We start from the raw sequence: 115,343 nt of genomic DNA, 5'->3' as shown, positions 1-115,343 counted from the left end.
GGCTTCAGCGCCAACAACACCCAGATCCAGGCCCAGCTCGACCCGTTCGGCCCTGAGACGGTGCTGACCTACGAACTCGGCGTCAAGAGCGACCCGATCCCCAATGTCCTGCGCCTGAACGGAGCGGCGTTTTACAACGACTTCCACAACCAGCAGGTCGTGGGCACGGTGCTGATCCCGAATTACGGACCGCTGAGCGAGATCACGAACGTCCCCAAATCCGAAAGCTGGGGTTTCGAAGGGACGATCGAACTACACCCGGTGCGCCATGTCTTCGTGACGCAGAATATCGGCTGGCAGCGTGGTAACTATCAGGATTTCCTGAACGTCAATCGTGCCGCCACCAACGCCGCCTACGCCAAGACGGGCGTCTGGCAGGCCGTGAACAGCAATTTCGCGGGTGTGGATAACGGCCAGCCCAAACTGACCCTCAACGGTCAGGCCGAATGGCGGCAGGCGCTGACGCCGGGGCTGGGCTTCGATATCGGGCCGGACTGGTCCTATCGCGGCAGTCAGGCCATCGCGGTCGGCGGTACGGGCTTCTATCGCCTGCCGCCCTATTTCCTGCTCGGCGCCCATGCGACCCTGCGTCCCTCTTCAGGGAAGTGGGAAGCCACGGTCTACGCGTCCAACCTGCTCAACCGCAGCTTCTTTGAAAGCGGCGGCATGGCGACGACAACCTATTTCTACATCCCCGGGCCGCCCCGTTTCATTGGCGGCCGCGTGTCGTACGGCTTCTGAGGCCTCTGTAAGCGCTCAGCCGGCAATCAGGCTGCGCGCCAGAAACCGGATACGGGCGGCGATGAGTTCATCCACGTCACCGGCGAAGCTGCCCGTATCGATCTGCGGGGTCAGATCATCACGCCACAGACGCATCGCATCAAAGAACATGGCCTGCTTCGTCGGCCAGCGCCGATAGACCGTCGCGGTCGAGACACCAGCAGCCTTGGCGACGCGGCTGATGGTGAGGCCCTGATAGCCCTCTTCCACGAGCACTCGTGCGATCGCCGCCAGGATATTGTCCTTGAGCCTCAGATTGACCGGCCGGCCCGGTGCCCGGGTAGCCGTCCGGTCCCGAGCGGGAACGTGGACGTTCTTTAGCGGTAAAGTATGCGGCACTATGGTCTGTGACATGGTCCTTCCCCTCTCTGGCCATTTCACCGGCTGGCATCACTTGGAATGAACGCAGCTAGTCAGATATGGACGCACCGTTACAAGACGCATTTACGTTTGTTTGGTAACAAAATATGTCCGTTTTCGGTCAGGGGATCACATGAGCCGTCTGAAGGGCGGCCCGTTTCGCCTGAACCGCGGCCGCATCCATCGGCGCAGCCCTGACGGAGGCCACATCCTGGGCGGATATCCCCGCAGGCGCCGCGCTGTTACCCAGAGTGCTGACATAGGCCAGAACGGCTGCGATATCCTCATCCGACAATGCGCGGAATGAGGGCATGAATCCCTTGTAGGACTGTCCGTCCACCGTGATCGGACCATGCAGCCCGTTCAGCAGCACCGCCGCCAGATACGCTTTCCCATCCGGATTGCCCGCAATCTGCCCGACTCGACCCGCAAGCGGAGGAAAAGTCCCCGGACGCCCGGCGCCCGCAGGTCCGTGACACATCGCGCATTTTCCCCGGTACAGCGCCACTCCATCCGCCGCGATAGCCTGGGACGCCATGAGCGGCATCAGGCCCAGAAGAGCCGCAAGCATGATCCTGAAGCGGGATTTCGTTGTCATGTCCGGGGCCCTTCCGCAATTTGCGTCGTTACATCAGTTCGGAAAACACTAGCTCCCAAACGACCCGAAAGCTACTGCACGCCGCCTTTCTCGAAAGCGCAAAGACGCCTATCCTGCGGACATCTTTCCTGCCGGGCAGCCGGCGCAGCCGGCAGAGGTTCCGCATGACCCAGAGCGAGACGCCCCCTTCTTCGGATTGCACCAGACGGCGGGATCTGCTGGCCACCGGGACCGTGGTGCTCGGCTGTGCGGGGGCCTGCGCTCTGGCCGTTCCCTTTGTCGAGAGCCTGAAAAATCCGGCGGCCACTTCCCTGTCCGACCGGCTGCTGGACGTCGATCTGTCGTCTCTCGCGCCCGGGCAGGACATAACCGTGCGCTGGCGGGACTGGCCTGTTTTCATCCAGCGCCGCACACCTCAGATGCTGGCTGCACTTCAGGCTCCGGACCACCTGGCCACCCTGCGCGACGCGGACTCGAAAATCCTCCAGCAGCCAAAGGACGCGACAAACTGGCACCGTTCGGTCCGCCCTGAGTATGGCGTGCTGATTGGGGTCTGCACCCATCTTGGCTGCGTGCCCTCTTTCGAAAAACCCGGCTCCACACCCGAAGCAAAGGGGGGATATTTCTGCCCCTGCCACGGATCACACTTCGACGCTGCAGGGCGTGTTGCCCGCCGCGCACCCGCGCCCTGCAATCTGCCGGTCCCGCCCGTGACATTCCTTTCCGACACGAAACTCCGCATCGGCCACAGCGCGGGTGATCCGGGCTTCAGCATGTCCGACATCCAGCAGATCTGAAGACCGGCCCGCATGACTTCGCCCCTGAAAACGCCCGACACAGATCCGCCCGGCTGGCTCGAACGCCGCTTGCCGGTCATGAGCCTGCTGCGCCGCCAGTACGTTGCCTTCCCGATGCCCCGCAACCTCAATGCGTTGTGGAGCTTCGGCGCGTTCCTGATCGTCACAATGGCCTTCATGATCGCCAGCGGCCTGTTCCTCGCGATCAACTACACGCCCGACATCACGCAGGCCTTTACCAGCGTTGAAGCCATCGACCGGCAGGTCCCCTCGGGCTGGTTCATTCGCAGCCTGCACATGGGTGGCGTGACGATGCTGTTCGCCTGCCTTTACATCCATATCGGACGCAGCCTGTGGTACGGCTCCTACAAGGCCCCGCGCGAACTGCTCTGGCTGACCGGGCTTGGCCTGATGCTGATGGTGATGGTCACGGCCTTTGCCGGTTACGTCCTGCCCTGGGGGCAGATGTCCTACTGGGGGGCCACGGTGATCCTGAACGCCGTCCATGCCATTCCCCTGATCGGGCAGCCGCTGTCCGAACTCCTGCTGGGCGGAGACACTTTGGGGAACGTGGCGCTGCATCGGCTTTTCGTGCTGCATTTCACGATGGCCTTTGCGATCCTCGGCGTCATCGCCCTGCATGTCGCGGCGCTGCATGTCGTGAAATCGAACAATCCTTCGGGCGTTGATCCCGTCAACCCGAGCCAGACCCTGCCGTTCCACCCCTATTACACCAGCCGCGACGGCTTCGCGCTCTGCCTGTTCCTGATGGTCTATGCCGGGCTGGTCTTTTTCCTCCCTGACCTGCTGACGCTGGCCGACAACTACATTCAGGCCAACCCGCTCGTCACACCGCGCGACATCCGGCCGGAATGGTATTTCGCCCCGTTCTACGCGATCCTCCGCGCAGTACCCTCACGCCTCGGCGGGCTTCTCCTCGCCTCGGGGAGCCTCGCCGTCCTGTTCGTGCTGCCCTGGCTGGACCGTTCCACCATCCGCCCCGCAACACGGCGACCGATGGTGCGCCTGTCCCTGCCCCTCGCTTTCGCAGCCTTCATTCTGCTCGGCATTGCCGGAATGCACGCACCCACCCCGGCATGGCTGCTCGCCAGCCGCGTGGCGATAGCCTGGTGGTTCATCCATTTCCTGCTCGTCATGCCGCTGGCCTCCGAACGGGAGATGTCGTCATGACGCGCTGGACCCGGAACCTCATACTCGCTGCCAGCCTGACAGCCCTGCCCGCCTGTGCGAGCACACCCGCCCAGCGCGGCCTGATGGTTTTCCAGCAGGTCTGCAGCGCCTGCCATGGCATGGAACACGTCACGTATGGCGACATGAGCCGCCTCGGACTCTCGCCGGTTCAAATCCGCAAATGGGCCGCCGACCGGCAGATGCCCAATGGCACGGACGATAATGGCGATCCGAAAACCCGCCCCGCCACAGCCACCGATCCCATCCTCTCGCCTTACCCCAACGAGGCCATGGGGCGCCTCGCCAATCACGGACTGCTCCCGCCCGATCTCTCCCGGCTGGCCCTGACGCTGCCCAGGGGCGCCGAAGAAATCCGGCAGATCCTGCTCTCTTATGCTCCTACACCTGCAGGCGTGACGCTCGACGAGGGCCGCTATTACAACACCGCCCTGAAATGGAAGCATATCGGCATGCCCCCGCCCCTTCAGGACGGCATGCTCACCTATCCCGACGGCACGCCTGCGACATCCGCGCAGATGGCCGGCGACGTCTCGGCCTTTCTCGACGGGGTTGCCCATCCCCATCAGGCCAAGCGCAGACGGATTGGCGTCTATGTCCTGGCCTATCTCGCCCTGATGGCGCTCCTGACCTTCCTGCTGCAACGCCGCATCTGGAAAGGGCGCCGCTGACCGAGCTGAACTACATCCGTTCAGCATGGTCCATGCGATGCGCGGCCCGATAGCTCAGCGGCATGACGGCCAGTCCCTGAACCGTCTCGATCACATCCAGCTCGGCATTGCCCAGAAGCCGGATCAGAGCCTCGCGCGGCGTATAAACTCCGGCGACGGCAATGCTGTTCCCGCCGCGCAGAAGCCCCTCATCCATCAGCACGGGGCATTTCGTCTTGCGGGACAGTTCTGCCACGGCCGCGGCAAAGGTCTTCGTTTCGATCTGAAGCATCGCCCGCTGAACCGGGCAGATGTCCCGCGTCCGCGTCACACTCGCTGCCGCAGCCGGACCGCTCAGTAACAGGACGCAGACCATCGCCCCCGCACCCAGCCCCCTGCGCAAAGAAGCAGCGACCACACGGAACATGATGTTTCTCTCTGGGTACGGACGGTCTGGCATGTCCGTGGCTCTCCGCTGGGCACGCCCGCCCTGGACCACAATACGGACAGGCATAGTCCCACAACACAACGCCGCAGCCTGCGGGAAAGCACATCCCTCCCGTTCTTTTGAACGCGGGGCTTCTGAAGGTTCGGGACGGAAATCCTAGAACGTTGGCGGCGTACAGGCGCTGATGATCTCGCAGCCTTCGGAGCTGAGACAGCGGAAACGATGCGGCTGACGGCTGTCGAAATGATAGGCATCGCCCGGGCCCAGGATCTCGCGCCTGTCTCCCACCGTGATTTCCACCTGGCCGTGCAGGACAAACCCGCCCTCTTCGCCTTCATGGGCATAGACCGTGGCCCCGGTATCCGCCCCGGACGCATAGGTCTCGCGCAGGATCTGAAGGCTCCGGCCAAACAGGGGGGCCCCGACCTGCCGGAAGGTCACGCCGCCCTGCTCGAACGTCATCAGTTCGTCCGCCCGGTAGAAGATCTTTTCACCGCCCTCGGGGGCAATGCTGAAAAACTCTCCGAGCGTCACGGGAATCCCGTCCAGAATACGCTTGAGCGTTCCGACGGAAGGATTCATGTCCCCTGATTCGATGAGGGAGATCGTGGAATTGGTCACACCAGTCCGCTTGGCCAATTCACGCTGGGACAGGTTCCGTGCCGTCCGCACAAATCGCAGGCGTGCTCCCAGATCCATCCCTTTGTATCCTCCCCGGCCTCTTGCGTGTCACCAGTATGTCATATCGAAACAGAAAGGAAACCTTGAAAATCAGAATACCGGGGGGTGGTACAATTTTTCTGCACCACTCAGGGGAGAAAGCGCCCCGCATCCGGGAACGTCTGGCCCAAAAGGCCGTTCTGGAGTAAATACGCAGTCGGAGCAACGTGTTCTGCAAGACCTGAGGAATGCGGAGACTTCCGAATATTCTGGTCACGGCTCCGAGAGTCTGCGCAGGGACATCAGGAACAGGGTGGATTACAGATGCTGTACGCTTCGACGGGATGTTTCACTCTCACGGTGATCATGGGCGTCTGGCTCGCCATTTTCGCGGCCCGGTACAAACGCCCCTTCAGCTTCCTCACGCCCGTGCATGTCGGCTCGGCCATTGTGGGCTCGGTCTTTCTGGTCATCGCCATCAGCAACGGCGACAGCCGGCTCATGCTGAACGTGGCGCTTGCCGTGGCCATCGCCGCCTTCGGTGTGCTGATGGCCTTCTTCCGCAGGCGCGGCGCCATGATCGCGCCGCTCTATATGTGTCACATCCTGCTGGCGGTGATGTTCTATTTTTCGATGGTCTGCTTCACCATCTTCCCGAATTTCGGCCTCGACTGATCGTTCTTACAGGGCCGAAAGGCTCTTCCAGATCATATAGGCCGCAACCGTGAAGATGACGCACGCAAAGAACGTCGTCAGCGCCGCACCGGAACCCGACAGACGCTTCGCCGCCCGGGTTCCGAAGAAACTGCCCACAATTCCCCCCGCCACGAACAGCGCACCCATCACCCAGTCCACATAGCCCGAAAGCATGTAACTCAACGCCGTACTGGCTCCCAGCGCGGCCACGGCTACAAGCGACGTTCCCACGGCATTGAGAATGGGCATCCGCGTGCAGGCAATGAGCGCGGGTACGATCAGAAACCCGCCACCGATCCCAAAAAACCCGGACAGCACACCCGTCCCGGCCCCGGCCATCATGACGCGCGGCATGTTCTGGCGATTGCACGCCGCCCCCGCCTCACCCTTGTTGCGTCGCCCCCGCAGCATGAGAACGCCCACCACGACCATCAGCAGCGCAAAGCAGAGCAGCAGCTTCTGCCCGTTCACCGCCTTGCCGAAGGCCGCCCCGATGAGCGCCCCCACGACACCGCAGGGCGCGAAAATGGCCGCGCATTTCCATTTGACCGTCCCGGCCCGGGCATGGCTTACCAGCCCGGTCAACGCGTTGACCGCCACGGCCATCGCACTCGTCCCGATCGCGACATGGGGGTTTTTCACCCCCACCACATAGACCATCAGGGGCACGGCAAGGATGGACCCCCCGCCCCCGATCAGCCCCAGCGTAAATCCGATCAGGACACCGCAGGCCAGTTCAAGCGCAATATGCACAACCGGTTCAGCCGCCCTTCTTCGCGTTCAGCGGCTTGGGCGCAACCATGAGTTCGCGCCCCTTGAGCATGCCGTCCCAGTACATCAGCGGCATGACATATTTCTTGAGCCACCAGGCCAGACGCGTCGGCTTCTGCCCGTTGAGCAGCCATTTCGGCAGCGTCGGCGCCAGCTTGCCGCCATAACGGAACTCGGCCAGCACGATCCGCCCGTTTTCCACCGTCAGCGGACAGGCGCCATAGCCCTCATATTCCGAAACCGGAGCCTGATGCTTCAGGAAGGCCAGCACATTGGTCGCCACCACAGGCGCCTGCACGCGAACCGCCGCAGCCGTCTTAGCTGAGGATGTGCCGATCACGTCACCAATGGCGAACACATCCGGGAAACGCACATGCTGCAACGTCGCCGGATTGACCTCAACGAACCCGTCCGAACCCGCCAGCGCACTCTCGCGGATCACCTGCGGCGCGCTCTGCGGCGGCACGACATGCAGCATGTCGAACTTGCGTTCGACGCGCTCCACACCTTCGCCGACCTTGCGCTCGAACACGGCGGTCCGGTTCGGACCATCCACTGCCACCAGCTTCGATCCGGTATGCAGCCCGACGTGATAGCACTTGATGTATTCCATCAGCGGCGGCACGAATTCCTTCACGCCAAACAGTCCCGGCGTGGCCGTGTCGAACTCGACCGAAATGCTATCCAGCACGCCACGGCGCTTCCAGGCATCACAGGACAGATACACGGCCTTCTGCGGTGCACCGGCACACTTAATCGGCATGGGCGGCTGCGTGAAGATCGCCGTCCCGCTCTTGAGCTGCTGCACCAGCTGCCAGGTATAGGGCGCCAGATCGAAGCGGTAGTTCGACGTCACACCGTTCTTGCCCAGCGTCTCCGCCAGACCCGGAATGGCATCCCAGTTCAGCGTAATCCCCGTCGCCACGATCAGTGCATCATAGGAAACGACAGACCCGTCCCCCAGAACAACCTCCCGCACATCGGGCCGGAACAACTTCGCCGCCTGACGTACCCAGACGACGTCTTTCGGCATGACATCCGCTTCCTTGCGGCGCGTCTGGGCCGCCTGAAAGACACCCCCGCCCACAAGCGTCCAGCCCGGCTGGTAGAAATGCTCGTTCGAGCGCTCGACCACACCGATCGACAGATGGCTGTTGCGCTTGAGCAGACTGCCCGCAACCGACAGGCCACCCGCGCCACCGCCAATAATCAGCACCTGAAAATGCGCCGCTCCCTTGCGTGGAGCCGCAGACGGTGCCGCAACACTCTCGATCCGGCCCCGCAGACCGCTGATATCCACCCCGGCCTTGGCCGCCGCCGCGAAAATCTCCGCAGCCGGACGCTTGCCCGCTTCCGCCAGAGCCCAGATCTGCGCCGCCCGTGTCCCGGAACGGCAATAGCCGACAACCGGGCCCGGAAGGGTGGCCAGAGCCGTCCGCGTCTGCGCCACCTGCGCCTCATCCGGCACTGTCCCGGCCTTCACGGGGATTGCCGCAAACGCCAGTCCAGCCTCTTTGGCTGCTTCTTCAATCACCGTCATTTCCGGCTGGTCCGGGGCTTCCCCGTCCGGACGGAAACACAGGATCGTGCGAAAACCCTCCGCCTTCAGATCCGCAATATCCTGCACGGCAATCTGGGGGGAAACGGCGTAGCTGTCGGTCAGATGACGGGTTGGCATGGGAATTCCAGAAACGGCTAAAATCTCGGGGAATAAGGTACAGGTGCGCCCAGGTCAGACGCGATTGACAGGGATCTTGATATAGCTCACACCATCAGCTTCGGGTTCGGGCAGGTGCCCCCCGCGCATATTGACCTGCACGGACGGCATCAGCAGACGCGGCATCGCCAGCGTGGCATCGCGCTCCGTCCGCATCTTCACGAATTCCCCTTCGCTCACCCCGTCATGAACATGGATGTTGTAATCCCGCTCATGCCCCACGGTCGTCAGCCAGGCATACTCATCCCGGCCCGGTGCCTTGTAATCGTGGCACAGGAACAGCCGCGTCTCGGCTGGAAGCGACAGCAGACGGCGGATGGAGCGGAAAAGCTGCCGCGGATCACCGCCCGGGAAATCCGCCCGAGCCGTGCCGAAATCCGGCATGAAGATCGTATCGCCCACGAACGCCGCATTGCCAATCACGAAGGCCATGTCGGCCGGCGTATGGCCCGGAACATGCAGCACCGTGACGGGGAGGTCTCCGATCCGGAACGTCTCGCCGTCGGTGAAGAGATGATCGAATTGCGATCCGTCCCGCGCAAACCGGGTGCCGGCATTGAAGATCTTGCCGAACACCGCCTGAACCCGCGTGATATCCGCGCCGATCCCGAGCTTCCCACCAATCTTTTCCTGCAGCCAGGGAGCGGCGGAGAGGTGATCGGCATGGGCATGCGTCTCAAGCTGCCAGTCGACGGTCAGACCTTCCCGCTCCACGTAATCGACAATCGCCTGCGCCGATCCATGGGACGTGCGACCGGCGGCCGCGTCATAATCGAGCACAGAGTCGATAACGGCTGCGCGCTTCGTGACGGGACAATGGACAACGTGGCTCGCGGTATTCGTGGCTTCGTCGAAAAACGTACAGACATCGGGAGCGGGCGCCGCGCCTTCCTCGGTTCGCCGGATCTGGCCTGTTGCGGCCTGGACTGCTGCATCATGCATGGCGTTCACCTTCTGGCTGTGGAATGCCTTTACGACACTTTCATTAACTGTTAAGTTAATATTGTAAGTGTTGCATGTCAAGCGCCCTGATGCTTTTGGAACCGGATCATGAACGTATCCACTCCCGCTGAATCCCCCCTTCCGTTTCTGCGCATTGGCGACCGGGCTCCGGATTTCAGCGCCCGGACCACGCATGGCGAATTCATCATGAGCGCCCTGCGCGGACACTGGGTCCTGCTTTTCGCCCATCCGGCCGACTTCACGCCCGTCTGCACCAGCGAGTTCATCGCCCTGGCCCGCAGCGCGGAAGAGTTCCAGAAGCGGGACTGCGTCCTGCTCGGCATCTCGGCGGACAGCCTCCCGGCCCATCTCGCCTGGGTCGAGGCCATCAACACGCAGTTCGGAATCCAGATCCCCTTTCCCATCATCGAGGACCCGTCCCTCGCCGTCGCCCGCGCCTATGGCATGCTCGACAGCGCGGCACAGGACAGCGCCACCGTGCGCTCGATTTTCGTGATCGACCCGTCGGGCACCATCCGCGCTATCCTGAACTATCCGGCCACGGTCGGGCGCTCCGTCCCCGAACTGCTGCGCCTGCTCTGCGCGCTTCAGGAAGTGGACCGCGCCGGCGCGCTCACGCCCGAAAGCTGGCAGCCGGGACAGCCCACCGTCGCACCCCCGCTCCAGACACAGGCCGCCGTGGAAAAGGCCGGTGCGAAATGGTTCTTCCAGCCCATGACGCGGGAGCGCTCATGACCGTCCTGCTCCCCCTTGAGAAAAGCCGCGAACTGGCGGAATGGCTGCGCATCCTCGCCCAGCCGCAGCGCCTCATGATCCTCTCAGCCCTGCTCGACAGCACCCATGCCGTCAGCGAGATCGAGACCATGACCGGCATTGGACAGCCCACGCTGAGCCAGCATCTGGGCGCCCTCAGACGTGCGGGACTGATCGAATCCCAGCGCGAATCCCGCGCCATCCATTACTGCTGGACCGACACGCCGGACGCCCGCCGAGCACGCGCCCTGCTGATGAGCCTGCAGCCCGGCGCACTCCCGCCAGAACTCCCTTCCCCCACACCTGAAACCACCCCCGGGCCAGCAGCCTCGGCGCGTTTTGCCCGTATTCTTCACCCCTGACAGTCCTTAATCAGGAATTGTCCGGTCCTTATTGAAGACAACAGGGGAAGTGTAGTTGCGATAAAGTTATTCGGGACTGAAACCGCAAAAGGCCCCATACGCTTACCTGTAGGTAAGGAGAAAGAATATGATCCGTTATTTCATCGCTCTGACCGGCCTGACGTTTGCACTGACGCAGGCCGCTGGCGCGGCTACCCGCGAAGAACAGAAGCAGGCCTGCCAGGGCGACGCCATCCGTCTGTGTACGCTGGCCATTCCCAACGAAGCCAAGATCACCGCCTGCATGAAAAAGAAGATCGACCAGCTTTCCCCGAAATGCCGTGCGATGTTCACCCCGGTGCCGCAGACCAAGAAGGCACCCGCGCCGAAGCCCAAACAGGGCTGACCTCCGGACTGACCGGCACGGACGGCTTGTGGAGAGACCCGAGGGAGACCGTGGGCAAAGGCGAATAGGAAATTCTCAATTTTCGTAAATCCTCCCGCGCCCGTGACTGGTTTCTGTCCGGCAGAATGGGTATGGTGTTTTCAGTGATTTTTCGAAGAGCACTGACACCATACTGCGAGCGTCAGGATCTGACATGACGGGTCTGGTGTCGTTACTGGACAGACCATACCCATGACCAGACAGCATGACCGCCGCAAAGTAACCCTCAAGGATGTGGCAGCGCAGGTCGGCGTCTCCCATACAACAGTCTCAAACGCCTATATCCGTCCAGGCCAGCTCTCGGCCGCTTTACGCGAGAGGATCCTCGCCGCCGCACAGGAGCTTGGTTACACCGGCCCCGATCCGGCCGCCAAGCAGCTTGCCACCGGTCGCGCCGGCGCGCTGGGCTTCCTCTTCAGCGAGGACCTGCCCTATGCCTTCACCGATCCCGCGATCCTCAGTGTCCTCAACGGCGTCGCCCGCTCCTGCGACGAGCTGGAAACCGACCTTGCGCTGATTTCCGCGGGCAGCAACCTGCGAAACCGCACGGCCCCCGTCTCGCTCGGCAACGCTGCCGTGGACGGTTACATCCTCTATTCCGTCGCCCCCGACAGCCGCTGCGTCATGATGGCCCAGCAGCGCAATGTCCCCCTCGTGGTGGTAGACCAGCCCCGTCTCAACGGCGTGCCCTATGTCGGGATCGACGATCGCGGCTCCGCCTACCGCGCAGCCAAGACCCTGCTCGATCTCGGACACCGGCATTTCGGCATCCTGTCACTCAAGACGGCCCATGACGGCTATTTCGGTCCGCTGACCGCCAAACGCCGCGCCAATATCGCCCACAGCACCATCGCCATGCGGCTTGAAGGCTATGTGCTCGCATTGCAGGAAGCCGGGATCGCGCCCGAAGACGTCCCGACCTGGGAAATCCCGATCAATTCCGAGGACATGGGCGCCCAGGGCGTGCGCCATCTCCTCAACCGCGCCCAGCGCCCAACCGCCATCCTCGCCATGAGCGACCGCGTAGCCATCGGCGCCATGCAGACCATCCGTGCGCTTGGCCTGAACATCCCACAGGATGTGTCGATCTTCGGCTTTGACGACATCCCCGCCGCAGAAGGCGCGGATCTGAGTACGATCCGCCAGCCGCATGAGCGCAAGGGCACGGAAGCCGTCCGTCTGCTGAGCGCCGCCACAGGCAGCAGCGAAAACGTCATCCTCGAAACCGAACTGGTCCTGCGCGGCAGCATCGGCCCTACCGCCTGAACTTCCCTTTCGGGAGACCTTCAGCCCCGAAGCGCCGTCGGCAGGTCCGCGAAAGCATCAATCCGCAGATCCGGCCTCAGTGCGGCGCATTGCTGCGACGAGCCATGACCGTAACTGGCCCAGCATGAGGCGATCCCGGCGTTACGGGCGAACTGGAGGTCGGCCACGGTATCGCCCACCATCAGGAAAGCCGAGCGGGGCAGATCGGGAAAAAGCGGAAGAACGCGCTCTTCCATCACGCGCGGATCGGGCTTGTGCGGAAAATTCGGCTCTGACGCCACAACACCGCTGAAAAATGGTTCCAGTCCAAACCGCGCCATGCTCGCATGAACCGTGGGCGCATGCTTGTTGCTGAGAATGGCAAGGGTTTTTCCCTGCTCCTTCAGGGCCGTGAGCGTCTCCACCACGCCGTCGAACAGGACCGTCTCTTCCTCGTCGGCCGCCGGATAGAACGCCCGGTAGTGCCGCACGAATGAGGCGGCATCGCGTTCGTCGCTTTTGGGTGCGATCGCCTGGAACAGGGTCTGGAGCGTCCCGCCCCGTGTCAGTTCCTGTTTGAGGACATCCGCGGAAGGCGCTGTCACACCCACCGCATCAAAGGCCTCTTTCAGGCTGTGCAGAATGGCTGGCTGCGTCTCCGCCAGAGTGCCGTCATAGTCGAGGAGAAGGATCGGAAAACGTGTCATATCCCCTTTTCCCCTGCCCGGCGCCGGAAATCCATCCCCCCGCACAACAACAGGCCGATGTCTTACTCCGCGCGCTCTGCCCCACCCGTCAGGAGCGCCCGGATTCCAGGAAGGATTGCAATCAGCAATCCCCCTGGCGGCTGCGGGCTGTGTGCGGATGCCAGCATGCTGGCCGAGTTTTCAAAGGCCGCCTGCTGTTCCTGAAGCAGCCGGTTCGCATCCATCCGCCAGGCTGAACCATCCCGTCCGTCCAGAACCCCGAGCCCCGCCCGCGACAGCAGAGCGACGGCATGCGACACCGGCACGACAGCCTCAAGCACCGGAACACCCTTCGCGCTTGTCACAAACGCCGCGTCATTGTCCGACCAGCGCTGCAGCATCTGCCGCAGCGGGGCGGCAAACGCGCGCTCGCCCCGGACGTACCGCGCGGCCATCGCATTGAACCGCAATGCTACGAACGCATCCGGGTCCGTCACCGCAACAGGCGCTGACAGCATCGCATCCCCGCTGGGCGCAGCAAGATGGTTGAGAGCGTAGTTGCGGACCGGGACCGTCACTTCGGTCAGGATCTTCAGCGGTTCCGAATGTCCCGGCGCCATGGCCTCACGCATGGCCTCCCGATGCTGCGTCGCCTGCAATCCGGTTGTCTCAAGCTCCGCCATCACAAGCGGCAGGCGCCGTTCCAGATCGGGAACGTCGCGTACATCCTGCGCGGACCAGAACCGCTCGGCCAGAGCCGCCATCCGGGGCCACAGCCGCCCATCCAGCATCGGCTCGGACACCATTTCCGCCCAGAGCGTGCCTTCCGCCCCCATGACCAGCGCCTTCTGCCCGTCATCCAGCGGCGGAGCATGCTCGTCCATCGCGAACGGCACCGAAAATTCAGGATGTTTGGGCGGATATTTTGCCAGCTGCTCCGCCGTGATCCCCTCGGCCTTTGTATCAAACGGATCGACCGCATAATGGGCGGCAGACGGCCGCAGCAGATCCAGATAATACCCCGCCGACACCACAACCGGATGCCCGGCCTGCGTCGCCGTTCCGGTCCATTTCGACGCCCGCCAGGGCTCGACGACGACATTCTTCGGGATTGGCGCCTCGCTGACCTCGTCCCAGCCCATCATGACATGACCCTGGGCGGAAATGATCTTCGCGACCTCTCCCGTAAAAGCCGCCTGAAGCGCAGCGGCCGTCTCGAAGCCATGCGCCTTCATATAGGCCGCAATGGCCGGATTCTTCGTCCACTGGGAGGAGACGACCTCATCGCCCCCGGTATGCACATACCGGTCCGGGAAAAGTCCGCCCATCTCCCCGTACAGCACGCGCACAAAACGCAATGTCTGCGGATTGGTCGGGTCCAGCGCGGCATTGTTGAGGTTCAGCCCCTTGGCGGTCACATCCGGCAGAGGCTGGGCCGCCAGCTCGGGATAGGCCTGAAGGATCGCCAGCGCATGACCGGGCACATCGATTTCCGGCACGACACGGATGCCCCGATCCGCCGCATAGGCCACGACCTCGCGGATCTGCGCCTGCGTGTAATACTGGCCGTGCGACGCCACAGTCTGAAGCTTTGGGAACATCCGGCTTTCAACCCGGAAGCCGGCTCCATCGCTCAGATGCCAGTGCAGGACGTTAAGCTTGACCAGCTCCATCGCATCGAGCTGCCGCTCGATGGTCTCGACCGTGTCGAAATGCCGCGACACATCCATCAGCAGACCGCGCCAGGCAAAGCGGGGCGCGTCTTCAACATGCACACGCTCGACCAGAGCCCCCTGCGGCGTCACCCGGACAAGCTGAAGCAGCGTCGCCAGACCGTGGATCACCCCTGCCGGCCCCTCCGCCTCCAGCCGCGCGCCAGTGGCGGACGTCGTGAGCGCATAACGCTCCTTTTCGTCCACACTCAGATAGGTCCGGTCCTGCCCGGCCGAGATATGCAGCACATAAGGCGCCCACCGGCCCGCAGGCCCGGCGATCGCGGTCAGACGTGTCGTAAACCGCGCCACCGCCCGCAACAGCAGAGGCGAGGGCCGCGTGTCCCACACAACCTGAATTCCGCCCCCGATCGACGCCACCCCATTGGAGACCGAAACGGTCTGCGGCACGGGCAGCAGGGTCTCTTCCGCCCGCGCAACACTCCCCAGCCCCCCGGCCAGCACGCTTCCCGCAAGAAGCAGCCACGCCGCACGGACAAACCTGCGGGGAGAACTCAGGCCGCGAGGCGGGGCGGTATGCGTCATACGGGGCTTTCCTTGGAAAATCGGAAGATCAGTGCGTATCGGTAGCGGGCGGCAGCGCATCGAGCATCCGCTGCGCGTCATCGGCCGAAAGCGCGATGCCATAGAAATCATGATAGAAAGACCGGATCGACCGGATCATCGCCGGGACATCCACCTGCCCGGTCTGGACGATCTGCCGGGCCCAGATCACCTGAAGCATCAGCTCCGGCCCATAGCGGTCCCAGGGGAAAAGACCCGTCGGATTGCGATAGACCCGCCCCGATTGCACGGCCTTGATCTTCGACCAGACGGGGTCCTTTTTCAGGGCTGCCGGATCACCCGCATTGGCAGCGACGATCAGAATATCCGGGTTCCAGGAGAGGACCTGCTCGATGGAAACAGGCTGCTTGTTGCCGTGGATCCCCTGCGCCGCATTCTGCCCGCCCGCACTGCGGATCCACTGGTCGATGATGCTGTCATCGCCATCCACCCGCAGTGGCTTGAGAGACTCCACATGCAGCACACGCGGCCCCTGCGGGTTGGTCGGGGCCTGCGAGACGACCTGAAGGAACACCGAACGGTAGGCCTGCGCCCGCTTGGCGGCCATCGGCGTCTGAAGCAGGGTCGCGGTCCCGTCCACGCAGTCGAGCATGGCATCGAACCGGTCGAACCCTTCGGGCGCCACATTCAGCCCCGCGCGTGTCAGGGCTTCGGCGGAATGGCCCGAGTTGGTGACGAACACCAGATCGGGATGCAGCGCCAGCAGTTCTTCCGCGTTCAGATTGCCCGGATCCAGCGTCTCCGCCTTTGCCAGTTCCGGCACCAGGCGGAACATCCAGGGCAGCATCGCCGGACGCGCCACGGTACCCACGATCCGGTCCTGCGCGCCCAGCATGATGAGCGTCGCATTATGCGCGTACCAGCCTTCAACGATCCGCTCGGGCGGGGCGGCATGCGCCACAGGCGCCGGCAGGGATATGGCCAGTGCCCCGCCCAGCAGGGCCGCCGGGAGTGTGAGGGCCGAAAACCGCTTCAAGAGTTGTGAGAGTGTCATTTCTCGTCCCTTCCATGATGGAAAAAGCGGTTTCCGGCATGGTCCGTCTGGGTCAGAGGCACACCGTAAAGCGCTGACATCCGTTGCGCCGTCACAACATCCTGTGGCGGCCCGTCCGCGTCAATCCGGCCGTGATCGAGGACCAGAACCCGGCTTGCGCGGACATACAGTTCTTCCGGCCGGTGCGAGGTGAGCATAACAAGCCGGCCTTCCCGCGCAAGATCCGCCAGCAGCGCCATCAGACGCAGCTGATACCCGTAATCCAGCCCGGTCATCGGCTCATCCAGCAGCAGGCCCTGCGCGTCCTGCGCAATGGCCCGCGCCAGCACGACCCGCTGACGCTCCCCGCCGGAAAGCTCCGTCACCGGACGATCCGCAAATCCCGACAGCCCCATCCGCTCCAGCGCGGCATCAACGGCCAGCCGGTCTTCCCAAGACAGCCGCCCCGTGAGCCCGGAATAAGGCACACGCCCCAGTTCCACCATCCGCCGCACCGTATAGGGAAAGGTCGCGACATGACTTTGCGGCACATAGGCCAGATGCCGCGCAATGGCGGAGGCCGACCACTCCCGCAGAGAGCGCCCTTCCAGAAAAACATCCCCGACCGAAGGCGTCAGAAACCCCATCAGCAGCCGCAGCAGCGTACTCTTGCCCGCCCCGTTCAGCCCCAGAAGCCCGACCAGCTCGCCCTTCTCCAGCGAGAGATCAATGCCCTCCAGCACGGGAACAGTCCCCCGCGGCTGACGAAATCCCAGGTTCCGGCACGACAGCAGCGTCATGCCACCCCACTCCGCAAACGCCGCAGCACCAGCACGAAGGCCAGCGCCCCGAAAAGCTGCGTGACGATCCCCAGCGGAACCTCTCCCGTCGTCAGACTGCGCGCGCAGGTATCGGCCAGCACCAGCCCGGCCGCCCCCAGAAGCGCCGTCACCGGCATCATGCTCCGATGTTCCGCCCCGGCCAGAAGCCGCGCGACATGCGGCACCAGCAGCCCGATCCAGCCAATGATCCCCGCCATCGAGATCGTCATGGCACAGGCCAGCGTTGCCAGAACGATCAGCGCCGGACGCATGACCCGCACCGACACGCCCAGACTGCGCGCCTCGTCGTCCCCGAGCGACAGCACGTCGAGCACAGGCGCGCACAGAACCAGCGCCACCGTCAGAACAATGAGCGGCCCCGACATCCAGGCCAGTTCCTGCCATCCGCTCGGTGCCAGACTGCCCAGAAGCCAGTTCACGATGGCCGGGAGCTGGTCCATTGGATCGGCAAGATATTTCACCAAAGACAGTAATGCCGTGAAAATCGCGTTCCCGATCAGGCCGCCCAGCAGCAGCGTCAGGATGCCCCCGCCCGGCAGCGTCCTGCTGATGAGGAGGCCGGTTCCGACCGCCAGCAGACCGCCGCCGAACGCGCCCATCTGCACCACGACCGCCGATCCGCCGCTGACGATACTCAGCGCCGCCCCAAACGCCGCCCCACTCAGAACCCCAAGCAGATCGGGCGAGACCAGCGGATTGCGGAACACCGCCTGATAGGTCGCGCCCCCGCAGGACAGCGCACTCCCGACCAGCAGCGCCGCCAGAATGCGCGGCAATCGCGCCTGCATGACGACAACCTGCGCCACGGGATCACTCGCGGAAGACAGATGCAGCAGAGACCCGAACACCCCCATCACGCGCAGTGGCGACAGCGGATACCGCCCCAGACAGAGCGCGCACACCACGCTCAGGATGACACAGGCCAAAGCGAGAGACCGGATCAGGGCAGGACGGGCGGAAATAACGCTTCCTCTCGGCAGAACGGCCAATCTGCCGCCGGGAAATCATAAGCCAAGCCTTCCCGCATCACCAGAACCCCACCGGGGGATAGACCAGGGCAGAAGTCAGGGGAGAAACCGGAGCCCGAACCGCCCTCGGAACGGCCTCTGGAAGTCCGTCAGAAGCATAGGAAGTTTTTGACACCCGGTGTCAAAATATTCATCGGGAGACATACTTGCCGCGAAAACAATGTAACAGATCCTCACGGCGATCCGTCAATATCCCTCCCCTATCCGCGCAGAGTCCACCTCATGGAATACTGCAATCAGGACCAAGAATATCCCGGATTAACGCTGAAACATCGCGAAATCTGTGTTATTTTCCTGACAAAGGCCGCATTTATTTCCCGAAACACCCGGTTTTGAGATAACGCAACCTTCCCTTTCACGGCTCCGTGCACTAGGTTGCACGGAACTGCCACCTTTTGTGGCAAATGATTTCAAACCTGCCGGGACAGTTTAAGCATGCTCAAACGGATAGCTGCCGCCGTCATTGGCCTTGGCGCAGTGGGAGGCATCGGCTTTCTTGCCTATGCTTGGTACCCCGCCATTGCCCCGATCCCGCGGCCAGCCGCATCGTCATTCTCCGCAGACGCCATCAGCCGTGGCGAAATCGTGGCGAATGGCGGCTACTGTGCGGAGTGTCATACCCGCGTGGATGGCAAACCCGGCCCCGAACTGGCCGGCGACTTCAAGATGGCCACACCCTTCGGTGACATCTTCTCGTCCAACATCACGCCTGATGAAGAATGGGGAATCGGCAACTGGTCGCTGGCCGCGTTCAAGCGCGCCATGAACAAGGGCATCGCCCGCGACGGCTCCCAGCTCTATCCGGCCTTCCCGTTCGACCATTTCACGAAGGTCAGCGATCAGGACGTCTCGGACCTGTACGCCTATCTGATGACGCGCCCTGCCGTGCATCTGAAGCCACGTGACAACACGGTCCCCTTCCCGATCAACATCCGTCTGATCGGACAGGGCTTCTGGAAACTGCTGTTCTTCACCCCGGGCCGCTACCAGAACGACCCGAAGCATGACGCACAGTGGAACCGCGGCGCCTATCTCGCCGAGGGCAACGAACACTGTGGCGCCTGCCATACGCCGCGTAACCTTCTCGGCGCCGAGAAGATGAGCAGCGTCTATGACGGTGCGGTCATCGACGGCTGGATCGCCCCGCCGCTGAACGACCACAACCCGACGCCCGTCGTCTGGACCGAAGACGAGCTGTTCCAGTATCTGCGCTTCGGCGTAGCCCCGCTGCACGGTTCCGCCGCAGGCCCGATGTCGCCTGTCCCGCACCGCTTCCTCTCCAAGATCCCCGAGGAAGACGTGCATGCGATCGCACATTATTATGCGGACGTGGACAAGGCCGCCCAGCGCAGTTCTGGCGATCAGGCCGCGATTACCCGCGCCATGCAGATGTCCGGCCGTGACCTGACGGGTCCGCAGCCGCTCGACGAAGACGCACGCCTGTATCAGGGAGCCTGTGGCGCCTGCCATTACAATTCCGGCCCGAACCCCGTTCTGGGACGCCCGGAACTGGCTCTGAACAACGCGCTGTGGCTGGATGAGCCGAACAACCTCTATCAGGTCATGCTGCACGGCATCACCGCGGAGGAAGGTCAGGACCACATCTCGATGCCGAGCTTCTATTCCGGCCTGTCCGATCATGACATGGCCCGCATCGCCGCGTATCTGCGTCGCACACGCACCACGCTGCCCCCCTGGACGGATCTGGAGAAGAAGGCCGCGAGCGCGCGCGCCACGCTCGAAGCTCCGCCCGTCAACGCTTCGCACTGATCCGGGCAGGACTGGGAAAACAGGACATGACCACGAAATTTGAACTCAACGGACAGCCCGTTACGGTCGACGCCCCGGCAGACACCCCCCTGCTGTGGGTCATCCGTGACGACCTGAACCTGACCGGCACCAAGTTCGGCTGCGGCATCGGCGAATGCGGTGCCTGCACCGTCCATGTGGGCGGCCGCGCCACGCGCTCCTGCATCACGCCGCTCTCCGCCGTCGAAGGCGCTTCGATCACCACGATCGAAGGCCTCGACCCGGCAGGAAACCACGTCGTGCAGGTCGCCTGGCGTGACCAGCAGGTGCCGCAGTGCGGCTACTGCCAGTCCGGCCAGATCATGCAGGCCGCAAGCCTCCTGAAGGACTATCCGAACCCGACGGACGACCAGATTGACGGCGTAATGGGCGGCAGCCTCTGCCGCTGCATGACCTATATCCGCATCCGCAAGGCCATCAAGGAAGCTGCCTCAAGGCAGCAGGAAGGCGCCAACAATGGCTAAAATCGAACAGATTGCGAAAAAGAGCGACGCCACGCGCCTCTCCCGCCGCAACTTCCTGATGACGGCGGCCGGCGCCGGGCTGATGTTCGGTTTCGCCCGCAAGGCCGGTGCTGCCACGACACTTCCGTCTGCCATGCCGCCGGAAGCCGCGTTCGAGCCCAATATCTGGTGCGCCATCGCTCCTGACGGGTCGATCAACGTCAACATCGTCCGCGCCGAAATGGGCCAGCATGTCGGCACCGCCCTCGCCCGCATCATCGCGGACGAAATGGACGCCGACTGGGACAAGATCAAGATCACGCAGGTCGACACCGCCCCGAAATGGGCCGGCAAGTACGTCACCGGCGGGTCCTGGTCCGTCTGGGACACCTGGGACACGTTCCGTCAGGCCGGTGCCGCCGCGCGTAGCGTGATGATCGAGGAAGGCGCGAAGCTCCTCGGTACCACGCCGGACCGCTGCACCGCGCATGAAAGCGTCGTCTCCGCTGGCAGCAAAAGCATTTCCTTCGGTGACATCGTCGCCCGCGCCAAGCCGACCCGGACCTTCACGCCGGAAGAGATGGCCAAACTGCCGCTCAAGCCGACGGGCAACCGCCGCCTCATCAGCAAGCAGGTCCCGGCCCTCGACATTCCGGACAAGACGACCGGCAAGGCCATCTACGGCATCGACGTCAAGCTCGACGGCATGGTCTATGGCCGCCCGAAAATGCCGCCGACCCGCTACGCCGCCAAGGTCATCTCCGTGGACGACAGTGCTGCGAAGAAGATCCCGGGCTATCTGCGCTATGTGGTTCTGGACGATCCCTCCGGCATCGTTCCGGGCTGGGTCGTGGCCCTCGCCAAGACCTATCCCGCTGCAATCCGCGCCGCCGACGCCCTGAAGGTTCAGTGGAATCCCGGCCCGACGATCAACGTCTCCGAAGCGGATATCATCGAGCACGGTCGCAAGCTGGCCGCCGACCCGAAGAACGGCACCCGCGTCTTCAATGACAAGGGCGTGGACGAAGCCCTGACCATCCATCCCGGTCAGGTCTTCGAGCGCAGCTATACCTGTGCCTCGGTCGCGCATTACCAGCTCGAGCCGGTGAACGCCGTAGCCCGCCACATTGACGGCATGTGGGAAATCCACACCGGCAACCAGTGGCAGTCCCTGATCCTGCCGCAGCTCGCCAAGTCGCTCCAGGTCCCTGAAGAGCAGGTCGTCATGCGCACCTACATGCTCGGCGGTGGCTTCGGACGTCGTCTGAACGGCGATTACTGCATCCCGGCGGCCCTTGCCTCCAAGGCCATTGGCGGCGCACCGGTCAAGCTGATCCTGACCCGCTCCGATGACATGGAGCTGGACTCCATCCGCTCGCCGTCCATCCAGACGATCAAGGTTGCACTCGACAACGACCGCAAGAAGATCGTGGGCATGGACTATGTCGCGGTTGCCGGCTGGCCGACGCAGGTCATGGCTCCGGCCTTCCTCGCCACCGGCGAAGACGGCAAGAAGTACGATCCGTTCGCCATCGCCGGCGCGGATCACTGGTACGAAACCGGCCCGACCCGCGTCCGCGCCATCAGCAACGATCTGGCCAACGCAACCTTCCGTCCCGGCTGGCTGCGCTCGGTCAGTGCCGGCTGGACGCCCTGGGCGCTGGAATGCTTCCTCGACGAACTGGCCCATTCCACCAAGCAGGACCCGCTGGCGTTCCGTCTGTCCATGTTCACGGCGCAGGGCCGTAACGCCGGTCAGGCTCCGAACTCCGTGGGTGGTGCCAAGCGTCAGGCCGCCGTGCTCCAGCGTCTGGCCGACAAGATCGGTTACGCCAACAAGCAGCTCCCGGCCGATACCGGTATCGGCATCGCCACCAGCTTCGGTCAGGAACGCGGCATGCCGACCTGGACGGCCGCTGCGGCGCAGATCCATGTCGACCGCAAGACGGGCGTCGTAACCTGCCAGAAGCTCTGGCTCGTCCTCGATGCCGGTACCATCGTCGATCCGGGTGGCGCACTCGCCCAGACCGAAGGTGCGGCACTGTGGGGCTTCAGCATGGCGCTGTTCGAGGGCACCGAGATCGTCAACGGCACGATCAAGGACCGCAACCTCAACACCTACACGCCGCTGCGCATCCCTGATGTACCGGACATCGACATTGAGTTCATCCAGAACACCGAAAAGCCCACTGGTCTTGGTGAGCCGGGTGTCACGGTCGTCGCTCCCGCCATCGGCAACGCGATCTTCAATGCCGTAGGTATCCGCCTGCGTCACATGCCGATGCGCCCGGCCGATGTGCGCCGCGAGCTGCAGCAGCATACGAGCTGATCCAGCCCGCACATCACGACAAAGGCCGCAGTCCCCCCGGACCTGCGGCCTTTTTCATACGTGGCGACAGGGCCACATCCCACAATCCGGACGGGATAGGTCTTGCCAAATACCCCAAAAGTCGTGAGAGACTGAGCCGTTCAGGAACCAGCAGGAGCCGGAACGACGATGCGCCGCCGGAAAAAGGACAAACTGTGAGCTGGTTTTACGAAGAACATGGCACCCGCAAGGGGCCGGTGTCCGCCGACGGGATGAAAGCCCTCGTCACGGAAGGGATCATCGGACATTCCACCCTGTGCTGGACCGAAAGCTTCGGCGGTGAATGGCATCCGGCTGGAAGCTGCGTGTTCTGGCCGCCCCAGCCCGAAGGCGTTCCCCCGGCTCTTCCCGCAAGCCTGATCTCCAACCGCTGGCTGTGGCTCAGCCTGATCGGCCCGTTCTTCGGCAGCATGGCGATCGGAATCCTGGAAGGATTCGGCCTCATTCCGGAGTTCGCGAGCAATATCGGCACCATGGTCGTCAGTGTCGGGATTTTCTACTGCGCGCTGATCATGGACCGCCGCAGCCTGCTGGCAGCGGGCTTCCGTCCTGGTACGATCCTGTGGATCCTCCTGCCCCCGCTCTATTTCTGGCGCCGCATCCAGATCGTGGGGCACGGCATGCTGCTCTTTTTCCTGTCGGTGCTGGTGTTCCTGTGCGAGTTCATCCCCGCGATCACCAATGGCTGGCACATCATGCCGGACGAAGGCCTCTCCAGCTACGTCTCCCGCCGCTACTACGAGCTGTAAGCCCTCAGCAGTACCGGCGGTAAAACGCTTCGACCCTGCTGGCCGCCGCCCCGATCCTGTAGCGCGACATGTCCCACTGGCGCGGCGCGGCACTTTCCAGACGCCGCAGCCCTTCCGTCAAAGCCTCCAGACTGTCCGGCGCCACCAGGCAGTCCGGCGCATCGGCCAGAATATCCTTCACGCCACCAGCCGCCGTAGCGCAGACCGGCAGGCCGGCTTCCATGGCCTCCAGCAGCACCAGCCCGAACGGCTCATGACGTGAGGGCACGATAAACGCATCGAACGCCGCCAGAAGATCGGGCATGTCCGTGCGATATCCGGTGAAGATGATGTCCGGCCGCCCCTGTGCCGCCTGTTGCAGCGCATCGCGCTCCGGCCCGTCGCCCATCATAACGAGACGGGTCCCGGGCTTCAGCTCCGCCTGCTTCCAGGCCTGGATCAGAAGCCCGAAATTCTTTTCCTCAACCATCCGTCCCGCAGCGCCTATCACGACGCCCCCGTCCGGAATCCTCCACTCCCGCCGCATCCGCTCCCGCAGAGCCGCGCGCGCTTCGCAGGTTGATGCTGGAGGAACCGTCCAGTTGGGGATCAGCGCGGAAGCGTCACGCTGTTTTTCCGGCAGGGCCTCCTGCTGCCAGGACGCGATGCAGACCAGCCCGTCATGCGCACCATAACTGCGGCCGCGATAGGAGGTGTGCAGCGTGGCCACCACCGGAACCGACCCCGCCAGCCCGGCCCGGCGCAGCCAGCTCACGCGGGCGGAGGCACGGCCAAGATGGGTATGGACGATATCATGACGGCCGCTGCGCAGTTCGGAGGCCAGTGCGGGAAGATAGCCCGCCCTCCCGGCCCGCACGACCTTCACTTCGGGACAGAGAAACCCGCTGATGTCCCCGCCCGTCAGCGGATCGACCGTATTGCGGTCCAGCAGGAGCGTAACGTCATGACTCTGTGCCTGAATGGCGGAGAGTTCCGCAAGATGACGCTCCGTCCCCGCGAATTCCCGGGTCGAGAGGCAGTGCAGAATTCTCAGTCGGGAAGTCACGCGCTTTTTCCTTGATGGGCGTGGGAGGAGCGTGGCGGGAAAACCGGGCGTCAGGAGTTGATCCGGCCCCCGGCTCTCCAGACACCCTCGATGATCGGGCCGCTGCGGGTGGACATGCGCTGATACGGCGGCCGCGGCTGGCACGCCACGAGATAGAGACCCACCGTGAACAGAAGCTGGGAAATCGTGGTCATCTGGGTCAGAAGCCAGATGAAGCCCGGCGCTCCCATGCCCCGGAACAGCTGGTAGACCAGAAACGCCAGAGACAGCAGGCGCATGGCCCGCAGCAGCGGTCGCAGCGGATTGAGCATCCCGGGACGAACGAGCGGCGCCGAACGTTTCATGCCGAGGAAGAACGCCAGACTGATGCACCAGATCAGCGCGCTGTCGATCATGTTGGCCAGGCTGGCCCCGAACAGCAGCATCGGCAGCACGAGGGAGAGCCCGTCCAGCATCAGCGCACCGAGCTGACAGCTCAGGCCAAGCTGCAGCGCCGTCAGGCGCCCGGGAAGGCGATCCGCCACAGGCTGGAACAGCCGGTCGAGCAGCCAGTCATCCACATGGGCAATGCGTTCAGGTAAAGTCATCACAGACACTTTATCCGGCCGGACGCCCCCCTGCATATAATTTTTTCTTCATCCGACGGTCAGATACAGCCCGGCCAACGCATGCTACACATGCTGGACAGGGACCGGCACAACCGGTTTACTCTTTTGTGAAGATACGTTTCTCCTCTGGAAAGTTCTGAACACATGTCCGCACTCTCCCGTCTGTCCCGCCTGTCACTGCTGGCAGCCACCATGCTGGCGCCTCCGGTCCTTGCGGGAGCCCAGGCCGCACCGGCCACGGCCCCCACGACGAACGCGGCAGCAACGAGTGCCGCCCCCGCGACGGTCACGCGGGCGACCCTCTCCAACGGCCTGCGGGTCATCGTGGTGCGCGATACCCTCGCCCCGGTGGTGCAGACGATGCTGAACTATGAGACGGGCTCGGTGAACGCACCGAAAGGCTTTCCGGGTACGGCCCACGCCCTTGAGCACATGATGTTCAACGGCTCACAGACCCTCTCGCGCGACCAGCTCTCCACCATCAGCGCGCAGCTCGGCAACAACGACAACGCCGACACCACATCCGACGTCACACAGTATTACTTCAAGGCCCCCACCAGCGACCTCGACGTCCTGCTGCGGATCGAGGCCGGACGTATGCGCGGCCTGAACATCACCGAAGCCGAATGGGCGCATGAGAAAGGCGCGATCGAGCAGGAAGTCTCACGCGACCTCTCCAGCCCGATCTATCGCTATCTCTCGCAGATCCGCGCCGCCCTCTATGCCGGCACGCCTTACGAGCAGGATGCCCTCGGCACCCGCCCGTCCTTCGATGCCACAACCGCGCCCCTGCTGAGGAAGTTCTATGATTCCTGGTACGCGCCCAACAACGCCGTGCTGGTCATCACCGGCGATGTGGACCCGCAGGACACGCTGAAGAAGGTTCAGGCCGCTTTCGGCAACATCCCCGCCTCCACGCTGCCCGAGCGCGGCACTGTTTCCCCCACCCCGGCCAAGGCGCAGAGCATCGCGCTCGACACAGATCTGCCGATCGGCCTCGTGACCATGGCATGGCGCATGCCCGGCCAGCGTGACCCCGACTACGCCGCAACCACCCTGCTCGCCGACGCCATCAGCAGCCAGCGCGCCGCCCTGTTCGACCTCGTCCCATCCGGCAAGGCGCTCGATACCGGCTTCATGTATGACCCCGAGGCGCAGGCCGGTCTGGGCGTCGTCTATGCCGGCTTCCCCAAGGGTGCCAACCCGGACGCCCTGCGGACCAGCGTCGCCACCATCATGGAGAATTTCCGCACCCACGGCATTCCGGCCGAGCTGATCGAAGCCGCCCGCCGCAAGGAAATCGCCTCGCTCGAGTTCAACGCCAACAGCATTTCCGGCCTTGCGGAAAGCTGGTCGCAGGCCGTCGCCATCCAGCACCTGAACGACCCGCAGGACATGCTCGCCGCCTTCCGCAACGTCACCAAGGATCAGGTTGACGCTCTGGCCAAGACGCTGCTCGACCCCGCCCATGCCATCACCGCGACCCTGACGCCGAGCCCCTCGGGCAAGCCGGTCGGCCAGAAAGGCTTTGGCGGCGCGGAATCCTTCAACACGCCGCCTTCCGGCAAGGTCGCCCTGCCCGACTGGGCACAGCAGGCCCTCGCCCGCCTGACCATCCCGGCCGCAGCCCCCTTACCCGCCGCCTATACGCTGTCGAATGGGCTGCATCTTCTCGTCCAGCCCGAACATGTCAGCCATACGATCGAACTGGTCGGCCGTATCCGCCAGAATGCAGACCTTGAACAGCCTGCCGGTCAGGAAGGCGTGGCAGAGATCACCGAGCAGATGTTCCTCTACGGCAGCAAGACGCATGACCGTCTGGCCCTCGCCCGCGCCCTCGACGACCTCTCGGCGGACGAAGACGCCGGACCATCCTTCTCGCTCAGCACCCTGACGCCGAACTTTGAGAAGGGCCTCGCCCTGCTGGCCGATCACGAGCTGAACCCGGCCTTTCCGGAAAAGGCATTCCGCGTCACCCAAATGCAGGCCGCACAGGCCCAAGCCGGCGAACTCCAGTCCCCGGGCTACCGCTTCGGCCGCGCCGCCCGCAAGGCTCTGGTCCCACCGCAGGATCCCACCCTGCGTGAAGCCACCCCTGCCACGATCGGCAAGCTGACCCTCGCCGACGTGCAGACCTATTACGCCCATGCCTACCGCCCGGACCTGACCACCATCGTCATCGTCGGCGACATCACCCCCGAGGCTGCGAAGGCAGATGTCGAAAAGGCTTTTGGCGCCTGGAAGGCCGTGGGACCGAAGCCCGTCGTCGATCTGCCCGACATCCCTCTGAGCCGCGCCTCGCAGGCCGTTGTCGCGGATCCGGGCCGCTCGCAGGATGAGGTCAAGCTCGTCGAAACCATCGGCATGAAGGTCACCGACCCCGACCGCCATGCTCTCGCCGTCGGCAACACGATCCTCGGAGATGGCTTCTCCTCACGCCTGATGCAGGACCTGCGCGTGAAGACGGGCTATGTCTATGGCGCCGGAAGCGGCTTCACCTATTCCCGCACCCGCAGCGGCTTCGGCATCACCTTCGGCGCCGATCCGGACAAGGTGGGCAAGGCCCGTGCCCTCGCCGTCAAGGATGTCGAGGACATGCGCAACACCCCCGTCTCGCAGGAGAGCCTCGATCTCGCCAAGGCGTCACTCCTGCGCAGCCAGCCCATGTCCCGCGCCAGCTTCAGCGCCTTGGCCGGAAGCTACCTGTCCCTGATCGCCCTGGACCTGCCGCTCGACAGCCCGGCCAAGGCCGCTCAGGCGATCTACGACATGAAGCCCGAACAGGTGCAGGCCGCCTTCCGCAAATGGGTCCGCCCCACCGATCTCGCCCAGATCGTCATGGGCCCGCAGCCGAACTGATCTGACCCTGAACAACACGAAAAAGGCCGCGGACATTCCGCGGCCTTTTTTTATGCCCAACACCTGAACCCCGGACACAAAAAAAGCCGGAGACACGCTCCGGCTTTTCTCATTCAGGCAGGAAAGAGCGTCAGGTCAGACCGGCCCTCAGCCGATCAGCCCCTCATCCTTGAGCACGCGGAGCGCATACTGGATGCGATGCTTGTACAGATGCTCGGCCTGCGTCCGCGCCTGGGCCTTGCGGGCCATCTTCACGCGCAGATCGTTGTTGTCGATATACGTCGTCACCAGCCGCTCGAAATCCACGCGGTTGGAGAACACCGGGATCTCGTCCGCGGAATAATAGCGGCGGATTTCATGCGTATCCTCGTGGAACACCTGGAACGCCCCGGCCAGAGCAGCCTCGAATGTCCGCGGTCCCGGCGTGGACGGCGCAATCACGAAGCGCTTGTTCTCGAAGCTCAGCGAGCGACCAAGATTCAGCACCAGTTTGGAGCGGCGATAAAGCTCCACAAGCTGGGACTTCTCGATCCGCGCATCGGAAAACCCGATCCCCAGTTCGCCCCAGCCCGGACCAACGATCTTGATGTTCAGGTCCCGCAGAACAGGCAGCAGGTTGCGGACGATGTCCTTGCGGTTCGTGAACGCCACGCCGCAGAACAGGACGTCAATCGTCTTCTGGGAATCCGCTTCGATCTCGCCGTAATGCAGCTTCGGGCTTGCCGCCAGCGGCAGATGGAAGACCCGCTCACGCTGATAGAAATTATGCCCCCAGCGGTCGCAGGAGAAGATCACGTCGAAATCATCGGCGATGCGATAGTTTGCATCCTGCTCGTAGGGATCTTCCGTCGCCCAGAACACCGTCACCGCGCCGATCTTCTTCGCCTCGCGGCAGACTTCGCCGAAATACGTGCTTTCCGGAAGATAGGAGCCGATGGCGAACACAATCGTCGGCTTCAGTATCCGGATCGAACTGGCCGCAGCCGAGATATGAACCGCAGTGACATTATCCTCGCCAAAACAGTCCGCCCATCCATCCATGATGGACTCGCGGATCTGCGCATTGGCCTGGCTTTCATACCGGCCCCCGCTGCAGACAAGAACACGCCCGGTCAGGCCACTCATTCCGCTGGCCGTCCCGCTGCTGGCGCTTCCGGCTTCCACGATCGTTTCATTCACTGCGTCCATAACCTTCCCTGCTCTCCCAAACTTTTCAAACCGGAGTTCCCCGGCACGTCATGCAATGCAGCCCTGAACAATCCCTGACAGCGCCTGCCGGAAATGGACCGGAGAACAGTCCCGCTCGACAGCCGCGAGCGCGCCAGCCCTCAGAGTCTCCCACAGTTCCGCGTCCTGATAAAGCCGCTCCACAGCAGCCGCGAACGCCTCGGGATCATCCGATGGAGCCGCCAGGATCTCCGCACCATCCGTCCAGCCGACTTCTTCCTGAAGCAGCGTCGTCACGACCTGCGGCAGGCCATAGGACGCCGCTTCATGGACCTTGAACGGTATCCCGCCCGCAAACCGCGTCGGCGCGACGAATACCCGGTGCCGGTCGAACAGTTCCCGCGGATCCCCCACAGGCCCCACGATTTCCACCCGGCTGTTCGTCGAAAAAACCGTCATATCCACATCCGGCCCCACATAACCGGCGATCGTGAAATGGACATCCGGCGGCAGAACCCTGTCGAGGATCGGCAGCACACTATCCACAAACCAGACAAGACTGTCGTGGTTGGGCGTGCCCTCATCATGGATCGCGCCGAAAAAGAGGATGCTGTGCCGGGTCTCGAACGGTGCGGGCGTCGGCTGGAGCTGCAGTTCATGCCCGAGCACCGAGACATTCTCATAGCCCGCACGACGCACCAGATCCGCGTCATGGGACGTCACTGCGATGATCTGCTGGCAGAACCGGGCACAGTCCAGTTCCTGCTGAAGCATATCATCGAAGCTGATATCCGGCTCCGGAAGGTCCAGAACGCGGATGCGCTCCAGCGTGCGGGGCGTGGCGATCACTTCCGTGTCCAGGATCGGACCGGCGGAAGGCAGATAGCGGCTCGATTCATTGAGCAGGGGCAGGAGACGCGCCAGATTATGCGTGCGGCCGATCCAAACCAGATCGTAATATCCGACCCGCTCCTGAATGAAGTCGGCGAAACTGGACAGATCCCGATCCACGATCAGTTCCACTGTCTCCGGAAAGTCCCCGAACAGGTCAATGGCCGTCTGATCCCTGGGCAGCACTGGGAAAACCGTGACCTGATATCCCAGCGCCGTCATCTCATGAATGATGTCATTCGAGCGGACATAGCCGGACCCCAGACGCCGCAGAGGCAGACGGTCCTCGATGAAGAGAATCCGTTTGCGCTGGCTGACCCGGTGTTCGCGCGCCAGAACGGCGTTGCGGATATGGGCCGGCTGCTGATGACGCAGGAAATCCTGCTGCAGACGGGAAAATGTCTTGAGATTGCCCCGGATCAGGGCATGGGACCCGACTGCACCGGAGCTTCCGAACTCCAGATGTTCGATGACCACGTCCGGGTCATAGACAATGCGCATTCCCGCCTTGAGAATCCGCACGCACAGATCGGCATCTTCGAAATAGGCCGGCGTGTAGCGTGGATCATACCCACCCAGACGACGCAGCAATGTCGTGCGGACCATCAGGAAAGCGGCCGAACAGTAATCGACGTCCCGGACGAAATTGGCCGTCGTCAGGTTCGGATCATCCTCGCGCAGATAGCCGTAAGTCGCGCCATCCCGCCAGATGATCGATCCGGCTTCCTGCAGGCGCATGTTCGTGCGGATCAGCTTGCCGCCCACCGCACCGATCGCGGCCTCGGAGCGCAGACGCTTCAGCGCATTGACGATGGCATCGGGATACAGGCGGATATCGTTGTTCAGATACAGGACAAACGGGGCTTCCGCTTTTTCCAGCGCAAGATTGCAGCCCAGGAGATAGCCGATATTGTAGCGGTACCGCAGAATCGTGGCGCCCCGCACCATCCGCCCGATATGGCGGGTCTGATCATGCGAACCCGAGTCCACAAGTATGAGCTGGATGGCTCCGGCATAATTGGCCCGAAGCGAAGCCAGGGCCTGCGCCGTCAGGGCAACCCGGTCATAGACGACCATGAGAACGCTGATTTCAGGAACGCCGTGAACCGTGAAATCCAGCGGATGCCGGACCAGAGACGGCAGGATGGCTTCGGCTTCACGTTCAAACAGAAGTCTGGACTGTTCCTCGGGAATCTCTGGCACGGCCGCAAGCGCCGCCATCCGCCCCTCACCCAGCCCCGTCCGGCCGGCGACGAGATGGGCGAACGCACTGTCATACAGGCGATTGCGCACGTCATTGCGGACCTGTGCCTGCGCCATGTGAGCGGCGAGGTCCACGTTTTCCTGCGGCGTACGTCCTTCCTGCGCGCCGTAACGGACAAAATGATCGTAGCCGTTACGGAAATATCCATGCTCCAGCGACGGCACCATATCCGGATGGGCCTGCCGGTAGAACTCTTCGGAAAAGAATTCCTGCGGATCGAAAAGACGCGGGGTCTCGTTGGTCAGGTAATGATGCAGGGCACTCGAATAGTGGCCTGCTGCAATTTCCTGCCGGACCTCGGGATAGCGCGTCAGATACCAGACCGGATCGAAATACCACGAGACACGCCCGGCATCGGCAACATGGGCCGGCAGTCCAAGCCATGACCCGAAGAGCCCGATCCGGCTGTCGAAACAGTCCGGAAAGGTCAGGGCGAGCTCACGGCAAAGTTCATCATCGAAGAAATGATGCCCCCGGTAATAATGGCTCTCTCCGATTTCGAGATAATGATCGTAACCGTTACGGAAGCCGTTCTCGCTCAGAAAACGCTGCGTCAGTTCGGGATAACGGCGCCGATAGCCCGGCTCGTCAAACAGCCAGTGCGGCGAATGGGTCTTGTATCCGGTTGCGGTATAATGTTCGAAACCCGACGCCCATTCTTCCCGGATCAGCCCCTGACGCACATCCTTGTGCGCGTCGCGATACCAGATCTCATCGAAATACCGATTCGGAGAATGCCCGTAGCGCTGGCCCGTCTGCAGATAGAACGCATACGGATCGTCCTGCCCTTCTTCCCGCATCCAGTCCCGCACCTCGGGATAGCGCAGCAGATACCACTGCGTATCAAAGCGGGACCACCGGGGTTCCCGCGTCTCGGATAACGGGGCTGAAACGGTTTCGGACATCAGGGCAAGCCTCCTGCTCGCAGGTCAGGAAACGATTTTTCCCGCGAGAAGACGTTCCCCGCGTTCAACGTTCTCGGTGTGCAGGTCGACATATTCCGCAGACAGGATCGCTCCGTTGTCGAATGTCACGGCAATATTCGTCATTCTCGATCCGTAGACGTCTCCCACGACATTCACGAGAATGAAGCGATAGACGCCATCGAGCGGACGGGCATAGCCTTCGCGCGGCATGAACGTCCCGCTGAATCCGGCACAGATCGGCGCATCGCGATGCGCTGTCCCGACATCGGCGCGGATCACACGTTCCAGCGCAAAGAACACAATCTCGTCACGGCTTTCCGACACCAGTCCGCCATAGGCCTGACCAGCACGGGACAGATTGCGGAAGAACATCCAGCCACGGACCGACAGAGGACCATCCGGCGTCAGTTCAGCAGGCGGATCACCTGCCAGCCCCGTGAAATCATCGATGGAATAATCCAGCGCCCCGCCCGTGTAAGGATGCATCTGATGCTTGCCGACACCCGACAGCTTCACGCCACGCATCAGACCGTCACTATGGGAGACACGACGGCAGTCGGACAGGATGAGATCGTTGGAAGGCGCAGAACGGATGATCTTCCGGATCTGCCCGCCTTCGACCTCGATTTGCAGGGACGTCAGCTGGAACGCGCCCTGACCGTTGACCACGTTGATCAGACCGATGCGGAAACGTCCCTCACACCATTTGCCGCGCAGGGCCACCTTGCCGGAGAAACCGGCGCGGCGTGGCGCGTTGGCGAAAAGCTCCGCAATGTCTGCGCGGATCTCGCGCTGGCATTCCAGGAAGATCATGGCGCTGTCGGGATCTTCGCCCAGCAGGACCGTGAACATCTGACCCGCTGAACTGATCCCGGGCAGGATCATCCATCCGCGGATATGGAACTCGGGAGCCCCCAGGAAAGGTTTCTCTTCCATGTCGGAAAAGACGTGATGACAGATGTCATCGATATAGCATTCCGCACCCTGGACCGAGAACCAGTCCGAAACCGGAACCGGCATTTCCACGGACAGGTCCCGTACCGTCGGCGGATCGAAGATGTGACGCGGCGGTGCCTGGTGGCGCCAGGTAGGATGGGCCAGAAGGTGAACCTGCCCGGCATCCAGACGAAGCTCCGACACACCCATTTCGCGACGTGGCGCCGTATCGTGATAAAGCGTCAGCAGTTCGTCGGCATAGTCCCGGGCATGGGTCCAGAGCTCAGGCGTAATGTTCTGCATGATCTGACGGCGCAGGGGCTCGGACGACCGCAGCAGTTCCAGACGCTCGAGCACCATGCTTGGACGACTGATGGGAACCTTGAAACCGTTGACACCGTCTTCGACGCGGTCTCCCAGAGCGCCCACATCGGTCACGATGGGAATGAGACCATTCTGCCAGGCTTCGGACAGGGAGATGCAGTAGGTCTCAGGCCAGATCGACAGGTTCAGCGCGACATCCGCCACCTTCAGCGCATCGATATCCCCCATCTCGTAGCGGCCGTAAATCTTCACATTCGGACGCGGGACCGAGGTCAGGACCGCTTCATATTCCGGGTGCACATAGCCGAAGATATGGAAGACGAAATGGTCCGGATGGGCGATATCGATCAGGTTGAGGATCGTATCCGCACCCTTGGTGCGCAGGAAGTTTCCGACGATCGCAACGCCAAGAGGACGGTCCCCCAGAGGCTCGTAGGGCTTCATCACGACCGGAACGGTGTTGTCCGGGCTGGGAATGCCCATCACAAGGCTGCGCTTGCTATCGAGCACCGGATAGATTTCGTGCGTCAGGTTCCGGGAATGGACCGTACCGAACAGGATGGCGTCGACGGAATGCAGCATCTTGACCACAAAGGCACGACGGGTCTGCTCCCCGCCATGGTCCACATTTTCAGAGGCCTTGAGCGTGATGTCGGCCGCCAGAACGGAGCGCACCTCGTCCTCGACATAGCGGAGTTCGTGGTTCAGCAGGTTGTACCGGGCAGAAACCAGCCAGAAATCATGAGCGGAGAAAATCACGCCCGCGCCATTGGCCTTCGCGATGATCGGCAGCGACAGGGCATGATGCCCCAGATGCTGGAAATGGACGAGATCGATGTTGTACTGGCTGATGACGCTGGAAAACGCCATTTCTTCCGGCGAATCACACATCGCGTCCTGCCAGCCCACTTCCGGCACGTCGAAACGCTCCAGTTCGTGGCCATTGGCCGTGGTCAGACGGCAGAAACCGCCACGACGCAACCAGTAGAAATATTCCACATCACGCGACAGAAGCGTGCACAGGCCCTGCTGGTAGACTTCAACGCCACCCCATGCCCGCTCGTGAATCGTGGAATGCGTGCACATCAGCACACGCAGACGGCGGCGGCGATGCAGGGGTGCCAGGGCCTGCGTCCGGCGCCCGAAATCGGCTCCGGTAATGTCACGCATCTTCTCGAGACGGTGTTCGTAAAGGTGCTGCGACATGACAGATTTCTGCGCAGCCAGCGCGGCATTGCGACGCGCACCCTTTTCCTTGAGCAGACGCGCAATGGCATCCACAACCTGATTGGCATCCCGGGCGAGGGCAATGCCATTCACGGTCTCGAAATGCTCGGCGCTCATGCTTTCCGGGGCTTCCACGACCTGGGCAGCGCCTGCCAGGGCCAGCTCGAAGAAGCGCGGCCCCGGAGCCGTGGCCTGACTGACATCACCGTGGCTGGCATAGTCACGGAACATGGTCAGGGTGACGGCGCTGACATTCGCGAAATCGATGAAGGCTTCGTGGCTGATCGGGCGCTGGATGGCCAGCGCAGCCAGATCAGCCGGCAGGGGCGGAAGGAATTCGTTGGTCGGGCAGACGAGCTTGAGGCGGGCATCGGGGAACGCTGCGATGACCTTGCGCAGGGTATGGACGCGGTTGGGCCACATCGTACCGGCAAAGAAAATATCATATTCCAGCTCGGCAGCGGGAAGTACAGGGCGCTCGTGAATTGACGGACTTGCGGCCAGCGGGAGGTAATGGCCCTTGCCGTGATAGTATTCAGCACAGGACGGATCATTCGTAAAGACATAATCGAAGAGTTCGGCGTTCTCGACATTGAAGTCCCGCATGAAGGGGTCTTCGAAAGTCCAGAGAATCATGGTCTTGAAGGCAGGGCGCACCCGCCGGATCAGGGGCAGATTGATGCGCTGGGCATCCAGGCAGATCAGGACATCATGTTCACCTGAAGCCGCGATACCGGCCAGGCTCATGTTGTCCGCGACAACCACCTGCTCCTTTCCGAAAAGCGTCTGGGCTGCCCGCTGAACGGCAAGAGTCAGATAGGAATTGGGATTGTGGGTGTAGTTTGTGTTGTAAATGACCGCCATCAATCTCTTGGGCTCGGACGCCCACTCCCATATTCAATATTGGCCAGTCGTCCGGATTACAGCAGGGCATGCCCTCCGTTCACGACATTTCCGTCTCAGCGCTTTTTCTTTTGTAGCGGATCGCGCCATTAAGAAAAAGCCCACCCGGGAAGAATGAATTTTCAATAAAAAAGGGCCGCCGAAGCGACCCTTTTCATATCCGACCGGGAGAGGAGACCCTCTCCCGGCTCACCAGAGCGGAAGCTCAGGCGTCCGTGTTACGGCGACGGATGGCGGCACCCAGGATGTCACCCAGGGACGCGCCCGAGTCAGAAGACCCGTACTCATTGATGGCCTGCTTGTCTTCCTCGACCTCACGGCCACGGATCGTCAGGGCCAGCTTGCGCGAAGCGCGGTCAACGGAGACGACCTTGGCGTCAACCTTCTCACCGACTGCGAAACGCTCCGGACGCTGCTCGGCCTTGTCACGGGCCAGCTCGGCGCGACGGATGAAGCCGGTCAGAACGTCGTCGACCTTCACTTCGATACCGTTGCTCTGAACAGCCGTCACGACGCAGGTGACAACAGCACCCTTCTGGACGCGGGACAGGGTGTCAGCTGCCGGATCTTCCTGAAGCTGCTTGATGCCCAGGGAGATACGCTCCTTCTCGGGATCCACGTCGAGAACCTTGGCCTTGACGACCTGGCCCTTCTCGTAGTGCGACATGGCGGCTTCGCCCGGTTCGTCCCAGGACAGGTCGGACATGTGAACCATGCCGTCGATGTCTGCGGAAAGACCAACGAACAGACCGAACTCGGTGATGTTGCGGATCTCGCCTTCGATGATCGAACCGACCTTGTGCTCTTCCTCGAACTGCTCCCACGGGTTGCGCTGAACCTGCTTGAGGCCGAGGGAGATGCGGCGCTTGGCGCTGTCCACATCCAGAACCATGACGTCGACTTCCTGCGAAGTGGCGACGATCTTGCCCGGATGGACGTTCTTCTTCGTCCAGGACATCTCGGAAACGTGCACCAGACCTTCGACGCCCGGCTCCAGCTCCACGAATGCACCGTAATCGGTGATGTTCGTGACGCGGCCCGTGAAGCGTGCACCAGCCGGATACTTGATGGCGACGTTTTCCCACGGATCAGCTTCAAGCTGCTTCATGCCGAGGGAGATACGCTGCGTGTCCGGGTTGAAGCGGATGACCTGCACGCGAACCGGCTGACCGATCTGCAGGGCTTCGGACGGGTGGTTGATGCGCTTCCAGGCAATGTCGGTGACATGCAGGAGGCCGTCAACGCCGCCGAGGTCAACGAACGCACCGTAGTCGGTGATGTTCTTGACGACGCCGTCGAGGATCATGCCTTCCTTCAGGCCCTGGATCAGCTCGGAGCGCTGTTCCGCACGGGTCTCTTCGAGAACGGCACGACGCGAGACAACGATGTTGCCACGGGCGCGGTCCATCTTCAGGATCTGGAACGGCTGCGGCTGGCCCATCAGCGGTCCGACGTCACGAACCGGACGGATGTCGACCTGGCTGCCCGGAAGGAACGCCATGGCGCCGCCGAGATCAACCGTGAAGCCGCCCTTGACGCGACCATAGATCGTGCCGTTGACGCGCTGGTTGTTGGCGAACGCACGCTCCAGGGCGGTCCATGCCTCTTCGCGGCGAGCCTTCTCGCGCGACAGGACGATGGAGCCGTCACGGTCTTCGTAACGCTCGACATAAAGCTCGACGACATCGCCCGGCTTCACGTCCGGAGCAACGCCGGCCGGACCGAATTCCTTAAGGGACACGCGGCCTTCGCTCTTGAGGCCGACATCGACGATTGCGAATTCGTCGGTCAGGCGGACAACGCGGCCCGTAACGACGGAGCCGTCAAAGCCGGTGTCACGGCCCAGGGTCTCTTCGAGAAGGGCTGCGAAATCTTCGGTGCCGTGATTGGCCGTGGGGGTCTGAGTGGCTGAAGCCATGTAGATACTATATTCCCGGATGCCCGTTCCTTTGGCGGAGCGGATATCCACGTCTGCGCCAGATCCATGACGGACCGGACGTCTCCCCGCTGCCGCTGAACGGTCAGATCGGGTTGTTGGTTGTTTGACCTGCCTGCTAGACGCAGAACAGACCTTCTCCCTGCCCTTGCGGCCGGGTGATACGGTGCACCAACACCTTGTGAGGGCGCGGTGTCAATAAAAAAAGGCGCTTTTTCGGGCGCTACAGCGTCAGATCAGTTTCGCGCGCAACGCAGGGCAACGGTTTCGCATGCCTTATCAAGGACCTCGGCCGCAGAGAGCGTATCGGTCTCGATCAGAATGGCGTCGGGAGCCTGCACCAGCGGAGCGGTTTCACGCGATGAGTCGCGCTCATCCCGCGCCACAATCTCGGCCACGGCAGCTTCCAGGGCGCCCTCGTCCAGCGGAGTCCCGCCATGGACCTGATGATGCCGGCGCAGCGCACGGGTGCGTGGGGAGGCCGTGATGAAGAACTTCACATCCGCATCGGGGAAAACAACGGTGCCGATGTCACGCCCATCCACGACCGCGCCCGTTTCGGACGCGAAAACGCGCTGGCGTTCGAGCAGGGCCGCGCGGACGGCGGGCTGTGCCGCCACGAGAGAGGCCCCCCTGTCGATCTCGGGGACGCGCAGATCCGTACGGGCCAGATCGGCCTGTTGCAGAGCCTGTGCCTCAGCCGACGCATCGCCAGCCGGGTCCAGTCCGGCATTCACCATCCGGCGAGCAACGGCGCGATAGAGCAGGCCGGTATCGAGATAGGGCAGCCCCAGTTTTGCAGCGAGCGCCTTGGCGAGCGTGCCCTTCCCGGCTGCGGCGGGACCATCGACAGCAATGACAAGCGGACGAACGGTCACGGCGTCAGACCTGCGCCGAGCGCGTTCATCAGGTCCACAAAGCCGGGGAAGCTGGTTTCGATGAAAGCCGTGTCGTCCACGTTCACAGGCTTCTGGGCGGCAAGACCAAGCACGACGGCGCTCATGGCGAGGCGATGATCCATGTGGGTCTGGACCGTGCCGCCGCCGAGGGGGCCGTGATAGCCCTTCACGATGAGATCGTCGCCGATCACTTCGGTTTCGGCGCCGTTCACGTTCAGCAGCGCAACCGTGGACGCCAGACGGTCACTTTCCTTCACGCGTAGCTCTTCCAGACCGCGCAGACGGGACGCGCCCTCGGCAAAGGCACAGGCGACGGCAAGCACCGGGTATTCGTCGATCATGGACGGCGCGCGCTCGGGCGGAACATCCACGCCCTTGAGCTTGCTGTAACGCACATGCAGATCGCCGACCGGCTCACCACCTTCGACGCGTTCGTTTTCGATGGAGAGGCTGGCGCCCATTTCGATCAGGGTCGTGAACAGACCCGTGCGGAGCGGGTTGAGCCCCACGCCTTCAATCCAGATATCCGAACCCGGAACCAGCAGGGCGGCAACGATCGGAAAGGCCGCGGAAGACGGGTCGCCAGGGACAGTGACGTCACGGGCCGTCATCTGCACCGGCCCCGTCAGGGCGATTCGGCGACCGCCGGCATCAATGCGCGAGACATCCACCTCAACGCCGAAGTGGCGGAGCATGTTTTCAGTGTGGTCACGGGTCGCGACGGGCTCTTCCACAACCGTGGTGCCATGAGCATTCAGGCCGGCCAACAGAATGGCAGACTTGACCTGGGCGGATGCGACCGGAAGGCGGTATTCGATCGGCTTTGCCTCACCGGTGCCGCGGATCGCCATCGGCAGGCGGCCGCCCTCGCGGGTCAGAAACTCGGAGCCGTTGGCCGCCAGCGGAACAGTCACACGGCGCATGGGACGCGAGCGCAGGGACGCATCGCCCGTCATGATGCTGTTGAAAGCATGGGAAGACAGGATCCCGGAGAGCAGACGCGCTGCCGTGCCGGAATTGCCCATGTCCAGCACATCCGCGGGCTCGGTCAGGGCGCCCACGCCACGCCCCTCGATCACCCAGTCCGCACCTTCACGCGTGATGGTCGCGCCCAGCGCACGCATGGCGTCCGCCGTCCGCAGCACATCCTCGCCTTCGAGCAGGCCGGTCACATAGGTCCGGCCGGAGGCGAGGGCGGCGAACATCAGCGAGCGGTGGCTGATGGATTTGTCACCCGGGACACGGGTGCGGCCGGAAAGTCCCTTGGGGGACGCAGAGACGGTCAGGGGGCGCGAGACTTGCATGGCAATGTTCTTGCTGGGGCTCCCCTCACCTGTCAATCACCTCGTGAATCATGCCGGGGTGGCGCAGTCATGCGCCTGAAAACTGTCAGGAATCACGCTTCGGGATTTGACAGAGCGCGCACAAGCTGGCATGGCCGCGTTCCTTATTCGAGGCATTAGCAGGCTCCGCACAATGGCAAAACCCGAACTTGGTCTGAAACGGACATGCGTTGAATGCAGCGCCCGCTTCTATGACCTGAACCGCGTCCCTGCGGTGTGCCCGAAATGCGGCACAACGCAGCCGGACGATTCCCGTCTCAAGCGCAGCGAGGTTCCGCTGCCGGAAGAGAAGGATCCGAAGCCCAAGGCCGCCGAGCTTGAGGACGATGTGGATCTGGAAGTCGCCGAAGACGAGGACGATGATGATGTGATCGCCCCGGACGACGATCTGGACGATGACGATGATCTCAGCAATGACATCGAAGTCCCGAACGACAAGGATGACCGCGACGACAACTAAGGTTGTCTCCAAAGTCCTCTGCGCTGTTTTTTTGGCGGTACTGATGAGCGGCTGTTCTGATCCGGAAGGTGTTTTTGCCCCGGGCAGCGCAGCCGTTCGCGCATTCAGGGCCCGGCTCGACAGCCAACCCAGTGCTACGGCGGCGCTTCAGGCCCGCTGCCCCACCCCGATCCGCGTGATCCGCCTGAGCGTGGACCGGCCGGTGACGGAAGAGATCCTGACCCTGCTGCAGGTCACCGAGACCCATCAGGTCATGACGCGGCATGTCCGGCTGCTGTGCGGCAAGACCGTGCTGTCGGATGCGTGGAACTGGTATGTGCCAGAGCGCCTCTCCCCCGCCATGAATACCCTGCTGGAACAGACTGACACGCCGTTCGGACGCGTTGTGCAGCAGACGGCTTTCCGGCGTCAGAGACTCGAAACACGTTTTCCGGGCAGAGCATCGGGAATCGTTCTGGAAAACCGGGCGCTGCTGAGGCGCGGGGTCGATGACGCGCCGATTTCACTCGTCGTGGAAGATTATCTTCCGGCCGCTGTCCGACCCTGAGAGTTCAGGACGCGGGCGACCAGTTCAGGTGCTGCCCGCCGTCGAGTGCCAGCATCTGGCCCGTCACGGATGGAAGCGCGAACAGCGCAAGCGCGGCCTGAGCGATTTCCTCGGGCGAGGAGCCGTGTTGCAGCGGAGTTCGCGCGCACATGCTGTCAAAATGCTCCTGGCTCTGACGCACGGCCGGCAGGACCGGACCAGGGCCGATCGCATTCACACGCACCCGGGGCGCGAGGGCGAGAGCCATGGTCTGCGTCAGGGTCCATAATCCTGTGCGCGACAGGGTATAGCTGACGAAATGCGGGGTCAGGTTCCAGACACGCTGGTCCAGCATGTTCAGGATCAGACCCTCGGCACCTTCGGGAAGCGCCTGAGCCATCGCCTGTGAGAGAACGAAGGGGGCGCGGAGATTGGTTTCCAGATGCAGGTCCCAGCTTTCGCGGGTCACGCTGCCCATTTCGTCGCGGATAAAGGCGGAGGCGTTGTTGACGAGGATTCCGACCGGGCCAAGCGCGGCACTGGTGCGGTGCAGAAGCGCCTCGACCTCTTCCTCGCGTTGCAGATCCGCCTGCAAAACACAGCCTTTGCCGCCGATCCGCTCCAGCAGGGCTTCGGCCTCGCTGGTGCTGTCACGGCAGTGAATGGCGACCGCGAATCCCTGTTCCGCCAACATCTCCACGAGAGCCGCACCGATACGGCGCGCGCTTCCCGTGACGAGTGCGACACGGGGGACGCGTGAGGGAATCCGGAAGGGCAAAACCATGGTCAGAGGGACCGACGGGCCGTGAGAGCCGCAGCCAGTGTGCCGTCATCCAGCACATCCAGCGCGCCGCCCATGGGCACACCATGTCCCACGCGCGTCACGGTCACGCCTGTAGGCAACAGACGCTCCTGAAGCCAGTGGGCAGTCGTCGCCCCTTCGACAGTGGCGCTGAGAGCAAGAATGACTTCCCGCACCCCGCCTTCCTCGATCCGCTCGAACAGCGGGCGGACGTTCAGGTCATCGGGGCCAAGTCCGGCCAGCGCGGACAGGGTGCCGCCCAGCACCTGATAAACCCCGCGATGGACCCCTGCGCGTTCCAGCGCCCAGAGATCGCCCACGGTCTCAACCACGCAGATCAGGCCCCGGTCACGCCCTGCATCCGTGCAGATATGGCACGGATCGACCGTATCGAGATTGCCGCACAGGCTGCAGGTCTTCACCCTCGTGGCGGCGCGCTCCATCAGATGAGCAAGAGGCAGCATCCGGCTTTCCGGCTGGCGCAGAAGGGCCAGCGCGGCCCGGCGGGCGGAGCGTGGCCCCAGCCCCGGCAGGCGCGCAAGCATGGTGATCAGCTGGTCAATATCGCCATGGCCCATCATGGGCGTGCAGTCCCTGTCAGCCGGATCAGAACGGCAGCTTCAGACCGGCCGGGAGATCGAGACCGCCGGTGACATCGCGCATGGCTTCGGAGCTTGCGGCTTCGGCCTTGGTCTTGGCGTCCGTATAGGCGGCGACGATCAGGTCCTGCAGCGTTTCAATATCGCTCGGATCAGCCAGCTGCGGGTCGATCTTCAGATCGCGCATCTCGCCCTTCCCCGTCAGCTTGACGGTCACAAGACCGGCACCGGCAGAGCCATCGACAATGAGAGATGCCAGATTGCTCTGGGCGGCTTCCATCTTGGCCTGCATCTGGCTGGCCTGCTTCATCAGTCCGGCAAGGTTCTTCATCAGTATCGTCCTATCGGTTCAGGTTCAGATCGTCTTCATCAAGGAAATCGGCATCCAGGGGTGCGAATTCCAGATCGGGCGGTTCGTCATCGGTCAGCGGCACGGTGATTTCCGGCGGCAGACCGTATTCATCGAGGGAATGATCCTGCACTTCCCCGATCTTCGCGCCCGGGAAAGTCTTCAGGATGGCCTGTACCAGCGGGTGCTGCTCCACCGAAGCCTGATTGAGGGCCACGACTTCGGCGCCCTGCTCATCCAGCGTCGGCTCGCCCGGAGCCGTCGAGGCACTGACGCGCCACTGGCCGGGATAGACGCGGTCCAACAGCTTCTGAAGCTGGCGTTCGATGCGGGCCTGTGGCTCTTCGGCACGGATCTGCACATCCGGCGGCGAAAAGCGCACCAGATGAACGGCATTCCGAAGCAGTCCATGCAGGACGGGTTCGCGTTCGCGGGCCACCATTGCCACCATTTCGCGCCATGTGCGAGGTGCTGGCGGAAGCTCGGGTTCGGGCTCGGGTTCCGGGGCCGCCTCGGCATAACCGATACCGGGTTCGACGATCTCGCCACCATTCGCGACCAGACGGACATGCGCGCGGGGCCCGGGACCACCAGAGGTCTCACTGACACTGCTGGACGCGATGCCGCTAACCGCCCCGGACGGCGCGGCGGAAGACGCGCCCCCCGTAGGGCCGGATGGACCAGTCGGGAGCGACAGGTCCTGTCCCCCTTCCGTCAACTGGCGGATCAGGCGGTCCGGCGTGGGCAGCAGGCTGGCATGACACAGGCGGATCAGCACCATCTCGGCCGCCTGACGGCGATCCGGAGCGGTCTCGACTTCCTGCACGCCCTTGAGCAGGATCTGCCAGGCACGCCCCAGCACGGCATTGGACAGCCGGTCAGCCAGAGCCGCGCCGCGTGTGCGCTCGGCTTCCGGCAGATCCCGGCCTTCCCGCAGTGAGGGTATAGCTTTGAGACGCGAAATCAGATGCAGCAGATCCAGAAGATCCGCCAGCAGAACGCCGAGATCGGCGCCGCGGGCATAGGCCTGATCGGTCAGGTCCAGCGCATCCGCAGGCTTACCAGCCATCAGGGCATCCAGCAGATCGAAGACCAGTCCGCGATCCGCCAGGCCGAGCATATCGGCCACGGCATCGGCGTCGCTGGCCCCCTGGGCGATGGCCTGATCGAGCAGCGAGAGGCCGTCACGCACGGAGCCGTCTGCCGCGCGGGCGATGAGGGCGAGCGCATCTTCGGAAAGGGTTGCGCCTTCTTTGACGGCGATATTGTGGAAATGCCCGGCCAGAAGAGACTGCGGAACGCGGCGCAGGTCGAAACGCTGGCAGCGCGACAGGACCGTCACCGGAACCTTGCGCAGTTCGGTCGTGGCAAAAATGAACGTGACCTGCGGTGGCGGCTCTTCCAGCGTCTTGAGCAGCGCGTTGAAAGCGTTGCGAGAGAGCATGTGGACTTCATCGATGATGAAGACCTTCATGCGCGCCTGCATCGGGCGGAAGCGCGTGGCCTCGATGATTTCGCGCACGTCGTCCACACCGGTGCGGGAGGCGGCATCCATTTCCAGCACGTCGGGATGACGGTCAGCGAGGATGGCGGTGCAGTTGGGGCAGACGCCGCAGGGATCGGCGGTCGGGCCGCCCTTGCCGTCCGGGCCAACGCAGTTCAGGGCACGGGCGATGATCCGGGCGGTCGTCGTCTTACCCACACCCCGCACGCCGGTCAGCATGAAAGCATGTGCCACACGCTTGAGCTCGAAAGCGCGGCGCAGGATGCGGACGAGGGAATCCTGACCGATCAGGTCATCGAAAGTCTGTGGGCGGTATTTGCGGGCCAGAACGCGATAGGGCGTGGCCTCGGCAGCCGGAAGCGCAGACATTTCCGGCTCTGGCGCGTCTCCAAAGAAGCCGCCGCCATTTTCGGGCGGCAGGGGGAGATCGTCGTTTTCATCAGTCATGAAATTGTCTGACCCTCAGCACTGAGGATGGGACCGTGGAGGAACGGTCGGGACGCTGCACTTAACAAACCGGAGCGTCCGGTGATCTGTGTGAGGTAGGAGGCCGGACATTCAACCCGGATAAAACTCACTGCGGCTGCTTCCTTCCGGACCTGACCGGGTTGGCAAGGTATCCGTCCAAAGCCGACCTCCCGGCGCTCTCCTAACACGGAGAGAGGGGTGTCTGACAACCCCCAATCATCAGAGTGCGCCCTCATTATCCCGTCTTATTCTCCGACAGCCGCCCCGCCCATGTGCCGCGGATCAGCCGCACCATAGATCAGGCCGGTCTTGGCAGCAGAGAGGCTCGGGTGGTCGGCAAGAATGCCTTCGGCCACCCCCCAGGGGCGATGCGGCGACAGGGCATAACCTTCGGCCTTGAGGGTCTGCATGGTCTCGTCAGACAGCGCGCCGGGTTCCAGCTCGACAGCCGAAGGCTCCCACTGCTCGTGGATTCGCGGCAGATCCACGGCCTGACGGATATCCAGCCCGTAATCGATCACACCGAGAATGACGGACAGCGTGATGGTCGGAATCCGCGACCCACCCGGGCTGCCGATGACCATGACGGTTTTACCATCACGCGAGACGATGGACGGGGACATCGACGACAAAGGCGTCTTACCCGGCGCAATCGCATTCGCTTCCGAACCGACAATGCCGAACATGTTGGGCGCACCCGGCTTGGACGAGAAATCGTCCATCTCGTCATTCATCCAGATGCCGGTATGCCCGCCCATCACGCCCGCACCGAACCATCCATTGAGAGTATAGGTCGCGGAAACGGCCATGCCATCATGATCGAGCACGGAGAACTGCGTCGTCTCGTGCTTTTCCTGCGTGTCAGGTGCTGCTTGTGCCACGGGAGCGGGAAGCGGCTCCCCTGCCCTGAGCGTGCTGGACGACAAGGCGTGATCGGTCGGGATGCCCTGACGGATCTGATAGGCATAGGCCGGGTCGATCAGGTGCTCGACGGGGTTGTGCACGAAATCCGGATCGCCAAGATCGCGACGGTCCGAATAGGCGTGACGCATAGCCTCGACTTCACGCTGCACGGACGGTGCCGTGTGCAGGCCCAGCGCATGCATGTCGTAGCCGGACAGGATGTTCAGGATCTCGCAAAGCGCAACGCCACCACCGCTCGGCGGGGGCGCGGTATCGATCGTGTAGCCGCGATAGGTGCAGCGGATCGGTTCGAGATGCCGGATGTGATAGGACGTGAAATCGGCAGGCTGAAGCAGACCGCCGCCTTCCGTGCTGGCACGTACGATTTCTTTCGCGATCGGACCTTCATAGAAGGCTTTGGGACCTTCCTTTGCGACCAGCTCAAGGGAGTTGGCCAGATCCTTCTGCACCAGACGGTCACCGGCCTGAAGCGGCGTGCCATCAGGGCGCAGATAGAACGCCGGGGCATACGGATCCTTCTGGAAATAGCGCGTGGACGTATGCAGGAGATCCGCATCGCCCTGATTCAGAATGAAGCCGTCACGGGCCAACGCAATGGCAGGCGCCATGACCTTTTCCCGGGACAGACGGCCCCATTTCTGCAGGATAGCGTCCAGACCCGCCACCGTGCCGGGGATGGCAACGGCTTTCCAGCCCTCGGTGGAGAGGCCCGGAATAACCTTCCCCGAAGCGTCCTGATACATCGTCGCCGTTGCCGCACCTGGTGCATGCTCGCGGAAATCAATGAAGACCGTCTGGCCGCTCTTCAGGCGCAGGGTCATGAAACCCCCACCGCCGATATTGCCGGCTGCGGGATAAACCACGGCCAGCGCATATCCGACAGCCACAGCCGCATCGACCGCATTTCCGCCCTGCGCCAGAATCTTCGCGCCCGCATCGGAGGCGAGATGCTGGGCCGACACCACCATGCCGTGACGCCCCGAAGCCAGAACACCGGCACTGACATGATCCGGGCCAAAGGCCAGCGGATCATGGGCGGAGCTGAGCGCCTGAGGGGCGGCATTGGCGAGCGTCGTGCTGCTGATCAGGAGCGTGGCGAGAAGAAGCGGAAACGCTCTCATGCAGTCTCTCCATAAGGAGGCTTGGTATAGCCTTTGGGGGACAGGGTGAAGATTTCGCAGCCATCGGCCGTCACGCCGACCTGATGCTCGAACTGGGCAGACAGGGTGCGGTCACGGGTGACAGCTGTCCAGCCATCATCAAGGATCTTCACGTCCGGACGGCCAATGTTCAGCATCGGCTCGATCGTGAAGACCATGCCTTCCACGAGCTGCACACCCTCACCCGGCCTGCCGTAATGCAGGATGTTCGGCTCGGAGTGAAAGTCACGGCCAATGCCATGACCGCAGAAATCCCGCACGATGGAGAAGCGGTTGGCCTCTGCATATTCCTGGATGGCATGGCCGATATCGCCAAGCGTATTGCCGGGACGGACCTGGGCGATGCCGCGCATCATCGCGTCATAGGTCACATCGACCAGCTTCTCGGCCTTCTTGGGCGCCTTGCCCACGACATACATGCGCGAACTGTCGCCATACCAGCCATCCAGAATGGAGGTGACGTCGATATTGACGATGTCACCGTTGGACAGCTTCTTGGAGCCCGGAATGCCGTGGCACACGACATGGTTGATCGAGATGCAGCAGGATTTCGGATAGCCGCGATAGTTCAGCGGAGCCGGCGTGGCGCCATGAGCGATCGTGAAGTCATGGATAAGCTGGTTAAGCTCTTCCGTGGTGACGCCAGGCTGAACATGGGGGGTGATCATGTCCAGCGCCTCTGCCGTCAGACGACCGACGCGATGCAGATGTTTGAAATCGTCCTGATCGTAGAGAACGATACCCCGTGCCTTGTCCATATCTGCTGCCCGATCCTTCAATCTTCAAAAAGCCCGGACAAAATGCGTCTGTCCGGGCTGGATCGCAAGGCGGCAGGTCAGATTTTCGGCATCAGCTGTGCCGGGAACGCTTTTTGTGGGCGACGACATGACGCGCGCTGACCATCCGGACGGCCGCGCCATGATGGGAAATCCGCCCATAACGGCGCGGAGCGGTCGGGGCATCGGCCACTTCCATCGGACGCGACGACGCGAGCAGGACAGAGTGACGGAAATGACCGCGACGACGGGCCGAAGCCATCAGCACGCCGGACGGTGCCACCGGGTGAAGAAGCGGCTGGGGCGCGACCCCCTCATCGGCGAAGCCCTTGTCGAGCAGCGACACCATTTCCATCGAACGGCGGGTATTGTTTGGCGCCCCCATGACCACACCGATCAGGCGGACATTGCCGCGCTGGGCGGACGTGATGAGATTGTGACCCGCAAGATCGGTATAGCCGGTCTTGAGACCGTCCGCGCCCGCATAGATCTTCAGCATTGGGTCATGGTTCGGGACCATGCGGCGATGGAAGTAGAACGAAGGCACGTTGAAATAGTGATAATACTGCGGGAAATCCGAAATCAGATGCTGTGACAGCAGGGCAAGATCATGGGCCGTGGTGACCTGATCGGGGTCCGGCAGGCCGGACGCATTGCGGAAGGTCGTGTTGGTCATGCCGAGGGCGCGGGCCTGCTGCGTCATGAGCTGTGCGAAGCGGACCTCGTCCCCTCCACCGAGAAACTCGCCAAGGGCGCAGGCGGCGTCATTGGCGGATTTGGTGACGAGTCCCAGAATACCCTGTTCCACCGTCAGGCGCGTCCCCGGCACGAGCCCGAGCTTGGAAGGCGCCTGAACGGATGCGTGGATGGAGACCGGAACCTGCTCGTCCAGCGTGATCTGATGGGCCTCAAGAGCGCGGAAGGTCAGATAGAGGGTCATGAGCTTGGTCAGGGAGGCCGGATAGCGCTGAAGCTCGGCATCCGTTGCCGAGAGAACCGCGCCCGTGCGGGCATCCATCACATAGCTGGAGATATGTCCGGCATACTGCGCTTTGGCAGATCCCAGACCCATGGCTGTCATGGCGCACAACAGAAAAGCTTTCTGGAACGGGAAACGCATTTGTCTGACAGCCTCTGAACGGAACATCGTCGCGGGAAGGGTTTCGGGCTCTAAAGCCACCTGCATTGCAGGTACTCTAGGCGCATTGAAAACTTCCCGTCCACCAGCTTTGAAGGACTTTCCTTAATTTTTCGTAAGCAGACGGCAAACGCGGCAGCATCATGGCAGAAGGCGCATAAAAACCTCATTTCAGAGGCGTGCGGCCCTTCTCAAGACCGAAATTCGCACCATATCATACCGGTCATGTCTTCTTATGATCTTCCCCCCTGTCCGAATGGCCTTCCCCGTGCCGCATTCCCGCGGCTCGCATCCCGCATGGGGCCGGAGTCTCCCGACTCCATTCCGCCCCATGGGCCCGGGAACGGAGACGGGGATCAGGACCTTGACATCGGGGTGGTGGTGCGGCCGCGAACCCGGACGCGCAAGCCTTCCATGTACAAGGTCCTGATGCTCAATGACGACTACACGCCGATGGAGTTCGTGGTGCATGTCCTGGAGCGTTTCTTTGCCAAGACGCGCGATGAGGCGACGTCCATCATGCTCCAGGTCCATCAGCGTGGCGTCGGAATCTGCGGTGTGTTCACGTATGAAGTGGCCGAGAGCAAGGTGACACAGGTGATGGATCTGGCGCGCCAGAACCAGCACCCCCTTCAGTGCACGATCGAGAAAGACTGATCCGTCTGACAGACAGAAAAGCGCGGACGCAGGATATTTTCTTGTTTCCATCTGCGTTTCTGACTGGCGTTACACGTTACTCCGCGACAAGATACCTTTCCTACGAGAGGTCGAGAGGAGCGCCATCACATGCTGTCCCGTACGCTCGAACAGACGCTCCACCGCGCCCTGACATTCGCAGGTGACCGGCGTCACGAATATGCAACCCTCGAACATCTTCTGCTCGCGCTGACAGAGGACGACGATGCCCTGACGGTCTTCCGGGCCTGCGGCATCGACCTCGACAAGCTGCGCTCCGACCTGACGGACTTCCTGGACAAGGACCTGGCGGGACTGGCGGCAGAACGCCCGACAGAACCCAAGCCGACCGCGGCCTTCCAGCGCGTAATCCAGCGTGCAGCGATTCACGTCCAGAGCACGGGTCGGGACGAAGTCACGGGCGCGAACGTGCTTGTGGCCCTGTTTGCCGAACGCGAGAGCCATGCCGTCTATTTCCTGCAGTTGCAGGACATGACGCGACTCGACGCGGTCAATTTCATCTCCCACGGCATTGCCAAGGCTCCGGACCGTGGCGCGGGACGGCGTCCGGCCGCGGCTTCCAAGGACACGTCCGAACGTGAGGAGCGCAAAGAAAGTGCCAAGGAAGGCGCACTGGCAACCTATTGCGTCGATCTGAACGAGCGTGCGCGTGAAGGGCGGATCGATCCGCTCATCGGCCGCGATCAGGAAATCGAACGCACGATCCAGATCCTGTGCCGCCGCACCAAGAACAACCCGCTCTATGTGGGTGATCCGGGCGTGGGCAAGACGGCCATTGCCGAAGGTTTGGCCAAGCGGATCGTGGAAGGCGATGTGCCGGAAGTGCTGCTGAACAGCACGATCTACTCGCTCGACATGGGCTCGCTTCTGGCCGGCACGCGGTATCGTGGCGATTTCGAAGAGCGGCTGAAGGCCGTTGTGACGGAAATGGACCAGACCCCTGGCGCCATCCTGTTCATCGACGAGATCCATACCGTGATCGGTGCCGGTGCGACGTCGGGTGGGGCGATGGATGCGTCCAACCTGCTCAAGCCTGCGCTTGCCGCGGGAACGCTGCGCTGCATCGGATCCACGACCTACAAGGAATTCCGCCAGCATTTCGAGAAGGATCGGGCGCTCGTCCGCCGGTTCCAGAAGATCGATGTGCCGGAGCCTTCGATCGAGGATGCGGTCAAGATCCTGCGCGGCCTGAAGGGCAGCTACGAGAAGCATCACAAGGTCCGCTATACCGACGAGGCCCTGCGCGGCGCGGTCGAACTGGCGGCCAAGTATGTGCATGACCGCAAGCTGCCGGACAAGGCGATCGACGTGATCGACGAAGTCGGCGCAGCCCGTATGCTCGTGCCCGAGAACAAGCGCCGCAAGACGGTGACGCTGAAAGACGTGGAAGAGGCCATCGCCAAGATCGCCCGCATCCCGCCCAAGAGCGTCTCGGCCGATGACCGCGAGACCCTGCGCCACCTGGAGCGGGATCTGCGGAACATGGTCTTCGGACAGGACAAGGCGATCGACGCGCTGGCCGCGGCGATCAAGCTGTCCCGCGCCGGACTGCGCGATGCGGAAAAGCCGATCGGCAACTATCTGTTCTCCGGCCCCACGGGCGTCGGCAAGACGGAAGTGGCCAAGCAGCTTGCCAACTCGCTTGGGATTGAGCTGATCCGCTTCGACATGTCCGAATACATGGAGCGTCATTCGATCTCCCGTCTGATCGGTGCGCCGCCGGGTTATGTCGGCTTCGACCAAGGGGGCCTGCTGACGGATGCCATCGATCAGCATCCACATGCAGTCCTGCTGCTGGACGAAATCGAGAAGGCCCATCCGGACCTGTTCAACGTCCTGCTTCAGGTCATGGACCATGGTCGCCTGACGGATCACAACGGCAAGGTCGTTGATTTCCGCAACGTGATCCTGATCATGACCACGAATGCGGGTGCGGCGGATCTGTCTAAGGAGACGATCGGGTTTGGCCGGACCGTGCGCAGCGGCGAGGATGAAGAGGCAATCAAGCGCCTGTTCACGCCGGAATTCCGCAACCGTCTGGATGCGATCATTCCGTTCGCCAACCTCACGCCGGAAACGGTGGGCCGTGTGGTCGAGAAGTTCGTACTGCAGCTTGAGGCCCAGCTGGCCGATCGTCACGTCACGATCGAGATCTCCTCAAGCGCAAAGGAATGGCTGGCCGAGCGCGGGTATGACCGCCTGTATGGCGCGCGTCCTCTGGGGCGTGTCATTCAGGAACACATCAAGAAGCCCCTGGCGGAAGAGCTGCTCTTCGGACGGCTGGCTCAGGGTGGTGCCGTGAAGATCGGCATGAAGAACGGTGCGCTCGACTTCGACATCATCGAAGGCCGGGACAGCACCAAGGGCGAAGATGGCGCTTCGAAGAAAGACGAAGCGACAAACTGAAGCCCAGCTTTAAAAGAGAAGGCCCGGGAGACATCGTCTCACCGGGCCTTTTTCGTTACTGGTACCGGGTGCCGTTCACGACCACATAGCCGGGCCAGCGCCATTTGCGGCTCGTACCGTGATGGGTCCAGTCCACGCCCTGACGACGCAGGCTGTCGTAATAGTACCGGCCCTGCACCTCGACCTGATCGCCCTTGTTGACCCAGGGCCATTGGGGAGCGTTCATCTGGTCCAGATCGGAGACGATCCGAATGGAAACGCCCTGCCCGACCGACACATAGAAATAGCCATGCCAGCCGCTGCGGGTCCGTTTGGCTTTTGGGGAAATGGCGAGAACCTGCCCGCACAGATGCTCGGGAAGATCGATGCGAGTGGGGCCGGACTGCTCAAGACCCTGCTGATCCGCAAGAAAACGGGCATTATCGCAGGTGGCCGGCATGTCATGGGTGGTCTGGCCCGTCAGGGCCTGACCGAAAAGACCCTGTGCGGAAGCGGCGAACGGGGCGCACAGCAGGGCTGCGGCAACTGCGGGGAGCAGACGGAATTTCATGGAATTTCTCCTGTCTGGGCGGCCCTGTGCGATGTTCTGCCGCCGGCGGAAAGGGCCCGGACACAAAAAAGCCCGCCCCGACACGGGAACGGGCTTTCCTGCTGGTCCGGGAAAACGGATCAGGGTGCTTCGCTGGAGCCTTCACCAGCAGCCGGCTCGGCCTTGGCGGCTTCGCTGGCAGCCGGGCGTGCGGGCGCACCATCCGTGATCATTTCGAGCTGACCGGTGATCTGGCCACCGTCCTCGACCTGCAGGCGACGGCACTTCACCTTGCCGATCAGACGGCCGGTGGAGCGGATCGTCAGGCTGCCATTGACGGTCAGGGTCCCGTCAATCGTGCCGGCCAGTTCCGCGTCCTCGACTTCAACGCCACCGCGGAAGACGCCGCCATGCGTGACCTGAAGCTCGCTGGCCTGGATCATGCTGGATTCGACGGTCCCCTCGACCACGAGACGCTCGGCGTCCTGCACCGAACCCTGGACGCTGATGCCGCGGCCCACGACGAGCGTGCGACGCTCCGGACCGGTCTGGCGCGGTGCGCCCGGAACGGCAGCCGCACCGGGGCGCGGAGCCCCTGCCGGCATCGCGCCCGTCGGAGAGTTGGGGGACGGCGGTGCCGGGAAAGGGGTACGACCCATGGGAGCGGGGTCCTTCTGCTGGTTGGGCTGCTGGGGACTGGTAGGCGATCCGGATCCTGACGCGGGAGCCGTCTGGCTGGGAGCGTCCGGCCGGTTGGGGAAAATGGGCTGTCCTGCGAGCTTGCTGTTCTCTGCAGGTTTGGAGTCATCTTCCGGTTTGCGTCTTCTGAACAAGGAAACCCCGCTGCGGATCTGGAAAAGAACACTCTCTGTCTAGGACGTCTCCCGTATGTTCCATCGCGAGGGCGGAACAGTCAGGGCGGGCCTTTCGACAACGCTACACGCTCACCACCCGGCGGGACAAGACGCGCATTTCCATAAATGTGACGAATGGCCACGCAGGAAAACGGCGCCGGGCGGACCGGGAGTTGGCGTGAACCCAGAGGGGACCTATGATCGTGTTGATTTAATGGCGCAGTCTGCCCGTTAGATGTTTTTTCCGAAGTTTTCAGCGACCTGACCGGAGTTCCAATGTCTGCACCCCAGCATGACCTTCTGTGTATCGGCAATGCCATCGTCGACGTCCTCGCCCCTGTGGGCCAGGATCTGATCGACGGGCTTGGCGCCGCTGCCGGGAGCATGACCCTGATTGACGCTCCTACGGCGCATGCCATCGAAAGCCGCGTCGATATCGAAAACGTGACCGGCGGCGGTTCCGGCGCGAATACGGCCGTCGTGGCAGCCCGCATGGGCGCAAAGGTTGCGTATCTCGGCAAGGTGACGGCTGACGAAGCCGGCGACCACTTCACGCGTGACATCCGCGAACAGGGCATCACCTTCCCGTCCGAGCCGCTGCCAGCCGCCGATGGCACCCCCACCGCACGCTGCATCGTTCTGGTGACGCCGGAAGGTCAGCGCACGATGTTCACCTATCTCGGCGCCTGCACGGAGTTCACGCCCGAGGACGTGCATGAATCCGTCGTGGCCGATGCTGCGATCACCTATCTGGAAGGCTACCTGTACGACAAGCCGCAGGCCCAGGAAGCATTCGAGCACGCTGCCCGTCTGGCCCGCAAGGCCAACCGTCAGGTCGCCCTGACGCTGTCCGACACGTTCTGCGTGGAACGTCACCGCGCCGCTTTCCACGAACTCGTGGCCGGTCACGTGGACATCCTGTTCGCCAACGAGGCCGAGCTTCTGGCGCTGTACGAAGTCACGGATTTCGAAGAAGCCGTCACGCAGGTCTCCGCCGAGACGAAGCTGGCCGTCATCACGCGTGGCGAGAAGGGCGCGGTCGTGATCGGCGACGGAGAGCGCCATGACGTGCCGACGACCGAAGTGAAGGTCGTGGACACCACGGGTGCGGGTGACGCATTCGCTGCGGGCTTCCTCGCGGGTCTGAGCAAGAAGCATGACCTCGTGACCTGCGCGAAGCTGGGCAACCAGGCCGCCGGTGAGATCATCACCCGTTACGGCGCACGCCCGACCGAGGCGTTTACGCTGACGGCCTGAGCCTCGCCCTGCCCCATCGGTCAGGGCCGGTCTTACAGATCGGCCCAGCCGATGCGGGTGACACCATACCGGTCGAATGACGCCCGGACAGCCGGGTCCAGAAGGGCGGCCAGCTCGCTTTCCTGCTCATAGCCCGGCATGAAGCGCTTCATCATGGAATTCTGGGCCGTGGCGGGGTGGAAATAGATTTCGCTCGTGCCCTCTGGCAGGCGCGGAATAAGGCCGCGGATATGGTCCGGCGTCATATGACCGGACCAGCGCAGGCCGAAACACCAGTCATTGGTTTTCAGGCCGGCCTTGCGGATCTGGTGTCGCAGGACGCCGATCCAGTGACGCAGGGCGCGGTCTCCCAGCGTATCGTTGGCCTCGACCGGTTCCGGCGGCTCGAAAGGCGAGCGGACAGCCTGCAATCCATGCTCCAGCCCGGACTCGATCAGGAAATGCCCCACGGTCGGATGCAGATGCATGTGCTTGTGGGCGTTGGCATGATCGAGCGTCAGCCCGGTCGCGGCAAAGGCCCGGAACTGGGCGGCGATCTCACGGCGCAGGGCATGACGCGCGGCCGGACAGAAGAAATACTCGACACCCAGACGCAGCTGGTTACGCCCGAACCAGCCCTGCTCATCCGTGATGGCGGGAAGATCGAGCACGGACTTGCCTTCGATCGCCACGACATGCAGCCCGACCTTCAGGTCCGGCATGGTCTTCGCCCGCCGGATGGCGTCTTCGGCGGCATCACCGGCAACCATCAGGCTGGTCGTGGACAGGATGCCGTTGCGATGGGCCTGTTCGATGGCCTCGTTGACTTCAAGGCTCATGCCGAAATCGTCGGCAGATACGATGGCGCGGCGAAGGGCGCTGGATGTCATGGCTGGTCTCACGAAAAAGGGGCCATGACATCTGCCATGACCCCTGAGTAACGTCCGGTCAGGCGCGCACCGTTCAGGCGGCGTGACGGTCCTTGAGGAACTGGAAGAACTCCACCCCCTCACGCAGACGACGCTTCATCATCTGCGGGCTGCGGACCATCTCGTTGACGATCGAGGCGATCTTGGAACCGCGGAAGTAGAACTTGCGATAAAATTCCTCGACGCTCTCGAAGATTTCCGTGTGCGACAGATGCGGGTAGTGCAGCGGTGCGATCTGCACGCCGCTCTCATCGATCAGCTCGGCTTCCGCCTCGTTCAGCCAGCCGTTTTCCGTCGCCTGCTTGTGCAGGAACGTGCCCGGATACGGCGCGGCCAGGGAAACCTGCAGGGTGTGCGGGTTGATTTCCTTGGCGAACTCGATCGTCTCCTGGATGGTCTCCTTCGTCTCGCCCGGCAGGCCGACGATGAAGGTTCCGTGGATCTTGATGCCCAGCTTGTGGCAGTTGCGCGTGAATTCCTTGGCGGTCTCGACGCGCATGCCCTTCTTGATGTTGTGCAGGATCTGCTGGTTGCCGCTCTCATAGCCGACCAGCAGCAGGCGCAGACCGTTTTCCTTGAGGACCTTCAGGGTCTCGTAGGGCACATTCGCCTTGGCGTTGCAGGACCAGGTGACACCGAGCTTGCCCATTTCGCGGGCAATGGCTTCCGCGCGCGGCAGATCGTCCGTGAAGGTGTCATCATCGAACATGAATTCCTGCACTTCAGGGAAGTACTGCTTGGCCAGACGTACTTCGGCAGCCACGTGCTCGGGGCTGCGGGTGCGGTAGCGATGGCCACCAACCGTCTGCGGCCACAGGCAGAACGTGCAGCGCGACTTGCAGCCACGACCCGTATAGATCGAGATATACGGGTGCTTCAGGTAGCCGATGAAGTAGTCGTTGATGTTCAGGTCGCGCTTGTAGACCTCGGTCACGAACGGCAGGCTGTCCATGTCCTCGATCATCGCGCGATCCTTGTTCGCGATGATCTCACCCTTTTCGTTGCGCCAGGTGATGCCGTCCACTTCTGCGAGCGGCTTGCCTTCGGCAATTTCCTTGATGGTGAAGTCGAACTCGTTGCGGGCCACGAAGTCGATCGGGCCGCCCTTCTCCATGCTCTCCATCGGCTGGACGGCAACCTTCGCGCCCACCATGCCGATCATCAGCTTGGGGTTCGCATCCTTGAGCATCTGGGCGACGCGGACGTCGGATGCGAAGGACGGCGTGGAGGTGTGCATGACGACGAGGTCACGGTTCTTCACGTCTTCGAGAATGGGATCCATGCCCATCTTGGCCGGCGGAGCATCGATCAGGCGCGATCCGGGCACGAGCGCGGCAGGCTGCGCCAGCCATGTCGGATACCAGAAGGACTTGATCTCACGCTTCGCCTGGTAGCGGGAGCCAGCGCCACCATCGAAGCCGTCGAAGGAAGGAGGCTGGAGAAAAAGGGTTCTCATCATGATCGGACACTCCTGTGGGTGGCGCCGGCCTGGAGCGAGGGGGCGCAGGACGCGGAATTACGTTTTCTTCGGGCGATATGGACCGTTCTGCCCCGCCATGCAACGCGTGATCCGCGCGCACTGCCCACCATAATGGCAGCAGACAGCCAGTCACGGACAACCAGAAGCGGGATTGCGGCCGGGAGCGGGCACTCCGTGGCACGGTCCATGATGCGGCTTCCGATGGCGCGCACCAGCCATGTCAGAAGCAGCATGAACCATGTCCACCAGGCGTTCGGACGGAACAGGACAGCCGTCACGGCCCAGAACAGGGGAAGCTGGATGGCGGACAGTCCGTAGCCGACAGGCGCGACGTTCTTGACGGTCCGTCCCCAGCGCAGTTCATGGGCCAGCAGGTCGCTGATGGAGTGCTCGCCCACGGTGGTATGGGTCAGGGTGGGTGCAATGGTGATGTTCTCACCCCGCGCCCGGATAAGCTGGCCCAGTTCGGCATCATCGGCCACATGATCGACCAGCGCCTCAAGGCCGCCGATCTCCTCAAGGGTCTGACGCCGCAGGGCCATCGTGGCCCCGAGACAGTCCTGACGTCCCAGAAAACGGGACATCATGACGCCGGGCAGGAAGTTATGATTGATCTGGCAGGCGCCGAGCTGCTGCACGATCGTGCCTGCAGCCGGACGACCGGCATACAATGTCGTAACCAGGCCCGTCCCCTGCTCTTTCAGACTCGTCACGACGTGACGCAGATAGTTGGGACTGGCGTGAATATCGGAGTCGGAAATCACGATAATGTCATGACGGGCTTCGCCGTACATGTTCATCAGATTGCCGACCTTGCGGTTCGGACCGTGTTCCTGCGGGTTGATCACCACGCTGACCGGAATCCGCGGATGACGCGCCCGAAGGCGCTCAATGACGGCCAGGGCAGTATCTTCCCTGTCCTGAACGCCGAAGACGATCTGGAAATCCGGATAGTCCTGCGTGAACACGCTTTCCAGCGCATCCTCCAGCAGCGGCTCATTGCCATGCAGCGGTTTGAGAACCGTAACTGACGGCCAGGTCCGGTCTGACAGGCGCAGGGCGTCATCCGCTCTGCGCTCCGTCCGGCGGAACCGTGCGAGCAGGGTTGCGCCCGCCAGCGCCTGCAGATTGCCGGCGGCGGAAACAAGGGCGCAGAAACCGGCCGCGATCGTAAGAGGTAAGGGCACGACGGTCTTCTAGCCTTCCCGAACGTTTTTGGGAAAGGGTGCCGTCGCGGGGGCGGACTCAGTCATGCAGGAAATGGGCAGTCTTGCTGTCCAGATGATCCGCCAGACCGCTGGCACCACCCTGGCTCAGAGCCTCGCCGAAATCGGCGCGCTGGGCGGCGACCTGGCTGATATGGGCGTTGAGCAGGACGTCAGTGATCCGCCAGCCGGAGGTACCATTCGTCATGATGTAGTCGATCGGCGTGACATCACCACCATCCGTGCCGCCGATCGTCGTGTCGACAATCAGGCCGCCGGTAGGGTTGGGGCGCGTCTGCGGGTTGACCGTGAAGGCAGCCTGGGCTTCGGGTTTGAACGAAGAGGCGTAGCGGGCAATCGTGAACTGGCGGAAAGATCCCAGCAGACGGGTCCGGTCTGAAGGGCTCAGGCTGTTGTAGCGCACGCCGACCGAGCGACGGAGAATCGCTTCGAGGTCAAAAGCACGATCCACGGCCGGCGCGATCATCGTCGCGCGCTGCTGGGCGGTCTTTCCCGTCTTCTGGGCCGCTTTCAGGGCGTCATACAGGGCCGAAATCGGCGTTACCGCAGATGCCGCATCAGCCGGGGAGGCCGCGCCGGCCGTCTGGGCCAAGGCGGCCGGGGAAAGCGCCGTCATGGCGACAGGCCCCGTCAGGAGGCAGGCGGACAGAAGGGACAGGGTCACTTTCGGGGAAAAACGGCAAATCATGATCGTGCTTTCGTCCTGTAGACAGTTCCGTGCGTAGAGATCAGGTTCATGACACACTGTATCAAGTTCCCTGTAACAAGTTCTGGCATCCATAGATCGATCTGTGCTCGATTAGCCACAGCCCTGATGCGAATTATGCAGCCTGACATTGAGGCGAACACGACAATGGGTCTATAGGCAGTCAATCTAATGCTCGATGGTCCTTCATGTTTCCCGACTTTCCGGAGCCGGGACAGGGAAGACAGCCACGGGCCATCCACGATGTGCAAGGCCCCGGGCGCCCTATGGACGCACCTTCCGGAGGCTAGAACCAGAGGATTATAATGGCCGTTCCTTTGATGCAGGCTGTCCGAGTCGGACGGTACGTTGTCAAGCAGCACCTCACGGGCCGCAAGCGCTATCCGCTGGTCCTGATGCTCGAACCGCTGTTCCGCTGCAACCTGGCGTGTGCCGGTTGTGGCAAGATCGACTACCCTGCGCAGATCCTGAACCAGCGTCTCAGCCTTCAGGAATGCCTGGATGCCGACACGGAAGCCGGTGCCCCCGTCATCGCCATCGCCGGTGGTGAGCCTCTCCTGCACAAGGAAATGCCCCAGATCGTCAAAGGTTTGATCGGGCGGAAAAAATACGTCTACCTGTGCACGAACGGCCTGCTGCTTGAGAAGAAGCTCGACGATTACGAGCCCTCCCCGTTCTTCTCCTGGGACGTGCATCTGGATGGCGACCAGCTCATGCATGACGCCTCCGTCTGTCAGGAAGGCGTTTTCGAGCGTGCGACCGCAGCGATCCGTCTTGCGAAGTCCCGTGGTTTCCGCGTCTCCATCAACTGCACCCTGTTCGACGGCGCAGTTCCGGAACGCGTTGCGGCCTTCTTCGATGAAGTCATGGCGATGGGCGTGGACGGCATCATGACCGCTCCGGGCTATGCCTATGAGCGCGCACCGGATCAGGCACACTTCCTGAACCGCCAGAAGACGAAGCAGCTGTTCCGCGACATCTTCCGTCTCGGCAAGGGCAAGAAGTGGCGCTTCACGCAGTCTCCGCTGTTCCTGAACTTCCTGGCAGGCAACGAGAACTATCACTGCACGCCGTGGGGCAAGCCGCTTCGCACGGTCTTCGGCTGGCAGCGTCCGTGCTATCTGCTCGGTGAAGGCTATGCCAAGACCTTCAAGGAACTGATGGACGATACGGCCTGGGAGCAGTACGGCACCGGCGCTTACGAAAAATGCGCCGACTGCATGGTGCATTCCGGCTACGAGTCCACAGCTGTCATGGATGCCGTCGCGCGTCCCTGGCATATCGCCAAGGTGGCCCTGTTCGGACCGGAAACCGAAAAGCCGATGGTCCCGGAAATCTCGCTCGCCAACCAGCGCCCGGCCGAATACGGCTATGAGGAGCAGGTCCAGCAGCAGATGGAGCGGATCTCCACGGGCGCCAAGCCGGCCCGCGGTCCCCGCGTCCGCGTGAATGGCCGTCCGGCCAACACGGTTTCGGATGTGGCTGACGCAGCAGACTGAGAACCCGTTTCCTCTTGGGGACGAAACAGAAAACCGGCTCTTCGCGAGCCGGTTTTTTTATGGGGAAAGTCTTTCCTCTGCGGCGGCACAATCAAGGGCATGGCATCCGCCAGTCGTCCTGTTATGATTGTGTCTTCATTATTCTGGCCGGATCATGCTGACCCCTATCCTCGTTATCTGTCTGCTCATTTTCCTCAATGCCGTGTTTGCCATGGGAGAAATGGCACTCATCTCGGCAAAGCGGCCACGGCTGGACGTGCTGGCCAAGCAGGGAGTCCGGGGGGCCACGACCGCAATCCGGCTGGCAGAAGATCCGCACAGCTTCCTGCCGACCGTTCAGGTGGGCATGACGCTGGTTTCCATCCTTGAAGGTACGTTTGGCGGCAGCCAGATGGAAAGTACCGTCACGGCATGGATCGCCAATATTCCCTCGCTCCGTCCGATTGCGAGCGAAGTCTCGATCGTGCTGGTCGTGGCGATGATCACCTTCACCATGCTGGTTTTCGGAGAACTCATTCCCAAGCAGATCGCATTGCAGCAGCCGGAAGCCATTGCCTCACGGCTGGCATGGCTTCTGGTCGGCGTCGCCCGGATCGCACAGCCGATTGTCTGGCTGCTCAGCGGCACGTCTTCGCTGGTGCTCCGCCTGCTCCGTGTCGGCCCCCTGACACGCGCAGCGGTGACGGAAGAGGAACTGAAAGCCGTTCTGGCCGAAGGTGCCCGCGCAGGCGTTCTCGAAACCGACGAACAGGCCATGATCGAACGCCTTCTGCGTCTGGCAGACCGCCCTGTTCGCGCCATCATGACCCCCCGCAATGAGCTTTTCTGGATCGACAGACATGCGGATCAGGAAACGCTGGTCCGCAAACTGCGCCAGTCTTCTTACGCCCGGATTGTCGTCTGTGAGGGAGACGTCGATCATCCCGTCGGTGTCATTCTGGCCAAGGACATCATGGACCGGCTGCTGCTGAAGCTTCCGGTTTCCGTCGATGCCGTCCTGCGTGAGCCCCCGGTCATTCCGGACAGCCTCAGCGCCCAGGACATGATCGAGCGCATGCGTGGCGTCAATCTTGGCATTACTTTCGTCCTGGACGAATACGGATCTTTCGAGGGCATCGTGACGCCATCAGACGTTTTCGAAGCCATTGTCGGCGAGGAAAAGACCGAATCCTCATCTTCGGAACTTCAGGCAGCCGAAGGTGAAGACGAATATATTTTTGATGGCTTCATGCCGGCGGACGAACTGCGCTCCCGTCTCGACCTGCCGGAACTGCCGGGCGCCGGCGGGTATCATACCCTTGGCGGCGTGATGCTGGCGCTTTTACGGCGCGTTCCGGCCCGAGGAGACAAGGTGGCGTTCGGGGGCTGGCTGTTCGAGGTTCTGGAGATGGATCGCCGACGCGTCGGAAGGGTCAAGGTCAGTCATCAGGTTCTCGCCGAAGACTGACCCTGAAGCTCAGACCTTGCTGACAAACAGGGCCGGCCTGTCAGTCACGGGAGCATAACCGCCCTGATTGCCGTAATTCTGCGGCTGAGCCGTCATCGGCGTGGATGTCAGCAGTTCGATGACGCGCTTCTGGGCTGTAATGGCCCTTTGCAAAAGCTCGCCATTGCGATTGCCCAGTTCCGTCATCTGTTCCAGCAGATCGCGATAGGGAAAGGCCGGCGAGTCTTCCCGCGCCACAGCCTCATCGTCCTCCGGGCAGCACGGGCAAAGATTCTCCCTGCGGTCATTGGCCGCGGAAACTTCCTGCTCCAGCGTTCTGGCTGCATCCTGCTTTTCCGGAAGAAGCGCCAGAGCGTCCGGAATCCGCGCCTCTTCCAGTGCAGAGTTTTCCGCCTCGAGAATGGCAATCAGCCGCTGCATGGCCGGAATAATGGAAGCGCTCATTTCTGCTCCTGCATGGCCAGCATCTGACGGTCAATCGCGTCCGTCAGGCCTATTCCACCGTTATTTTCCATCTGCTTGGCGATCTGTTCCACCAGCATGGGTCGGAACTGCTTTTCCCCTGCCCCGCCGCTGAACATATTCTCGCTGTTGTCATCGGTCGCGAACATGGGCTGAAGCATCTGGTTGATGGCCATCGACTCGAAACTCTGAGCCGACTTCAGGGTCTTGGCCGGATCTGCCTTCTGCCCGTGCAGTGGCAATCCCTGCGATACCGTGGCGGTGGTCGAGGATACTGTCATCAACGCATCTCCAGTTCTGCCTGCAGGGCGCCATCGGCCTTGATGGCCTGCAGAATGCTGATCATGTCTCGTGGCCCTACTCCCAGCGCATTCAGCCCTGAAACAAGCTCCCGGAGCGTGGTGCCCCCCGGAACGACCGCAAGATGATGGGTCTTGCCCGTATCCACCTTGACGTTTGTACGGGGCACGACGGCCGTCTGACCGCCGGAGAATGGCCCTGGCTGGGAGACCTGGGGCGTCTCCGTCACCTGAACCGTCAGATTGCCCTGCGCCACCGCAACCGTGCTGATCCGGACGTCTGCCCCCATGATGATGGTGCCACTGGCTTCGTCCACGACCACCTTGGCCGGTGTATCCGGAGTGACCAGAAGATCTCCGATTCGGGAGAGCGTAGAGACCGGATCATGATTGCTCAGATCCAGCAGGACTGTCCGTGGATCCTGAACGATCGCAATCGGCCCGAAGGTCCGGTTGATGATGGACGCGATCCGACTCGCCGTCGTGAAATCGGGGTTACGCAGGCTCAGATGCAGGTTCGCACGATGGCTGAGGTCAAAGGGGACTTCCCGTTCGACGATACCACCATTGGCGATATGCCCGCTGGTGGGCACGTTGCGGGTAATGGACGCAGCCGCTCCACGGGCCGAAAAGGCATTGGTCGCCAGAGACCCCTGAGCAACGGCATAGACCTCACCGTCAGCAGCCATCAGCGGCGTTACGAGAAGCGTTCCGCCTGTCAGGGAAGACGCGTCACCCGCAGCCGAGACCGTCACATCGATGCGGTTGCCCCCATGAACGAACGCCGGAAGATCGGCCGTCACCATGACAGCGGCCACGTCATGCGTCTGGAGCTGGGTTTCCTGATCGCGGATGTTCACACCCAGACGGTTCAGCATGGAAATCAGGGTTTCACGGGTAAAAATCGTATTGGTCAGCCGGTCGCCCGTTCCGTTCAGACCCACCACCAGACCATATCCGATCAGCTGGTTGCTCCGGACACCTTCCATGTCCGTAATGTCCTTGATGCGAACGCTGGCAGCCAGGGTAAAGCCTGGCAGGAGGAGCAGTCCGACACAGACAAACGCGGTCAGTCGCCGCGTCAGGGTCCGGAGGGGGAACGGAGATTGCGTGAAAAAGCGCATGGGCGGCGGGGTGTATCCTGATGCCTGCAAGACAGGTCTGGGGGTCTCAGGTGTTGAGGATGGGCGTACAGGGTAAAGAAACCCCTAACAGAGACGCAGATTTCCGCGCTTTCCGACAAACGGGCAAAGCATGTTCGGGGTTGGCGGATGCGGCTGGGGTGGCTATAAGCCGCGCGTTATCGCCTGCGGCTGTTGGAAGCGGACGTTGGCAGATCAGCCAGGGATTGGATGCGCATGATTACGCTGCCGCCGGATTATAGACCCGCCGACAATGAAGAGTTCATGAACCCGCTTCAGGTCGAGTACTTCAGGCAGAAGCTTCTGCGCTGGCGTCTGGATCTGCTGAAAGAGGCGGATGGAACCCTTGCGAGTCTCTCGGAAGGCGGAATTCATGAATCAGACATCACCGACCGTGCCAGCGTCGAAACGGACCGCGCCTTCGAGCTCCGCACCCGTGACCGTGCGCGCAAACTGATCACCAAGATCAACATGGCCCTCGAACGCATCGACGACGGAAGCTACGGTTTCTGCGAAGAGACGGGGGAGCCGATCGGCCTGAAACGCCTTGAAGCACGCCCGATCGCGACTCTGTCCATCGACGCGCAGGAACGCCACGAGCGCATGGAAAAGGTCCATCGGGACGATTAAGGCTTGCGCTTGGCGCGCTGACCCGTTACGAAGCGCGCCAAGGCAACGGTATGCTGCTGTAGCTCAGTGGTAGAGCACTCCCTTGGTAAGGGAGAGGTCGACAGTTCAATCCTGTCCAGCAGCACCATTTTTCCTTCTTTTCAGAGACTTGGCCGTTCGAGCAGTCTCAGATCCCCCATCATCCCAGAACGTAGCACATGGCTGTCGTGGATCACTTCCGCAAGCGGGATGGGGATCATCTTGGCGAAAGCCATCTGCAAAACTTCCCACAATCGAGGAATGCTGCCCGTGCAGAAGCACAGGCATAAAAAAGCCGCCTCTCCAATAGGAGGGCGACTTTTTCGGGCTAGTGCGCCTTTTAATCGCGACGGTCGCGGATCTTTACATACGCAATAGCTGCATGCTCAGCACAGTAGGGCTTTCCGGGAAGCGGTGTCGCGCCGCAGAAATGAAAACCCGGTGTGCCTGGATCGCCGATGGGCCAGCAGCAGGACGGGCCACGGCGGGTCGGGCGGTCGATGCCAGCGGTCGAAAAGCGGGGCGGCATGGCCGGACGCGGTGCAGGCGCGACGCGGGGTTCCGGCTTGGGGGCTACAGCAGGCTCCCGACGGGCTGCGACGGGTTCCTTGGCCGCCGCCGGGAGGGGACGTGAGGCAACGGCCGGCTGGGGTGTCGGCTTCGCGGCTTCCGGGGCGACAGACGGTGCTTTGCGGACCGGAGCAGCAGGCTTTTCTGCCACCTTCTCCGCAACGCCTGCAGACACCTTAACGGGAGCTGCATCCTTGTCCGTAAACAGGTCCGCTGCCGCAGGTTCGGCAGCCTTGGCGCGAGAGGGACTTTTACGACGGGGGGTGGCTTCCGTCGTACCCGTTTCGCCGTCCTTGACCTTGCGGTTGCGGATGGGAGACGGACGCGGCGGCAGGCCCAGACGGTGCGCCTTGCCGACGACGGCATTTTTGGTGATGGAGAGCTGGCGGCCGATTTCGGCGGTCGAAAGTCCCTGACTCCACAGATCGCGAAGTCTGGCGATCGTCTCGTCCGTCCACTCCATATGTTCGTTTCCCTGTCCCGCTTCGGTGCCTGAACCGGCCCGATATCCTGTTGATTTTCAATCCCGGACCACCGGACCCGGAACATCTTCGGGACGTTTCTTACCAGAAACTCCCCGCCACGTCGAAGGCGGTTCTTACGAGGCCGGTTCGGCGACCCGCTGAAGCTCCACAAGGCCGTCCACGACGGCCAGCGCGATTTCGCCACGGACCAGCGCCTGGGCATCCAGACCGAAAAGTTCGCGACGCCAGCCCTTCAGCGCGCCGACATCGGTTTCACCAAGCGCAATCAGATCCAGATCGTCCGAAGAAGCCACCAGGCGGGGGGCCACCTTATGCTGCTCGCACTTGGCGGCCAGCAGCACCCGCAGAAGCGCCACGAGGGCTGTGGACGGCCGGGGGCGATCGGATTTCGAAGGGGCTTTGGGAAGTTCGGACTCAGGCAACTCCTGCGCGATACGGATTGCTTCGAGAAGGCCTTTGCCCATCTTGCCTTCGGCAAAACCCCGGGTCACCCCTCGGATGCGGGAGAGAGCCTCGACCGTATCGGGATGAACGGCGGCGATTTCCAAGAGGCTTTCATCACGGATGACACGCTGACGGGGGATATCGGCGTTCTGGGCTTCCTGTTCACGCCAGGCCGTGACTTCGCGCAGGATACCAAGCATTCTCCGGTTGCTGGTCCGGGCTTTCAGCTTTTCCCACAGGCGACGGGGATCAGGACGGAAGGTCTTTTCTTCCGTCAGGATAGCCTGTTCGGAGTCGGCCCAGTGCAGACGGTCCTGTTCGGCAAGCTGTTTGCGCAGGGCATCGTAAACCGTGCGCAGATGCGTGACATCAGTCGCGGCGTAAGCGATCTGCGCCTTGCTCAGCGGACGGGCCGACCAGTCACTGAAGCGGTGCGCCTTGTCGATGCTGCGACCGGTAATCGCGCCGACCAGACTGTCATAGCCAACCTGATCGCCGAAGCCGGCCACCATGGCAGCAACCTGCGTATCGAAAACCGAAGCCGGAAGGCGGTCGAAAATATGAAGGAAAATCTCAAGATCCTGCCGGGCGGCATGAAAGACCTTGGTGCAATCCGGTTTGGCCAGAAGAGCGCCGAGAGGGGCAAGATCAATGCCGGGTGCCAGCGTGTCGATCAGGACCACGTCTTCGGTTCCGGCAAGCTGCACGAGACAGAGCTCGGGCCAGTAGGTCCGTTCCCGGACGAATTCCGTGTCGATGGTCACGAAAGGCTCGTTCTGCAGTTTTTCGCAGATACGGGCCACCTCCTCACTGGAGGTCAGGAGAACGGGGGTCGGGAAGGTCGGAGCTTTCGAGCGCATGAAACGATCCTACACAAAGCGCAGGATCGTGACCACGCCCCCCGATCGTCCTTCCCTCACCCTTTCAGGTCGATCAGAGGGACTGGTCGATCCAGGCCTTGAGCTGGCTCTTCGGCAGCGCACCCATCTGCTGGGCGACCGGCTTGCCGTCTTTGAAGACGATCAGCGTCGGGATGCTGCGCACGCCATACTTGGTCGGGGCTTCGGGGTTGGAGTCGATGTTGACCTTGGCGACCTTCAGACGGCCCTGGTACTCGGCGCCGATTTCCTCAAGTGCCGGTGCGATCATCTTGCACGGGCCGCACCATTCCGCCCAGAAATCGACCAGAACCGGACCTTCGGACTTCAGGACGTCGGCTTCGAAGCTGCTGTCGCTGACGGCGACGGTGTTTGCGCTCATGAGGGTATTCCTTGTGGCGAATGATGTTTCTGAGAACGGATATCGGCTGCCCTGCCCCTCACTGCAAGGGGCTTTTGATCTGCATCAAGCTCCGGGACGGACCTGATCCAGCAGCGGGGACGGAAGTGTGACAACGACCGGTCCTTCCGTCCAGACCAGAGAACAGTGAATGTCGTAGCCGGGATGAAGTTGCGCCAGCACGGCGCGATAGGCCGCCATTTGCCGCAGATAGGCAACGGGGGTGCGCTCCGCCCGCAGATGCGGATTGCGATTCGTCTTGTAGTCGCAGACCCAGATCTGCCCGTCCCCAATCCGCAGACGGTCCACCTGCCCGAGCACCACGCGACCCGCGCTGACACCGGAAATTGGCTGCTCCGCGCGGCTTCCGAGCGCAAAAAGCGGCGCAAGGTCGGGATGGGACAGGACACCCAGAACCTGTTCGGCCAGACGCTTAATTTCCGGTTCCGTCAGGCCAAGCGCCCGGCGGGACAGCCAGCGCAGGGCCACGGCCTCACGTTCGGCGGGCAGTGTTTCGGGCAGAAGCTGGAGCAGACGGTGGATCATCGTGCCGCGTCGCATGGCCTGTTCACGCACCGGTGTGGGACGGCCAGCCAGAAGCTCCAGTGGCGAGCGTGCGGCCGGAAGTTCGCCGAACTCTGCACCATCCGGACGGCTCGGCGCGAGCGGACGCGTCATGGCATCTTCATGCGGCGTAATGACAGGCTTCCAGTCCGGCGCGCGGCCCATCCAGTCCGGCAGCGTTGCACAAGGCGGCTCGGCCGATCCGGACTGGAAAGCAACAGGGGCAAGTGTCCGCGCTTCTTCCAGCACGAGCCGCTCGCCTTCCCAGCCGAGATCCATCGGCTCGGAACGCGCATTGGCCAGTTGCCGGAACCCGGCCTCGCACTGCCGATACCAGCTTGTATCCGCAGGCTCGCGCTTGGCTCCAGCCCCACAGATTACCAGCCAGTCACTGGCGCGGGTCAGGGCGACATAAAGCAGGCGATTGCTTTCGGCGCGGGCCTTTTCAGCGTCCCGCTCCGACAGGGCGGTCGTGACGTCCGTCCCCATGTCCTTTTTCGGCACCCAGAGCGGAAGTTCGAGCGCGCCCGCCTCTTCCCACAGGAAATCGCTGCCCGGAGGCGGCTTGGACGTCGTGTCCGGCATCACGACCAGACGCGCCTGAAGCCCCTTGGAGCCATGCACGGTCATGACGCGGACGGCACCGAGTTCACTTTCGGCCTCGCGCTTGCTGGTGATCTCGCTGGCTTCGAGCCAGTGCAGGAAGCCCTGAAGCGACGGCGGATGCAGGCCTTCATAGCGCAGGGCAGCCGTCAGCAGTTCGTCCACCGGTTCGGCCGCTTCCGGCCCCAGACGTCGCAGAAGTCGCGTGCGGCCGCCATGCTGGCCCAGCGTTTCGGCGAGCAATCGGTATGGAGACGCATAATCGACGCGCACATACAGCGTTGAGAGCATCTCCCAGGCGGCCCGCCAGTCCTCACGCTCCCGGTGCCGTTCGCGCAAAACGGTCCAGAGCGGTTGCCCTTTTGGCCCGAGGGCATGGGTCGTGCCATTGCGAGTGGCGAGCGCCATCAGCGAGTCGTCCGTGAGCCCACCGAGCGGGGACGTCAGGACGGAAGCCAGTGTCAGATCATCCTGCGGCAGAAGCAGAGCCGCGCAGAGCGTCATGAGATCGCGGACTGCAACCTGCTGCGTCAGCCCAACCCGCACCAGCGTTGCGACCGGGACATTACGCGATTTGAGAGCCCGGATCAGCGAACGCAGGAATGGCGAACGACGGGGGACGAGGATCAGCACGTCCCCTGCCGTCAGAGGCGCCTGTCCGGGCAGAGGCGGACGACCGATCTGCTGGTCGATCCATTCTGCAAGCGCTTCGGCAAGGCGCTGCGGCGCACTCCGCTGCCCCGTATTGGCTGATGGTGCGCGCCAGGGCGTGAGGCCTTCATCGTCATCCTCGCCCTGCACGACGGGGACGAGTGGCCAGAGTTCCACGCGCCCCCCTTGCCCCGGACGGGCCGAGACATGCGGGCGCAGCGTCTTTTCGTCATCCTGAAGCAGACCATGCGCTGCGAGAGGCTGGGAAAACACTGCATCCACGAAAGACAGGACGGGCGGCACTGAGCGAAAGGAGACGTTCAGTTCCGGATCGCGCCACAGCAGACCGGCATTACGGACCCGGCTGGCAAATTCATGACGCCAGCGGTGAAACTCTTCCGGCTGGGCACCCTGGAAGCCGTAGATCGACTGCTTGTAATCGCCGACCGCGAAGATCGTGCGCGGACGCGGCCCCATGTCCCACGCACCTTCACCTGCGAAGAACTCGGATGTGAGCGCGCCGGCGATTTCCCATTGCAGGCCGGAATTGTCCTGCACCTCATCAAGCAGCAGATGATCAATGCCACCATCGAGCTTGTAGAGCACCCAGGCCGCACCCGGATCGCGCAGGAGGTTGCGGGTTTCCTGAATAAGGTCGTTGTAATCGACCAGACCGCGAGCCGACTTGCTGTCCTGAAACGCCGTCAGCATCGGCGCGGCCAGACCAAGTAGGGCACGGTTCAGCAGAACAAGGCGTGCGCTCTTAAGGCTGGCCTGAAGATCTACGAGCCGTTGAGCCTCATCTTCCAGCACAGGGACAAGATATCCGACCTTCTCCTGCGCTTTCTTGCTGACGATGCCGTTCATCTTGCGCGGCTTGCCCTCTTTCGTCAGCAGACATTTCGCCCAGATCGCCGGGACGCGCTCGGCCGGGTTCGTCCCGAGCCAGCCCAGCATCTGCTCGACGATGACCCTTCCCGCATCCGTCACGACATCAAGCGCATCCCGCAGTCCAGCCCGCAGATCGTTTTCCTTCGGCGGCTGGCAGGCGAGGCTTTCAAGGTCTTCAAGACTTTGTTGCCCGGCTTTCAGGGCCTTGCGATAGGCACTGACAACGCTGTCCGGCAGGATGGCCCAGCGTTCCAGCAGCGGACGGGCGCGGCTCTCCTCCATGTTCAGCGTGCGGATGCGCTGGAAGAAGCGGTCCAGACCCACCGTTCCGGCCACATCGGCGGCAAGCTCAGGCGAACGGGCCAACCCGTCTTCCATCGCCTCACGCAGGGCCAATGTGGTGTCGGTGTCTTCCATCAGCGTGAAATGCGGATCGACCGAGGCTTCCAGCGGAAAACGCCGCAGCAGGGACTGGCAGAAGGCGTGGATCGTCTCGATCCGCAGGCCGCCCGGCAGATCGAGCACGCATAAAAACAGGGCGCGGGCACGACGGCGGGTTTCATCCGTGTTGGGAACGTCGAGGCTTTCAAGCTCCGCACCCAGCTTCGCATCCGGCAGCGAGACCCAGCTTCCCAGTTTCTGCTGAAGCCGGTTGGCCATCTCGGCAGCAGCGGCCTTGGTATAGGTCAGGCACAGGATGCGCGAAGGATGCGCGCCATCGGCCAGAATGGTGTCCCCGTCATCGGTCTGCACATAGAGCGGCAGCATGAGCCGCAGCAGGCGGTCGATCAGCAGCTTGGTCTTGCCCGAACCCGCCGAGGCCGAGACGAACACCGAAGCACGCGGATCGGAGGCCTGACGCTGCGTGCGATCGGCGGCGGCAATGACTTCATCGCGGGTAATGGGGCGTGTGACAGGCGGCATGTCGTTCATTCGCCCTCTCCTTCAGCATAAGCCGCGCGCCATTCATCCACGCGGGCAAGCTGCGCGTAGTCGGTGTAACGCGGGACGTGCCCGGCCCAGGGCTGGGAGCGGTAGGGCTGATCGGGATTGTCGTATTCGTCCACGAGGGTCCGGAGTTTTTCCATGGCCTCACCGATCAGGGTGGGCGCGTCCGTGCCGGAGCGTGAGCCGGGCACCTCGCTTTCCTTGCCCGGATCGTCCCCGCCGGTCAGGTGCCAGTAGAGCAGCTTCTTCGTCTCAACGGCCGGAACGTCCTTGAACGCTCCTTTCGCCAGCAGCGCGCCTTCGAGCACGAGCTGGACGGACCAGCCTTCCGCAACATTCTTCCCGCTGGGGGGCTGCCCGGTCTTGTAATCAAAGACCGTTGCCAGACCATCCGCACCAATATCGATCCGGTCCGCACGGCCGCGCAGTTCGAACGGCGCGAAAGCTGCCTGAAGACGGAAAGACGCCGTGACCTCCACAAACCGCCCCTGCGCCGGGCCACTTTCTTCCATGTCCAGACGGTAAGCGGCCTCTTTTTCCGCCACCCAGTCCGCGATCCGCGCCAGACGCGGCCCCCACCAGTTCACAAGGGCCGGGCGCATATTGGCCTTCGCTAGTTCTTCGGCAAAAACGCGCCGCAGAATGGCGCTCGCATTGGCGGGCCAGCGCTCGGGAAAATCGCTCAGGACGCGTTCCATCGCATCATGCACGATCATGCCGAAATCAGCGTGTTCCGCGCCTTCCTCCAGCGGCTTGAGCGCCCGGAGCTTCAGGACATGCTTGGCGTAGATCGCGTAAGGATCATGCATCCAGGTCTCAATCTCGGTAATGCTGAGACCGCGTGGACGCAGGGCAACGGGCGGCCGTGGCTCGGGCGGCGCAACGGCCTCGGCGCCTGCGAGTGGCTGATCCAGACAGCGCTGCCAGTCCAGCGCCGGATGCAGCGGTAGACTCTGCGACCGTCCACCAAGAAACGCATCCATCCGCACCATCCACCGCGCAGGAACGCCGGGCGCGCCTTCGCGCCGGGCCGAGCTGGCGAACACGGCTTCCTTCGACGCCAGAATGGTCGAGACGAAATCATGCGCGCTCACACCCGTCTGCCGCTCCGGAGAGGGCAGACCGACGCGCACGCGCATCGGACGGCTCAGCCAGGGGCCCGGATCGGTCGCAGGCGGCCAGACGCCTTCGTTCAGTCCACCCAGCACCACGACATCGAACGCCAGAAGCCGCGCTTCCAGCACGCCGAGGATCGAGACACGCGGATGCGCCAGTTCCACACCCCCGCGATGGGCACGCAGACCGGTCAGCATCTGTCCGGCCATGGATGTATTGAGGAACGAATCCAGATGCGTCAGCCGCTGCGGCGGCAGGATGCCCGTATTGACGATCAGTGCCGCCAGATGCCGCGACAGGGCCTCACCGTCCTCGCCAAGCCACAGACGCGCCCCCGGATGACGCGGTTCGTCTTCGGGTGCGTCCAGCTCTTCAGCCGTGGCCGCCAGAGCTTCCGCCGTGTGGATCAGGCGTTCGAGCAGTTCCGGCAGGGGAATGGCGCCTTCGATGGACAGAAGCGGATCAAAGGCCTGCTCAATCCGCGCGATGAAGGCAGCGGGGCCTTCCGGCTCGTCCGGGGCGTCCGCGCTGGCGCCGTGATCGGGCGCATGTTTCTTCTGGGTATATTCGTGCAGGGCGGCTTTCAGACCCGCGATGCCCGGCGCAGGAGCAGGCCCACGCAGCAACAGCCGTTCCAACCGCCGGGCAGAGGCGTGGCAGTCGCCCGGCGTGCGCCCCAGCGCGGCGAGCGGGTGTTTCAGAACAGACAGAAGCGCCACCGGGGACAAACGCGCTTCGGCGGCAGTCGCGATCAGACGCAGGAATACGGCGGCCGGAGTCTGGGATAGGGACTCGCCCGCACTGTCATCGGCATGGATGCCAAAACGCAGAAGCTCGGTGCCCACACGCTGCGCCAGAGCGCGATCCGGCGTGACAAGCGCGCAGGTTTTCCCGGCTTCGGAAACCACATCGCGCAGGATCAGGGCAATGGCCTGCGCTTCCTGCTGCTGGTCCTGCGCGGGCAGGATGGAGAGGCCATCGATATCGCGGGGACGGCTGTCCTGCCCCCAGTGCTCGATCCCGTGTTCCGGCAGCAGGACCTCGCGCAACATCAGTTCGCGCCCGCGGTCCCGACCGCCATCCCAGTCCGTCAGTTCCTTGCGGGACAGGCCCAGATCCGTCAGGATTTCCTTCAGGCCAGCCTGCGGATGTGACGGTGGTAGATCGGCCCAGATTTCATCCGTCATCCCCAGATCCACGCCCGGCAGGATCACAAGCCCGGCGGGAAGCCGCGCCACCACGGCCAGCACATCCGACACCGCCGCAGACCCATCCGCGAAGCCTACACCCCAGACCGGCGTCAGCGGCGGTTTTTCCGCCCAAGCCTGCGCCTGCGCTTTCAGACGCGCAATCTGTCGCGCCACAGGGTTGGACAGTCCTTCTTCCTCCAGCCATTTCGGCCAGACGGCGGTCACGATTTCCAGAAATTTCAGCGTCTGCTGCCAGTGATCGGAGAAGCGCTCCTCCACCGCATCCGGCAGGCGTTCGGCCAGATCGACGCCACTGCGCTCGGCCTCATCCATCAGATCCGCCAGTGCCTTTGCAAGCGGCCAGGCGCGGTCGATTCCCTTGGTGCTGTCCACGCCCACGCTCACGAGCGGCGTCTGGAGGATCAGCATCGAGAGCACAGCCAGACGGCGCTGCGGCTCCACGGCCGGAGGCAGGACAACGTCGATCCCGATGGACGCCAGCGCATCCTCGTCCACGTCATTGATTGCGACGATGCGCGGCAGGAGTGCGGCCTGCGTGTCCAGAACCCGCAGGAACGCTTCCATCAGCGCACGGCCCGCGCGACGGCTGGGAACGAGGATCAGGCCGGGACCATCCGTTCCGGCTGCCGGGTCCCGCTTAAGCCATTCCTGCGCCACACGGTCCAGAAACGGCTCCGTGCCCGCAATGGTGACGACGCCGCTCATGGGTTCAGTCCCGCCAGACGCTCTTCAGGCCAGCCCGTCAGGTCCACGAGGCGCGAGTCCTCGCTGCCTCCAGAGGCAAATGTGAGATGCAGCGCGCCTTCGGGTAGCAGGTCCTCGGCCCGTTCCGGCCATTCGACCAGCATAATGCCCTCGCATGCCTCATCCCAGGCCAGCTCGTACAACGCATCCGGCCCGTCCAGACGCCACAGATCATAGTGATGCACCGCCCCTTTCGGCGTCTCGTACGGCTGGACGAGCGCAAAGCTGGGGCTGGGTACTTCCATCTGTGGGTCCTGAGCCAGATGGCGCAGGAATGCCCGGGCGAACGTGCTTTTCCCGGCCCCTAAGCCCCCCGAAAGCGCGAGGCAGTCTCCGGGCGCGCAGCGATCGGCGATCAGGGCCGCCAGAGTTTCGGTTGCAAGCTGGTCATCGAGGCGTATCTGCATGAGCCCCAATGTGGCCCGACTGCCCGGAGCCAGCAAGCACGTTTGGGGAACATCCGTGCCCGTTCAGCCGGATGTGTGCTGAAGAAGTGCCTTCCACCGCGCCATGACAGGGCCTTCCTGAAACTCTGCCGCCCGCTGCCGTGCCTTGGCCGACATGCTCTGGCGTTGCTCAGGAGCGCCCATCAATTCCAGCAGGGCAATGGCCAGAGCTTCGGGCTCTTCGGGCGGAACCAGAAACCCGGTCTCGCCATCGCGGACGATTTCCGCCGGCCCGGTCTCACAGTCGAAGGCCACGACCGGCACACCCGCCGCCATGGCTTCGAGCAGCACCATTGGCAGGCCCTCATAACGCGATGATGCCACGAACAGCGCGGCGCGGGCATAATCGGCGTCGATGCCCCCGGTTGCGGGCGCGATTGTTACGTGATGCAGACCTTCAGCCTGCTGAAGCAGGGCATTGCGGTCGGGGCCATCGCCACGGATCAGCAGTTCCCAGCCCGCGCTGCGTGGATCCTGCTCGACAATCCGCCAGGCCCGGAGCAGCAGGTCATAGCCCTTCTGTTCCGTCAGACGACCTGCGGCCAGAACCAGCCGGGACGCTTCCGGATAAGGCCTGTCCGTCACGGGCGGCGCCATGTTCGGAATGGCGGTCAGCCGCGCCCGGACTCTCGTCCCCTCACGCCACAGCGCCGTGTCCCGCTGGGTCAGGACAACGACAGCGTCGGCCCAGCGCGCGGCGATCTGCCGTCCCCAGACACGCTTGCGGCGGTTCAGCGTCACGTTGAAGTTGAAATGCTCCCACACGACACAGCGCACGCCCGCAAGCCGTGCAGCCGCCACGCCGTAGAGCGCGTGGGTGGACTCCACGACCACCAAAGTGTCGATCTTCTCCCGCTTCAGCAGACGCGACAGCCGCCAGACAATGCGGAACCAGGAATTGAAGATCTTCACCGGCCGGTTGAACAGGGACGAGACGGCGATTTCGGGCGACAGCGGAAAGGCCGGAGCCCCCGCCCCGACGAGTTCCACCAGCCGCACCTCACAGCCCTGACGGACCAGCCCGTTCATGACGGCACAGGCCGAGCGCTCGGTCCCGCCGAGGCCTTTGAGGTCCTGAATTACAAACGCATATCGTGCCTTCAATGCCCTACCCCAACCTCTTCAAACCGATTATGAAACAGGTCATGACGACTGCACCTCAAACCCTCAACACCGATGTCGCGATTGTCGGCGCCGGTCCGACCGCCCTCTTCGCCGCATTCGAATGTGGCATGCTCAAACTGTCCTGCGTCCTGATCGACGCGCTCGACAGCGTAGGCGGACAATGTGCGGCGCTCTACCCGGAAAAACCGATCTACGACATCCCGGCCCATCCCGCCATCGAAGGCGGCGCGCTGATCGAGGCGCTCGAACAGCAGATCGCACCGTTCGACGTGCCGCGCCTGCTGGGCTCGCGGGTCGAGACGCTGGAAGGCCAGCGCGGGGCGTTCACGCTGAAGACCGCACGCGGCGACGTCATCACCGCGAAGGCCGTCATCATTGCCGCCGGTGCCGGTGCATTCGGACCGAACCGTCCACCGCTCGACGGGCTTGAAGCCTATGAGCGCACGGGAGCCGTGCAGTATTACGTCAAGAAACGCGCCGACTTCACCGGCAAGCGCGTCGTGGTCGCAGGCGGTGGCGATTCCGCGCTGGACTGGGCGCTGTCCCTCTCTGAAGTGGCCGCCCAGGTCTATCTGCTGCATCGCCGGGACCGCTTCCGTGGCGCGCCCGAGACGCTCTCGCGCATCGAACAGCAGATTGCGGCTGGCAAGATCGAAAAGGTCGTGCCCTATCAGCTCCACGCCCTGCACGGCACGGACGGCGTGCTCTCGACGGTGGAAGTCACGACGCTTGAAGGCACATCCCGGCATATCGAGGCCGATGCGCTTCTGCCGTTCTATGGCCTGTCCACCGATCTGGGGCCGATTGCGCTCTGGGGGCTGGACACGCATCGCAACACCGTCCCCGTCACCCCGGCCACGCTCGAGAGCAGCACGCCGGGCATTTTCGCGATCGGGGACGTGGCGACCTATCCAGGCAAGCTGAAGCTGATCCTTCAGGGCTTCTCCGAAGGCGCCATGGCGGCCCATGCCATCCATGCCATCGTCCATCCCGACACGGCCCTGCATTTCGAATATTCGACCAGCAAGGGCGTGCCGGGCTGACGGAGCAGGACGGACAGGTTTTTTCGCAGCGCTGAGCTGGCTTTCATGGCTTCAGGGCGGTTTCACGAACGACAACACAGCAGGACAGATATGAAAGTCATCGTTATGGGCGCCGGCGTCATCGGCGTGACAACGGCCTGGTATCTCGCTCAGGAAGGCCACGAAGTCGAAGTCATCGACCGCCAGCCGGGTGTGGGTCTGGAAACGTCCTTTGCCAATGCAGGTCAGGTCTCTCCGGGCTATTCCACTCCCTGGGCCATGCCGGGACTGCCGTTCAAGGCCGCGAAGTGGATGTTCGAGAAGCACAGCCCGCTCGTGATCCGTCCGCGCTTTGATACGGCCATGTTCCGCTTCATGGGCGAGCTGCTCATGAACTGCACGGAAAAGGCCTATGACATCAACAAGGGCCGGATGCTGCGGATCGCGGAATATGCGCGTGACCGTCTGGACGCCCTGCGTGCGGACACCGGCATCACCTATGACGGCGCCCAGAAGGGTCTGATCCAGCTGTTCCGTACCGACAGCCAGATCGAATACGCCGCCGAAGACATGCGCCTGCTTGCCGAAAGCAGTGTCGAGCACAAGCTGCTGACCGTGGACGAGATCCTCGCCCGCGAGCCCGGCCTTGCCCATGCGCGGCACCTGCTCAAGGGCGGCCTGCTGCTGCCGGGTGACCAGACGGGCGATGCGCATCTTTTCACACGCCGTCTGGCCAAGATGGCCGAGGAAAAGGGCGTGAAGTTCCATCTCGGCGTTACGATCGAAGCTCTGGAAGCCGCCAGCGATGCCATCGTCAGCATCCGCACCAGCGCCGGCCGCATGACCGCCGACCGCTACGTTCTGGCACTCGGCAGCTATTCGCCGCGCTTCCTCAAGCCGCTGGAACTGCGTCTGCCGATCTATCCGGTCAAGGGCTACTCCCTGACCATGCCGATCGCGGATGAAAGCCGCGCCCCGGTTTCCACCGTCAATGACGAGACGTACAAGGTTGCCATCACACGCCTTGGCGACCGCATCCGCATCGGCGGCACGGCGGAGCTGAACGGCTTCAACCTGCGCCTCAGCCCGGACCGTCGCGAGACGCTGGAACTGTCCTTCAGCGAGATGTATGGCGGCGGCGGCCTGTCATCTGCGAAATACTGGACGGGCCTGCGCCCCTGCACGCCGGATGGCACGCCGATTGTCGGCCCTTCCCCGCGCTATGGCAATCTGTGGCTCAACACCGGCCATGGCACGCTGGGCTGGACGATGGCGGCAGGCTCCGGCCAGATCGTCGCGGACCAGATCTCCAGCCGCCAGACGGCCATTCCATCCCTCGACCTGTCGCTCGACCGCTACGGCGTCTGAGAAATTTCCTGTCCGCAAACCATTATGGTCCTTGTGGACAGGATACCAGACTATTGCCTCTTTTGCCGTTTTCTGGATTTCAAGAGTAGCGTTACAGTTCAGTGCTAATCGATGAGTATGCTGTTATACGCATGCGTTGCACAAACTGGATACGCAATGAATTTTTCCGATATTTCCAAAGGCTCAAACACTGCGCCTTGCGGTGTTTCGCATTTTCATGAGTTCCGACCTGCGGAGAAAGTTGTTGGCCCCTTCAGAATCTGGGAGCTTACTGACGACCGTAACTGGGCCTACAATTACCACTGGAAAAGACCCACACAGGATCTTAATCCCGTAGGTTGCTACAATGTGAGAAATCTGGTCGTTACCAGACCGGGCAGCAATATCCTCAACACCAATCTTGTTTATGACTGCGCCACAGGCTTTGATAATCAGCGCAGCATTCCACAAGAAGACGATTATTTTCTTCAGTCACAAAAAAACAAGATCGTCATCGACGAACCCGTCGTCATAGGAGACGGCGTATCGTTCGACGTCTGGGGGCACTGGCTGATTGATTATCTGCCCAGATTTGCCGTTGCAAAAGCGACGATAGGCGAACAATTTTCCAAAACGAAAATCCTCCTCCCGCATTCCAGCCCTCAGTGGGTCTATCGTTTTCTGGAGTTTGCCCTCGGCGTCAGAAGAGAAAATATTATCAATTACAACCCAGGATCCGACATCGTCCTGTGCCGGGAGGCCATTCTTCCCTCCTATTGTTATACTAACGAGTTTTCATTCCACAGCTTCGTCCGGGATTTCTATACGTCCCTGACGCCTTCTTCCGGGAGCGAGAAAAAGACACGCAAGATCCTGTGTCCCGATCCGATTTTCTTCACAGCAACCGACAGCTCTCCCGCCGCGCCCTTTTCGAGGAAATGGCTCTGGATCGGGGATATGAAATCATCCATCCGGAAAAATTCTCTCTTGAGGAGCAGATCCGGATCTTCTCCGAAGCTGCGGCTGTTGTTGGAGAGCATGGCTCCGGTATGCACAGCACCCTTTTTTCATCCCCTGGCACCGTCGTAGGATGCCTTGGGTTCTGGAATGCTGTGCAGCTGCATATCGGTTATCTGATGGGACATCAGAATGTCTATGTAACCAGAAACTGCAAATGGCCTACACCGGAAAACAATCAGTACAGGATCGAATGTACTGAAGAGGACCTGAAGAGCTTTTTTGAAAAAGTCGATTCTCTTATTCAATGGCCCTACAGAAATCCAACCGGCCCTGTGGCTGGCTTTCCTCATAAAAAAAACGGGGCCTGCCTGAGCAGACCCCGTTCCGTGTCCTGTGGCCCTGTGACAGGCCGGAAAACATGTCCTCAGTTGGACGGAGCAGCTTCGGTCGGAGCGGCGTCCGTGGCAGCGGAGGTCTTCTTGTGGTGCTTGTGCTTGTGGTGGTGCTTCTTGCCCTTGTCGTGATGCTTCTTCGTGCCCGTCTCCGTGGCAGCATCGGACTCGGCAGCAGGTGCAGCAGGGGTGGCTTCGGCAGCCGGGGCGGCAGGAGCTTCAGCGGCAGGCGCAGCGGGAGCAGCCGTCGTGGCGGGATCGGCGAACGCCGGAGCAGCCGTCAGGGCTAGGGCGGAAACGGCGGCGATCAGGGAACGGTTGAAAAGACGCATCTGGAAACGGAGCTCCACAACAGAATAAAGACGAGCCAGCATTCAGGTTTCCCGAAGTGGCCTTGGCCGCAACATTATCATTCCTGTCTGACACGGTCGCGCATTAACTTTATGAAATTTCAGTCCCGCTTCCGTGCAATACACAAAGGCGCCTCAATTCAGACAAACTCCATTATGCACCCATGAAAAAAGGCGTGCCCCGGAAGTTCCGGGACACGCCTTTTCCATGAAACCGGTCCTATAAGGACGGATCAACTCTCGCGGGACTTGGACGCACGCTTGCGCTCGTGCGGATCCAGGTAACGCTTGCGGATCCGGATGGCAGACGGCGTGACTTCGACCAGTTCATCGTCTTCAATGTAGGCGATGGCCTGCTCGAGGCTCATGCGGCGCGGCGGCGTCAGAAGCAGGGCTTCGTCCTTGCCGGAAGCACGCATGTTGGTCAGCTTCTTTTCGCGAACCGCGTTGACGTCCAGATCGTTCTCGCGCGAGTGCTCGCCGAGGATCATGCCCGTGTAGATCTTCTCGCCGGCATCGACGAACATCGTGCCGCGATCCTGCAGGGAGAACAGCGCGTACTGCGTCGTCGTGCCGTCTTCAGCGGAGATCAGCGAACCGTTGCGACGGCCTTCGATCGGGCCGACATACGGCAGGTAGCCGTGGAACAGACGGTTCATGAGGCCCGTACCGCGCGTGTCGGTCAGGAACTCGCCGTGATAGCCGATCAGGCCGCGCGACGGGATCAGGAACGTCAGACGGACCTTCCCGCCACCGGACGGACGCATGTCCTGCATGACGCCCTTACGCAGGGACATCTTCTCGACGACAACGCCGGAATACGGCTCGTCCACGTCCACCAGGACTTCTTCGAACGGCTCTTCACGCTCACCGGTCTCTTCGTTTTCACGGAAGAGAACGCGCGGACGGCCGATCGTCAGCTCAAAGCCTTCGCGACGCATCGTCTCGATGAGAACGCCAAGCTGGAGTTCGCCACGGCCAGCGACTTCGAACGCTTCGCTTTCCGGGCTTTCCGTCACCTTGATGGCCACGTTGCCTTCGGTTTCCTTGAAGAGACGGTCACGGATCTGGCGCGACGTCACCTTCTTGCCTTCACGACCGCCCAGCGGGCCATCGTTGATGCGGAAGGTCATGGACAGGGTCGGCGGATCGACCGGACGCGACGGCAGCGGCTCTTCCACGGACGGATCGGCGATCGTGTCGGGAATCGTTGCCTCGGACAGACCGGCCACGGCCACGATGTCACCGGCTTCGGCTTCCTCGACGGGCACGCGGTCCAGGCCACGGAAGGAGAGCAGCTTCGTCAGACGGCCGGTTTCGACAACCGTGCCATCCGGACGCAGCACGCGCACCGGCATGTTCACCTTCGCACGACCCTGATCAATACGACCCGTCAGGATGCGGCCCAGGAAGTTGTCGCTCTCGAGAATGGTGGAGACCATTCCGAACGGCGCGTCCTTGTCCACGTTCGGCGTCGGCACATGGCGCAGCACCAGGTCGAACAGCGGGGCCAGATCCTTCTTCGGTCCGTCCAGTTCCAGATCGGCCCAGCCCTGACGGCCCGAAGCGTAGAGCATCGGGAAGTCGAGCTGGAACTCGTCGGCGCCGAGGGAGGCGAACAGGTCGAAGATCTCTTCGTGCACTTCGTCCGGACGGGCGTCGGAACGGTCGATCTTGTTGACGACGACGATCGGACGGATGCCACGGGCCAGCGCCTTGCCAAGCACGAACTTGGTCTGCGGCAGCGCGCCTTCAGCGGCATCGACGAGGATGATCGCGCCATCCACCATGCTCAGGATACGCTCGACCTCACCACCGAAATCGGCGTGGCCCGGCGTATCGATGATGTTGATACGCGTGTCTTTCCAGACAACGGACGTGCACTTGGCGAGAATGGTGATGCCACGCTCGCGCTCGAGGTCGTTGCTGTCCATCGCGCGGTCGGCAACGTGCTGGTTGTCGCGGAAAGAACCGGACTGTTTGAGAAGCGCGTCAACCAGCGTGGTTTTGCCATGATCGACGTGCGCGATGATGGCGATATTACGGAGTTCCATGTGGTCTTCCAGACGGGAGGCATCGAAGAGAGGATTTGCGCCGTCTTCTGCACCGAATCCCGCCAATATGCAAACTCTGTCACTGTCTTTTCGTCCTGAAGACGCCTTGAGCCTGCGGGAAAGCTGGGCCACATCACACAAAACACGGCCCCTTTAAGGAGTTCAGCCCCATGTCCGACCATCACCCGACCGGCCCGTCCGCACCCGGCACCGACGCCCTTAGCCAACTCGGCCGCGCCACCACCACACCGCAGAGTCCCGAGGAAGCCGTCCTGGAGCGCGTCCCTTCCCCGCATCAGGGCCGGCAGTATGTCGTGCGCTTCACGGCGCCAGAGTTCACCTCGCTCTGCCCGGTCACGGGACAGCCGGATTTCGCGCATATCGTCATCGACTACATCCCCGGCGAATGGATCGTGGAGAGCAAGTCCCTCAAGCTCTTCCTGACCAGCTTTCGTAATCATGGCGCGTTCCATGAAGACTGCTCCATCGCCATCGCCGAACGTCTGGTCGCCCTGCTTGACCCGCAGTGGCTACGGATCGGAGCGTACTGGTATCCGCGCGGCGGCATCCCGATCGACGTGTTCTGGCAGACGGGCGAACCGCCGAAGGGCGTGTGGATTCCCGCGCAGGACGTCCCCGGCTATCGCGGCCGCGGCTGAACCAGTCCATGACCGAAGCCGCCGCCATCGCCCGCTCCAGCGGACCCGTCACGCAGGCACGCCTTGTGGTGGACTTTCAGCGTCTGGGGATCACGCCCGGCATGACGCTGCTGGTCCATGCGTCGCTGAGCCGGATCGGATGGGTCTGCGGTGGGGCGCCCGCCGTGATCTGGAGCCTGCTTCAGGCAGTCGGGCCGGAGGGCACGATCGTCATGCCCGCGCAGTCTTCCGAACTGAGCGATCCGTCAGGCTGGTGCGATCCGCCGGTGCCGGAAAGCTGGTGGGAGACGATCCGGGCCACCATGCCGCCCTATGACCCGCGCCTCACCCCCACGCGCGGCATGGGGCAGATCGCCGAAACCTTCAGGACATGGCCCGGCGTGCAGCGCAGTACGCATCCGCAGGTCTCGTTCACGGCGCTTGGCCCGCTGGCGACGGACATCCTTGCCCGGCAACCGCTTGAAGATCCGTTTGGTACGGCTTCTCCGCTGGCGGTTCTGGCGGACAGGGATGCCCATGTCCTGATGATCGGAACGGGATGGGAAAGCTGCACGGCGCTCCATCTGGCCGAACGCCTCGCCGAGCCCGATGGCCCGACGCAGGAAGATGGAACTGCCATTATGGTGGATGGGGAGCGGCGCTGGGTCCGGTTTCACACCCTCTGCACCAGGCCCGAACGTTTCCTCCCGGCGGGGGCAGCACTGGATGGGCATGTCATGCTCCGGCACGGGCATGTGGGGTCAGCCCCGTCCCGGCTCTTTCCGCTCGGCGAAGCGATCCGGCAGATTGCATCGGTCTGGACGTCTTTCAGGCCCTGACCGTCTCCTCCATACCGCCGGCTGCCAGTGCCCGCGTTGCCCGCATGGCCGTCAGGAGCAGCACCAGACCATAAACCAAAGCGACGATATCCACGCCGATCACGTTTCCCGTGATCGGTCGCGCCAGCAGCAGTCGCGACAGACCATCAGTGACGGGGATCAGTAGGGTCAGGACACCAGCCAGCCCGACAAGCGGGCGCGTGCTGCGCTCGCCCCCCAGCCATGCCGCCATAACCACACATCCGAACAGAACAGCGTAAAATATGGCCTCGATGCTCTGATAATGTCCCCCTTCCGGCAGCAGGGGAACAGCCGCAAAAACGACTGAAACCCCACAGATGCATCCGAGCATCCCTCCTGCCGTAAGCACCGAAAGCAGACGTGTGCCCAGACTGTCCTGCCCAGCCCGGCGCTGCGCTCCCGCCGACGCCGGGACGACAGCCACAGCCGGTTTCCGGAATAGAACAGGAAAGCCCCGCCAAAGCCGAGCAACGCGTAACCTGCCCGCCCCCACAGACCACCAAACGCCCCGAAATGCAGCGCATAGATGGTGGTCAGTGCCAGAAAGCCTCCTCCCTGATGGCCAGGCAGGAAATCCATGGACGTTATACGGCCGCCATAGGGATCAACATCCACATAGCCGCCATCAGGACGCCGAGTCACGTGGCGGGTGTCATGTCCGGTCACGCGGAGGGAGAGTTTGCCGTTCCGGGTGGAATAGACGAGCGCATCCGGCTCGAAATCCGGCACCTGTTCCGCCAGAGACGCGACCAGCGCTCCCGGATCCAGAAGCGGCCGTTCCATTCCCGGATGCCCGCCCCCGTGATGGTGGGCATGGGTTCCATCATGCCCACCCTGCGTGCTTTCGACATAGGGAGCCGGACGGAAAAGGCTCTGCTCCAGTGTCATGATCGGGCGCTGGAAAGCAAATCCCGCAGCCGTCGCCGCCATGACGATATGAAACGGGAGCGAACACACACCCAGAAGCGTGTGAAAATCCAGCCACATCCGGCGCAGGCTTTCTGTCAGACGCAGCGCAAACAGATTCCGGACCAGAGAGGGCAGCACCACCACTGTCCCCGACACCAGGGCCACCGCATAAAGCAGCGCCACGATCCCCATGACCAGACGGCCGGATTCCCGCCCGAGCGGCAGTCCGATCCGCTGGTGCAGGATATTGATGAAACTGGCGGCCTGTGAGGGGGTCTGTGTCCGCGTTATCAAGCCCCCGTCCGGCGCCAGGCCTGCATACACCGTCCGTGCGGGACCATGCTCACGGTCATGGGATGCCGACCATATCAGGCTGGAGGAATGGGCAACATCGGGATGCAGGATCACCGTATGGTTTGCCACCGCAGACGGATCGGCCGCGAAAGCCTTCTGCAGAAGGTCCGGAAGATGCTCCACCGGGACAGCCGCAGGTAATGCGGCCGGCCGGGCGGACCAGCTTTCCAGCACACCCTCGAACATCGTCATGCCATCGGCATAGAACGCGACAAACAGAAACAGACCGGCCATGATGCCGACCCAGCTGTGAACATTCCGGTACAACCGGACGATATCGCCACGGATCTTCATACCAGGATGCCTCGCAACAGCAGATAGGCGGCCCAGACCACCCCATTCAGAACGCCCAGCGTTGTCCAGGCCCGCACGGGAGAGCGGAAAAGGAAGGACAGGGCCAGGAAACCAGCGCAGTATCTGCGCGGCAGCCGTCCTGAACTGGGCATCGGCATGAAAGAGCAGTCCGAAAACACCCATAAGCCCCGTGGCCAGGGTTGCTCCGAGAACAAGCCCCGCCAGCCCTTTGCCTGCCCATCCCCGTCCATCCAGCGGAGCGTTGCGCGGCTCGTGCATCGTATCGGTCACAGGCTGCGTCCCTCCTGTTTTCCGACCGCCACCAGAAGCGTGACCCCGATGCAGGAGACCATCAGAAGCGTCATGACGATCAGTATCGCGGCCACAGGCTGGAGAACGCGACTGAAGAGGACCGTTCCAGCGATCAGGCATCCCAGACCCCACAGCCATCCGGACCGCCCAGGCAATGGCCTCTGTCGCAGACGCTGGGAAGGCACGGACACGTAAAACAGGACAGCCGACAGAACGACAGCCACGCTTGCGAGGATCAGGACAACCAACATGGTCACCAGCGATAGGAAAGGGTTACGAAGACTGCCCGGCCCGGAGCCCATGCACAAGCAACCGAACGTGTACAGACCGCAACATAATGGCGGTTCGCAAGATTGGTCCCGTTGAACTGCACCCCGAAGCGCTGATAGTCCACATGGGCCTGAAGGTCCCAGACAAGCTGGCTGGGAACGGAGAATGTCTCAGGCAGTGCGCCGGCCGTATTCCCCGTATAGCGCACACCCCCACCGATCCCTGTCATCCAGTCCTTCGTCAGCCGGAAATCCCGCTTGAGAAAGAGCGATGCCATGTGGGACGGGATAGCGACCGGCCGCTGATTGAGCTGCGCGGCAACGGTCGTTTTGGTGATCCGCGGGTCCTGATAGGTAAACGAGGCCAGCATATCGATGCGATACGGCAGGCGCCCCACACCTTCAGCCTCGAAGCCCCGGGTGCGCTGTTCACCGGTCTGGATGTCATAGGTGGAATCTTCGGGGTCTGTCGTGAGGACATTCGTCTCGACGAGATCGAAGAAATCCGCAGTCAGCATGAAATCCTCGCCCCAGGGCGTTCCATGGGGCGGCTTGTATTTCAGACCGGCCTCGATCTGCCGGCCTCGCGTCGGCAGATAAGGCGTGTTCAGGCGCGTCGTGCCGACCTGCGGCTGGAATGACGTGGCATAGGACACATAGGGCGACAGACCGATCGGCGATTTGTACAAAAGTCCCACGCGGCCCGTGAAAGCGTTGTCCTGCTGCGGCGTGCGGCCGGCTGTCAGGTTATTGACCGTCAGGCTCTGGGTGAAGTCACCCCGCCCGGACAGGGTCAGGTAGAAATCATGCCACCGGGCCTGTTCCTGGGCATACACACCCGTCTGGGTCTCGGTTTCATTGGTATTGGTCTTGGTTCCGTAGCTTGGCCAGGAAATCGGCCTGCAGACCGGGTTGTACAGATCCAGAGACGGGGCCGTCTTCTGTCCACGACGGTTGGCCATGAAGTCGCTCCGGAAATCCACGCCAAACAGGATTTCATGCCGGACCGGGCCCGTCCGCAGCTTCAGGTCCGAACGCGTGTCCAGTGTGACATTGTTGTAGTTTGCAGACTGGAGAAGCGCCTGACGGGTCAGCGTCCGCTGGTCAGCAGACAGGGCCACGGCCGTCACGTACCGGTAAGACAGATCCAGATGGGCGTAACGCATGTTCTGACTGATGGTCCAGTTGGGCGTCAGACGCCGCGTGAAGCTGTATCCGATTGCGGCCTGCCGTTTCGAATAGACATCATAATCCGCATCACTGTTCAGGAAATTGCGGGCGATATATCCATACGGGCTGGCATAGATCGTACCATCCGCCGGCAGGAACTGGGCCGTCGAGCCCGCATCGAGCTGTTCATAGCTCGCCAGAATCGTGAAATCCGTTCTGTCATCCGGACGCCAGCTCAGAGACGGCGCGACATAGACCTCATTGTTCTTGATGTTCTTCGCATAGGTATCGGATTTCCGGAGCAGCCCGTTGAAACGCCAGAGCAGCGTTTTGGACGCATTCAGTGCGCCCCCGACATCCGCCGCCCCCTGAACGCGACTGTAGGATCCTGTCTGGAACGCGACCTGATTCTGCTGGTCCACGCGCGGGCGCTTGCTGACGGCATTGATAATCCCGCCAAGCTGGCCGGACCCATACAGCGCCGAAGACGCCCCGCGAAGCACATCCATTTCTTCCAGACCCCAGGGTTCAATACTGAAGGACTGGGAACTGGAAGCATCCGGCGTACGGATGCCATCCAGATAGATATCTGGAGAAAAGCCCCGGATCGTGCCCAGATAGCCGCGCGGGTCATCCTTGGAGCCGTAATCGGAAACACCCGCCGCGTATCGTACCGCTTCGGAGAGGCTGCGCGAGTTGAGCATCGACATCCGCGCCTGTGTGATGACCGTCAGGTTCTGTGGAACGTCCTCAAGGGGCGTGGACGTCTTGGTCGCAGCATTCCCGCTTGCAGCCAGCAGACTGGCATGACTGGCATGAACCCGGACCGTCTCCACAGCTCCGGCGCGGGACGAAGAAGGCTGTTTCCGGGAAGGCGACGCCTTTGGAATATGCTGAAGACGGTCCGCCCCGCCCTCCAGATCCTGCGCAGATACAACACCTGCGGGCAGCCCGATCAGGATCGCCGCACAGGGAATAAAACATGCATGCACCCGCATCACACACTCTCACTCCATAAGAGGCGCGGGATTTATCGCGAATGATAATTATTCTCAACTAAATCGGAAAAGCACGTCCTTCCATTCCCTCCCGCCCCCTGAACCGGGAACGGGAGCGTACGGACGGATCAGAGCGTAATGCCGAGCTGCCCCTGGAAATACAGCAGCGGCGGGCGGTTCTCATCGAGTTCCAGCGCAACGGGACGTGCCATGAACAGGGCATGCGTACCGCCCTGGAACGTCTCGACCAGTTCGCAGTGCATCTTGACCAGTGCGTTGCGGACGAAGGCCGTGCCATCCGCCGCGCGCTCGATCACGTCCGACCCGAACTTGTCGGCCGTGCGGCTGGCGAACAGCATCGCCACATCCTTGTGGTCGTTGCCCAGAATGCTGAGGCCGAACACCCCGGCTTCCGCAATCGCACGGTAGGTCGCGCTGGCCCGGTTAAGACAGATCAGCAGCAGAAGCGGATCGAGTGACACGGACGTCAGGGCGCTGATGGTCGCGCCCTGCTCGCCTTCGCTGCCTTTGGCCGTCACCACGGCAACACCCGTGGCAAAATGGGACATGGCTTTGCGGAAATCGGTTTCGTTCGGAGTCGTCATGACAATCTCCTTGCCATAATCCGGCGGCAAGCGCACCTCCCCGTTCAGAACCCCAGCGTCATGTCCGCCCCGAACAGGATCCGTCCCATGTGGTGCTGGTCATCGAACGGGCGCGTGCCATTGAGCGAACGGTCAAAGCGCAGTTCCGGCCGGAACTGGAGCAGCTTGACGTGATGCCCCACATCCGGCCGCCAGACCGTGTTCAGCGTCAGGGCCCCATAGGTCGTGGCCGGCGCGGATTCCGAACGCGTCGGATTGCCGAGCATGGCCTGCGCATAGCCTTCATTCTCCGCGAAACTCGCCACGAAACTTCCGGTATTGTCCCGGTACAGTTCGGCCCGCGCATTGACGGTCCAATTCGGACGAATGTGCCACCCGTCCCAGACGACCGCACTGTATGTATCGGCATGCAGGCCTTCGTCGTGAAGCTGGTTCAGCTCCGCCGTGACGCTCCATTTTTTCGAGAACGTCCAGGTCCCGTTCAGATCGTTCCAGTACCGCATGGCGCCATTCGCCCGTGACCCAAGAGAACGCACGGCATTTTCCGGTCCGACCCGCAGCAGATAGGTGAAGGACAAATGCCCGTCCGCCAGATTGTTGCCCGTCACACCGATATAGCCCGCAGGACGGCCATTATTGTCGCCGCGTCCGAAAGACGTCTGGTTGCCGGTATCCGCACCGAACTGAAGATCGAAATGATCGTCCAGATGAAGCTGGAACATGCCGCCCACATGCTCGAACGGCGTGGAATATTCCGTCGTATAGGCCAGCGTATAGAAAGCGCGGGTCGAGGGATCGAGCGCCTCCACACCCATGGGGGAGGTCAGGATACCGATCTGCCCGTCCAGCCCTTTAGCCGTAAACCAGGGCATGTGGATCGCGACATTCGCAAAGACCGGCATGGCCTGATAGCGGCCGTTGATCCAGCGGTCTGAAACACCGGCAATCGTGTAGCTGCGGGCGTCAGAGCCATAGAGCATCCGCAGGTTCATCCCCAGGCCATACCCGCCGCCGATCGGATCGACCGGTTTGGTGAGCGTGAAGGTGAGCTGGTTCAGCGTCGCCTGATCGGCATAGGGGGAGAGGAGCTGGCCGAAATTGAGGTTGCTGGCGGGATGGCTGGAACTGCCCATCACGCCACCTTCGATCTGGGCGCCAAAAGAGACGTCGGAAAACCACTGATCCGTCCAGGCCTTCCCCTGCCCGGTTGCGGTCTGCTCCCCCACGGTCTGGGCGCCGGCAGCGGAGACTCCGAGCCCCGCAAGAACCGCCAGTATCGCCCCAAAACCCCGACTGAAACGCTGCCTCATGCCATCCACCTTCCGGTTGCATGAGGCAGCCCATAGCACAGGCCTGATTTTTTACTTAATGTTGCTAAAGGGGAATATTCCTCAGAATTTCGCCGTATTCGGATCAGCGCCCATCCGGCCATCCTTGCGGTCCATCTGTTCGATGGCCTGCATGTCATCCGCATCCAGCACGAAGCCGAACACATCCAGATTTTCAGCCAGACGCTTGGGATTGACCGATTTCGGAATGACGATCAGTCCATTCTGAAGATGCCAGCGGATCACGACCTGCGCCGGAGTCCGGCTGTGCTTTTCAGCGATCTTCCCGATCCGCTCATCGCTCAGGACGCGCCCCTTGCCCAGCGGGCGCCAGGACTCGGTGCGGATGTTGTGCTTCTCGTGGAATTCCCGCAGGGCGCGCTGCTGGAAATCGGGATGCAGCTCGATCTGGTTGACGACCGGCACGACACCCGTGGCATCCATGATCCGCTCCAGATGCTCCGACTCGAAATTGGACACGCCGATGGACTTCACACGACCGGATTTCTTCAGCTCGACGAGTGCCTTCCACGTCTCGACATACTGCCCCTGAGCCGGCATCGGCCAGTGGATCAGATACAGGTCCAGCACCGGACGACGCAGCAGGCGCGCGCTTTCTTCATACGCCCGCAGGGTGCTGTCATAGCCCTGCTCGTCATTCCAGAGCTTGGTCGTCAGGAAGATTTCCGGATGGTCTTCCAGACCTTTGCCGACACCTTCCTCGTTCTTGTACAGACGCGCCGTATCGACAGACCGGTAACCGAGCTTCACGGCTTCCTTCACGACCTCGGCCGTCTCATCCGGCGGCGTTTCCCACACGCCCAGCCCGATCTGGGGCATGGTGTGATCGTCATGAAAGGAAATCACGGTCTGGGCCTCGGCGGATGGAACCTGTGACGACATGTCTGTCTCCCTGCAAAGATGAAAACTACGGGCACAAAGCCTGCTGACTGACCAACGCCCGCGCCGAAGACCGGGTTCAGTCCCCTTTCAGCAGAACAGCCAGTTTCCGGCTGAATGCCGCAACCGTGAACGGCTTGACCAGCAGCGCGCAACCCGGCGCCAGGGCCTGATCGCCCAGAACGCTCTGCTCGGCATAGCCTGTGATGAACAGCACCTTCAGCCCGGGCCAGCGTTTCAGCATATGCTCGCCCAGCTCCCGGCCATTCATGCCACCCGGCATCCCGATATCACTAATAAGAACCGCAGGCGGCGCTCCCTCCGCCGCCAGCGCCTCAGCCGACGGCCCGTCGGACGCCGTCAGCACGATCCCGCCCAGATCCGTCACCATATCCGACACGATCATCCGCACGGCCTCTTCGTCATCCACGACAAGGACGCGCTGCCCTTCCAGAAGGCGCGGCTGGGACGCGACAGGCAAAGGCGGCGGTTCGGGACGGATGGCTTCCTGCCCCTGATAACGCGGTAGCCAGAGCGAAACGAGTGTCCCCTGCCCCCGCGTGGAGTGGATCTCCACCTGCCCGCCTGACTGCTGGGTAAAGCCGTAGATCATGCTCAGCCCCAGCCCCGTTCCCTCTCCCAGCGGCTTGGTCGTGAAGAACGGGTCAAAGGCGCGCTGCACGATCTCGGGAGGCATGCCGCAGCCTTCATCCTGCACCGTCAGAACAACATAATCGCCCGCCCGGATGGACATGTCTGAGGCAATATCAGCCGTCAGAACCCTGTTGGCACTCTCAAGCCGCAGCATCGTCCCGCGGTCATGCATGGCGTCGCGGGCGTTGATGCACAGGTTCAGGATGGCGTTCTCAAGCTGGTTTGCATCCACCCGGGTCAGCCACAGGCCCGGCTGCAGATCGAAAACGAGCTCTATGCCCGGCCCGACCGTCCCCCGCAGCAGACTTTCCAGCCCGCGAACGAGCGCATTCATGTCCGTGGGTGTGGGATCGAGGGTCTGACGCCGCGAGAAGGCCAGAAGACGATGGGTCAGCGACGCAGCCCGGCGGACCGCATCCTGCGATGCCGCGATGTAACGTCCCAGCCCGTCTGTCCGCCCCTGCGCCAGACGCAGGCCGATCAGTTCCAACCCGCCCCCGATCCCGGCGAGCAGGTTGTTGAAATCATGCGCCAGACCACCCGTGAGCTGCCCGACAGCCTCCATTTTCTGCGCCTGGCGGAGCTGCTCTTCCAGTTCGTTGCGCTCGGTCAGGTCACGCCCGACCGCATAGATCGCATCGCCCTCGTCATTGCAGCTCCAGTTATAGGTCCGCCAGCTGCCGTCCGACCGCCGCATCCGGACATCCAGCCCCGCCGTCGGCCAGGGCGTCCCCGCCAGCAGACGCTCGAACGTGTCCAGCACCATGCGCCTGTCATCGGGATGGCACAGCGCATCCAGCCGCAGCCCGGCGAGTTCCTCGGCTCTGTAACCCTGCGTCTCTTCCCAGCTCGGGCTGACCGCAACGTAATAGCCGCGCCGGTCGATGATGATGAACAGGTCGCGGGCAATGTTCCACAGCCGGTCGCGCTCGCGGGTCCGTTGCAGGATGCGCTCTTCGAGCATGACGTTGAGATCGCGGATCTGCTGTTGCGTGCGGGCCTGCCGCATGGAGGCATGGGTGCGGTCCGCCACGGCGCGGGTGAAGACGATTTCCTCGTCCGTCCACGTATGGGGCGCATCGTGGCAGACGAACATCAGCCCCACGAAACGTCCGAACTTGAAGATCGGAACGCAGAGGATCGCCACGATGCCTTCGGCGTCATAACGGGCATCGTAACCCGCCGTCAGGGCGTCGGTATGCACATCGGCGATGGCCACGGGCTCGCTCCGCCCCAGGATCGGCCTGAACTCGCCGTAATCCGCGAACATCCGCACGCCGACCAGCGGACGCGTAACCTCCGGCGCGCCGCCAACGGTCATGCCGGTCCAGTCATCATTGACGACGCCATACCCCGCACCGCTCGCATCCAGTTCACGGCAGATGATGCGTGCGGCGACCTCTTCCATCATGCCGATATCATCCAGCGCGCGAAGCTGGTCTCCCAGCTCGACCAGCGCAGCCTGACGCAGGGCCTGCCGCTTGCTCCGGTCGATATCAAAGACGATGCCGGGGAAGCGGACCGCGCGCCCTTCGTCCCCCAGATCGCAGCGTCCGTTGCCTTCGAACCAGCGCTGCCCCTCCGGTGTGTCCACCCGGAACTCAAACCGGCATTTCCCGCCACGCCGCGTCGCCGCCGTGACAGCCTGCACCACGGCGAACCGGTCCCGCGGGTCCACGGAATCATAAATGACATTCGGCATGACGCCTTCGCGCAGACGGGCCGGGTCCAGCCCCAGCGTCTGCGCCAGCCGGGCATCCCCCGTCATCCGCGACGCGCTGTCATCCCACATCCAGGTCCCGGCGATCGCCCCGGCATCCAGCGCAAGCTGAAGCCGCTCGGCGGACTGGTTGGCTTCCGTCAGGTCACGCCCGATCGCCAGCAGACGCCGCACATCGCCGTCCTCGCCAAAAACCGGCGTCACGGCCACGTCCCAGAAGCGGCGCTGCCCGCGCATGGTCATGGCATAACCCTGAAACCGCGCTGTCTCGCCGGCCAGAGCGGTCTGCACCGCCAGGGCGGCCCGGCGGCGCGGCTGCCCCCGCCACAGATCGACCCAGGGCAGACCGTGCATGATGATCGGGCTGTCCATTTCCATGGACTGGATACCACCTTCATTGACGAAGCGGATGCAGCCTTCGCAGTCGAGAATATGGATGCAGTCCGGCAGACTGGACAGGAGCAGCCGCGTGAATGCCTCACTGGAGCGCAGGGCTTCCGCCGTCATGGAGGCGGAAGAGATGTCCATTGCCAGCCCGACGCTGCGGCGGCTGTCGGGCCGGCTTTCATCTTCCCGCCACCCGCGCAGCAGAACATGCCGCAGCCGGGAACTGCGGGGGGAGCGTGACTGCGTCTGTCCGGAACCGGACAGGGACGGGGATGAGACCAGAATCCGGAACCGCAGCTCGTAGCAGCCCTCGTCCCGCAGCTCGTCCTCAAGACTTCCGTCATAAACCAGCCGGTCATCGGGATGCAGGAACATCAGCAGCTCGTCGATCGGCACACCCACGGCCAGCCGCTCGGGCGGCAGTCCCCAGAGGCTCGCGAAACGCGCGTCCCCCGTCACCATGCGGGTTGCGAAATCGCAGCGGTAGAACGCAACATCCGCCGTGTCCGCCATACGCTGCATCCGCAGCTGCATGCGTTCCACAAGCTCATGCTCCCCCGATTGCGGGGCCGCGGCACGCTCACGGAGCAGATCGTCCACCTGCAGGGCACACAGGGCCAAGACATGCTCGAGCGCCGGCGCATCGCGCCGTACGCACAGCCAGACCTCGACCGCACCGGAGCGCACCGGCAGGAGCCGCACGGTGCAGGCATCAAGGGACTGGCCATCCATGAGGCAGGCCGCGCCTTCCGCGGCGATCGCGCTTCCCTCACCGCCCAGAACACGCACGCCATCGGCGTCGCGCAGCAGAAGCGCAGCTTCTCCCCCGCCTTCCGCAGCGGCCAGGGCCAGAAGATGGACACACAGGATGGACGCACGGCCGACAGCGGGCGCCGGAGGCAGCATCAGCGCTCCGGAGGCCTCTTCAGTGCCCTCCACAAGATACATCATTCCTCCCTCTCAGCGCCGGTATCCTGACACATCCTGTTTCGGAAGTGTGTCACAGCAATAGCAGATCCCGTATGTCTCGCATCCTGTCACGAAACCTCTACAAAAGAATGTGCCACTTTCCCGCATCCCTGACGTTCCTGTCGGGACGCGATCACATTTTCAGGAGTCTGCCATGCTGAACCTCGATCTGAGCGGCCGCACCGCCCTCGTCACCGGCTCGACCGGCGGGATCGGCCTGGCCATCGCCCGGAAGCTGGGCGAGGCAGGAGCCACAGTCATCATCAACGGCCGCAAGCAGGAAGGCGTCGATAGCGCCCTTGAGAAGCTGGCCAAGGCCATCCCGGGCGGCGCCTTCCGCAGTGTCGTCGCCGATGTCGGAACGGCCGAAGGCTGCAAGGCGCTCTTTGAAGCCGAAAGCAGCGTGGATGTCCTCGTCAACAATGCCGGCATCTTCGGACCGAATGATTTTTTCCAGACGACGGATGAAAGCTGGGAGCACCTGTTCGAGGTCAACCTGTTCTCCGGCGTGCGCCTGTCCCGCGCCTATATGCCGGGCATGAAGGAGCGCAACTGGGGCCGCGTGCTGTTCATTGCATCAGAATCGGCACTGAACATCCCGGTCGAAATGGTCGATTACGGCGTCAGCAAGACCGCCATGCTGGGTCTGGCCCGCGGTCTGGCCAAGCTGATGGCGGGCACGAATGTGACGGTGAATTCGGTCCTACCCGGCCCCACCCTGTCCGAAGGTGTCGAGGACATGCTCAAGGCCCAGAACCCCGACAGCACCCGCCCGGTCGCGGAACTGGCGGCGGAATTCGTGCAGAAACATCGCCCGAGCAACATCCTGCGCCGCATGGCCACGGTTGATGAAGTGGCCAATCTCGTCGTCTATGCCGCCTCGCCTCTGGCGTCCGCCACAACGGGCGCGGCCCTGCGCGTCGATGGCGGCACCGTCGATACCATCTGATCAGAAAGGCTGATCAGGCAGACGGGGGCACGTCCCCCGCCAGCCGTTGCAGCGCGGTCCGGACGTCGGGTTCGACGGCCGGCTCTTTGCGCAGGGACAGGAAAACGGTCTGTGCGAGCGGAGCCGCACCATCGCCCTTACGGAACCACGCCCGCAGAAAGACCTGCAGGCGCCTGCGGATGGATACGGGCGTGGTTTCCCGTGCTGCTGCATCGCGCAGTTCGATCACCCACAGGCCCAGCGCCATCGCATTGAGATGCCGCGCCATATAGGCCAGCATCACATCCCGCGGGACGCCCTGACAGCTCCGCACGGCGCGCACCATGCTGGCGGCGTTGATCGCCAGCCACTGGTGAACCGTCTGCCCGCCGCCCCGCGCGATGAAACGGAGCTGCTGCTCGACCCAGGCCGACGTACGCCGCAAATGGCTGTCAGCCCGGAACGGAAACACCACGCCGAATGTGACGCGCGTGAAGATGACGGCCCCCAGAAAGGCACTGGCGCCGTTGAGGAACGACACCTCATCGTAGCGCATGAGATTTGACGGGCCGATCAGGACGGGCAGGAACATGTTGAACGAAAACGCATGGTTCACGAGCTTCGGCGCCCGTGCGGCCAGGCCGCCAATCACCATCGGAATCAGCAGGAGCAGCGCCAGATATTCCGGCGTCGTGACGACGGGCACGACGAAAAACGCATAGATCCCCGCAACACCCGCGCACCACACCGCCCCGCGATAAAAGCCGGACGACGCCAGTGCCGGGATCTCCCGGGTCGCCAGCAGCCCGTAAACCAGCGCCACGAAAGACACGAAGGCCGGTCCGGAAGGCCAGGCCGTCACTTCCCATAAAAGCCAGGCCCCCATGATGCCGGTCGCAGCCCGCAACCCGTTCAGGACCGCCTCGAGGATATGGCGCGGGGAGCGCGTGCGGAACGTGAAACGGTCATGGCGCGGCGGAGCGATGATCGCCTGGATATGGTTTCGCGCGGCCTCAAGGTCCCGATCCACATCAATGCCGGTCGCCCCGCCCTGCGCCCGGGCCAGAACGGCGAGCAGACGCGCCAGAACCGCCCTCGCATGATCCGCGCTGCGCCGGGTGCCGGATCCCATTTCAAGAACGTCGAACTCGATGCGGGTATTGGCATCCACCAGTTCGGCCAGCAGGCGCCCCTCGGTTTCCGGATCGAACCGCCCCGCCCGCAGCACATCCGCATGGGACGCCACCTTTGCCGTGACCTGCTGGAGCTTTCCCAGCAGCCGCGCGCGGGCTTCTTTCTGCACATTCGGCAGGAACAGGACCGCCAGCCCCGCTTCGCAGACCGTGCCCAGCATGATGTAGGTGCCGCGCGCCATCGCGACATTGAACACGTCGTCAGGCTGGCTGATCGCGCCGGTCGCCACGATGGCGGAGGTGAAGCTGATGACCAGAAACCCGTACCGCCGATAGCCGTCCAGAAACGTCGCCCAGCCGCAGCACAGCCCGATCCAGAGCGCCAACGCGATAAAGAACAGTCCCGCCTGCTGGGGGAACGCTGCGATCAGGGCCACGCCCATGCAGCCCCCGATGATCGTGCCCGCAAACCGCCAGCGCGCCTTGGACAGGCTCTCCCCGCGCGAGGCCGTCGCCACCACCCAGACGGTCAGCGGCGCCCATTGCGGGCTGTCCAGCTCCATCCACATGGCGATGAGCAGGGACAGGATCGCCGCGACCGACGTACGGACCGCAAAACCCAGATCCTTCGCGGACGGCGCAAACAGCCATCCCCAGCGCTGGATCAGGACATCCCGCAGCTCCGATCCGAATGTTGATCCCGACACCGCGAGACCGGCCGCTCTCCCGCCCAAACCTGACACTCTTCCGCCTGAAAAGCCGCAATCTGCGAAGAACAGGCTTGAGCTGTCCAACACATTGTCATGATTGCATCATAAGCCACGCTTATGATTTGCGTCAGACTGTCAGCGCATCCTCCAGAACGAGCTGCGTGGCGATTTCCCAGCTTCGGGACATCAGGGCCGTCTGCACCGGCTGTTTCAGCCGCACCAGCCCCACCCCCGGCGAAGGGCATGACGCAAGCCGCCGGATCTGCACCGGCATGGCGGGGTCGCGCTGATGTGGCAGGGCCGCGACGGGCAGGATCGTCGCCAGACGCCCGGCCAGCAGCTCCACATACAGCAGTTCGAGCGCATTGGTCTCCAGCAGGACATTGGGCCTGACCCCGGCCTTCGCAAAGCACTCATCCACGATCTGACGCGTCCGCATGGAGTGGCCAAGAAGGCCCAGCGGATGTTCGGCCGCATCCGCCCAGCTGAACGTCTTGCGGGACGGCAGTTCCATCCGGGACCCGGCCACGAAGACATACTGTTCCGCATAAAGCTGGTGCGTCTCGAAACTGCCGTCCGCAGGAACCTGATCCAGATAGATCAGCCCCATCTGAAGGCGCTGTTCGGTCAGGTCATGGAGAATATCGGTATTGGCAGACACCGTCAGCTCGATATGGAGTGCTGGTACGGCGGCCCTGAGGCTTTCCATCAGCAGCGGCATGATCTGGATGGCGGGCGGGATGGTGCCGATCGCAAGTGTGCCGCCTGCGACTTCATGCGCGAAATCGGCTTCCTGACGCAGACCATCCAGAGCCGCCATCGTCTGCCGCGCCCAGGCCAGTACGCGCTCGCCTTCCGGCGTCAGCCCCAGGACACGCCGGTTGCGCCGGACGATGGGCACGCCAAGTTCATGCTCGAGCTGACGGATCGCCATTGACAGCGCGGGCTGCGACACGTTGCAGTGCTCCGCGGCCCGGGAAAAATGCCGGTACTGGTCGAGAGCGATGAGATAGGTCAGCTGACGCAGGAACACGAGGGCTTGTCCATGAACACGGAAAGGGTAGGAAGTGTGTCGCCCTGATCCGTCCGTGGCAATCCGTCAGGCCGCGCGGAAGCGCGTCCCTGCCTCCTCCTCTGTGATCTGATTGCATCAGGACAGAAAATCTAGCCGATTATCACATATAGTTTTGAATATTTTCCCAATTATGCGTTATACTTTAAGGCTCAAGATGGCGAATCATCGTGCCTGTCACAGAAGAGCCTTCCCCTCGATCCCCGGTACAGGCTGTTCTGTCCGGTTTTTTCTGCCTTTCCCCTGACAGGTCTGCCCTGCGGGTCGCCGGAGTTTTCCCGTCATGAGCGACACAGTGCTCAACCCCTCCCCCGTCCCTTCTGCTGCCGTAGCCAAGGCGCCCATGGTCGGGCGCATGATGTTCGCTGTTGCGCTGGCTGCGATTGCAGGCCTGATGTTCGGACTGGATGTGGGCGTCATTTCCGGCGCGCTCGGCTTTATCCGTGACGAGTTCCATGCTTCCGAATTCGAGCAGTCCTGGATCGTATCATCCATGATGTTCGGCGCGGCCGTGGGGGCCGTGGGCGCAGGCCGCATGTCCTATGCGTTCGGACGCCGCCGCTCCCTGATCTTCAGCGCCTTCCTGTTCGTGGCAGGCGGCCTCGTCTGCGCCCTGGCATCCTCGGTCTCCGAACTGATCATCGGCCGCACCATGCTGGGTCTGGCGATCGGTATCGGAAGCTTCGTGGCTCCGCTCTACATTTCCGAAGTCTCGGACATTTCGCGGCGCGGCAGTCTGGTGTCGATGTATCAGCTGATGATCACACTGGGCATCCTGCTGGCCTTCGTGTCCAACGCCATCCTGTCTTATAGCGGCTCATGGCGCTGGATGCTGGGAATCATGGCCATTCCCGGCACGTTCTTCCTGATCGGTTCGTTCTTCCTGCCCGACAGCCCGCGCTGGCTGATGCTGCGTGGCCGGCATGAAGAGGCCCTGTCGATCATGAAGGAACTGCGCCACAACCCTGAACTCGCCCATCAGGAAATCCGCGACATTCAGGGGCAGATCCATGACCGTCAGCGCGGTCTGGCAATGTTCCTTGAAAACCGCAACTTCCGTCGTGCCGTCCTCCTCGGCATCGTGCTTCAGGTCATGCAGCAGCTCACCGGCATCAACGTTGTCATGTACTACGCCCCGCGCATCTTTCAGGAAGTCGGGTTCGGATCGAGCGGCCAGATGTGGGGCACGGCCATTGTCGGCGTGGTCAACTGGCTCGCCACTTTCATCGCCATTGCCTTTGCGGACAGCTGGGGCCGTCGTCCGATGCTGATCACGGGATTTGCCATCATGTCGGCCGGCCTTGCTGTTCTGGCGACCATCATGTCAGGCGCCGTCGGCAATACGGACCTGTCGCATTACCTCGCGATCTCGGTCCTGCTGTGCTTCATCGCAGGCTTCGCCTTCTCGGCCGGTCCACTGGTCTGGGTTCTGTGCTCGGAAGTCATGCCGCTTCAGGGGCGTGATTTCGGCATTACCTGCTCGACCGTCACCAACTGGGTCACGAACATGGTGGTGGGTGCCACGTTCCTCGGTCTGCTCACGACGCTCGGGGCCTCGCACACCTTCTGGCTCTATGCCGGGCTGAATGCGCTCTTCATTTTCATGGTGCTGTTCTTTGTTCCGGAGACCAAGGGCGTGTCCCTTGAGTCCATCGAGACGAAGCTCAACCAGGGCGTCACCCTGCGCAATATCGGCCGCTGATCCCGTCCATTACGGCACAAAAAAGCCCCCGTTCCGCAAGGAACGGGGGCTTTTTCACATCCGGAGCGTCAGCCGCGACCGGCGGCGATCTTGCGATCGGTGTTGTACTGGCTCAGCGCATAGACCGACCAGATGGCAGCCGGGATCCAGCCGATCACCGTGACCTGAAGGATCAAACACACCAGACCGGCAAACGGACGGCCGATGGTGAAGAACTGCAGCCAGGGCAGAAGCAGGGCAAGAATGAGACGCATGATGCTCTCCTTTCACAAAGATGCTCTGACATCAGTGATCGGTGAGAAACGCTTCCGATGCAACTCCGGTTCATGAAGGCGCCCACAAACGCAGGCTCCGACGGTTCAGAGAGACTGGCCAACCGGCTTGGACGTCGCCGTCTTGGTCCGCATCCATCCACCCTCGAAGCCCGCGCGCTCCAAACCCGTCCGCAGATAGGCGTTCTTCTTCATCGTGTTCCACACGAGGCCGCTGCGCCAGTTTTCCAGCATCAGCAGGATCGGCCCCTGATCGATGCCCAACTGCTGACCATCAACCCAGTAGCTTTTCTGATCCGCAAAGGACGGATTGAAAGCATCGAGGAAGCCATATTTGTTGTAAATCCGGTCCCCGTACCGGGCACGCATTTCCTTGAGCGCCGGCAGGGCAATTTCCGGCGCAAAGGCGATGGACCCACCCACAGCGGTCGGCGCAATCGTGCCGTCATCCAGAATGTAATCGCGCCCGGCTCCGCGCGCGCTATAGGCCAGATAATGACGCTTCTTGCCGTCATAAACCTGCTGCGCATCACCTGGACCGTCACAGGCGGTCAGACCCCAGATATTGGGCCCGTAATCCTTCCAGTCGCCCGGATTGGCCTGAGCGTAAGCCCGCTGGGCATAAGCGGCTTCACGCCCGTTCTGGAAATAATCGACGTTATGGGCCCGATCCCACGCATCCTGAACGCCCCGGAAATCAATCCAGGATTCGCTGTACTGATGCCCGAACATCGGCGCGAAATTCAGCAGCTTGTGGCCCTGGAAATCACCCCACTGGTTTTCATAGGTCGCAGTCCAAGCCTTCCAGGTCTCGGCCGGGAGCGGATGCGTCGGTGAGCCGAGGGCCTGAAGATAGATGATCAGGCCCTCGTTATAGCCCTTCCAGTCGCTGGGCAGGAACGTATGCGGCGGCATCCAGCCCATGCTGAGCCAGGGGCCGTGCGCCTTCATCCAGGTCCAGTCGATCCGGCGATACAGCTTGTCTGCAACGTCGCGGATTTCCTTTTCCTGCGGCGTGTCATGATCGAAATAGGACTGCGAGAACAACACGCCCCCCATCAGCAGCGCCGTATCAACGCTGGACAGCTCGGACCAGTCCGCAACACGCAGGCCGGTGTTGGGATCAAGGAAATGGTAGAAGAAACCCTTATAGCCCGCAGCGCCTGAGACGTGATCGTTCTGCGGCAGGCTGGCCAGGAAGCGCAGCGTCGTCAGGGTCCGGTCCACGGCCTGCTGGCGGGTGATGTAATGCCGCTCCACGCCAATGCCGTAAGCCGTCAGGCCAAATCCGACACTGGCAATGCTCGCCGCGCCATTGGGCAGCGGCGCACGGTCCGGCACGAGGCCGTTCTTCGGATTTCCGGTTTCCCAGAACCAGTTGAACGTGCGCTTTTCAAGATCATCGACGAAAGCCGCATCGGCCGCGGGCAGGCTCGCGGGCTGAAGCGCCGGCGTCAGCGCGGTGCTGACCGTTGGCCCGGCCTGTGCGATGCCAAATGTCCCCGCCAGCGCGCCCAGCGCAAATCCGGCCTGACAGAGGCGGGAAATCCGGGATTTTTTCCTTCGACCACTCACGGTGGCTGGAGAGAAAGTCGGGACTTCGGAAGTCCGCTGCGTCCGGTGCTGCATGCTCATGCGGGGGAGGATAAGCAGAAGGAGCGACGCCGACGCACCCACCGTTACATCAACTTTCCGTGACGCTCGAAAAGTGAAGGAACTCCGCCCTTGCAGTCTCAGACTTTATGACAGGATTGGGGCGAATGTAACATCATCAATATCTGAAATACCAGTCTTCGAAACACTAGAATCACTACACGATTCTGTCTGGCACAGCATCCGGGCCGCGATTTCCGCCGTCACGAAGGTCGCAATGACCTCCGGCCGCTTGTCGCGCGCTCCGAAATCCCCGATAGGGCAGACAAGACGGTCGATCCGCTCCTGCGGAATATCGATCTGACGGAACGCACTCTCGAACCGCTTCCGCTTCGTCCGCGACCCGATCATCCCGACATAACGCAGGTCCCCGCGCTCCAGCGCAGCCCCCGTGATAAGCGCATCCAGCGTATGGCTCTGGGTCAGCACCAGTACGCCCGATCCGGCCGGAGCGCCCTGAACAAGCGACTCCCATTGCTCGGTGACATGTGCCTCCACGCCCGGCGGCACGGTCCCGAACTCTTCCTCCCGCGCATCTACCCAGACCAGCCGCAGCGGCAGAAGCGCGAGCGAACGTGCCAGAGCGCGCCCCACATGCCCGGCCCCGAACAGCAGCAGTTGCGGCAGCCGCTCCCATTCCGCCCGGATTTCCGCCTCAAGGGCCTCCGCGTCTTGCACGCGCTCGATGCGAACGGTCACGGCCCCGCCACAGCACTGGTTGATGGCAGGACCCAACGGGATGTGACGCTCCACCGGAGCCCCACCCGCCGCGAGAAGCGCACGTCCCTCCGCCATACAATCCCATTCCAGACGTCCTCCGCCGATCGTACCGGTCTGCTCGCTCGGGGTCAGGAGCATGAACGCACCCTCTTCCCGTGGCGTCGATCCCCGTGCGCGGATGACGGTCAGGCGCACCATATCCTGCCCCTCCCGCCGCCAGCGCAGAACATCCGTCAGCATGGTCAGTCCGCGCGCTCTTGCAGCGCCATGAGGGTTTTGAGCACCCGCTCAGGCGTAGCCGGCGCGTCGAGTTTCGGACAGGTGCGATAGTCGTCCAGACTGGCGATCGCGTCTGAAATGGCCTGCAAGACCGCCACTCCATGCACGAAAGGCGGCTCCCCGACGGCCTTGGAACGGAAAATCGTCTCCTCCCGGTTCGGTGCGTTTTCCAGCAGCTCCACATTGAAAATCCGCGGCCGGTCAGAACAGGCCGGGATCTTGTAGGTGCTGGGCGCATGGGTCCGCAGACGTCCGGCTGGATCCCAGACAAGTTCCTCCGTCGTCAGCCAGCCCGCGCCTTGCACGAACCCGCCCTCGATCTGCCCGATATCGATATCCGGATTGAGGGACTGCCCGGCATCATGCAGGATATCCACGCGGTCAATGCTGTGCTCCCCCGTCAGCAGATCGACCGACACTTCCGCACAGGCCGCGCCATAGGCGAAATAGAAGAATGGACGTCCGCGCCCGGTCTCGGGATTCCAGGAAATCTTCGGCGTCTTGTAAAACCCGTTCGAGGACAGCGACACCCGCGCGAAATAGGCCTGCCAGGCGAGTTGCTGGAAGGTCATGACCTCCGCACCGACATGCACGCCATCAGGCCGGAAATGGATGTCTTCGGGCACCACACTCCACTTCTCGGCGGCGAACGTGATCATCCGGTTCTTGATCTTGCGCACCGCATCCAGCACTGCCATGCCGTTCAGATCCGCCCCTGAAGACGCCGCCGTAGCAGACGTGTTCGGCACCTTCCCGGTCGTGGTCGCCGTGATACGGACGCGATCCGCCGTCAGACCGAATTCACGCAGGACGATCTGCACCATCTTGGTGTGCAGCCCCTGCCCCATTTCCGTCCCGCCATGGTTCACCTGAACCGAGCCGTCCGTGTAGACATGCACCAGCGCGCCGGCCTGATTGTAATGGGTGGCCGTAAAGGAAATACCGAACTTCACCGGCGTCAGTGCAATGCCGCGACGGATGATGCGACTGTTACGATTGAATGCCCGGATTTCGGCCTTGCGCGCCTGATAATCACAACGCTCGACCAGCTTCGTGATGATCTCGGCCGTAATCGAGTCCTCGACCGTCATGTGATACGGCGTGAGATTGCGCGTTCCCGTCCCGTAAACATTGCGTAGTCGGACCGTTACAGGATCAAGACCGGTCGCAAACGCGACTTCCTCGATCACACGTTCGGCCGCGACAATACCCTGCGGTCCACCAAAACCGCGATAGGCCGTATTGGACTGCGTGTTGGTCCGCAGTGGCTCGGATTTCAGCCGCACATCCGGATAGAAATAGGCGTTATCAGCGTGAAACAGTGCCCGGTCTGTCACCGGCCCAGACAGATCCGGCGCCCAGCCGCACCGCGCGGCCAGAACCATGTCCACGGCGAGAATATCGCCCTCATCCGTAAAACCGACGTCATAGTCGATCAGGAAGTCATGCCGCTTGCCTGTGACCATCATGTCATCATCACGGTCCAGACGCGCCTTGACGGCCTGCCCCGTCCGGTCAGCGGCGATGGCGGCCAGACAGGCCCAGGCATTGGCCTGCGTCTCCTTGCCGCCGAACGCCCCGCCCATACGCCGCACTTCCGTCGTGACCAGATGATGCGGACGCCCCAGCACGGCTGCGACCAGATGCTGCGTCTCGGACGGATGCTGCGTGGAGGACCAGACGCGCATTTCCCCGGCCTCTCCCGGCTGGGCGAGTGCGGCCTGCCCTTCCAGATAGAAATGCTCCTGCCCACCAATCTCGATCTGCCCCGACAGGCGGCGTGGCGCGGCCTTCAGGCCACGCTCCACATCGCCGCGCTGCATGGTCAGGGAACGCCAGACCATCGGGCTGCCGTTCTCCCGCGCCTGCGCAATGTTCAGGATCGCAGGCTTTTCCTCATACTCAATCTTCGCCAGACGCACGGCCTGCCGCGCCGCCTGACGCGAGGTCGCCACCACGGCGAACATCACCTGCCCCCAGAAATGAACATGATCCGTGGCCAGAAGCGGCTCGTCTTCCCGATGAACCGGGCTGATCTGGTTTTCCCCCGGCACATCTGCCGCCGTCAGCACACACACGACGCCCGGCGCGGCGCGGATGGCGTCCAGATCCATTGACACGATCCGCGCATGGGCCTTCGTGCTCAATCCCGGAACGAGATGCAGCGTGCCACGCGGTTCAGGCAGATCATCAATATATGCTGCCCGCCCCGTGACATGCAGCAGCGCGCTTTCATGCTTCATACTGGTCGAAGCCGCTCCCGGAACGAGATCAGACATGGACCAGCCCTCCCGTCCGGGCCAGACGCGCCTGTTCAGTGCCCGTCGTTTCTTCAAAAAACCGCGTCAGCAGATTGGCGGCCACGGTCTGTCGATACCAAGCACTCGCCCGCATATCGGTCAGCGGCGTGAAGTCTTCCAGAACCGCCTTTCGTGCCGCCTCAAGCGCCTTCTCGTCCCAGACCCGTCCGAGTAATGCCGCTTCCGCGCCCGATGCCCGCTTGGGCGTGGCTGCCATGCCGCCATAGGCCAGTCGGGCTGTGGTGATCCGGTCCTGATCATCCATTTCGATCACGAAGGCGCCCAAAACAGCGGAAATATCCTGATCAAAGCGCTTGGAAATCTTGTAAACACGGAACTGCGAATTCTGTGCCGGTGTCGGAATGGTCAGCGCCTCCACGAACTCACCGGGCTGCCGATCCTGCTTTCCGTAAGCGATGAAATAGTCTTCCAGCGCGATAGACCGATGCTCTGTCCCGCGCCGCAGATGCAGCGTCGCATTGGCCGCAATGAACATCGGGGGCCCGTCGCCGATCGGGGAGCCATTAGCGATATTCCCACAAACCGTGGCGCTGTTCCGCACCTGCGTGGAGCCCAGACGGCGGATCATTTCCCCCGCATCCGGCAACAGCTCCGCAATGGCGGAACGTGCGTCCTGATACGTCACCGCAGCTCCAATCCGCAGCCCCGCCGACGTTCTGGTCAGGGCCCGCAGTTCGGGAACGCGGCCGATCGGCAGGACATGCTTCAGACGACGCATCCCCTTCGTCACCCAAAGCCCCACATCCGTGGCGCCCGCAACAATGGTCGCCTCCGGATCGGCCAGCAGGATCTTCGCCAGATCATCCGCAGATGCCGGAATGCTGAGCGTGCCCTCAGGCCCTTCAAGCCGCACGCTCTCGCCGTCCTGAAGCCCGGCGAGACGTTCCACAATCGTGTCCACCTGCGCATCGAAACGGTCCGGACCGGCCGTCATCGCCTGTTTCATGGCCCGCACGATCGGCGCATAGCCGGTGCAGCGGCACAGATTACCGGCCAGTGCATCATCAATGGCCTGATCGTCCGCCGTGGCGCCTTTGGTCTTGCGATAGGCGGCCATCGACATGACGAAACCCGGCGTGCAGAACCCGCATTGTGAGCCATGCTGTTCAACCATGGCACTCTGCACGGGATGCGGCGCATCTGGCGTGCCGAGATCCTCGATCGTGTAGACCTGTGCGCCGTCCAGCATGCTGACGAACTGGATGCAGGCATTGACCGCCCGCCAGTTCAGCCGCCCGTCCTCAAGTCGGACAACCAGCACCGTACAGGCCCCGCAATCGCCCTCATTGCACCCTTCCTTGGTACCGGTCCGCCCGCGCTCACGCAGCCAGTCCAGCAGGGTCAGCGTCGGGGACATATCCCTGAGCGTGCAGAGGTCTTCCCCCAGATAAAAACGGATGGTCTGGCGCATCAGGCGGGATCTCGGACAAGGAAGATAAGGGGGCGTGCAGACTTCTGTGCCCCACGGCAAGCGTTGCCGTCTATATCCAAGATCGGAACGAAGTGTTGCCTTTTCTAGAGCAGCGGATAATGACAGGCGACCCTGCGCCCTTCCGCGACCTGCCGCAGTTCCGGTCGTTCCTGCGCGCAGCGCGGCTGGGCCAGCGGACAGCGCGTGTGAAACGCACAGCCCTGCGGAGGATGGACCGGGCTCGGCACATCGCCTTTGAGCGGCGGCGGCAAGGGCCGGTCCGGACGGGGCACCGCATCCAGCAACGCCCGCGTATAGGGATGGGCCGGGGCTTCCAGCACCGCCAGCACGTCCCCTTCCTCCACGATCCGCCCCAGATACATAACGGCAATCCGGTCCGCCATCTGCCGCACGACCGCCAGGTCATGGGAGATGAACACGCACGCCACGTCCAGCGAATTGCGCAGATCCCGCAACAGATTGACGATCTGCGCCTGCACCGACACATCGAGCGCAGAGGTCGGCTCATCCGCCACCAGAAGATCCGGCCCCAGCATCAAGGCGCGCGCAATGTTCAGACGCTGCCGCTGGCCGCCGGAAAACTCATGCGGATAGCGGGACAGGACGGACGATGACAGGCCGACCTGCTCCAGCAACGCCGCGATCCGATCCGCAATGCCGGTGCGACCATGGATCCGCATCGGTTCCGCCAGCGTCTCGCCAATGGTGCGGCGCGGATTGAACGTCGAGGACGAGTCCTGAAACACCATCTGCATCCGGGGCCGCCAGCGCCGCAGTGCGCGGTCCGACAGGCCGGAAATCCGCTCGCCCTCAAAGAACACCTCGCCCGAACTCGGCGCCCCCAGCCCGATCAGCGTCCGGCCCAGCGTGGACTTGCCGCAGCCGGACTCCCCGACCAGCGCCAGAGCCTCCCCGCGATGCACGACCAGCGACACATCGCTCACGGCACGCAGGGTTTCCCCATGCGACAGGCGATAGTGTTTGCTGAGGTTTTTCGCTTCAAGCAGAACAGTCATGCGTCGTACAGCACGCAGGCCACGCGCCGCCCTTCTTCCGGTTCACGCAAAGCAGGACGCACGCCACAGTCCGGTCGCACGAACCGGCAGCGCGGCGCGAAAACGCAACCTTCCGGCCGCGCCTCCGGAGCCGACGGACGGCCCGGAATGGTTGGCAGCGCATCCGGTCTCGGGCCATCCAGCGGCGGGATCGCCTCCAGCAAAGCCTGCGTATAAGGATGCAGCGGCCGCGCCATGACTGCCGCAACCGGCCCCTGCTCCACGACAAGCCCGGAATAGACGACAGCCACATGCGTGCAGGTCTGCGCCACGACGCCCATATCGTGGGTAATCAGCATCACACCCGCACCGCTGTCGCGGATTTCGCACAGCAGCGTCAGGATCTGCGCCTGCACCGTAACATCGAGCGCGGTAGTCGGCTCATCCGCGATCAGAAGTGCCGGATCACAGGACAGCGCCATTGCGATCATGGCGCGCTGCCGCAGACCGCCGGAAAGCTGATGCGGATAGCGGTTTGCCGCCGCTTCCGGATCGGGGACACCCATCCGTCCCAGTAGGCGCACCGTCCGCGCGCGGGCCTCGCGACGGCTTACTGGCTCATGCAGCCGGATCTGCTCGTCGATCTGTGCCCCAATGGAGCGGACTGGCAGAAACGCCGTCATCGGGTCCTGAAAGATCATGGCCATGCCCGCACCCCGCAGACGTCGCCACTCACGATCCTTCATTCCCAGAAGTTCGCGGCCCTCAAAACGGATGGAGCCCGAGGCCTTAAGACCGGGCAGCAACCCCATCACGCTCATGGCCGTCAGGCTTTTCCCGGACCCGGACTCTCCGACCACGCCCAGCGCATCCCCGCGCCTCACGGTCAGGGACACATCTTCCAGCAGGGCCGTCCCCTTCGGCAGTTCCAGATGCAGGTGATGCAGCTTTAAAAGAGCGTCAGCGCCCATGCCGTCCCTCCATGATCCGCGGGTCCAGCAGGGCATAGAGCCCGTCCACCAGCGCATTGGCGATCACGACGAATACGGCGGCATACATGACCGTCGCCATGATGAGCGGCAGGTCGAGCGTCGCCAGCGCCTGATAGGTCAGCCGCCCCACCCCCGGCATGGCGAACACAACTTCCGTCAGAAGCGCGCCACCCCCCAGAAGCTGCGCAAAATCCAGTCCGAACAGCGAAATATAGCTCAGCCAGGATAGTCGCAGACCATGCCACAGCCACACGCGCACCGGCCCCGCCCCCTTGGCCCGGGCGGTGCGGATGGCGTCTTCGCCCATGGCGGTCAGAAGTTCGGAGCGCAGAACCCGCGCATACAGGCCGATGAAACACACTGCCAATGTCAGGGACGGCAGGAACAGCGCCTTCGCCCAGCCCCAGGGACTCTGCGAAAACGGCACGTATCCAAGCGGCGGCACCCAGCGGAACAGGAACGTGTCATGCCAGCGGCTCTGTGTGACGAGATTGACGACTTCCCCGAGCCAGAACACCGGCATCGACAGCCCGATCAGCCCCAGAACCATCAGCAGCCGATCCACCCAGCTATCCCGCAGAACGGCCGAGGCAATCCCGAACACCAGCGATCCACTGACCCAGAAAAACGCCGCCCACAGCACCAGCGAGAGTGTCACGGGGGCTGCCTGCAACACTTCCGGAACGACCCTCTGCCCGTGATTGACGAAGGACGTCAGGTCCCGGGTGACGAACAGCTTTTCCATCATCTTCACGTACTGCACGGGTAGCGGACGATCGAACCCATATTCCGCGCGGATACGTTCCACGACCTGCGGACTGGCCCCGCGTCCTGCAATGCGCGCCGTCGGGTCCGCGCCCGGTGTCGCAAAGAAAATGCAGAACACCAGAACCGAAATCCCGAAAATGACCAGCAGCATCTGCCCGGTCCGGGAGGCCAGACTGCGGATCATCGGCCTGCTCCCTTGGGATCAAGCTGGTCCCGCAGCGCATTACCCAGAACATTAAGCGCCAACACCGTCAGAACAATCGCCAGCCCCGGCACGATGGCCACCATGGGCCGCGTATAGAGCAGCCCTTCGCCGTCCTGAATGATCGTCCCCCAGGATGCCGCCGGCGCCTGAACGCCGAGCGACAGGAAAGACAATGCGGATTCCGCCAACATGCACAGCGCCATCACAAGCGGTGCCAGAACCGCCATGGTCGGTGTCAGCCCCGGCAGGATTTCCCGCCACAGGATGCGCCAGTCCGACGCTCCCATGCCCCGCGCCGCCATGACAAATCCCGCCTGCGACAGGCTCAGCGCCCGCGCCCGCAACGGCCGCGCCGCATAGGGCACATAAACCAGCGCGATAATCCCGATCGGGATCAGCAGATTATCCGCCCCGATGGTCACAGGTCCAAGCCGGATGCCATGCCCCACCGTGACGACGGACAGCGAAATCGCAAACAGATAGACCGGGATCGCCCAGAGCATATCCAGAATGCGCGACAGGATCAGATCAATCCAGCCGCCGAAATACCCGGCACAGATCCCGATACAGGCCGCCAGACACAGACAGACCATCGCGGACGCCGCTGCAATCAGCAAGGAATTGCGGCCGCCATACAGGACGCGCGCCGCCACATCCCGCCCCTGCGAGTCCGCCCCGAGCGCATACGGCCCCAGCCGCCAGTCCGGTCCGATCGGACTGAGGCCCAGATGCAGCGGGTTGTCATTGGGCTGCATGAGATCAACGCGCTGCCCGTTCCGGATCGTCGTGCCTGCGATGTCGGAAGAAAACGGATCAATCCCGTTGAGCGTCGCATAAAGCGGGGCGGACAGGCAGGCGAGGATGATGGAAACCAGAAGCAGGGCCGCAAAGGCGCCGTCACGGCGCGTCAGAACAGCGCGGATAATCCGCCGATAACTTCCTTCCACGCCTGCTCCATTCCGTTCCGGTGCGTGATCTTTTTTCGTTCTACAGCACGAACACGTCCGGACAGAAGAGGATCTTCGTCAATCAGACCATCTGGCGGCCAGGTTTGCGCACATGCTGACGGATACGCTGCTGAAGCGCGCCCAGATCGGGAAGGAGTTCGTTATGGAGCGCGCGCACGCTGTCATGCGCGGCATAAAAGCGCCTTGTGCCGCTCGTGCTGACCAGAATGGCCGCGCCGAGGAAGACGCCGTTGATTTCGATGACTGTTGAACCAAGCATGATGCCGGACCCTGAAGAAAGAGCCCGACAGTCCAGTTGTCGGGCGTTATGACACGCCGGAGACACTTGCCTCCGGACCTGAAGCGGAGCAGCGTTTGCGCTGCGAGCTACACATTCGACACATCATTGACCGACTGGTCCCGTTGCTGTGGATGCCACTGGAGCGGATCACATACGACGTCATAGGGCGCAGCGTCAATATATAACGCATGAACATGATGCGATATCGACGACGCGCCCATAATAACGCTATTGTTTCGCTGTAACGGAAATCATCATTTACCGTCTGCCCTTTCCCCCATTTCCCGTGTTAAGTGAGGCCATGAGCAAGAAGGTTCCGCTGTCCCCCGCCCCGTTCGAAGGTTATGCCGCCCCCCGGGGCCACGTTTTCAACTCCTTTCTGGAGACGGTGGGAGGCACACCATTGGTCGCGCTGCCACACCTGACCCAGCGTGAGCATCTCAACGGGCGGCTGCTCCTCAAGCTGGAATTCTTCAACCCACTCGGCTCCGTCAAGGACCGGATCGGAGTGGCCATGCTGCGCGATGCCGAAGCGCGCGGCCTGATTACGCCGGGCCGCACTGTCCTGATCGAGCCGACCTCGGGCAATACCGGCATTTCGCTCGCTTTCGCAGCGGTGGCGCTGGGATACCGCCTGATCGTCACCATGCCGGAAAACGCCTCGACCGAGCGCCGCAAGATGCTGCGCCTGATGGGCGCGGACACGGAACTGACCCCTGCATCCCGCGGCATGGCCGGCGCCATCGAACGCGCTGAACAGCTCAACCGCACTCTGCCTGACGCCTGGATGCCGAGCCAGTTCGAAAACGACGCCAACCCGGCCGTGCATGAAGCCACGACGGCCCGGGAAATCTGGGAAGATACAGCAGGCAAGGTCGATATGGTCGTGGCCGGTCTGGGCACGGGTGGTACGGCGTCTGGCATTGCCCACGGGCTCAAGAAGCACCGCAAATCCATCAAGGTCTATGGTGTGGAACCGCGGGAAAGTGCCGTGCTGCATGGCGACGAGCCTGGACCGCATGGCATTCAGGGTATCGGCCCGGGTTTCGAACCCGACACGCTGGATCTCAAGGCGCTGGATGGCGTGTTCGAGGTCTCCGAACAGGAAGCGGTGGCAACGGCACGCCTGTGTGCAGCCGTTGAAGGCATTCCCATCGGGATTTCCTCGGGAGCCGCCCTGTTCGCGGGAATGGAACTGGCCCGCAAGCCCTCCAGCCGCGGCAAGACGATCGTGGCCATCGTCCCGTCCTTCGCGGAACGCTACCTCTCCACACAGCTCTTCGACGGGCTGGCCTGAGGGTCAATAAAACAACCATAAACAAAAGTTGTTTTATTTAATATGCGTTTGTGTTCGTTATTAACTCGAAGTCTTGTTCCGCTCTCCAGCAGAAGAGTCGGGGCGGCTGAGAGGAGATAACGTCATGAACCTGTTTTCCGGCCGTCCGACATCTTTCGATCCCGCCTGGGCGACGCATGGCCTGCCCGATACGGGCCGCCAGCAGATCGCCGGTGCGTTCCAGCGCCTCGGCCAGCAGGTCGAGTTGCTGCTGGTTCCCGGCCTCTTCGGTTCGGGCCCGGATCACTGGCAGTCCCACTGGGAACAGACTTATGGCCTGAAACGTCTTCACCAGACGGACTGGGAAACGCCCACACCCGCAGACTGGGAAGCAGCGCTCACCACTGCGGTCGAGGCCTCATCCCGTCCGGTTTTTCTGATCGCCCACAGTCTTGGGGCCGTGCTGAGTGCGAAATGGCTGAGCCGTCATGGTGGCCAGAAGGTGGCCGGGGCGTTTCTGGTGGCGCCTGCGGATATCGACCAGACAGCACATCCGGACGTCACGCGCATCCGTGCTTTTGGGCCGCTTCCCCACATGCCCCTGCCCGTCCCCACCGCGATCATGGCCAGCAGCAATGACCCCTGGCTGTCCCTGCCGCGTGCGCGGGAACTCGCCGGTCAGTGGCAGTCGGATTTTCTGGAAGCGGGCGCTGTCGGCCATATCGGCAGCAGCGAACCGCTGGGTCTGTGGGAGCATGGCGCGACGGCCATGCTCGATTTCGCCCGCAGGAAATTCCCGTTCCGGGTGCAGTGACCGCCCCCGGAAGAGCCCACGTCAGGACTTGCCGGAGATCGGTTTCCAGCGGTTGAGCAGCAGGGAGTTGCTGACCACCGAGACGGAACTCATGGCCATGGCAGCGCCCGCCACGATCGGATTCAGCATTCCGAAAGCCGCCAGCGGCAGGCCCAGAATGTTGTAGATGAAGGCGAAGAACAGGTTCTGCCGGATCTTGGACAGGGTCGCATTGGACAGCGAAATCGCATCCAGAACGCCGGTCATCTCGCTCTTCATCAGCACAACATCGGCCGTATCGAGAGCCACGGCAGAGCCCGCGCCGATGGCGAACCCGACATCGGCGGCGGCCAGGGCCGGCGCGTCGTTGATGCCATCGCCCACCATGCCGACCAGACCGCCCTGCGCCCGGTATTTCGCAACACCATCCGCCTTGTGCTCGGGCAGCACGCCGGCGAGATAGTCATCCACGCCAACCTGTCGCGCCACGACAGAGGCTGCGCGTTCGTTGTCGCCCGTCAGCATCACGACCCGGATGCCCCGGGCCTTCAGAGCCTTCACAGTCGCCACGGCATCGGCCCGCAGTTCATCCGCCAGTGCGATGATACCCAGAACCTGACCGTCCTGCGCCACGGCGATGACGGTATTGCCCTCGCTTTCCAACGCTGCGACCGGCAGGGACGACAGATCCAGACCACTCGCCTGCATGAAAGCCGGCGAGCCCAGACGTGCTTCCTGCCCCCCGCACTGGGCGATGACGCCCTTGCCCGGAACCGCCTGGAAGTCCTCCACCGCGGCAGGAGCATTCCCGCCGTGGCTTTCAGCATAATCCACGATGGCGCGGGCCAGCGGATGCTCGGAATTATGCTCCAGGGCATGCGCAACGCCCAGAAGCGTATCCACCGGAACACCTACCGCCGGATGAACGGCCGCAACCGTGGGACGGCCCTGCGTCAGAGTGCCGGTCTTGTCGACAATGATAGTCTTGAGCTTCTCGGCCCGCTCCAGCGCATCGGCATTGCGGAACAAAATGCCGGACTGCGCGCCCCGCCCCGTCCCGACCATGATGGCCGTTGGCGTCGCCAGACCCAGCGAACACGGGCAGGCAATGACCAGCACGGACACGGCGGAGACGAGGCTCCATGTCGCGGAGCCGGTTACGGCCCAGCCGATCAGGAAGGTCAGCACCGCAATTCCGATGACCGCAGGCACGAAAATGCCCGAAACCTTATCAGCCAGACGCTGCACATTGGCCTTCGACCCCTGTGCCTGCTCGACCATCTTCACGATCCGCGCCAGCGCCGTATCCGCACCCACACCGGTTGCCCGGACACGCAGCGCACCATTGGCGTTCATCGTGCCGCCGAAGACCTCGTTGCCAACTTCCTTGAGAACAGGAACGCTCTCACCCGTCAGCATGGACTCGTTGATTTCGGAAGAACCCTCGATGATCTCGCCATCCACCGGCACGCTTTCACCCGGACGCACGACGAAGATGTCACCGACATGCATGTCCGCAACCGCGCGATCCACGATGACGCCATCACGCTCGACATGCGCGATCTGCGGCTGAAGCTGGATCAGGCTCTCGATCCCGGCGCTCGTCTTGTTCTTGGCGCGGGTCTCCATGAGCTTGCCGAGCGAAATCAGCGTGATGATAGATGCGCTGGCTTCGAAATAGACATGCTGGTGCAGCCCGAACACCACGACGACCGCACTGAACAGCCAGGCAATGGACGTTCCGAGCACGACCAGCACATCCATATTGGCCGACCCGCCGCGCACGGCGTTCCAGGCCCTGCGATACAGATGCGCGCCACAGACGAACTGCACGATCGTGGCGAACAGGAACTGCAACGGAACCGGCACGATCATGCGGCCGAAGAACATGCCGATCATCTCGGCAAAGAGCGGCAGGGACAGGATGAGCGTCAGGATGAAGCGGTTGCGCTCACGCTTCCAGATGGCGGCCCGCTTCGCTTTGGGGTCTTCACGCGTCCCCTCGTTTAGCCTAGCTGCGCCGAAACCGGCCTTTTCGATCTTCCCGATCAGGAAAGCCGGTTCGACCACGCCGGGAATGTAATTGATATGCGCCCGCTCGGCCGCGAAATTGACGCTGGCCTGTACGGAAGGCTGGCGGTTCAGGATCTTTTCAATTCGGGCCGCACAGGCCGCGCAGGTCATGCCCGACAGCGACAGGTCCAGGCTCTGCTCGTCCACGGAGAAGCCCGCACGACGCACGGCCGCCACGACGCTTTCAACGGAGGATGAGGCGTTTTCAAAAGCGACCTGCGCGCGTTCGGACGCGAAGTTCACGGTCGCCTTCACACCGTCCTGACGGTTGAGGACTTTTTCAATCCGTGCGGCACAGGCGGCGCAGGTCATGCCACCGACGGGGAAACTGATCGTTTCTGACATCTGGAAAGGGTCCTGTCGGCTAGGAGGATTCTGCAAAGGGTTCGTGAGAAATATACCCCAACACCCTATTTTTCAAGCACGGAAAAGACGGCATTTCCATCGCCAAGAACAATCTCGTGATCGTGGAAGCGGCACAGCGCATCGCGATGCGCCACACTGATGAAGGTGGTGCCGGGCAGCGCGGAAAGAAGGGCCTCGTAAAGGCGGCGTTCATTGCCTTCGTCCAGGGCGGATGTCGCCTCGTCCAGAAACAGGATCGCCGGCCGGAACAGGAGCGCTCTCGCCACCGCCAGCCGCTGCTGTTCTCCGGGGGACAACACATCTCCCCAGTCAGCAATTTCATCCAGCCGATGGCTGTATCCCGCCAGATTAACAGCCTCCAGAACCCGCTGGCAGGACAGCGTTTCATAACGGTCCGGCGTTGCGGGATAGCTCAGGGCCTGACGCAGGGTTCCGGACGGCACATAGCTGCGCTGGGGCAGGAACATGGCCTGACGCATGTTGAAGGACACCGCCCCGCTCCCGTGACGCCACAATCCGGCAAGAGCGCGCAGGAACGTACTTTTTCCCGAGCCTGACGGCCCACGGACCAGCCAGCGCTCACCGCTTTCCAGCGTCAGGTTGCCGATCCGGGCAA

The 115,343-nt window shown here is 62.7% G+C and carries 98 protein-coding genes, 1 tRNA gene and 1 other RNA gene (1 of these 100 running past the window's edge); 32 read left to right on the top strand and 68 right to left on the bottom strand.

What is annotated here, in order from left to right:
• Window positions 1-741 carry the 3' end of a TonB-dependent receptor gene (locus GOX01_RS00505; RefSeq protein WP_011252139.1) on the top strand. The gene continues 1,608 nt to the left of window position 1, outside the view, so 741 of the gene's 2,349 nt are visible here — the last part of the coding sequence; its start codon lies off the left edge, out of view; the stop codon is at window positions 739-741.
• A gap of 15 nt (window positions 742-756) precedes the next feature.
• Here GOX01_RS00505 and GOX01_RS00500 read toward each other — a convergent pair whose 3' ends face one another.
• Both GOX01_RS00500 and GOX01_RS00495 read right to left on the bottom strand, forming a co-directional pair.
• Window positions 757-1,134: a TetR/AcrR family transcriptional regulator gene (locus GOX01_RS00500; protein ID WP_228119111.1), complete on the bottom strand. Its 378-nt coding sequence runs from the start codon at window positions 1,132-1,134 to the stop codon at window positions 757-759.
• A 127-nt stretch (window positions 1,135-1,261) separates the two neighbouring features.
• On the bottom strand, window positions 1,262-1,738 hold the full coding sequence (locus GOX01_RS00495; RefSeq protein WP_034953851.1) for a c-type cytochrome: 477 nt from the start codon (window positions 1,736-1,738) through the stop codon (window positions 1,262-1,264).
• Window positions 1,739-1,902: 164 nt separating this feature from the next.
• Here GOX01_RS00495 and petA point away from each other — a divergent pair, with 164 nt between their 5' ends.
• Genes petA through GOX01_RS00480 form a run of 3 tightly spaced genes read left to right on the top strand, consistent with a single transcriptional unit; the run spans window position 1,903 to window position 4,415 of the window.
• Window positions 1,903-2,535, top strand: coding sequence for a ubiquinol-cytochrome c reductase iron-sulfur subunit (petA, locus tag GOX01_RS00490; protein WP_011252142.1), 633 nt, complete (start codon window positions 1,903-1,905; stop codon window positions 2,533-2,535).
• Window positions 2,536-2,547: 12 nt separating this feature from the next.
• The gene (locus tag GOX01_RS00485) at window positions 2,548-3,726 is read left to right on the top strand and encodes a cytochrome b (protein ID WP_062268983.1); all 1,179 of its coding nucleotides are present in this window, start codon (window positions 2,548-2,550) and stop codon (window positions 3,724-3,726) included.
• The gene (locus GOX01_RS00480) at window positions 3,723-4,415 is read left to right on the top strand and encodes a cytochrome c1 (RefSeq protein WP_011252144.1); all 693 of its coding nucleotides are present in this window, start codon (window positions 3,723-3,725) and stop codon (window positions 4,413-4,415) included. Before GOX01_RS00485 ends, GOX01_RS00480 begins: the two co-directional genes overlap by 4 nt.
• Before the next feature lie 10 nt (window positions 4,416-4,425).
• On the opposite strand, the gene GOX01_RS00475 is transcribed toward GOX01_RS00480, so the two are convergent.
• The gene (locus GOX01_RS00475; RefSeq protein WP_024716849.1) at window positions 4,426-4,821 is read right to left on the bottom strand and encodes an STN domain-containing protein; all 396 of its coding nucleotides are present in this window, start codon (window positions 4,819-4,821) and stop codon (window positions 4,426-4,428) included.
• 177 nt (window positions 4,822-4,998) lie between these two features.
• Window positions 4,999-5,541 carry a cupin domain-containing protein gene (locus GOX01_RS00470; RefSeq protein ID WP_011252146.1) on the bottom strand — a complete coding sequence of 181 codons (543 nt, stop codon included), beginning with the start codon at window positions 5,539-5,541 and terminating at the stop codon, window positions 4,999-5,001.
• Window positions 5,542-5,826: 285 nt separating this feature from the next.
• Here GOX01_RS00470 and GOX01_RS00465 point away from each other — a divergent pair, with 285 nt between their 5' ends.
• Window positions 5,827-6,177, top strand: coding sequence for a hypothetical protein (locus GOX01_RS00465; protein WP_011252147.1), 351 nt, complete (start codon window positions 5,827-5,829; stop codon window positions 6,175-6,177).
• A 6-nt stretch (window positions 6,178-6,183) separates the two neighbouring features.
• Here GOX01_RS00465 and GOX01_RS00460 read toward each other — a convergent pair whose 3' ends face one another.
• Genes GOX01_RS00460 through GOX01_RS00450 form a run of 3 tightly spaced genes read right to left on the bottom strand, consistent with a single transcriptional unit; the run spans window position 6,184 to window position 9,628 of the window.
• Complete coding sequence (locus GOX01_RS00460; protein WP_011252148.1) at window positions 6,184-6,951, bottom strand: sulfite exporter TauE/SafE family protein; 768 nt, start codon at window positions 6,949-6,951, stop codon at window positions 6,184-6,186.
• Between the two features lie 7 nt (window positions 6,952-6,958).
• Window positions 6,959-8,647, bottom strand: a complete 1,689-nt coding sequence (locus GOX01_RS00455) for a bifunctional protein tyrosine phosphatase family protein/NAD(P)/FAD-dependent oxidoreductase (RefSeq protein ID WP_011252149.1) — start codon at window positions 8,645-8,647, stop codon at window positions 6,959-6,961.
• 54 nt (window positions 8,648-8,701) lie between these two features.
• Window positions 8,702-9,628, bottom strand: coding sequence for an MBL fold metallo-hydrolase (locus GOX01_RS00450; protein ID WP_011252150.1), 927 nt, complete (start codon window positions 9,626-9,628; stop codon window positions 8,702-8,704).
• A 108-nt stretch (window positions 9,629-9,736) separates the two neighbouring features.
• Between GOX01_RS00450 and GOX01_RS00445 the strand changes: the two genes are divergently transcribed.
• The 4 genes from GOX01_RS00445 (at window position 9,737) to GOX01_RS00430 (ending at window position 12,454) form a co-directional block, all read left to right on the top strand.
• Complete coding sequence (locus GOX01_RS00445) at window positions 9,737-10,384, top strand: peroxiredoxin (RefSeq protein WP_011252151.1); 648 nt, start codon at window positions 9,737-9,739, stop codon at window positions 10,382-10,384.
• Window positions 10,381-10,764: an ArsR/SmtB family transcription factor gene (locus tag GOX01_RS00440; RefSeq protein ID WP_011252152.1), complete on the top strand. Its 384-nt coding sequence runs from the start codon at window positions 10,381-10,383 to the stop codon at window positions 10,762-10,764. Before GOX01_RS00445 ends, GOX01_RS00440 begins: the two co-directional genes overlap by 4 nt.
• Before the next feature lie 127 nt (window positions 10,765-10,891).
• Window positions 10,892-11,149, top strand: coding sequence for a hypothetical protein (locus GOX01_RS00435; RefSeq protein ID WP_011252153.1), 258 nt, complete (start codon window positions 10,892-10,894; stop codon window positions 11,147-11,149).
• 231 nt (window positions 11,150-11,380) lie between these two features.
• A complete protein-coding gene (locus GOX01_RS00430; protein ID WP_062268784.1) occupies window positions 11,381-12,454 on the top strand; it encodes a LacI family DNA-binding transcriptional regulator in 1,074 nt (357 codons plus the stop codon).
• Window positions 12,455-12,474: 20 nt separating this feature from the next.
• Here the strand turns inward: GOX01_RS00430 and GOX01_RS00425 are convergent, their stop codons facing one another.
• From GOX01_RS00425 to GOX01_RS00405, 5 genes are all read right to left on the bottom strand, one after another.
• Window positions 12,475-13,140, bottom strand: a complete 666-nt coding sequence (locus GOX01_RS00425) for an HAD family hydrolase (protein WP_011252156.1) — start codon at window positions 13,138-13,140, stop codon at window positions 12,475-12,477.
• Between the two features lie 62 nt (window positions 13,141-13,202).
• Complete coding sequence (locus tag GOX01_RS00420; protein WP_011252157.1) at window positions 13,203-15,377, bottom strand: family 20 glycosylhydrolase; 2,175 nt, start codon at window positions 15,375-15,377, stop codon at window positions 13,203-13,205.
• Window positions 15,378-15,405: 28 nt separating this feature from the next.
• Entirely contained in the window at window positions 15,406-16,410 is a 1,005-nt protein-coding gene (locus GOX01_RS00415) for an ABC transporter substrate-binding protein (protein WP_062269260.1), read from the bottom strand.
• A complete protein-coding gene (locus GOX01_RS00410; protein ID WP_062269258.1) occupies window positions 16,407-17,189 on the bottom strand; it encodes an ABC transporter ATP-binding protein in 783 nt (260 codons plus the stop codon). The genes GOX01_RS00415 and GOX01_RS00410 overlap by 4 nt, the downstream gene beginning before the upstream one ends.
• Window positions 17,186-18,220 (bottom strand): FecCD family ABC transporter permease, encoded by a 1,035-nt coding sequence (locus GOX01_RS00405; protein ID WP_011252160.1) that lies wholly within the window; start codon window positions 18,218-18,220, stop codon window positions 17,186-17,188. The genes GOX01_RS00410 and GOX01_RS00405 overlap by 4 nt, the downstream gene beginning before the upstream one ends.
• A gap of 474 nt (window positions 18,221-18,694) precedes the next feature.
• Here GOX01_RS00405 and GOX01_RS00400 point away from each other — a divergent pair, with 474 nt between their 5' ends.
• From GOX01_RS00400 to GOX01_RS00385, 4 genes are all read left to right on the top strand, one after another.
• Window positions 18,695-20,029: a cytochrome c gene (locus GOX01_RS00400; protein WP_024716853.1), complete on the top strand. Its 1,335-nt coding sequence runs from the start codon at window positions 18,695-18,697 to the stop codon at window positions 20,027-20,029.
• 26 nt (window positions 20,030-20,055) lie between these two features.
• Window positions 20,056-20,532 (top strand): (2Fe-2S)-binding protein, encoded by a 477-nt coding sequence (locus GOX01_RS00395; protein ID WP_011252163.1) that lies wholly within the window; start codon window positions 20,056-20,058, stop codon window positions 20,530-20,532.
• Window positions 20,525-22,840 carry a xanthine dehydrogenase family protein molybdopterin-binding subunit gene (locus GOX01_RS00390; protein WP_011252164.1) on the top strand — a complete coding sequence of 772 codons (2,316 nt, stop codon included), beginning with the start codon at window positions 20,525-20,527 and terminating at the stop codon, window positions 22,838-22,840. The genes GOX01_RS00395 and GOX01_RS00390 overlap by 8 nt, the downstream gene beginning before the upstream one ends.
• A gap of 194 nt (window positions 22,841-23,034) precedes the next feature.
• Window positions 23,035-23,628 (top strand): DUF4339 domain-containing protein, encoded by a 594-nt coding sequence (locus tag GOX01_RS00385; protein ID WP_011252165.1) that lies wholly within the window; start codon window positions 23,035-23,037, stop codon window positions 23,626-23,628.
• A gap of 4 nt (window positions 23,629-23,632) precedes the next feature.
• Here GOX01_RS00385 and GOX01_RS00380 read toward each other — a convergent pair whose 3' ends face one another.
• Window positions 23,633-24,673 (bottom strand): glycosyltransferase, encoded by a 1,041-nt coding sequence (locus tag GOX01_RS00380; protein ID WP_011252166.1) that lies wholly within the window; start codon window positions 24,671-24,673, stop codon window positions 23,633-23,635.
• 50 nt (window positions 24,674-24,723) lie between these two features.
• Window positions 24,724-25,260: a hypothetical protein gene (locus tag GOX01_RS00375; RefSeq protein ID WP_024716855.1), complete on the bottom strand. Its 537-nt coding sequence runs from the start codon at window positions 25,258-25,260 to the stop codon at window positions 24,724-24,726.
• 165 nt (window positions 25,261-25,425) lie between these two features.
• Between GOX01_RS00375 and GOX01_RS00370 the strand changes: the two genes are divergently transcribed.
• Window positions 25,426-28,140, top strand: a complete 2,715-nt coding sequence (locus GOX01_RS00370; RefSeq protein ID WP_011252168.1) for a M16 family metallopeptidase — start codon at window positions 25,426-25,428, stop codon at window positions 28,138-28,140.
• Window positions 28,141-28,287: 147 nt separating this feature from the next.
• Here the strand turns inward: GOX01_RS00370 and GOX01_RS00365 are convergent, their stop codons facing one another.
• The 6 genes from GOX01_RS00365 to aroA form a co-directional block, all read right to left on the bottom strand.
• Window positions 28,288-29,328 carry a CgeB family protein gene (locus GOX01_RS00365; protein ID WP_011252169.1) on the bottom strand — a complete coding sequence of 347 codons (1,041 nt, stop codon included), beginning with the start codon at window positions 29,326-29,328 and terminating at the stop codon, window positions 28,288-28,290.
• 48 nt (window positions 29,329-29,376) lie between these two features.
• Entirely contained in the window at window positions 29,377-32,367 is a 2,991-nt protein-coding gene (locus GOX01_RS00360; RefSeq protein WP_024716856.1) for a glycosyltransferase, read from the bottom strand.
• 24 nt (window positions 32,368-32,391) lie between these two features.
• Complete coding sequence (locus GOX01_RS00355; protein WP_062269256.1) at window positions 32,392-35,739, bottom strand: glycosyltransferase family protein; 3,348 nt, start codon at window positions 35,737-35,739, stop codon at window positions 32,392-32,394.
• Window positions 35,740-35,983: 244 nt separating this feature from the next.
• On the bottom strand, window positions 35,984-37,696 hold the full coding sequence (rpsA, locus tag GOX01_RS00350) for a 30S ribosomal protein S1 (protein ID WP_011252173.1): 1,713 nt from the start codon (window positions 37,694-37,696) through the stop codon (window positions 35,984-35,986).
• Window positions 37,697-37,950: 254 nt separating this feature from the next.
• A complete protein-coding gene (gene cmk, locus GOX01_RS00345; RefSeq protein WP_011252174.1) occupies window positions 37,951-38,592 on the bottom strand; it encodes a (d)CMP kinase in 642 nt (213 codons plus the stop codon).
• Entirely contained in the window at window positions 38,589-39,917 is a 1,329-nt protein-coding gene (gene aroA, locus GOX01_RS00340; protein ID WP_011252175.1) for a 3-phosphoshikimate 1-carboxyvinyltransferase, read from the bottom strand. The genes cmk and aroA overlap by 4 nt, the downstream gene beginning before the upstream one ends.
• Window positions 39,918-40,089: 172 nt before the next feature.
• Here aroA and GOX01_RS00335 point away from each other — a divergent pair, with 172 nt between their 5' ends.
• Together GOX01_RS00335 and GOX01_RS00330 are read left to right on the top strand one after the other, a co-directional pair.
• Window positions 40,090-40,416 carry a TIGR02300 family protein gene (locus GOX01_RS00335; RefSeq protein WP_024716857.1) on the top strand — a complete coding sequence of 109 codons (327 nt, stop codon included), beginning with the start codon at window positions 40,090-40,092 and terminating at the stop codon, window positions 40,414-40,416.
• A 43-nt stretch (window positions 40,417-40,459) separates the two neighbouring features.
• Window positions 40,460-40,963: a chorismate--pyruvate lyase family protein gene (locus GOX01_RS00330; RefSeq protein WP_024716858.1), complete on the top strand. Its 504-nt coding sequence runs from the start codon at window positions 40,460-40,462 to the stop codon at window positions 40,961-40,963.
• A gap of 4 nt (window positions 40,964-40,967) precedes the next feature.
• Here GOX01_RS00330 and GOX01_RS00325 read toward each other — a convergent pair whose 3' ends face one another.
• The 8 genes from GOX01_RS00325 to GOX01_RS00290 form a co-directional block, all read right to left on the bottom strand.
• Window positions 40,968-41,726, bottom strand: coding sequence for an SDR family oxidoreductase (locus GOX01_RS00325; RefSeq protein WP_011252178.1), 759 nt, complete (start codon window positions 41,724-41,726; stop codon window positions 40,968-40,970).
• Window positions 41,727-41,728: 2 nt separating this feature from the next.
• Window positions 41,729-42,325 (bottom strand): recombination mediator RecR, encoded by a 597-nt coding sequence (gene recR, locus GOX01_RS00320; protein ID WP_011252179.1) that lies wholly within the window; start codon window positions 42,323-42,325, stop codon window positions 41,729-41,731.
• Between the two features lie 25 nt (window positions 42,326-42,350).
• Window positions 42,351-42,674 (bottom strand): YbaB/EbfC family nucleoid-associated protein, encoded by a 324-nt coding sequence (locus GOX01_RS00315; protein ID WP_011252180.1) that lies wholly within the window; start codon window positions 42,672-42,674, stop codon window positions 42,351-42,353.
• A 10-nt stretch (window positions 42,675-42,684) separates the two neighbouring features.
• A complete protein-coding gene (locus tag GOX01_RS00310; protein WP_011252181.1) occupies window positions 42,685-44,643 on the bottom strand; it encodes a DNA polymerase III subunit gamma/tau in 1,959 nt (652 codons plus the stop codon).
• Between the two features lie 95 nt (window positions 44,644-44,738).
• Window positions 44,739-44,835: signal recognition particle sRNA small type (gene ffs, locus GOX01_RS00305), an RNA gene on the bottom strand.
• Between the two features lie 74 nt (window positions 44,836-44,909).
• Window positions 44,910-46,709, bottom strand: coding sequence for a gamma-glutamyltransferase (ggt, locus tag GOX01_RS00300; protein ID WP_062269197.1), 1,800 nt, complete (start codon window positions 46,707-46,709; stop codon window positions 44,910-44,912).
• A complete protein-coding gene (gene map, locus GOX01_RS00295; protein ID WP_011252183.1) occupies window positions 46,706-47,506 on the bottom strand; it encodes a type I methionyl aminopeptidase in 801 nt (266 codons plus the stop codon). Before map ends, ggt begins: the two co-directional genes overlap by 4 nt.
• Window positions 47,507-47,597: 91 nt before the next feature.
• Window positions 47,598-48,644 (bottom strand): D-alanyl-D-alanine carboxypeptidase family protein, encoded by a 1,047-nt coding sequence (locus tag GOX01_RS00290; RefSeq protein WP_011252184.1) that lies wholly within the window; start codon window positions 48,642-48,644, stop codon window positions 47,598-47,600.
• 243 nt (window positions 48,645-48,887) lie between these two features.
• Here GOX01_RS00290 and clpS point away from each other — a divergent pair, with 243 nt between their 5' ends.
• Complete coding sequence (clpS, locus tag GOX01_RS00285; protein WP_011252185.1) at window positions 48,888-49,319, top strand: ATP-dependent Clp protease adapter ClpS; 432 nt, start codon at window positions 48,888-48,890, stop codon at window positions 49,317-49,319.
• 129 nt (window positions 49,320-49,448) lie between these two features.
• Window positions 49,449-51,764, top strand: a complete 2,316-nt coding sequence (gene clpA, locus GOX01_RS00280; protein WP_011252186.1) for an ATP-dependent Clp protease ATP-binding subunit ClpA — start codon at window positions 49,449-49,451, stop codon at window positions 51,762-51,764.
• 55 nt (window positions 51,765-51,819) lie between these two features.
• Here clpA and GOX01_RS00275 read toward each other — a convergent pair whose 3' ends face one another.
• Together GOX01_RS00275 and GOX01_RS00270 are read right to left on the bottom strand one after the other, a co-directional pair.
• Window positions 51,820-52,314: a DUF3465 domain-containing protein gene (locus tag GOX01_RS00275; protein WP_131973763.1), complete on the bottom strand. Its 495-nt coding sequence runs from the start codon at window positions 52,312-52,314 to the stop codon at window positions 51,820-51,822.
• Between the two features lie 119 nt (window positions 52,315-52,433).
• Complete coding sequence (locus tag GOX01_RS00270; protein WP_228119110.1) at window positions 52,434-53,126, bottom strand: bactofilin family protein; 693 nt, start codon at window positions 53,124-53,126, stop codon at window positions 52,434-52,436.
• A 297-nt stretch (window positions 53,127-53,423) separates the two neighbouring features.
• On the opposite strand from GOX01_RS00270, the gene GOX01_RS00260 reads away from it, so the two are divergent.
• Window positions 53,424-54,404: an adenosine kinase gene (locus GOX01_RS00260; protein ID WP_041112616.1), complete on the top strand. Its 981-nt coding sequence runs from the start codon at window positions 53,424-53,426 to the stop codon at window positions 54,402-54,404.
• Between the two features lie 32 nt (window positions 54,405-54,436).
• Here the strand turns inward: GOX01_RS00260 and hpnK are convergent, their stop codons facing one another.
• From hpnK to GOX01_RS00240, 4 genes are all read right to left on the bottom strand, one after another.
• Complete coding sequence (hpnK, locus tag GOX01_RS00255; RefSeq protein WP_011252190.1) at window positions 54,437-55,273, bottom strand: hopanoid biosynthesis-associated protein HpnK; 837 nt, start codon at window positions 55,271-55,273, stop codon at window positions 54,437-54,439.
• Window positions 55,274-55,346: 73 nt separating this feature from the next.
• Window positions 55,347-56,771 (bottom strand): hopanoid biosynthesis associated radical SAM protein HpnJ, encoded by a 1,425-nt coding sequence (hpnJ, locus tag GOX01_RS00250; protein ID WP_011252191.1) that lies wholly within the window; start codon window positions 56,769-56,771, stop codon window positions 55,347-55,349.
• The gene (hpnI, locus tag GOX01_RS00245; RefSeq protein ID WP_011252192.1) at window positions 56,768-57,979 is read right to left on the bottom strand and encodes a bacteriohopanetetrol glucosamine biosynthesis glycosyltransferase HpnI; all 1,212 of its coding nucleotides are present in this window, start codon (window positions 57,977-57,979) and stop codon (window positions 56,768-56,770) included. Before hpnI ends, hpnJ begins: the two co-directional genes overlap by 4 nt.
• Window positions 57,980-58,037: 58 nt before the next feature.
• Window positions 58,038-58,706, bottom strand: a complete 669-nt coding sequence (locus GOX01_RS00240) for an ABC transporter substrate-binding protein (protein WP_034953862.1) — start codon at window positions 58,704-58,706, stop codon at window positions 58,038-58,040.
• Between the two features lie 323 nt (window positions 58,707-59,029).
• On the opposite strand from GOX01_RS00240, the gene hpnH reads away from it, so the two are divergent.
• A complete protein-coding gene (gene hpnH / locus GOX01_RS00235; protein WP_011252194.1) occupies window positions 59,030-60,223 on the top strand; it encodes an adenosyl-hopene transferase HpnH in 1,194 nt (397 codons plus the stop codon).
• A 154-nt stretch (window positions 60,224-60,377) separates the two neighbouring features.
• Entirely contained in the window at window positions 60,378-61,670 is a 1,293-nt protein-coding gene (locus GOX01_RS00230) for a hemolysin family protein (RefSeq protein ID WP_062269195.1), read from the top strand.
• Window positions 61,671-61,679: 9 nt separating this feature from the next.
• Here GOX01_RS00230 and GOX01_RS00225 read toward each other — a convergent pair whose 3' ends face one another.
• Genes GOX01_RS00225 through GOX01_RS00215 form a run of 3 tightly spaced genes read right to left on the bottom strand, consistent with a single transcriptional unit; the run spans window position 61,680 to window position 63,555 of the window.
• Window positions 61,680-62,114 carry a flagellar protein FlgN gene (locus tag GOX01_RS00225; protein WP_011252196.1) on the bottom strand — a complete coding sequence of 145 codons (435 nt, stop codon included), beginning with the start codon at window positions 62,112-62,114 and terminating at the stop codon, window positions 61,680-61,682.
• The gene (locus GOX01_RS00220) at window positions 62,111-62,413 is read right to left on the bottom strand and encodes a rod-binding protein (protein ID WP_011252197.1); all 303 of its coding nucleotides are present in this window, start codon (window positions 62,411-62,413) and stop codon (window positions 62,111-62,113) included. Before GOX01_RS00220 ends, GOX01_RS00225 begins: the two co-directional genes overlap by 4 nt.
• Window positions 62,413-63,555: a flagellar basal body P-ring protein FlgI gene (locus tag GOX01_RS00215; protein ID WP_011252198.1), complete on the bottom strand. Its 1,143-nt coding sequence runs from the start codon at window positions 63,553-63,555 to the stop codon at window positions 62,413-62,415. Before GOX01_RS00215 ends, GOX01_RS00220 begins: the two co-directional genes overlap by 1 nt.
• A gap of 234 nt (window positions 63,556-63,789) precedes the next feature.
• Here GOX01_RS00215 and dksA point away from each other — a divergent pair, with 234 nt between their 5' ends.
• Window positions 63,790-64,203 (top strand): RNA polymerase-binding protein DksA, encoded by a 414-nt coding sequence (gene dksA, locus GOX01_RS00210; RefSeq protein WP_024716864.1) that lies wholly within the window; start codon window positions 63,790-63,792, stop codon window positions 64,201-64,203.
• A 52-nt stretch (window positions 64,204-64,255) separates the two neighbouring features.
• A tRNA-Thr gene (locus GOX01_RS00205) sits at window positions 64,256-64,330 on the top strand.
• Between the two features lie 231 nt (window positions 64,331-64,561).
• Here the strand turns inward: GOX01_RS00205 and GOX01_RS00200 are convergent.
• From GOX01_RS00200 to GOX01_RS00170, 7 genes are all read right to left on the bottom strand, one after another.
• The gene (locus GOX01_RS00200; protein ID WP_011252200.1) at window positions 64,562-65,254 is read right to left on the bottom strand and encodes a GcrA family cell cycle regulator; all 693 of its coding nucleotides are present in this window, start codon (window positions 65,252-65,254) and stop codon (window positions 64,562-64,564) included.
• Window positions 65,255-65,389: 135 nt separating this feature from the next.
• Window positions 65,390-66,580: a ribonuclease D gene (gene rnd, locus GOX01_RS00195; protein ID WP_011252201.1), complete on the bottom strand. Its 1,191-nt coding sequence runs from the start codon at window positions 66,578-66,580 to the stop codon at window positions 65,390-65,392.
• A gap of 73 nt (window positions 66,581-66,653) precedes the next feature.
• Entirely contained in the window at window positions 66,654-66,980 is a 327-nt protein-coding gene (gene trxA / locus GOX01_RS00190; RefSeq protein WP_011252202.1) for a thioredoxin TrxA, read from the bottom strand.
• Between the two features lie 84 nt (window positions 66,981-67,064).
• A complete protein-coding gene (gene addA / locus GOX01_RS00185) occupies window positions 67,065-70,640 on the bottom strand; it encodes a double-strand break repair helicase AddA (RefSeq protein WP_011252203.1) in 3,576 nt (1,191 codons plus the stop codon).
• Window positions 70,637-73,687, bottom strand: a complete 3,051-nt coding sequence (gene addB / locus GOX01_RS00180) for a double-strand break repair protein AddB (protein ID WP_011252204.1) — start codon at window positions 73,685-73,687, stop codon at window positions 70,637-70,639. The genes addA and addB overlap by 4 nt, the downstream gene beginning before the upstream one ends.
• The gene (tsaE, locus tag GOX01_RS00175) at window positions 73,684-74,133 is read right to left on the bottom strand and encodes a tRNA (adenosine(37)-N6)-threonylcarbamoyltransferase complex ATPase subunit type 1 TsaE (RefSeq protein ID WP_011252205.1); all 450 of its coding nucleotides are present in this window, start codon (window positions 74,131-74,133) and stop codon (window positions 73,684-73,686) included. The genes addB and tsaE overlap by 4 nt, the downstream gene beginning before the upstream one ends.
• Window positions 74,134-74,196: 63 nt before the next feature.
• A complete protein-coding gene (locus tag GOX01_RS00170; RefSeq protein ID WP_011252206.1) occupies window positions 74,197-75,276 on the bottom strand; it encodes a glycosyltransferase family 4 protein in 1,080 nt (359 codons plus the stop codon).
• 41 nt (window positions 75,277-75,317) lie between these two features.
• On the opposite strand from GOX01_RS00170, the gene GOX01_RS00165 reads away from it, so the two are divergent.
• From GOX01_RS00165 to GOX01_RS13060, 3 genes are all read left to right on the top strand, one after another.
• Window positions 75,318-76,340 carry an NAD(P)/FAD-dependent oxidoreductase gene (locus tag GOX01_RS00165; RefSeq protein WP_024716865.1) on the top strand — a complete coding sequence of 341 codons (1,023 nt, stop codon included), beginning with the start codon at window positions 75,318-75,320 and terminating at the stop codon, window positions 76,338-76,340.
• Between the two features lie 90 nt (window positions 76,341-76,430).
• A complete protein-coding gene (locus GOX01_RS00160) occupies window positions 76,431-77,687 on the top strand; it encodes a D-amino acid dehydrogenase (protein WP_062269430.1) in 1,257 nt (418 codons plus the stop codon).
• Between the two features lie 917 nt (window positions 77,688-78,604).
• Window positions 78,605-79,150 carry a glycosyltransferase family 61 protein gene (locus GOX01_RS13060; protein WP_228119122.1) on the top strand — a complete coding sequence of 182 codons (546 nt, stop codon included), beginning with the start codon at window positions 78,605-78,607 and terminating at the stop codon, window positions 79,148-79,150.
• Here GOX01_RS13060 and GOX01_RS00150 read toward each other — a convergent pair.
• Window positions 79,051-79,392, bottom strand: a complete 342-nt coding sequence (locus tag GOX01_RS00150) for a hypothetical protein (protein ID WP_174787461.1) — start codon at window positions 79,390-79,392, stop codon at window positions 79,051-79,053. The two genes, GOX01_RS13060 and GOX01_RS00150, sit on opposite strands and share 100 nt — an antisense overlap.
• A 209-nt stretch (window positions 79,393-79,601) precedes the next feature.
• Window positions 79,602-81,422, bottom strand: a complete 1,821-nt coding sequence (gene typA / locus GOX01_RS00145) for a translational GTPase TypA (RefSeq protein WP_011252212.1) — start codon at window positions 81,420-81,422, stop codon at window positions 79,602-79,604.
• Between the two features lie 170 nt (window positions 81,423-81,592).
• Between typA and queF the strand changes: the two genes are divergently transcribed.
• Together queF and GOX01_RS00135 are read left to right on the top strand one after the other, a co-directional pair.
• Window positions 81,593-82,081 carry a preQ(1) synthase gene (gene queF / locus GOX01_RS00140; RefSeq protein WP_011252213.1) on the top strand — a complete coding sequence of 163 codons (489 nt, stop codon included), beginning with the start codon at window positions 81,593-81,595 and terminating at the stop codon, window positions 82,079-82,081.
• Window positions 82,082-82,089: 8 nt separating this feature from the next.
• Window positions 82,090-82,899, top strand: a complete 810-nt coding sequence (locus GOX01_RS00135) for an aminoglycoside N(3)-acetyltransferase (protein ID WP_011252214.1) — start codon at window positions 82,090-82,092, stop codon at window positions 82,897-82,899.
• On the opposite strand, the gene GOX01_RS13055 is transcribed toward GOX01_RS00135, so the two are convergent.
• From GOX01_RS13055 to GOX01_RS00095, 8 genes are all read right to left on the bottom strand, one after another.
• Entirely contained in the window at window positions 82,889-83,131 is a 243-nt protein-coding gene (locus GOX01_RS13055; protein ID WP_228119109.1) for a hypothetical protein, read from the bottom strand. The genes GOX01_RS00135 and GOX01_RS13055 overlap by 11 nt on opposite strands.
• Window positions 83,068-84,768 (bottom strand): PepSY-associated TM helix domain-containing protein, encoded by a 1,701-nt coding sequence (locus GOX01_RS00130; protein ID WP_231139123.1) that lies wholly within the window; start codon window positions 84,766-84,768, stop codon window positions 83,068-83,070. Before GOX01_RS00130 ends, GOX01_RS13055 begins: the two co-directional genes overlap by 64 nt.
• Window positions 84,765-85,040, bottom strand: a complete 276-nt coding sequence (locus GOX01_RS00120; protein ID WP_049750721.1) for a hypothetical protein — start codon at window positions 85,038-85,040, stop codon at window positions 84,765-84,767. The genes GOX01_RS00130 and GOX01_RS00120 overlap by 4 nt, the downstream gene beginning before the upstream one ends.
• A gap of 2 nt (window positions 85,041-85,042) precedes the next feature.
• Window positions 85,043-87,226 carry a TonB-dependent siderophore receptor gene (locus tag GOX01_RS00115; protein ID WP_174787465.1) on the bottom strand — a complete coding sequence of 728 codons (2,184 nt, stop codon included), beginning with the start codon at window positions 87,224-87,226 and terminating at the stop codon, window positions 85,043-85,045.
• 128 nt (window positions 87,227-87,354) lie between these two features.
• On the bottom strand, window positions 87,355-87,831 hold the full coding sequence (locus GOX01_RS00110; RefSeq protein ID WP_024716868.1) for a flavin reductase family protein: 477 nt from the start codon (window positions 87,829-87,831) through the stop codon (window positions 87,355-87,357).
• 44 nt (window positions 87,832-87,875) lie between these two features.
• Complete coding sequence (locus tag GOX01_RS00105) at window positions 87,876-89,141, bottom strand: outer membrane beta-barrel protein (protein WP_011252219.1); 1,266 nt, start codon at window positions 89,139-89,141, stop codon at window positions 87,876-87,878.
• Between the two features lie 81 nt (window positions 89,142-89,222).
• Window positions 89,223-90,062: an aldo/keto reductase gene (locus tag GOX01_RS00100; protein WP_062269434.1), complete on the bottom strand. Its 840-nt coding sequence runs from the start codon at window positions 90,060-90,062 to the stop codon at window positions 89,223-89,225.
• 76 nt (window positions 90,063-90,138) lie between these two features.
• Window positions 90,139-93,771: a PAS domain-containing protein gene (locus tag GOX01_RS00095; protein ID WP_024716869.1), complete on the bottom strand. Its 3,633-nt coding sequence runs from the start codon at window positions 93,769-93,771 to the stop codon at window positions 90,139-90,141.
• 172 nt (window positions 93,772-93,943) lie between these two features.
• Here GOX01_RS00095 and GOX01_RS00090 point away from each other — a divergent pair, with 172 nt between their 5' ends.
• Entirely contained in the window at window positions 93,944-94,738 is a 795-nt protein-coding gene (locus GOX01_RS00090) for an SDR family NAD(P)-dependent oxidoreductase (RefSeq protein ID WP_011252222.1), read from the top strand.
• A 13-nt stretch (window positions 94,739-94,751) separates the two neighbouring features.
• Here GOX01_RS00090 and GOX01_RS00085 read toward each other — a convergent pair whose 3' ends face one another.
• A complete protein-coding gene (locus tag GOX01_RS00085; protein ID WP_024716871.1) occupies window positions 94,752-96,557 on the bottom strand; it encodes an FUSC family protein in 1,806 nt (601 codons plus the stop codon).
• A gap of 130 nt (window positions 96,558-96,687) precedes the next feature.
• Window positions 96,688-97,593 (bottom strand): LysR family transcriptional regulator, encoded by a 906-nt coding sequence (locus tag GOX01_RS00080; protein ID WP_011252224.1) that lies wholly within the window; start codon window positions 97,591-97,593, stop codon window positions 96,688-96,690.
• A gap of 322 nt (window positions 97,594-97,915) precedes the next feature.
• On the opposite strand from GOX01_RS00080, the gene GOX01_RS00075 reads away from it, so the two are divergent.
• Window positions 97,916-99,334 (top strand): sugar porter family MFS transporter, encoded by a 1,419-nt coding sequence (locus GOX01_RS00075; RefSeq protein ID WP_011252225.1) that lies wholly within the window; start codon window positions 97,916-97,918, stop codon window positions 99,332-99,334.
• A gap of 68 nt (window positions 99,335-99,402) precedes the next feature.
• On the opposite strand, the gene GOX01_RS00070 is transcribed toward GOX01_RS00075, so the two are convergent.
• The 10 genes from GOX01_RS00070 to GOX01_RS00025 all read right to left on the bottom strand — a co-directional run bounded on the left by GOX01_RS00070 (window position 99,403) and on the right by GOX01_RS00025 (window position 110,198).
• Window positions 99,403-99,588, bottom strand: a complete 186-nt coding sequence (locus GOX01_RS00070; protein WP_011252226.1) for a YqaE/Pmp3 family membrane protein — start codon at window positions 99,586-99,588, stop codon at window positions 99,403-99,405.
• Window positions 99,589-99,693: 105 nt separating this feature from the next.
• Entirely contained in the window at window positions 99,694-101,241 is a 1,548-nt protein-coding gene (locus GOX01_RS00065) for a glucoamylase family protein (protein WP_011252227.1), read from the bottom strand.
• A 105-nt stretch (window positions 101,242-101,346) separates the two neighbouring features.
• The gene (xdhC, locus tag GOX01_RS00060; protein ID WP_062269436.1) at window positions 101,347-102,219 is read right to left on the bottom strand and encodes a xanthine dehydrogenase accessory protein XdhC; all 873 of its coding nucleotides are present in this window, start codon (window positions 102,217-102,219) and stop codon (window positions 101,347-101,349) included.
• A 2-nt stretch (window positions 102,220-102,221) separates the two neighbouring features.
• A complete protein-coding gene (gene xdhB, locus GOX01_RS00055; RefSeq protein ID WP_062269438.1) occupies window positions 102,222-104,537 on the bottom strand; it encodes a xanthine dehydrogenase molybdopterin binding subunit in 2,316 nt (771 codons plus the stop codon).
• A complete protein-coding gene (gene xdhA / locus GOX01_RS00050; protein ID WP_011252230.1) occupies window positions 104,530-105,990 on the bottom strand; it encodes a xanthine dehydrogenase small subunit in 1,461 nt (486 codons plus the stop codon). The genes xdhB and xdhA overlap by 8 nt, the downstream gene beginning before the upstream one ends.
• A 104-nt stretch (window positions 105,991-106,094) precedes the next feature.
• Entirely contained in the window at window positions 106,095-107,027 is a 933-nt protein-coding gene (locus GOX01_RS00045) for an ABC transporter ATP-binding protein (RefSeq protein ID WP_011252231.1), read from the bottom strand.
• Window positions 107,024-107,977 carry an ABC transporter ATP-binding protein gene (locus GOX01_RS00040; protein WP_011252232.1) on the bottom strand — a complete coding sequence of 318 codons (954 nt, stop codon included), beginning with the start codon at window positions 107,975-107,977 and terminating at the stop codon, window positions 107,024-107,026. The genes GOX01_RS00045 and GOX01_RS00040 overlap by 4 nt, the downstream gene beginning before the upstream one ends.
• Window positions 107,967-108,950 carry an ABC transporter permease gene (locus GOX01_RS00035; protein WP_011252233.1) on the bottom strand — a complete coding sequence of 328 codons (984 nt, stop codon included), beginning with the start codon at window positions 108,948-108,950 and terminating at the stop codon, window positions 107,967-107,969. Before GOX01_RS00035 ends, GOX01_RS00040 begins: the two co-directional genes overlap by 11 nt.
• A complete protein-coding gene (locus tag GOX01_RS00030; protein ID WP_024716872.1) occupies window positions 108,947-109,897 on the bottom strand; it encodes an ABC transporter permease in 951 nt (316 codons plus the stop codon). Before GOX01_RS00030 ends, GOX01_RS00035 begins: the two co-directional genes overlap by 4 nt.
• A gap of 103 nt (window positions 109,898-110,000) precedes the next feature.
• Window positions 110,001-110,198, bottom strand: coding sequence for a hypothetical protein (locus tag GOX01_RS00025; RefSeq protein WP_024716873.1), 198 nt, complete (start codon window positions 110,196-110,198; stop codon window positions 110,001-110,003).
• Between the two features lie 322 nt (window positions 110,199-110,520).
• Here GOX01_RS00025 and cysK point away from each other — a divergent pair, with 322 nt between their 5' ends.
• Complete coding sequence (cysK, locus tag GOX01_RS00020) at window positions 110,521-111,516, top strand: cysteine synthase A (RefSeq protein WP_011252236.1); 996 nt, start codon at window positions 110,521-110,523, stop codon at window positions 111,514-111,516.
• Between the two features lie 124 nt (window positions 111,517-111,640).
• Window positions 111,641-112,309: an RBBP9/YdeN family alpha/beta hydrolase gene (locus tag GOX01_RS00015; RefSeq protein ID WP_011252237.1), complete on the top strand. Its 669-nt coding sequence runs from the start codon at window positions 111,641-111,643 to the stop codon at window positions 112,307-112,309.
• A 21-nt stretch (window positions 112,310-112,330) separates the two neighbouring features.
• Here the strand turns inward: GOX01_RS00015 and GOX01_RS00010 are convergent, their stop codons facing one another.
• Both GOX01_RS00010 and GOX01_RS00005 read right to left on the bottom strand, forming a co-directional pair.
• On the bottom strand, window positions 112,331-114,706 hold the full coding sequence (locus GOX01_RS00010) for a heavy metal translocating P-type ATPase (RefSeq protein ID WP_011252238.1): 2,376 nt from the start codon (window positions 114,704-114,706) through the stop codon (window positions 112,331-112,333).
• 65 nt (window positions 114,707-114,771) lie between these two features.
• Window positions 114,772-115,343 (bottom strand): ATP-binding cassette domain-containing protein (locus tag GOX01_RS00005; protein ID WP_141259238.1); only part of this gene is annotated, 572 nt, incomplete at its 5' end.

Source organism: Gluconobacter oxydans (assembly GCF_006539685.1).
Lineage (GTDB): Bacteria > Pseudomonadota > Alphaproteobacteria > Acetobacterales > Acetobacteraceae > Gluconobacter > Gluconobacter oxydans.
This window is presented reverse-complemented; position numbering and strand designations above follow the sequence as displayed.

Coding starts and splice junctions, on each gene's coding strand:
- GOX01_RS00500 (WP_228119111.1), bottom strand. CDS start 1,134: ATGTCACAGACCATAGTGCCGCATACTTTACCGCTAAAGAACGTCCAC.
- GOX01_RS00495 (WP_034953851.1), bottom strand. CDS start 1,738: ATGACAACGAAATCCCGCTTCAGGATCATGCTTGCGGCTCTTCTGGGC.
- petA (WP_011252142.1), top strand. CDS start 1,903: ATGACCCAGAGCGAGACGCCCCCTTCTTCGGATTGCACCAGACGGCGG.
- GOX01_RS00485 (WP_062268983.1), top strand. CDS start 2,548: ATGACTTCGCCCCTGAAAACGCCCGACACAGATCCGCCCGGCTGGCTC.
- GOX01_RS00480 (WP_011252144.1), top strand. CDS start 3,723: ATGACGCGCTGGACCCGGAACCTCATACTCGCTGCCAGCCTGACAGCC.
- GOX01_RS00475 (WP_024716849.1), bottom strand. CDS start 4,821: ATGTTCCGTGTGGTCGCTGCTTCTTTGCGCAGGGGGCTGGGTGCGGGG.
- GOX01_RS00470 (WP_011252146.1), bottom strand. CDS start 5,541: ATGGATCTGGGAGCACGCCTGCGATTTGTGCGGACGGCACGGAACCTG.
- GOX01_RS00465 (WP_011252147.1), top strand. CDS start 5,827: ATGCTGTACGCTTCGACGGGATGTTTCACTCTCACGGTGATCATGGGC.
- GOX01_RS00455 (WP_011252149.1), bottom strand. CDS start 8,647: ATGCCAACCCGTCATCTGACCGACAGCTACGCCGTTTCCCCCCAGATT.
- GOX01_RS00450 (WP_011252150.1), bottom strand. CDS start 9,628: ATGCATGATGCAGCAGTCCAGGCCGCAACAGGCCAGATCCGGCGAACC.
- GOX01_RS00445 (WP_011252151.1), top strand. CDS start 9,737: ATGAACGTATCCACTCCCGCTGAATCCCCCCTTCCGTTTCTGCGCATT.
- GOX01_RS00440 (WP_011252152.1), top strand. CDS start 10,381: ATGACCGTCCTGCTCCCCCTTGAGAAAAGCCGCGAACTGGCGGAATGG.
- GOX01_RS00435 (WP_011252153.1), top strand. CDS start 10,892: ATGATCCGTTATTTCATCGCTCTGACCGGCCTGACGTTTGCACTGACG.
- GOX01_RS00430 (WP_062268784.1), top strand. CDS start 11,381: ATGACCAGACAGCATGACCGCCGCAAAGTAACCCTCAAGGATGTGGCA.
- GOX01_RS00425 (WP_011252156.1), bottom strand. CDS start 13,140: ATGACACGTTTTCCGATCCTTCTCCTCGACTATGACGGCACTCTGGCG.
- GOX01_RS00420 (WP_011252157.1), bottom strand. CDS start 15,377: ATGACGCATACCGCCCCGCCTCGCGGCCTGAGTTCTCCCCGCAGGTTT.
- GOX01_RS00415 (WP_062269260.1), bottom strand. CDS start 16,410: ATGACACTCTCACAACTCTTGAAGCGGTTTTCGGCCCTCACACTCCCG.
- GOX01_RS00410 (WP_062269258.1), bottom strand. CDS start 17,189: ATGACGCTGCTGTCGTGCCGGAACCTGGGATTTCGTCAGCCGCGGGGG.
- GOX01_RS00400 (WP_024716853.1), top strand. CDS start 18,695: ATGCTCAAACGGATAGCTGCCGCCGTCATTGGCCTTGGCGCAGTGGGA.
- GOX01_RS00395 (WP_011252163.1), top strand. CDS start 20,056: ATGACCACGAAATTTGAACTCAACGGACAGCCCGTTACGGTCGACGCC.
- GOX01_RS00390 (WP_011252164.1), top strand. CDS start 20,525: ATGGCTAAAATCGAACAGATTGCGAAAAAGAGCGACGCCACGCGCCTC.
- GOX01_RS00375 (WP_024716855.1), bottom strand. CDS start 25,260: ATGACTTTACCTGAACGCATTGCCCATGTGGATGACTGGCTGCTCGAC.
- GOX01_RS00370 (WP_011252168.1), top strand. CDS start 25,426: ATGTCCGCACTCTCCCGTCTGTCCCGCCTGTCACTGCTGGCAGCCACC.
- GOX01_RS00365 (WP_011252169.1), bottom strand. CDS start 29,328: ATGGACGCAGTGAATGAAACGATCGTGGAAGCCGGAAGCGCCAGCAGC.
- GOX01_RS00360 (WP_024716856.1), bottom strand. CDS start 32,367: ATGTCCGAAACCGTTTCAGCCCCGTTATCCGAGACGCGGGAACCCCGG.
- GOX01_RS00355 (WP_062269256.1), bottom strand. CDS start 35,739: ATGGCGGTCATTTACAACACAAACTACACCCACAATCCCAATTCCTAT.
- rpsA (WP_011252173.1), bottom strand. CDS start 37,696: ATGGCTTCAGCCACTCAGACCCCCACGGCCAATCACGGCACCGAAGAT.
- aroA (WP_011252175.1), bottom strand. CDS start 39,917: ATGCAAGTCTCGCGCCCCCTGACCGTCTCTGCGTCCCCCAAGGGACTT.
- GOX01_RS00335 (WP_024716857.1), top strand. CDS start 40,090: ATGGCAAAACCCGAACTTGGTCTGAAACGGACATGCGTTGAATGCAGC.
- GOX01_RS00330 (WP_024716858.1), top strand. CDS start 40,460: ATGAGCGGCTGTTCTGATCCGGAAGGTGTTTTTGCCCCGGGCAGCGCA.
- GOX01_RS00325 (WP_011252178.1), bottom strand. CDS start 41,726: ATGGTTTTGCCCTTCCGGATTCCCTCACGCGTCCCCCGTGTCGCACTC.
- recR (WP_011252179.1), bottom strand. CDS start 42,325: ATGATGGGCCATGGCGATATTGACCAGCTGATCACCATGCTTGCGCGC.
- GOX01_RS00315 (WP_011252180.1), bottom strand. CDS start 42,674: ATGAAGAACCTTGCCGGACTGATGAAGCAGGCCAGCCAGATGCAGGCC.
- GOX01_RS00310 (WP_011252181.1), bottom strand. CDS start 44,643: ATGACTGATGAAAACGACGATCTCCCCCTGCCGCCCGAAAATGGCGGC.
- ggt (WP_062269197.1), bottom strand. CDS start 46,709: ATGAGAGCGTTTCCGCTTCTTCTCGCCACGCTCCTGATCAGCAGCACG.
- map (WP_011252183.1), bottom strand. CDS start 47,506: ATGGACAAGGCACGGGGTATCGTTCTCTACGATCAGGACGATTTCAAA.
- GOX01_RS00290 (WP_011252184.1), bottom strand. CDS start 48,644: ATGCGTTTCCCGTTCCAGAAAGCTTTTCTGTTGTGCGCCATGACAGCC.
- clpS (WP_011252185.1), top strand. CDS start 48,888: ATGTCTTCTTATGATCTTCCCCCCTGTCCGAATGGCCTTCCCCGTGCC.
- clpA (WP_011252186.1), top strand. CDS start 49,449: ATGCTGTCCCGTACGCTCGAACAGACGCTCCACCGCGCCCTGACATTC.
- GOX01_RS00275 (WP_131973763.1), bottom strand. CDS start 52,314: ATGAAATTCCGTCTGCTCCCCGCAGTTGCCGCAGCCCTGCTGTGCGCC.
- GOX01_RS00260 (WP_041112616.1), top strand. CDS start 53,424: ATGTCTGCACCCCAGCATGACCTTCTGTGTATCGGCAATGCCATCGTC.
- hpnK (WP_011252190.1), bottom strand. CDS start 55,273: ATGACATCCAGCGCCCTTCGCCGCGCCATCGTATCTGCCGACGATTTC.
- hpnJ (WP_011252191.1), bottom strand. CDS start 56,771: ATGATGAGAACCCTTTTTCTCCAGCCTCCTTCCTTCGACGGCTTCGAT.
- GOX01_RS00240 (WP_034953862.1), bottom strand. CDS start 58,706: ATGATTTGCCGTTTTTCCCCGAAAGTGACCCTGTCCCTTCTGTCCGCC.
- hpnH (WP_011252194.1), top strand. CDS start 59,030: ATGGCCGTTCCTTTGATGCAGGCTGTCCGAGTCGGACGGTACGTTGTC.
- GOX01_RS00230 (WP_062269195.1), top strand. CDS start 60,378: ATGCTGACCCCTATCCTCGTTATCTGTCTGCTCATTTTCCTCAATGCC.
- GOX01_RS00225 (WP_011252196.1), bottom strand. CDS start 62,114: ATGAGCGCTTCCATTATTCCGGCCATGCAGCGGCTGATTGCCATTCTC.
- GOX01_RS00220 (WP_011252197.1), bottom strand. CDS start 62,413: ATGACAGTATCCTCGACCACCGCCACGGTATCGCAGGGATTGCCACTG.
- GOX01_RS00215 (WP_011252198.1), bottom strand. CDS start 63,555: ATGCGCTTTTTCACGCAATCTCCGTTCCCCCTCCGGACCCTGACGCGG.
- dksA (WP_024716864.1), top strand. CDS start 63,790: ATGATTACGCTGCCGCCGGATTATAGACCCGCCGACAATGAAGAGTTC.
- GOX01_RS00200 (WP_011252200.1), bottom strand. CDS start 65,254: ATGGAGTGGACGGACGAGACGATCGCCAGACTTCGCGATCTGTGGAGT.
- rnd (WP_011252201.1), bottom strand. CDS start 66,580: ATGCGCTCGAAAGCTCCGACCTTCCCGACCCCCGTTCTCCTGACCTCC.
- trxA (WP_011252202.1), bottom strand. CDS start 66,980: ATGAGCGCAAACACCGTCGCCGTCAGCGACAGCAGCTTCGAAGCCGAC.
- addA (WP_011252203.1), bottom strand. CDS start 70,640: ATGAACGACATGCCGCCTGTCACACGCCCCATTACCCGCGATGAAGTC.
- addB (WP_011252204.1), bottom strand. CDS start 73,687: ATGAGCGGCGTCGTCACCATTGCGGGCACGGAGCCGTTTCTGGACCGT.
- tsaE (WP_011252205.1), bottom strand. CDS start 74,133: ATGCAGATACGCCTCGATGACCAGCTTGCAACCGAAACTCTGGCGGCC.
- GOX01_RS00165 (WP_024716865.1), top strand. CDS start 75,318: ATGACGACTGCACCTCAAACCCTCAACACCGATGTCGCGATTGTCGGC.
- GOX01_RS00160 (WP_062269430.1), top strand. CDS start 76,431: ATGAAAGTCATCGTTATGGGCGCCGGCGTCATCGGCGTGACAACGGCC.
- GOX01_RS13060 (WP_228119122.1), top strand. CDS start 78,605: ATGGCTCTGGATCGGGGATATGAAATCATCCATCCGGAAAAATTCTCT.
- GOX01_RS00150 (WP_174787461.1), bottom strand. CDS start 79,392: ATGCTGGCTCGTCTTTATTCTGTTGTGGAGCTCCGTTTCCAGATGCGT.
- typA (WP_011252212.1), bottom strand. CDS start 81,422: ATGGAACTCCGTAATATCGCCATCATCGCGCACGTCGATCATGGCAAA.
- queF (WP_011252213.1), top strand. CDS start 81,593: ATGTCCGACCATCACCCGACCGGCCCGTCCGCACCCGGCACCGACGCC.
- GOX01_RS00135 (WP_011252214.1), top strand. CDS start 82,090: ATGACCGAAGCCGCCGCCATCGCCCGCTCCAGCGGACCCGTCACGCAG.
- GOX01_RS13055 (WP_228119109.1), bottom strand. CDS start 83,131: ATGGCGGCATGGCTGGGGGGCGAGCGCAGCACGCGCCCGCTTGTCGGG.
- GOX01_RS00120 (WP_049750721.1), bottom strand. CDS start 85,040: ATGTTGGTTGTCCTGATCCTCGCAAGCGTGGCTGTCGTTCTGTCGGCT.
- GOX01_RS00115 (WP_174787465.1), bottom strand. CDS start 87,226: ATGCGGGTGCATGCATGTTTTATTCCCTGTGCGGCGATCCTGATCGGG.
- GOX01_RS00110 (WP_024716868.1), bottom strand. CDS start 87,831: ATGACGACTCCGAACGAAACCGATTTCCGCAAAGCCATGTCCCATTTT.
- GOX01_RS00105 (WP_011252219.1), bottom strand. CDS start 89,141: ATGAGGCAGCGTTTCAGTCGGGGTTTTGGGGCGATACTGGCGGTTCTT.
- GOX01_RS00100 (WP_062269434.1), bottom strand. CDS start 90,062: ATGTCGTCACAGGTTCCATCCGCCGAGGCCCAGACCGTGATTTCCTTT.
- GOX01_RS00095 (WP_024716869.1), bottom strand. CDS start 93,771: ATGATGTATCTTGTGGAGGGCACTGAAGAGGCCTCCGGAGCGCTGATG.
- GOX01_RS00090 (WP_011252222.1), top strand. CDS start 93,944: ATGCTGAACCTCGATCTGAGCGGCCGCACCGCCCTCGTCACCGGCTCG.
- GOX01_RS00075 (WP_011252225.1), top strand. CDS start 97,916: ATGAGCGACACAGTGCTCAACCCCTCCCCCGTCCCTTCTGCTGCCGTA.
- GOX01_RS00070 (WP_011252226.1), bottom strand. CDS start 99,588: ATGCGTCTCATTCTTGCCCTGCTTCTGCCCTGGCTGCAGTTCTTCACC.
- GOX01_RS00065 (WP_011252227.1), bottom strand. CDS start 101,241: ATGAGCATGCAGCACCGGACGCAGCGGACTTCCGAAGTCCCGACTTTC.
- xdhC (WP_062269436.1), bottom strand. CDS start 102,219: ATGCTGACGGATGTTCTGCGCTGGCGGCGGGAGGGGCAGGATATGGTG.
- xdhB (WP_062269438.1), bottom strand. CDS start 104,537: ATGTCTGATCTCGTTCCGGGAGCGGCTTCGACCAGTATGAAGCATGAA.
- xdhA (WP_011252230.1), bottom strand. CDS start 105,990: ATGCGCCAGACCATCCGTTTTTATCTGGGGGAAGACCTCTGCACGCTC.
- GOX01_RS00045 (WP_011252231.1), bottom strand. CDS start 107,027: ATGACTGTTCTGCTTGAAGCGAAAAACCTCAGCAAACACTATCGCCTG.
- GOX01_RS00040 (WP_011252232.1), bottom strand. CDS start 107,977: ATGGGCGCTGACGCTCTTTTAAAGCTGCATCACCTGCATCTGGAACTG.
- GOX01_RS00035 (WP_011252233.1), bottom strand. CDS start 108,950: ATGATCCGCAGTCTGGCCTCCCGGACCGGGCAGATGCTGCTGGTCATT.
- GOX01_RS00025 (WP_024716873.1), bottom strand. CDS start 110,198: ATGCTTGGTTCAACAGTCATCGAAATCAACGGCGTCTTCCTCGGCGCG.
- cysK (WP_011252236.1), top strand. CDS start 110,521: ATGAGCAAGAAGGTTCCGCTGTCCCCCGCCCCGTTCGAAGGTTATGCC.
- GOX01_RS00015 (WP_011252237.1), top strand. CDS start 111,641: ATGAACCTGTTTTCCGGCCGTCCGACATCTTTCGATCCCGCCTGGGCG.
- GOX01_RS00010 (WP_011252238.1), bottom strand. CDS start 114,706: ATGTCAGAAACGATCAGTTTCCCCGTCGGTGGCATGACCTGCGCCGCC.